The sequence below is a fragment of the Streptomyces sp. NPDC092296 genome (assembly GCF_044755465.1).
Taxonomy (GTDB): Bacteria; Actinomycetota; Actinomycetes; order Streptomycetales; family Streptomycetaceae; genus Peterkaempfera.
Map to the genome: position 1 here is coordinate 1 of NZ_JBIVRB010000011.1, position 84,389 is coordinate 84,389.

Sequence of the window (84,389 nt, forward strand, 5' to 3'; positions counted from 1 at the left end):
GGCGTTGACTTTTGGCACGCTGTTGAGTTCTCAAGGAACGGACGCTTCCTTCGGAACCCTCTCACAGGCTCCTCCGGGCGCTTCCCTTCGGTTTCTCCAGCTTATCAGATCCGCTTGGTGCTACTGCTTTTCTGATTCCCCGCCGGAGAGGGGGCCGCTTTCGGCGACATCCACAACACTAGCGGCTTCGGCGCCTTTTGCCGAATCGGCCCTGACGGGCCGTCAGTCCGGCATCGTGCGTCTCGCCCCGAACCGCGTGCATGACGCCCGGGTTCTGTCGAGTGGGGTGGTTGCCAGGAGGTGGCGGACCCATGAAGATCCAGCGCCTCTCCGTCGGCGAAAGATGACCGTACCTCCCGCCGGGCGGACCATGCAAATCGAACGGCGCCGGTTTCACCCGATCGCACGGCAGGAGTGGGGCCATCCGGGGGGCGACGAAGGGTCTGCCAGGGTATCGGTGCTGGTCACCCCGATGCCGTAGAGTGCGCACACGCCCGAGAGGACTAGACCACTTGATGTCCGGCCGCGTACCGAATCCGCTCGGATCGCCGTCGAATGTCCAAGTTGCCATGATTTAGGCTGACCTCTGAGGCCGGCCGTCGCACCCGGCCGGTTGCTGTGCTCCGCTCCTGGGAGGCTCCCACCATGACCACCGTGACGTCGCCGCTGGCGGGACGGGCCATCGGGCTCGCGGCCGTGCCCGACCCTGTCTTCGCCGGCTCGATGGTCGGACCGGGGACGGCGATCGATCCCGTGCGCGAGCCGGGGCCGGTGGTGTCGCCGCTGGGCGGGCTGGTGGTCTCGATCCACCCCCACGCTTTCGTGATCATGGACGACGAGGGGCACGGCATCCTCACCCACCTCGGTATCGACACGGTGCAGCTGAACGGCGAGGGCTTCGAGGTGCTGGTGAAGAAGGGGGACTCGGTCGAGCGCGGCCAGCCGGTGATCCGCTGGGACCCGGCGGCCGTGGAGGCGGCGGGCATGTCACCGATCTGCCCGGTGGTGGCGTTGGAGGCGTCGGCCGAGCAACTGCACGACGTCGCGGAGACCGGTTTTGTGGCCGGCGGCGGCGCGCTGTTCAGTTGGGGCTGAACCGGCCGCGCTGACGAGGTCGCGGAGCGGAGACGGGTGAGATGGAAGAGACGCTGCGAGGCGTGGGTGTCAGCCACGGGGTGGCGGTCGGCCCCGTACGGCACATGGGTACGGCCGTGCTGGAGCCGCCGGCCACCCGGATCGCGCCGGGGCAGGCGCTCCGGGAGCAGGCGCGGGCCAGGCAGGCGGTGGACGCGGTCGCGGCCGACCTCCAGGCACGCGGCAACCTGGCCGGCGGCGAGGCGCAGGCGGTGCTGGAGGCCCAGGCGCTGATGGCGTTGGACCCCGAACTGACCGCCGATGTGGAGCGGCGGATCGCGGTGGGGAGCAGCGCGGCGCGGGCCGTGTTCGACGCGTTCGCGGCCTATCGGGCGCTGCTGTCGGCGGCGGGTGACTACCTCGCCGGGCGGGTGGCCGACCTGGACGACGTACGCAACCGGATCGTGGCCCGGCTGCTGGGGGTGCCGATGCCGGGGGTGCCGGACAGCGACGAGCCGTATGTGCTGATCGCGCGGGACCTGGCGCCCGCCGACACCGCGCTGCTCGATCCGTACCTGGTGCTCGGTTTTGTCACCGAGGAGGGCGGGCCGACCAGTCACAGCGCGATCCTGGCGCGGGCGCTGGGGGTGCCGGCGGTGGTGGCGCTGCCGGGGGCGACGGATCTGGCAGAGGGCGCGGTGGTCGCGGTGGACGGCAGTTCCGGCGAGGTGCTGGTCGGGCTGTCCGGGGAGCGGCAGGCGGAGCTGCGGCGGGTGGCCGAGCAGCGCAGGGCGGTGCTGGCGGCCGGTACCGGCGTGGGCAGGACGTCGGACGGGCACCGGGTGCCGCTGCTGGCCAATGTCGGCGGGCCGGGCGAGGTGGCGGCGGCGCTGGCGGCGGGGGCGGAGGGGGTGGGGCTGTTCCGGACCGAGTTCCTGTTCCTGGGCGGCTCGGCGCCGTCGGAGACCGTACAGGTGGAGGCGTACCGGCAGGTGCTCGCGGCGTTTCCGGAGGGGCGGGTGGTGGTGCGGGTGCTGGACGCGGGTGCGGACAAGCCGCTGGGGTTCCTCACCCCGGCCGACGAGCCCAATCCGGCGCTCGGCGTGCGCGGGCTGCGTACGCTGCTGGACCATCCGCAGGTGCTGGAGACGCAGCTGAGGGCGCTGGCCAGGGCCGCCGAGGGGTTGCCGGTGCACCTTGAGGTGATGGCGCCGATGGTGGCGGACCGGACCGACGCGCGGGCGTTCGCGGACGCCTGCCGGGCGGCCGGGCTCCAGGCGAAGTTCGGGGTGATGGTGGAGATCCCGGCGGCGGCGCTGCGGGCGCGGTCGATCCTCCAGGAGGTGGAGTTCCTGTCACTGGGGACCAATGACCTGGCGCAGTACGCCTTCGCGGCGGACCGGCAGGTCGGGGCGGTGGCCCGGTTCCAGGACCCGTGGCAGCCCGCCCTGCTGGACCTGGTGGCGGCGGCGGCCGGGGCGGCGCGGGCGGCGGGCAAGGGCTGCGGGGTGTGCGGGGAGGCGGCGGCGGACCCGCTGCTGGCGTGCGTACTGACCGGGCTGGGGGTGACCAGCCTGTCGATGGGTGCGGCGGCGCTGCCCCGGGTGCGGGCGGCGCTGGCCAAGCACACCCTGGCGCAGTGCGAGCGGGCGGCGGCTGCGGCCCGGACGGCGGACACCGCAGAGCAGGCGCGGGCGGCCGGGCGGCATGTCCTTTCCGGGGAATGAGCGCTGGGGGGCGGTTCGTCAGGCCGGTCCGGTGGCGCGGTCGCGGGCCAGCCGCTCGAAGAAGCGCAGGTGGTCGAGGTTGTCGACGGAGCCGGGGTTGACGGCCTGGGCGAGGGCGGCGCCGGAGAGCAGCCGCTTGACCGGGACCTCGATGCGCTTGCCGGTGAGGGTGTGCGGGATGCCGGGGACCGCGATGACCTCGTCGGGGACGTGGCGCGGCGAGAGCTGCTCGCGCAGTGCGGTGCGGATGCGGCCGCGCAGGGCGTCGTCCAGTTCGGCGCCCTCGGTGAGGACGACGAAGAGCGGCATCCAGTAGCCGCCGTCGGGCTGCTCCACGCCGATGACCAGGGATTCCCGGATCTCGGGCAGCCGCTCCACCACCTCGTAGATGTCGGCGGAGCCCATCCGGACGCCCTGCCGGTTGAGGGTGGAGTCGGAGCGGCCGTGGATGACGACGGTGCCGCGTGCGGTGCGGGTGATCCAGTCGCCGTGGCGCCAGACGCCGGGGAAGGTCTCGAAGTAGCTCTCGCGGTAGCGGGTGCCGTCCGGGTCGTTCCAGAAGCCGGTGGGCATGGAGGGCAGCGGCTGGGTGACGACGAGTTCGCCGACCTGGTCGATGACCGGCAGGCCGTGCGCGTCCCACGCCTGGACGTCGGCGCCGAGGCAGGGGGCCTGGATCTCGCCCAGATGGACCGGGAGAGTGGGGACGCCGCCGACGAAGCAGGAGCAGACGTCGGTGCCGCCGCTGACCGAGGCGAGCCAGACGTCCCGCTTGACCTCCTCGTAGATCCAGCGGAAGCCGTCCGGGGGCAGCGGGGAGCCGGTGGTGCCGATGCAGCGGACGGCGGAGAGGTCCAGGTCGCGGCCGGGGTGCAGGTCGGCCTTGCGGCCGGCCATGACGTACGCGGCGGAGGTGCCGAGCACGGTGGTGCCGGAGCGGGCGGCGACGCTCCACAGGGCGTCGGGCCCCGGGTGGCCGGGGCTGCCGTCGTAGGTGACGACGGTGGTGCCGGTGAGCAGGCCCGCGACGAGGAAGTTCCACATCATCCAGCCGGTGGAGGTGTACCAGAGGAAGCGGTCGTCGGGGCCGAGGTCGAGGTGGAGTGCGGCCTGCTTCAGGTGCTCGACGAGGATGCCGCCCTGGCTCTGCACGATGGCCTTGGGCAGGCCGGTCGTACCGGAGGAGTAGAGCACCCAGAGCGGGTGGTCGAAGGGCAGCTGCTCGAAGACCGGGGGCGTGTCGGCGGCGGTGAGGTCGGCCCAGGGCAGGGTGCCGGCCGGGGCCGGGGTGCCGAGCAGCGGAATGTGCACGACGGCGCGCAGGGTGGGGAGGTGGCGGCGCAGCTCGGCGACGGTGTCGGTGCGGTCGTGGACCTTGCCGCCGTAGTGGTAGCCGTCGACGGCGAAGAGGACGACGGGTTCGACCTGCTGGAAGCGGTCGAGGACGCTGCGGGCGCCGAAGTCGGGGGCGCAGGCGGTCCAGACGGCGCCGACGGCGGCGGAGGCCAGCAGGGCGACGATCGCCTGCGGGACGTTGGGGACGTATGCGCTGACCCGGTCGCCGGGGCGTACACCGAGGCGGCGGAGTTCGGCGGCGAGGGAGCCGACCTGGCGGCGCAGTTCGGCCCAGCTGAGGGGCTTCGGCTCCTGGGTGGTCTCGTCCAGGTGGAGGATGGCCGGGGTGTCGGCGTGGCGGGGGTCCTCGCCGTGGCGCAGGGCGTGTTCGGCGTAGCTGAGGCGGGCGCCGGGGAACCAGCGGGCGCCGGGCATGGCGGGGTCGGCCAGGGCGGTGCTGGGTTCGGTGCTGAAGCGGACGCCGCACCACTGGGTGAGGGCGGTCCAGAAGCGGCCGGGGTCCTCGGTGGACCAGGCGTGCAGGGCTGCGTAGCGGGCTGCGGCCTGGGCGTCGTTCGTGGTGGGGGCCAGGGGGGCGGTGGGGGCGGCGTGGTGGCGGGCGGCCCACTGCTGGAAGGCGACGATCCGGGTGGCGGCGGCGCGGGTGGGGTCCGGGCGCCAGAGGGGGGCGGCTGCCGGGGCGTCCTGCGGCGTTGTGTTCACGGTGGTGTCTCCCGGCCGGAGGGTGGGGCGGTGGGGGCTGGTGGCGGCGGGGTGCGTGGACGGTGCTGACAGGGTGACCTTGCCATGTGGGCGTGGCGGGCGCCAGGGGGTGCTGGGTGGGGTGGGGGCGGGGTTTGGGGTGGGGTTTGAGGGTGGGGTTTGCGGGGGTGGGTGGGGGGCCGGCTGGGGGTGGGGGCGGGGGTTTGGGGTGGGGTTTGCGGGGGTGGGGGGTTTCTCGCGCAGTTCCTCGCGCCCCTGGGTGGGTGGGGGGTTGCCGCTGGGTTGGGAAGGGCTGGTGAGGGTGGGTGGGGGGCCGGCTGGGGTGGGGGCGGGGTTTTGGGGCGGGGTTTTGGGGTGGGGTTTGCGGGGGTGGGGGGTTTCTCGCGCAGTTCCTCGCGCCCCCGGGTGGGTGGGGGGGGTTGCTGACCGACTACGGCGATGCGGCGGTTCAGGCCGCGCAGTCCACCTTCGACCGGCTGAAGGTGCTCCACCCGGGCCGCGGCCCTGCCCGTTCCTCGGGCGGGGCGCGGCTCGGCGTTACGGTGGGCGGATGGAGCCGACTCCCGCGCCGCTCCCCCGGCCCTCGCTGGCCGGGGTGCTCGCCGTGCGGCCGGTGGTGCTGGACGGCGGGCTGTCCAACCAGTTGGAGGCGGCCGGGCACGACCTGTCCGACGCGCTCTGGTCGGCGCGGCTGCTGGCCGACGACCCGGAGGCGCTGGTCGCGGCGCATCTGGCGTACCTGGCGGCCGGGGCGGAGGTGGTGACGGGGGCGGGTTACCAGGCCACGTTCGAGGGTTTCGCCCGGCGCGGCATCGGGCGGCGGGCGGCGGCCGGGCTGCTGCGGCGCAGCGTGGAGCTGGCCCGGGAGGCGGTGGAGCGGGCGGGGGTGGGGCGGCCGTTGTGGGTGGCGGCTTCGGTGGGGCCGTACGGGGCGATGCCGGCGGACGGCTCGGAGTACCGGGGCCGGTACGGGTTGAGCGTGGCCGAGTTGGAGCGGTTCCACCGGCCTCGGTTGGAGGTGCTGGCCGGGGCGGGGCCGGATGTGCTGGCGCTGGAGACGGTGCCGGACGTGGTCGAGGCGCGGGCGCTGCTGCGGGCGGTGCGGGGGCTGGGGGTGCCGGTCTGGTTGTCGTACAGCGTGGCGGGTGGGCGGACCAGGGCGGGTCAGCCGCTGGCGGAGGCGTTCGCGCTCGCGGCGGAGGCGGAGGAGGTGATCGCGGTGGGGGTGAACTGCTGTGCGCCGCAGGAGGTGGCGGCGGCGGTGCGGGTGGCGGCCCGGGTCGGCGGCAAGCCGGTGGTGGCGTACCCCAACAGCGGTGAGGGGTGGGATGCGGCGGCGCGCGACTGGCGGGGGCCGGCGGTGTTCGGGGCGGGGGCGGTGCCGGGGTGGACGGCGGCGGGGGCGCGGCTGGTCGGCGGGTGCTGCCGGGTGGGGCCGGCGCAGATCGCCCAGGTGGCCGCCGCGCTGGCCGGCCGGGTCGGAATGGAGTGAAGGGGCCTGGCCTGGCACACTCTTGGTGAGACAGCAGCGGTCGACATACTCCACTGGCGTTTGGCATTGTCGACCGCTCCCCCTGCGGAGGTGTGCGATGCCCGGCCCGATCCAGTCGCTCTCGCGCGCTGCGGCCATCATGCGACTGCTGGCCGGCGGTGAACGCCGGCTCGGCCTCTCCGAGGTCGCCGCGTCGCTGGGCCTGGCCAAGGGGACGGCGCACGGCATTCTGCGCACCCTCCAGCAGGAGGGCTTCGTCGAGCAGGACCCGGAGAGCGGGAAGTACCAGCTGGGCGCGGAGCTGCTGCGGCTGGGGCAGAGCTATCTCGATGTGCACGAGCTGCGGGCGCGCGCCCTGGTGTGGGCGGACGACCTGGCCCGCGCCACCGGCGAGACGGTGTACCTGGGAGTGCTGCACCAGCGCGGGGTGCTGATCGTCCATCATGTCTTCCGCCCGGACGACAGCCGCCAGGTGCTGGAGGTCGGTTCGATGCAGCCGCTGCACAGCACGGCGCTGGGCAAGGTGCTGCTGGCGTACGACCCGGTGGCGCGCGGCGAGTTGGCGGGCGCGGAGCTCAAGGCGTACACCTCGCGGACGCTGACCGATCCGGCGGAGCTGGCCGCCGAGTGCGCGCTGACCCGGGAGCGCGGCTGGGCGGGGGCGGTGGAGGAGACCTGGGAGGGCGTGGCGTCGGCCGCCGCGCTGATCCAGGACCGGCGGTGCAACCCGGTGGGGGCGGTCGGCATCAGCGGCGCGGTGGAGCGGGTCTGCGGGTCGGCGTTCGTCCGGCCGGAGCTGGTGGCCTCGGTGCGGGACGCGGCGCGGGCGATCTCCCGGGACCTGGGTGCCGCGCGGTTCTGAGCCCCGGTCCGCCGGGCGGGGTGGGGCGCCTCCGGTACGCGGCGGGTGACATGACGGGTGGTCGGCGGGCCCCGGCTGCGCCGGGGGCCCGGTCTTGACGCGGCGGGGACCGAGGAGAAAACTTCCGCCTGGCGGTCGACATTGTCGAACAACGGACGGCGGGATTCCACTTCACCTCCGAATCCCCCGAACACCGAGGTCCACCGCCCGTACCGGCCGTCCCCGCGCGCCGGTCACCAGGGCCCCGGGGCGGTGCTCAGCACCCGCCGGGCCCCGACAGAAGGAGGCGGAGTGTCCACGTTCTCCAACGGCCACATCTTCGTCGGCGAGACCCTCGGCACGGCCGTGCTGGTCCTGCTGGGGGTCGGCGTCTGCGCCGCGGTCACCCTCAAGAGATCCAAGGCGGCGGGCGCCGGCTGGCTCGCCGTCACCTTCGGGTGGGGCTTCGCGGTACTGGTCGGCGCCTACATGGCGTCCACCCTCTCCGGCGCCCACCTCAACCCGGCCGTCACCCTCGCGATCGCCGTCGACAGCGGCGACTGGGGCAAGGTCCCGCTCTACCTGGGCTCCCAGCTGCTCGGCGCCGTGGTCGGCGCGCTCCTGGTCTGGGTGGTCTACCTCGGCCAGTTCCGGGCCAACGAGGGGCCGACCGTGGGTGTCTTCGCCACCGGCCCCGAGATCCGCAACCCCGTACAGAACCTGCTCACCGAGATCATCGGCACCATGGTGCTGACCGTCGGCATCCTCTCCCAGGGCCTCACCAAGGGCCTCGGGCTGTCCGGCACCGGCGTGCTGATCGTCGCCCTCACCGTGGTCGGCATCGGCCTCTCGCTCGGCGGCCCCACCGGCTACGCCATCAACCCCGTCCGCGACCTGGGCCCGCGCCTGGTGCACGCGCTGCTCCCCATCCCGCACAAGGGCGGCTCCGACTGGGGCTACGCCTGGATACCGGTCGCCGGTCCGGCCGTCGGCGGACTGCTCGGCGGGCTGCTCTACCACGCGGCGTTCTGACCCTCCCCACCCGGCACCGGGCAGGCTGGACCCGCCGGCCCCGACCGGGCAGCCGTCAGCACGGCCCGTACGCACGGCACCCACCCCCACCGAATGAGGCCCCATGACCACCAGACAGCCCTCCGCCCACGGGAACTACATCGCCGCCATCGACCAGGGCACCACATCGAGCCGCTGCATCGTCTTCGGCGCCGACGGCCGGATCGTCTCCGTCGAGCAGCAGGAGCACAGCCAGATCTTCCCGCAGCCCGGCTGGGTGGAGCACGACGGCGCCGAGATCTGGACCCGGGTACGGTCGGTGATCCACGGCGCCCTGGAGAAAGCCGACCTGACCAGGGACGACATCCGCGCCATCGGCATCACCAACCAGCGCGAGACCACCCTGCTGTGGGACCGCGCCACCGGCAAACCGGTGCACAACGCCGTGGTCTGGCAGGACACCCGCACCGAAGCCCTCTGCCGCGAACTCGGCCGCAACGTCGGCCAGGACCGCTTCCGGCGCGAGACCGGGCTGCCGCTGGCCAGCTACTTCGCCGGGCCCAAGATCCGCTGGCTGCTGGACAACGTCGAGGGCCTGCGCGAGCGCGCCGAGGCGGGCGACATCCTCTTCGGCACCATGGACACCTGGGTGATCTGGAACCTCACCGGCGGCCCGGACGGCGGCGTCCACGTCACCGATGTCACCAACGCCTCCCGCACCATGCTGATGAACCTGCACACCCTGGAGTGGGACGAGCGGATCGCGGAGTCGATGGGCGTACCGCTCGCGGTGCTCCCCGAGATCCGCTCCTCCGCCGAGGTGTACGGCCACGCGGTCGGCGAGCTGGCCGGGGTGCCCGTCGCCGCCGCGCTCGGGGACCAGCAGGCCGCGCTGTTCGGCCAGACCTGCTTCGACGAGGGCGAGGCCAAGTCCACCTACGGCACCGGCACCTTCCTGCTGCTCAACACCGGCGACCGGGTCGTCAACTCCTACCACGGCCTGGTGACCACCGTCGGCTACCGCATCGGGGCGCAGCCGCCGGTGTACGCGCTGGAGGGGTCCATCGCCGTCACCGGATCGCTGGTGCAGTGGCTCCGCGACCAGCTCGGCATCATCTCCACCGCCGCCGAGATCGAGACCCTCGCCTCGACCGTCGAGGACAACGGCGGCGCCTACATCGTGCCGGCCTTCTCCGGCCTGTTCGCCCCGTACTGGCGCTCCGACGCCCGGGGCGTGATCGCCGGGCTGACCCGCTACGTCACCAAGGGCCACCTGGCCCGCGCCGTCCTGGAGGCCACCGCCTGGCAGACCCGCGAGGTGGTCGACGCCATGCGCAAGGACTCCGGGGTGGAGCTCACCGCCCTCAAGGTCGACGGCGGCATGACCTCCAACAACCTGCTGATGCAGAACATCGCGGACGTCCTGGACGCGCCGGTGGAGCGGCCGTACGTCGCCGAGACCACCGCACTGGGCGCCGCGTACGCCGCCGGGCTGGCCGTCGGCTTCTGGCCCGACCTGGAGACGCTGCGGGCCAACTGGCACCGGGCCGCCGAATGGACCCCCCGGATGGACGGGCGGACCCGCGACCGCGAGTACCGCAACTGGCTCAAGGCCGTCGAGCGGACCAAGGGCTGGGTCGACGAGGACGAGCCCGCCGACCGCTGAGCCGCCCCGCGCCCGCCCCGCCGGGGGCGCGCACCCCCGCCACGCGCCCCCGGCACACCCCCCGCCCCGGAACACCCCCCCCGTCCCGGAACACCCCCAGAGAGGAGGCACGGCGCCACCGGGCCCGCACCCGGCCGCCGTACACCACGCCATGGCCACCAACCCGCCCCGGAGCGCCCACCGCACCGCCCACCGCACCGCCCCCCGCGCGCAGACCCGCGAACTGCTCGGCGGCGCCACCCACGACCTGCTGGTCATCGGCGGCGGCATCCTGGGCACCGCCGTCGCCTGGACCGCCGCGCAGTCCGGGCTGAAGGTCGCCATGGTCGACGCCGGCGACTTCGCCGGCGCCACCTCCAGCGCCTCCTCCAAGCTCGTCCACGGCGGCCTGCGCTACCTCCAGACCGGCGCCGTCCGGCTCGTCGCCGAGAACCACCGCGAGCGCCGGGCGCTGGCCACCGACATCGCCCCGCACCTGGTCAACCCGCTCACCTTCCTCGTACCGGTCTACAAGGGCGGCCCGCACAGCGTCCCCAAGCTCGGGGCGGGCGTCCTGCTGTACTCCGCGCTCTCCGCCTTCCGCGACGGCACGGGCCGAGTCTCCACCGCCGCGCACGCCGCCCGGCAGGTGCCCGCGCTGCGCACCGGCGGCCTGCGCTCGGTGGCGGTCTACGGCGACCACCAGATGAACGACTCCCGGGTCGCGGTGATGACCGTACGGGCCGCCGTCGACTCCGGCGCGACCGTGCTCAACCACGCCGAGGTCACCGGGCTGCGCTTCACCGGCGGCCGGGTCACCGGCGCCGAGCTGCGGGACCGGCTGGACGGCACCGAGTTCGGCGTGGACGCGCGGCTGGTGCTCAACGCCACCGGCCCCTGGGTCGACCGGCTGCGGCGGATGGAGGACGCCGGGGCCGCGCCCAGCATCCGGCTCTCCAAGGGCGCCCATCTGGTGCTGCGGCGCCGCGCGCCCTGGCGGGCCGCGCTCACCATCCCGATCGACAGGTACCGGGTCTCCTTCGCCATCCCCTGGGAGGACCACGTCCTGCTCGGCACCACCGACGAGGAGTACACCGGCGACCCGGCCGAGGTGCGGGCCACCGATGCCGACACCGACCAGATCCTCGGTGAGGCCGCCCACGCCGTCCGCGACGAGCACCTGGACCGCTCACTGATCAGCTACGCCTTCGCCGGGCTGCGGGTGCTGCCCGGCGGCCCCGGCGGCACGGCCGCCGCCAGGCGCGAGACCGTCGTCAGCGAGGGGAGGGGCGGCATGCTGTCCGTCGCGGGCGGCAAGTGGACCACCTACCGCCACATCGGCCGCACCGTACTGGAGAAGCTCCGGCAGACCCCCGGCGCCGGGCTGGCGCAGGACATCGCCGACTTCCCGCGCACCGTGCCGCTGCCCGGCGTCGGCGCGCCCGGCGCGGTCGCCCACCGGCTGCTGGCCGACCAGGCGTCCGGCGGCGGGATGGAGCCGCTGGTCGCCAGGCACCTGGCCTCCCACTACGGCACCTTCGCCTTCGACCTGGCCCGGCTGATCGCCGCCGACCCGGCGCTGGGCGAGCCGATCCACCCCGACGGGCCGGACGTCTGGGCGCAGGTCGCCTTCGCCGCCGACCGCGAGTGGGCCTGTACGGCGGACGACGTGCTGCGCCGCCGCACCACCGTGACCGTGCGCGGGCTGGACACCCCCGAGGTCCGCACCCGGGTCGAGGAGTTCCTGACCGGGCGGCGGGGCGACTGAACGCGGGGCGGGGCGACCGAACGGGTGGTCAGGGGGGCATGGACGGGCGCGGGGGGCGTGCCGGTCGGGTCGCGCGCGGGTGGCCGCCGGAGCGCTACCGGATCGGGTGATTACCCGTCATTCGCCTGCATGAACCGGGCCGTATCGGGCAGTGTGTGGGCGGGCGGCACGTCCGTCGCGCCGCCATGCCGCCACCCGGAGGGGGCCGTGGAATGGGAGTCACCCGCCGTACCGACCGCGCCGCCCGTCGTGGGCGGCTGCCCGACGAGGTGCGCTCGGCGGCCGTGCGCGCCTGGATCTCGTTCTCCTTCACCCTGGTCTCCGTGATGGTGACCCTCCTCGCCTCGCTGGCCGACGGCTGGCTGTTCGTGCCGGCGGTGCTGGTCACCGCGCTGGGCTTCTTCGCCTCCACCTGGTGCCTGCTGGAGATCTGGATCGCCCGCCAGATCGCCGCCCAGCGCGTCTGGAGCAGCGACGCGCACCCGGCCTGGACGCCCCAGGGCGGCCCCGGCCGGCCGCCGCGCGGTCACCGGCCGCGCCCCGCCTGAGTCCGGGCCGCACCGCGCTGACCAGCGGTTGCGCTGGGTAGCCGCCGCCCCCTGTCCACGTGCAGAGATCACTCTCGCGCGGCAGGCTGGAATGCGCGACGATAGGCGGCCCCACAACAAGGCGGGAGTTTCAGACATGGTGCAGCAGGCACGCATCGGAGTCACCGGACTGGCGGTCATGGGCCGCAATCTGGCGCGCAACTTCGCCCGGCACGGGCATCCGGTGGCGGTGCACAACCGGACCGCGTCCCGTACCAGGGAGTTGGTGGAGCAGTACGGCCACGAGGGCGTCTTCGTGCCGGCCGAGACCGCCGAGGAGTTCGTGGCGTCGCTGGAGCGGCCCCGGCGGCTGGTGATCATGGTCAAGGCCGGGCAGCCGACCGACGCGGTGATCGAGGAGTTCGCGCCGCTGCTGGAGCCCGGCGACATGATCGTGGACGGTGGCAACGCGCACTTCGCCGACACCCGGCGGCGGGAGGCATCGCTGCGCGAGCGCGGCATCCACTTCGTGGGCACCGGCATCTCCGGCGGCGAGGAGGGCGCGCTCAACGGGCCGTCCATCATGCCCGGCGGCTCGGCGGAGTCGTACGCCGCGCTCGGCCCGCTGCTGGAGGACATCGCCGCGACCGTGGACGGCGTGCCCTGTTGCACGCACGTCGGGCCGGACGGCGCCGGGCACTTCGTGAAGATGGTGCACAACGGCATCGAGTACGCCGACATGCAGCTGATCGGGGAGGCGTACGACCTGCTGCGGCACGTCGGCGGGATGAAGCCCGCCGAGATCGCCGAGGTCTTCCGGACCTGGAACGGCGGGCGGCTGGAGTCCTACCTGGTGGAGATCACCGCCGAGGTGCTGGCGCACATGGACGCGGAGACGGACAAGCCGTTCGTCGACGTGGTGCTGGACCAGGCCGAGCAGAAGGGCACCGGGCGCTGGACGGTGCAGATCGCGCTGGACCTCGGGGTGCCGGTCAGCGGCATCGCGGAGGCGGTCTTCGCCCGGTCGCTCTCCGGGCACGCCGACCTGCGGGCGGCGGCGCGGCAGCTGCCCGGCCCCAGTGAGACCTGGCTGGACAGCGCGGCGCACGACCGGTTCGCGGACGACGTGGAGCAGGCGCTGTACGCGTCGAAGATGGTCGCGTACGCGCAGGGCTTCCACCAGATCCTGGCGGGCAGCGCGGAGTACGGCTGGAGCATCGACCCCGGGGCGATGGCCACCATCTGGCGGGGCGGCTGCATCATCCGGGCGCGGTTCCTGGACCGCATCCGCGCCGCGTACGAGGGCCGGGAGGACCTGCCGACGCTGCTGGCCGACGAGTACTTCGCGGAGGCGCTGGGCGGGGCGCAGGACTCCTGGCGGCGGGTGGTCTCCACCGCCACGCAGCTGGGGGTGCCGGTGCCGGGCTTCTCGGCGGCGCTGGCGTACTACGACGGGCTGCGGGCGGAGCGGCTGCCCGCCGCGCTGACCCAGGCGCAGCGGGACTTCTTCGGGGCGCACACCTATCGGCGGGTGGACCGGGAGGGGTCGTTCCACACCATGTGGGGCGAGGACCGGCGCGAGGTGCAGGGCTGAGACCCGCTCGGCGGGTCCGGTAGCGGGGGGTGTGGCGGGCTGGGTGCGCAGTCCGCCACACCCCCTCGGCTTGGGCGGGTGGGGGTGGTTCGGCCTGGTCAGCGCGCCCCTGACGGGGTGTTCGGGGGCGGGGGGTTGTACGGGGGCCGGGCTGGGGTAGGAGGGCTGGCTTGAGGTGTGGGGGTGGCTGGGCGCGCAGTTCCCCGCGCCCCTGACGGGGTGTTCGGGGGCGGGGGGTTGTACGGGGGCCGGGGCCGGGGCAAGAGGGCTGGCTTGAGGTGTGGGGGTGGCTGGGCGCGCAGTTCCCCGCGCCCCTGACGGGGCAACCCGGGCACGGGCGGTTCATACCGGGGCCCGGGGCCGGGGCCGGAGAGATGGCTTGGGGCGTGGGGGTGGCTGGGCGCGCAGTTCCCCGCGCCCCTGACGGGGTGGTCAGGGGGTGGGGGCGGGGTCCGGGGGGCGGCGGAACATGCGGGTGGTGGTGATTTCGCCGTGGATGGCGGCGGCGTCGGGGTCGGGTGGGGTGGGCAGGCCGGGGCGCAGGTGTTCCTCGACCGAGATGAACTTCATCCCGGCCCGCAGGTCCGCGTCGTTGCGCAGCCGGATGATCAGCGGGAACTCCGCCAGCGCCGTGGTGTCGAACAGCCCGGTGGTGTAGATCAGCTGCACGCCGAGGGCGTCCGCGACGGCCCGCTGGAGCTCCAGCAGATAGGTGGCGTTGGCACGGCCGATGGGGTTGTCCAGGAAGAGGGTGCCGGCGTGGCCCAGCCGGGCCTGGCCCCGGTCGTTGGCGCGCAGGGCGGCCATGGTGCAGTACAGGGCGATGGCGGCGGTGAGCAGCTGGCCGCCGGAGAAGACGTCGTTCATCTGGCTGACCGGGACCCGCTCGGCGCGCAGCACCGCGTCCGGCTTGAGGATCTCCACCGAGACGCCCTTGGGGCCGATGGCGGCGTGCACCCCGCGCAGCAGCAAGGACATGCCGTCGCGGCGGGCCCAGTTGGAGGTCTCGGTGCCGTTCTTGCGGACGGTGACCCGGGTGGCCTCGTCGATGACCTCACCGAGCCGCTCCACCAGGACGGCGTGGTCCGGGTCGTCGAAGCGGATGCGCAGGAACTCCTGCCCCGACCACTCCCCCAGGCCGTCGGGGAGGCGGGAGAGCCGCTGGGCGGCGCGGAGCGTGGTGAGGGAGGTCTCGACCAGGCCGCGCAGCCGGTCCACGATGCTGTCGCGGTTGCGCTCCAGCTGGACCAGCTCGTCGGTGAGGACCCGCAGCCGGGGGGCGAAGGCGGCAGCCCAGGCGGCGGCGTGCTCGGGCAGGGCGGCGGCGGGCAGTTCGCGGATCTGCTGGCGGGCGGGGGTGCGTACGGCTTCGTAGCGGGCCGCGTTGGCGTGCCGGATCAGCACGTCGCAGGTGTCGCGGACGGCCAGCTCGGCGGCGGAGAGGTCGGCGGCGGCGGCGCGCAGGGTGCGGCGGGTGTCGGCGGCGGCGGCGCGGGCCTCGGTGAGGGTGCCGGGGTGCGGCTCGGCGGGCTGCTCGGGTTCGTCGCCGGGCGGGGTGTCGCGCAGGCCGTCGCGGAGCTGGGCGGCGATCTCCTCGAAGTCGGCGGCGGCGGTCTGGGCGGCCTCGTGGGCGCGGACCAGCTCGCGGTGCTCGGTACGGGCCGTCTCCAGGCGCTCGCCGCACTCGGCCAGTTCGGCGGTGGCGGTGCGCAGCAGCAGCTGGGCGTGGTCGGGGTCGGTGGGGACGAGGTGGGCCGGGAGTTCGGTGTGGGCGTCGCCGCCGGCGGGGGCGGACCGCTCGGCCTCGCCACGCAGTCGGCCCAGCTGCTCACTGGCGGTGGCGGCGCGGGCCTCGATGGTCTGGACGAGGTCTTCGGCGCGGGCGGCGGCGGCCTGGCGGGAGGGGCCGTCGGCGCCCTCGGTGCCGTCGAGCAGTTCCTCGGCGCGGGTGCGGACCTTGTTGGTGAGCCGGTCCAGCTCGGCCTGGGCGGCGGTCTCGTCGCTCTCGGCGCGGGCCTGCTCGGCGCGCAGGTCGGCGCCGACGCCCACCTTCTCGTACAGCTGGGAGGCGGCGCGGTACGCCTCGCGCAGGGCGGGCAGCGAGGGCCGGGGGGTGTCGGCGGGCTGGTCGGGGGCGGCGGCGGGGTCGAGCCGGTCGGTGCCGGTGATCTCGGCGCGTTCGGCGCGCAGTGCGCGGGCGGTGCGCCGGGCGTCGTCGGCGGTCCGCTGGGCGGCGCGGCGGTCCTCGTCGGCGGTGCGGGCGCGCTCGGCGCAGCTCTGCTGGCGGCGTTCGCATTCGGCGGTGTCGTCGGCCAGTTCGCGCAGTCGGCGGTTCCAGTTGGCGCGCTCGCGCAGCCGGAAGGCGAGCCCGGCCAGTGCGTCGGCGCTGCGGCGGGCCTGCTGGGCGGCGTCGCGGCGCTCCTCGTGGACGGCGGCGGCGGTGCTCCGCTCGTCCTCGGCCTCGGCGTGCTCGGCGTGGGCGGCGGCGAGCACGGCGGCGGCGTGCTCGGCGGCGGCGCGGGCCTGCTCGGCGGCGGCGGCGAGTTCGGCGAGTCGGCCGGGTGTGTGGCCGGCGAGGCGGGCGGCGAGGGCGCGGTCGCCGCCGAGGCGGGCGGCGAGCTCGCGGATGTGCTGGTCGCGGGCGGCGGCGCGGGCGCGCAGTTGGCGGCGCTCGTCGTCGGCGGCGCGCTCGTCGTGCATGGCGGGGTTCGGCGGGACGAGGAAGACATCGCGGGGGTCGTCGCCCGGGGGCGGGGCGATCAGGGCGGCGGCGGTGCCGACGGCGACGGTCGAGCGGGGCAGCAGGGCGGCGCTGCCGAGGGCGTCGCGGGCGCGGTCGAGGGAGGCGGGGTCGGTGACGACGACGCCGTCCACCAGCTCGGGGCGGGCGGCGAGGATGCGGTCGTGGTCGGCGGGGTCGACGGACTGGGCGAGGTAGCGCCAGCCGGGCAGGGCGGGGATGCCGTGCTCTCCGAGGTGTTCGACGGTGGCGAGGACGTCGGGGCCGGGCGGCAGCAGGCCGCCGTCACCGAGGGCGGCCAGGATGCGGGAGTCGTCGGCGGCGGCGGTGCGCAGCTCGAAGAGGGTGCGCTCGGCGGAGGCGATGGCGCTGTCCAGCTGGTCGCGCAGGTCCTCGGCCGCGGTGTCCAGCAGGGCGGGGGTGAGGGTGCCGTCGGCGGTGTCGTCGCCCTGGTAGGGGGCGAGGGAGAGCAGGCCGGCGAGGCGGGGTTCGGCGGCGAGCAGGGCGGCGGTGCGGTGCTCGGCGGCGAGGGCGGTCTCGGCGGCCGTACGGGCGTCGGCGGCGCGGGCGGCGGCCAGCTCGGCGCGGCTCTCGGCGGCGGCGGCCTCGCGGGTGCGGGCGGTGGCCCGCTCGGCGGCGGCGCGGGCCTGGGCGAGGGCGGCGGTGGCGGCCTGTTCGGCGTCGGCGGCGTGCAGGGCGGCGCGGGCGGGGTCGCCGGGGGCGGCGCCGCCGGGGGCGTCCTCGATCCAGCCGGCCTCGACGGCGGCGCGGGTCTCCTGCTCGACCTCGGCCAGGCGCTGGCGCAGGTGCTCGGCCTCGCTGCGGGCCTTCTGGGCGGCGGTGGCGGCGGCGGTGGCGTCGCGGTGGGCGGTCTCGCCGTCGCCCTGGAGGCCGGCGGCGCGGGACTCCTCCCGGTCGGCCTGGCCCTCGGCCTCGGTGGCGGCGGCCTCCAGGGCGCGGACCAGGGCGGCGGCGGCGCGGGCGCGGGCGGCGAGGGCGGGTGCGGCGTCGCGCTCGGCCTCGCGGATGGCGGTGGCGACCCTGGTGGAGCGGTCGGCGGCGGCGCGGTGGCGCAGTACGGCTTCGGTGGCCTGCCAGGCGGCGTGCAGGGTGCGGGCGTCGGTGAGTTCGCGGCGGAGTGCGGCGGCGGCGGTGGTGGCGGCGGCCAGGCCGAGGGTGGCGTGGCGGTGGGTCAGCTCGGCGGTGATCAGCGAGTGGTGGGTGCGGTCGGTCTCGGCGGCGGTGACGGCGGACGCGGCGGCGGCGACCTCGACGGCGAGGTCGTGGGCGCGGTCGCGCTCCAGGGTGGCGCGGGCGGCGAGGGCGCGGGCGAGGCGGCGGGCGCGCCGGTCGGCGGCGCGGTGGGTCTCGCGGACGGTCTCGCGGGCGGCGGCGGTGTCGCAGATGCGCTGGAGCAGGTCGAGGGAGCCGGCGGTGAAGTCGCGTTCGGCGGTGAGTTCGGCGCGGCGGCCGAGCTTGGCGGCGAAGCCGTGGACGAGGTCGGCGAGGCCGTCGGTGTCGCGGGTGTCGGTGACGGCGCGCAGCAGCAGGTCGGTGAAGTCGGAGTCGTTCTTGACCGAGAAGAGGCCGGCGGCCTCGCCCTCGTCGGCGTTCATCTCGCGCTGGTAGCGGAAGAGCTCCGGGTCCAGGCCCAGCTCACCGAGGTGCTCGTTCCAGCGGTCGTGGATCTCCACGAAGGTGACGTCGAGGTGCGGGTTGGCCTTGCCGGCTTCGGTGAGGGCGTCGCGGAAGCCCTTCATGGTGCGGCGGCGGCCCCGGGAGCGGGGGCGCGGGATTTCGTCGCCGGGGGCGGCGGGGCCGGGCACCGGCGGCAGGACGACCCGCTCGGCCACGGGGAGGGAGTCCAGGGTCATGCCGGGGCCGGGTCGGAAGGAGTACCAGAGCTCGGCGAACTTGCGGGGGTCGGAGGAGACCTGGCGGCCGCGCCACTCGCTGACCTTGCCGACCACGACCGGCTCGCCGGTGACGGTGTGCTGCCACTCCAGGGCGACATGGCCGCAGTCGTCGGCGAGCAGGAACTTGCGCAGCACGCCGGAGCTGGCGCCGCCGAGCGTGTTGCGGTGGCCGGGGAGCATCACCGAGAAGATCAGCTTCAGCAGGACGGACTTGCCGCCGCCGTTCTCCAGGAAGAGCACGCCGGCCGGGGCGGGGCGGCGGGGCGGGCCGGTGGGCTCGTCCCCGAAGAGTCCGGGCTGCTGGGGGGCGGGGTCGCTGACGGGCTCACCGACGCCGCGCAGGTCGAGCACGGTGTCGGCGTAGCGCGCGCCGGCCGGCCCGATGGAGTAGAGGCGGACCCGGTTGAGCTCGTACATGGGGCGGGGTTCTCCTGCGCGGCTGGCATCGGTGGTGGCTGGGGTTCGGGGGATCGCGTTCGGGGTCGGCCGGGGCCGGTGGCCGGGTCGGTCAGAGGGAGTGGAACGGCAGGCCGGCGTCCGCGACCAGCTCGTCGGAGTCGTCGGCGGGCAGCAGGGTGGCGGTGCCGTCGGTGACGGGGACGACGCCGAGATCGAGGAGTTCGGCCAGGGCGGCGCTGCCGGCCAGGTCGCGGATCTGGAGCTGGTAGCGGGCGGTGGTGCGGTAGGTGCCGCCGGAGTCGTCGGACGCCTTCTGCAGGAAGCCGGAGTCGACCAGGAAGGAGACGGCCTTGCCGACGATGCCGATGGTGGAGCCGGCCAGCCTGCGGGCGTCCTTGGTGGCCCCGGTGGCGCTGCGGCGGGCCCAGATCCGCCAGGCGGCCTCCAGGCCGGGGGCGTCGCTGGCCGGGTCGGTGTTGGCGCCGTCGACGGCGGCGCGCTCCTCCAGGCGGCGGCAGGCCTGGCGGACGAAGGCGTCCACGCCGTTGACGGTGATCCGGCCGAGGTAGCCGTCGTCGGCCAGGTCCTCCGGGCGGGGGAAGGCCATGGCGGCGACGGCGAGGTGAGCGAGGCCGTGCAGGAAGCGGTCGGTGGACTCGGAGGCGGCCCGGCGGGAGTAGTCGCCCATCCGGACGGCGAAGACGGAGTCCTCGGCGGCGGCGACGGCCATCCCGGCGCGCGGGGAGACCTCCAGCACCACCAGGCCGAGGCCGGTGGCCACCGCGTCGGCCAGCCGGGCGAAGGGCGGGTCCTCGCGGTAGCGGCGGACCAGCTCGCCGTACTCGGCGTCCCGGGCGGGCGGCAGCTTGGGCTGGAGGCCGAAGGAGACCAGCCGCGAGGCGTCCGCCACGTCGGCCGGGGTGACCGGGGCGGTGCGCTCGTGGCCGCCCTCGCCGGGCACCGGATCGGCCGCGACGTGGGCATCGGTGGGCGTGGTCACGGGCGGGACTCCTCGGGCTGCGGCGGTGCGGCGTGCGGGGGTACGGGCTGCGGGGGTACGGGCTGCGGGGGCATCAGGTGGACTCGGCGCGCTCGGCCGCCATCCCGGCGGCGTCCAGCAGGGCGCTGCCGACGATCAGGTCGGCGCCGCCGAACTCGGGGTCGGCCAGCACGGTGCCGTCGTCCACGGCGAAGAGCAGCCGGTCCTCGCCCTGGCGGTAGGCGGTGCCGACCGGCGGGGAGGCGGCGTGCACGGCCAGCAGGGCGATCAGATGGGGCAGTTCGGGGTCCTGGCGGCGGGCCTCGGCGAGCAGGCCGGAGAGCCGGCGCGGGGCGTCGGGGGGCAGGTCGAGCAGGTGCAGGGCGGCGTCCAACTGCTCCTCGGAGAAGCGGCTGTCGTCCGGGGTGGCGACCAGGTCGGGCTCGGGCAGCTCCGCGCCGAGGTGCTCGCGCTCCACGGGCGGGGTGAGCAGCAGGTCGACCAGGTCGGTGACCCGGACGGCGGTGGGGGTGCGCAGGCCGGTGCCCCGGGCGAAGAAGGCGTCGGTGGGGCGGATGGCCCGCTCCACCGGCAGCGGGAGCAGCGGGGCGAGCAGCTGGCCGTAGAGGTCGATGCCGGCCCGGCCGGCGGGCGCGGCGAACGCCTGGCGGTCCTGCTCGGCGCGGAACAGCGGCCCGGCCTCCAGCAGGCGGGTCTGCAGCTGGGTGTGGCGGCGGATGCAGTCCTTGACGATGTCGACCAGCTCGGCGGCGCGGCGCTTGTGCTCGGGCTCCTCGGACTCGTCGCGGGCGCGGCGGATGTTGGTGAGGATCGCGTTCTCGTGGCGGTAGCGGTCGGCCACGTGGTCCAGCGCCTCCGCGATCATGTCGGGGACGGCGCTCATCCAGTCGACGGCGCGGACGTTGCGCCGGGTGGCGTCCAGCGCGCGGCGCAGCGTCTCGGCGTACTGGACGGTGCGGTAGCGGGCCTGCTCGGCGGCGAGCTGGGCGTCGGCCAGCCGGCCCCGGCGGATCAGCACCTCCAGCTTGACCTCGGCGGCGATCTGGGCGGAGGTGACGTCGGTGTCCAGGGCGCCGACCAGGACGTTGACCGCCTCGTCGGTGGTGCGCAGATAGACGCCGCCACCGGGGCCCGGCACCTCCTCGATCAGCTTGAAGTCGTAGTCCCGGCGGACGTATCCGCCGTCGGGGCCGAAGGTGCCGTACACGGCGCGGAAGCCCCGGTCGACGCTGCCGACGTTGATCAGCGACTCCAGCACCCAGCGGGCGACGCGCTCGTGCTCGGCGGTGGGGCGCTGTGGGTGCTGGGCGGTGACCCGGGGCAGCAGGCGGGCCAGCACCAGGTCGCGGTCGGCGCCGGTGTCGAAGTCCATGTGCAGGGTGACCAGGTCGATGGCGGCGAGGCCGACCTCGGCCATGGCGTAGCCGGAGTACTCCCCCGCCAGGTTGACCTTGCGGGCGTCCAGGTCGTGCAGTGGCGCGGTGCAGGCCAGCGCCTTGAGCCGGCGGGCGAGGCCCTCGTCGGCGGCGGGGCCCGGCGCGGGTCGGCCGCCCGCCGCCCGGGGCGGGGCCGGGGGCGCGGCGGGCCGTGGCAGGGCCTGCGCGGCGGTCTGGTCGGCGGTCGTGGTCACGGTGGTCAAGATTAGAGGTTGGGACTGACAACGCCCCAAACGCCCCTATTGGCCGGGGTTCCGGCGGTGGGGGTCGGGCGCGGATCGGGCGGCTGCGGCACGTCCATGATCACCCTAACGGCTGTGCGGGGCCCGGGTTTCCACGCCCGGCCCGCCCGTATTGCCGGGTGGACCGCCGGGACGTAGGACAGAACCACACGGAGCCGGACAAGTCGGCTCCCGCACGCCCAGGAGGCGTCATGCAGCAGACCGGTGGGATGACCCGGATGAGCAAGGAGATGCAGGAGTGCGTGGAGGCGTGCCTCGCCTGCCACAGCATGTGCGAGGAGACGATGAGCTACTGCCTCCAGCAGGGCGGCCGGCTCGACGCGCAGATCATGCGGGCGCTGATGGACTGTACGGACATGACCCGGATGTGTGCGGACATGATGATGCGCCGCTCGCCGCTCAGCACCAAGATGTGCGAGATGTGCGCGCGGGCCTGTGACATGTGCGCCGAGGCGTGCCGGTCGATGCCCGGCGACGCCCAGCTGGCCAAGTGCGCGGAGAGCTGCGCCAGGTGTGCCGAGATGTGCCGCAGCATGGCCGTCGCGCGCGCCTGACGCCTGACCGGCTGGCCGGCGACTCGGCCGGGGGTGGTCGGCGACCGCTCCCGGTCGAGTCGCTGTACGGGACCGGTCGGCGTCGGCGGGGTCCGGCGGGGATGGGTTATGCTGGTTTTGATCGATCATCGCTCAGATTGGGGTATGCCGTGGCCGCCGACACCTCCCCGCTCCGGCTGCCGGACGACGGCCTCTCCCGGGTGCCGCTGGGCGACCAGATCCGGCGGGTGCTGCTGGAGCAGTTGCTGAACGGGCGCTGGAAGCCGGGCGACCGGATCGTGGAGCGCCGGGTCGCCGCCGACCTGGGCGTCAGCCAGGCGCCGGTCCGCGAGGCGCTGCGGGATCTGCAGGCCATGCAGCTGGTGGAGACCTCCCCCAACCGGGGCGTACGGGTCAGGCAGCTCACCCCCGAACGGATCACCGAGACCTATCCGGTGCGCGCCGCACTGGAGCGGCTGGCGGCCGAACTCGCCCTGCCCAGGCTGGCGCAGGACACCTCGGCCCTGGAGCGGCATGTCGCACGGATGTCCGAGGCCGCCGCCACCCAGGACGTGGACGGCCAGATCCGGCACGCCGTGGCCTTCCACGAGGAGATCGTCCGCGCGGCCGGCAACCAGGTGCTGCTGCGCAGCTGGGAGGCGCTCGGCATCGAGCTGTGGACCCGGCTGTCCCTGCGCTGGCTGCGCACCGAACTGCACGAGAACGCCGCCGACCATGAGCCGATCATCGCCGCCTTCCGCCAGGGCGACCCGGCGGCGGGGCTGCTGCTGGAGCAGCATGTGCTCGGCTATGCGCACCGGTCGGGCGAACGGCCCTGAGCCGTCCGGCACGGCGGCGCCCGGGGCTGCCTTGCGGCCGATTTTGATCGATCATCGTTCATCAACGAATGACTGGAGTGACCGTGTCCCAACTCGACCAGCTGCCCGACCGCGATCCGTCGGAGGTCGCCGAATGGCGCGAGTCCCTGGACGGCGCCGCCCGGTTCGCCGGACCGCACCGGGCCGCGTACCTGCTGCGCCGCCTGGTCGAGCACGCCGGGCGCGCCGGGCTCGACCTGCCGCCGCTGCTGGAGACCCCCGGCGTCAACACCGTCCCCACCGCCGAGGAGCCGCCCTTCCCCGGCGACGAGGAGCTGGAGCGGCGGATCACCGCCTGGAACCGGTGGAACGCCGCCGCCATGGTCACCCGGGGCAACGCGCGCGGCGGCCTCGGCGGCCACATGTCGACGTACGCCTCCGCCGCCTGGCTGTACGAGGTCGGCTTCCAGCACTTCTTCCGGGGCAAGGAGGCCGACGGCTCCGGCGACCAGCTCTATGTGCAGGGCCACGCCTCCCCCGGCGTCTACGCCCGCGCGTACCTCGAAGGGCGGCTGACCGAGCAGCAGCTCGACCGCTTCCGGCAGGAGGCGGGCGGCGACGGCCTGCCCTCCTACCCGCATCCGCGCCGGCTGCCGTGGCTGTGGGAGTTCCCCACCGTCTCGATGGGCCTGGGCCCGCTGTCCGCCATCTACCAGGCGCGTTTCAACCGGTATCTGCACGCGCGCGGCATCAAGGACACCTCACGCAGCCGGGTCTGGGCGTTCCTCGGCGACGGCGAGACGGACGAACCCGAGGCGACCGCCGCGCTCGGGCTGGCCGCGCGGGAGCAGCTGGACAACCTCACCTTCGTGGTCAACTGCAACCTCCAACGGCTGGACGGGCCGGTCCGGGGCAACTCCCGGATCGTGCCGGAGCTGGAGCGGCAGTTCCGGGCGGCGGGCTGGCACGTGGTGAAGGCGCTCTGGGGCAGCGCCTGGGACGACCTGCTGACCCGGGACGCCGACGGCGCCCTGGTACGCCGCCTCGGTGAGATCCCGGACGGGCAGTTCCAGACGTACGCGGCCCGCGACGGCGGCTACATCCGGCAGCACCTGTTCGGCGCCGACCCCGCCCTCCGCGCCCTGGCGGAGGGCCTGACCGATGACGAGCTGGCCGGGATCGTCGGCACCTCGCGGGCCGGGCACGAACCGCGCAAGGTGTACGCGGCCTACCGCGCGGCCGTGGAGCACCGGGGCGCGCCGACGGTGGTGCTGGTGCAGACCGTCAAGGGCTGGACACTCGGCCCCGGCTTCGCGGCGCGCAACGCCAACCACCAGATGAAGAAGCTCAGCGGCAAGGAGTTCCGCGCGCTGCGGGACCTGCTGGAGCTGCCCATCCCGGACCGGGCGCTCAGTGACGGACTGGTGCCGTACGCGCACCCCGGCGAGGACTCCGCCGAACTCCGCTACCTGCGCGAGCGCCGCGCCGCACTCGGCGGCCCCGCCCCGGCCCGCCGGGTGGTCCGCAAGCCGCTGCCCGAACCGTCCGCCCGGCCGTTCGAGGCGCTGGAGCGGGGGTCGGGGAGCCAGCCGGTCGCCACCACCATGGCCTTCGTCCGGTTGGTCAAGGACCTGATGCGGGAGCGGGACACCGGTCGGCGCTGGGTGCCGATCGTGCCCGACGAGGCCCGCACCTTCGGCATGGAGTCGCTCTTCCCCACCGCCGGGATCTACTCGCCGCACGGCCAGACCTACGAGCCGGTCGACCGCGACCAGTTGCTGTACTACCGCGAGGCGCGGGACGGCCAGATCCTCAACGAGGGCATCACCGAGGCCGGTTCGCTGGCCTCGCTGACCGCCGCCGCGACCTCGTACGCCACCCATGGGGAGCCGATGATCCCCTTCTACATCTGCTACTCGATGTTCGGCTGGCAGCGCACCGCCGACCAGTTCTGGGCGCTGGGCGACCAGTTGGGGCGCGGCTTCGTGGTGGGGGCCACCGCCGGACGGACCACCATGACCGGCGAGGGGTTGCAGCACGCCGACGGGCACTCGCATCTGATCGCCTCCACCAACCCGGCGGCGGTCTGCTACGACCCGGCGTTCGGCTATGAGATCGCGGTGATCGTGCGGGAGGGGCTGCGCCGGATGTTCGGCCCGGACGCCGAGGACGTCTTCTACTACCTGACGGTCTACAACGAGCCGCTGCCGCAGCCGCCGATGCCGCCGGGCAGCGCCGAGGGCATCGCCCGGGGGCTGTACCGGTACCGGGAGGCGCCGGACGCCGGGGCCGACGCGCCCCGGGTGCAGTTGCTGGCCTCCGGGACGGCGGTGCACTGGGCGCTGGCCGCGCAGCAGTTGCTGGCCGACGACTGGTCGGTGGCGGCCGACGTCTGGTCCGCCACCTCCTGGACCGAGCTGCGCCGGGAGGCGCTGGCCTGCGACGCGGCCAACCTCGCCGCCGCCACCGCCGGGGCGGCCGGTGACCGGCTGCCCTATGTCACCCGGGTGCTGCGCGGCGCCCCCGGGCCGGTGGTGGCGGTCAGCGACTGGATGCGCGCGGTGCCGGACCAGATCCGGCCCTGGGTGGAGCAGGACTGGACCTCGCTGGGCACCGACGGCTACGGGCTCTCCGACAGCCGGGAGAACGCCCGGCGGCACTTCGGCGTCGACCCGGGCTCGCTCGCGGTGGCCGCGCTGGCGGCGCTGGCCCGCCGGGGGGAGGTGGACCCGGGGCTGGTGCCCAAGGCGGCGGCCCGCTACGGGGTGGGCGGCTGAGGCGGGCGCCGGGGTCAGCCGGTGGCGGGCCGTCTTCGGCGTACGGCGTCGGCGGTGGCCGGGTCGGCGGGCAGGAACATCTCGATGGCCAGCTCGGAGACCGCCACGTCCAGCGGGGAGTTGAAGGTGGCGATGGTGCTGACGAAGGACAGCTCCCCGGTGGCGGTGCGCAGCCGGACCGGCAGCGCCACCGCGGCTGCGGCCGGGTGCTCGTCGGGGGCGTGGTGGTGGTCGGCGCCGGGGGTCGGGGCCGGGTCGGGGGCGGGGGCCGGGTCGGGGGCGGGATAGCGGCTGACCTCGGTGTGCAATCGGCGCAGCGGCTCGGTGTCCCAGAGTGCGAGGTGCCGCTCGACCCGGTCCAGCAGGTGCCGGCGGACCTGGCCGAAGTTGACGATCCGGGGTGCCAGCCCGTCCGGGTGCAGGGCGAGCCGGATCAGGTTCAGCGGGGGCCGCAGCAGCCGCTCGGGCACGCCGTCCAGCAGCAGCGCCATGCCGCTGTTGGCGGCGACCACGTCATGGGTGGCGTCCAGCACCACGGCCGGATAGGGCTCATGGGCGCGGAGCAGCTGGTCGACGGCGGTGCGGACCGCCGCCATGCCGGGGTCGTCCGGGTCGTGGAAGGACGACTCGCGGTAGGCGGGGGCGTATCCGGCGGCGACCAGCAGCGCGTTGCGGTCGCGCAGTGGCACGTCGAGGTGCTCGGCCAGCCGCAGCACCATCTCCCGACTGGGCCGGGACCGGCCGTTCTCGATGAAGCTGATGTGGCGGGCCGAGCTGTCGGCGGTGAGGGCCAGTTCCAGCTGGCTGACCCGGCGGCGCTCGCGCCAGCCGCGCAGCAGGGGTCCGACGCTGCCGGTGGCCGGGGCCGGGGCCGGGCGGATCGTCGGGGGGTGGGTGGCTGCCGCACGGGTGGGTGCCGCACGGGTGGGTGCCGCACGGGCGTTCGGGGACAACGGGGCTCCTCCGGGTGCTGGCGGGCAGGTCGGCTCCGACCGTACTGCAGGGCACTGACAGTGGGGGGCTGCGATCATGGCGGGGTGGGTTCCGGACGGGCGGGATGGACGGGAGGCGGCTCGGCGTGGCGCAGACGGTGATCGATCTCAACGCGGATCTGGGCGAGGGCTTCGGGCGCTGGACGCTCACCGACGACCAGGCGCTGCTGTCCGTGGTGACCAGCGCCAATGTCGCCTGCGGCTTCCACGCCGGGGACCCCACGACGATGCGCAGGGTGTGCGGGTGGGCGGCCGAGCGGGGCGTACGGATCGGCGCGCAGGTCTCGTACCGGGATCTGGCCGGGTTCGGGCGGCGGGCGATGGACGTGCCGCCGGAGGAGCTGGCCGACGAGGTCGCGTACCAGATCGGCGCGCTGGAGGTGTTCGCGCGGGCCGCCGGTGCGGGGGTGGCCTACGTCAAGCCGCACGGGGCGCTGTACAACCGCGTGGTGGCCGACGCCGAACAGGCGGCGGCCGTGGTGGCCGGGGTGCTGCGGGCCGGGGCGGTGTGCGGGGGCCCGCTGCCGGTGCTGGGGCTGCCAGGGTCGGAGCTGCTGCGGGCGGCCGAGGCGGCCGGACTGCCGGTGGTGGCCGAGGCGTTCGCGGACCGGGCGTACACGGCGGCGGGGACGCTGGTGTCGCGGCGGGAACCGGGGGCCGTGGTGCACGACCCGGAGGCGGTGCTGGCCCGCGCGGTGGGGATGGCCCGGGACGGGCGGGTGACGGCGCTGACCGGCGAGACGGTGGCGGTGCGGGCCCGGTCGCTGTGCGTGCACGGGGACACTCCCGGCGCGGCGGCGTTGGCGGGGCGGCTGCGGGAGGCGCTGGGGGCGGCGGGGGTGGGGGTGGCGGCGTTCGTGTAGGGCGGGGTCACGAGTGGGTCCGCTGTGGTGGGGTGGTGCTGGTGGGTCGGTGCGGGTGCGGTAGGTGGTGGTGACGGTGCGGGAAGCGGGGCTTGAGGTACGGCCGATGGGGCGGCGGGCGCTGCTGGTCCAGGTGGCGTCGGCCGAGCGGGTGGCGGCGTGGCACGCGGAGCTGCTGCGGCGGCGGGCGGCCGGCCTGCTGCCCGCTGCGGTGGAGATCGTGCCGGCCGCGTGCACGGTACTGCTGGACGGGCTGGACGACCCGGGGGCGCTGGCGGCCGAGTTGCCGGGCTGGCGGGTCCCGGCGGTGGGGAGCGGCGACGGGCCGCTGATCGAGGTGCCGGTGGTGTACGACGGCGCGGATCTGGCGGAGGCGGCGGCGCGGTGGGGGGTGGACGAGGCGGAGGCAGTCCGGCTCCACAGCGGGCGGGAGTACCGGGTCGCGTTCTGCGGGTTCGCGCCGGGCTTCGGGTATCTGACGGGGCTGCCGGAGCGGTTGGCGCTGCCGCGCCGGGACTCCCCGCGCACCCGGGTGCCGGCGGGATCGGTCGCGGTGGCCGGGGCATACACCGGGGTCTACCCGAGTCCGTCGCCGGGCGGCTGGCAACTGCTGGGCCGTACCGACCTGCGGCTCTGGGACCCGGCGCGGGAACCGGCGGCGCTGCTGGCTCCGGGGGTGCGGGTGCGGTTCGTCCCGGTGGGGGGCGGGGGTGCGGGGTGAGGGGCGGTTGGCTGGGGGTGTGGATTGGCGTTCGTGGGGGGTGTGGGGGTGTGCATGGGCTCGCGTTCGGGGGCGCGCGCCTGGGTGGGTGGGGGGCTTGGGGATGCGGGAGCGGTTGGGGTGGTGGGGGGGGTTGGGGGCGCAGTTCCTCGCGCCCCTGGGTGGATGGGGGCCCGGGGGATGCGGGAGCGGTTGGGGTGGTGGGGGGGGTTGGGGGCGCAGTTCCTCGCGCCCCTGGGTGGGCGGGGGCCCGGGGGATGCGAGAACGGTTCGGGTGGTCGGGGGGCTGGGCGCGCAGTTCCTCGCGCCCCTGGGTGGGCGGGGGCCTGGGGATGCGAGAACGGTTCGGGTGGTCGGGGGGTTGGGGGCGCAGTTCCTCGCGCCCCTGGGTGGGCGGGGGCCCGGGGAGATGCGAGAACGGTCCGGGTGGTCGGGGGGCTGGGGGCGCAGTTCCTCGCGCCCCCGGGTGGATGGGGGCCTGGGGAGATGCGGGAACGGTCCGGGTGGTCGGGGGGCTGGGCGCGCAGTTCCTCGCGCCCCCAGGGCGGGTGGGAGCCTGGGGAGATGCGGGAACGGTCCGGGTGGTCGGGGGGCTGGGCGCGCAGTTCCTCGCGCCCCCAGGTGGATGGGGGCCCGGGAAGATGCGGAGACGGTCCGGGTGGTCGGGGGGCTGGGCGCGCAGTTCCTCGCGCCCCCAAGGCGGGTGCGGCTTGGTGTGGGTGAGGAGGGCAGGTGGTGAGGGTGTTGGAGGTGGTGCGGGCCGGGCCGTTGACGACCGTGCAGGACGAGGGGCGCCGGGGCGTGGCGCAGCTGGGGGTGCCCAGGGCGGGGGCGTTGGACGGGCCCGCGTACCGGATGGCCAACCTGCTGGCGGGGAACGCGGCGGGCGCGGCCGTGCTGGAGACGACGCTGGGCGGGGTGGCGGTGCGGGTGTCGTCGCCGGTGGGTGCGGCCGTGGCCGGGGCTCCCGCGCCCGTCACGGTGGACGGCCGGCCGGTGCCGTGGGGTGCGCCGGTGCTGGTCCCGGCCGGGGCGGTGCTGGAGGTCGGCGCGGCCACCCACGGGGTGCGCAGCTATGTGGCGTTCACCGGCGGAGTCGCGGTGCCGCCGGTCCTGGGCAGCCGCTCGGCCGACCTGCTGTCAGGGCTGGGTCCGCCCCCGCTGGCGGACGGTGACCGGCTGCCGCTGGGCGATGCGCCGGGCACGCCGGTCCGCCCGCCGGTGGTGCCGCTGGCGGCGCCCCCGGCAGAGTTGGTGCTGCGGCTGGAGCCCGGTCCGCGTGCCGACTGGTTCCCGCCCGACGCCCTGGCGGTGCTGGCCCGGACCGGGTACCGGGTGGCGGCGCAGAGCAACCGGGTGGGGCTGCGCACCGACGGCCCGCCGCTGGCCCGAGCCCGGGGCGGCGAACTGCCCAGTGAGGGCATGGTCCTCGGCGCGGTGCAGGTGCCGCCGGACGGACGGCCGGTGGTCTTCCTGGCCGACCATCCGACCACCGGCGGCTACCCCGTACTCGGGGTGGTGCCCGAGGCAGACCTGTCCGCCGCCGCCCAGGCGGTCCCCGGCACCCCCGTGCGGTTCGTCCCGGTGCACACCGGGCGCGGCCCGCGCCGCTGAACCCGGCGGCCCGACGGCGGCCCGACGGCAGCCGGGTGGGTCGGGGGTACGGGGGACGGGGGCACGGTTAGGGTGGGCTGCGGTGTTCGGCGCGTGGCGGGAGGACGGGCATGCTGATCCGCAAGGGTGCGAATGTGCCGGTGGAGGTGGCGGCGGTACGGGTCGTGCTGGGCTGGCGCCCGGGGGCGGGGGTGCCGGACGCGGACGCGTCGGCGCTGCTGCTGGCCGGCGGCAAGGTACGGACGGACGCGGACTTCGTCTTCTACAACCAGCCCAGGGACGCCTCCGGCGCCGTCCGCCACGAGGGCAAGCAGACGACGGCGGACGGGGTGGCCGACACCCTCGCGGTGGACCTGGCGGCCGTGGAGCCCGCGGTGGAGACGGTGGTGCTGGCCGCCTCCAGTGACGGCGGGCCGTTCGGCGGCCTGCCGGGGCTCTATCTGTCGGTGCGGGACGCGGCCGGTGGCGCGGAGCTGGCGCGGTTCGAGGACCCGGGGGCGACCACGGAGACCGCGTTCGTGCTGGGCGAGCTGTACCGGCGCGGCGGCGGGTGGAAGTTCCGCGCGGTGGGCCAGGGCTATGACTCGGGCCTCGCCGGGCTGGCCACCGACTACGGCATCCAGGTGGAGGAGGAGCCGGCCCCCTCGCCCCCGGCCCCGCAGGCGCCCCCGCCGCCCCTGCCCTACCCGGCGGCCCCGCCGCCCCCGCTGCCGTACGGCACCCCGGCGCCCGCCGCCGCCCCGTACGGCGCTCCCCCACAGCCGTACGGCACTCCCCCGCCCCCGTACGGCGCCCCGCCGCAGCCCTACCCCGCCGCGCCCCCGCCCCCGTACGGCGCTCCCCCGGCGGCCCCGCCCGTGTCGCTGACCAAGCTGTCGCTGACCAAGGAGGCGCCCGCCGTGTCGCTGACCAAGCACGGCGCGTCCGGCGGCGCCATGCGGGTCAACCTCAACTGGCGTTCCGACGTCCCGCCCGGGGCGGCTCCCGCCGGTCCGGCCCCCGGCGGGTGGCTGCGCAAGCTGGCGGGCGGCGGTGGCGGCGGCCGCAACGGCCGTGACCTGGACCTGGCGTGCCTGTACGAGTTGCAGGACGGCGCCAAGGGCTGCGTGCAGGCGATCAACGGCCGGTTCGGCACCATGTACGACCGGCCGTATGTGCAGTTGGAGAACGACGACCGCACCGGCGCGGTGACCACCGGCGAGAACCTGTGGATCAACCTGGACTTCGCCGCCCAGATCCGCCGGCTGCTGGTCTTCGCCTTCATCTACAGCGGCGCCGGCAGCTTCCAGGGCCTGGACGCCGTCGCCACGCTCCACCCCGCCTCGGGCCTGCCCATCGAGCTGCGGATGGAGGAGTGCGGGTTCCCCGCCACCTCCTGCGCGGTCGCGCTGATCGAGAACGTCGGCGGCGAGCTGGTGGTGCGGCGCGAAGCCCGCTACTTCCAGCGGAGCGCCGGGCGGTCGGACCACATGCTGGTCGACGAGGCGTACCAGTGGAACCTGAACTGGGTGCGCGGCTCCAAGTGACGCCGCGGGGGGCGGGCCCGGGTCGCTACCGGACCCGCTCCCCGGCGGTCAGCCGCCCTCGGACGGCGGCGTGCACCTCGGCCTCCTCCGCCGGATCGGCCGCGAGCCTCCGCAGCCGCTCCAGCACCCGGGCGTCCCCCGTGGTGGCGACGTGCCGGGCGGCGAGCTCCCGGGTGGACTCCTCGCAGTCCCACAGGCACTCCACCGCCGGACCGGCCGGGAAGTGCGGGTCGGTCTCGGAGAGCGCCCAGGCCGCCCGGCCGCGCAGCTGCGAGGAGACCGTCTCGGCGTAGACGTACCGCAGTGCCGGTACGGCGGCGGTGGCCCCGAGCCGTCCGGCGCCGTCCACCAGCGCGGCCAGGCCGTCGCCGTCCGCGCCGCGCACGGCGAGCCAGCGGCGCAGCGCGTCGGCCACCAGCGGCGCGTCCCGCTCGTCGCCGGCGCAGGCCAGCAGCTGGGCGGCGGCCTCGCCGAGGGCGCTGTCGGCGCCGCCGGTGGCCGGGTCGGCCCAGCGGCGGGCGTGCTCGGCGGCGGACGGGCCGCGCATCCGGCCGAGGACGTCGAGGGCCGCGTCCACGATCCGCTGGTCGGCGTCGGTGGCGGCCAGCTCGATCAGGCCCGGGGCGGCCGGGTCCTCGCGGTCGACCAGGTGGCGCAGCGCGGCCAGGCGGGCGCCCTCGGCGCCGTCGCGGGCGGCCTGGAGCAGCAGCGGCCGGTCGTCGGGCCCGGCGACGGCGGCCAGGCAGCGGGCGGCGGCGGCGGCGCGGCGCTGTACGGCGTCGTGCGGCGCGCCGGAGTGGTCGCCCTCCGTGACGCGGTCGGCCCAGGCGAGCACCTCGGCGGCGCTCCAGCCCGGGGTGGCGCCGGTGCGGCCGAGCTGGCGCTGCCACAGGTCGAAGGGGGCCTGCTCGCTCGCGGCGGCGATCCGGGGGTGGGCGGCGGCCCAGAGCCGCCAGGGGCGGGGCTCGTAGGCGTCGCGGATGGCGGAGCGCAGCGCGGCGTCGCCCTGCGGCCCGGTGGGGAAGCGGTCCAGTACGGCGGGGGCGAGCCCCATCAGGGCGGTGTCGTCGTCGCGCAGCGCCAGCTCGTCCAGCGCCCAGGCCCAGTTGGTGCCGCAGGCGGTGTAGCGGCGCAGCAGGTCGAGGGCGTCGCGGCGGCCGTACGCGGCGAGGTGGCCCAGGACGGCCAGGGCCAGGCCGGTGCGGCTGTCGTCGGTGTCGATGCCGTCGTCGGGGTGGAAGAGGTGCGCCTCGATGCCGTCCAGGGAGCCTTCGAGCTCCGAGTAGAGGCGCGCGTAGTAGAGCGACCGGCTCTCCAGTTGCCAGTCGCGGCGGGGGTCGCTGATGACGCACGCGTCGAGGGCGGCGAGGGCGTCGGGCCGCTCGGCCGCCAGCGCGTGCAGGGTGCCGTCCCCCCGGCCCCGCTGAAGCAGGCCGAGAAGGGTCGCACTGGGCGCTATGTCGGGCTCGAACATGAGGTCAGCATCCGTTGCCGCGGTCCTGGTGGCAACGGGATTTCCGCTGCCGAGGGCCCCTGGAGCCGGTTCGGACCGGCTGATGGGGGTCGGTCCCGGCGGGGAGGGCCGGAAGCACCGAAGGCTACCGTTCGCGCGGCTTGTCCGCACACAGGGCGATCTCCGGGGCCGCCTGCTCCGGCGCGGGCGGGGATATGTACCCGGGGGGCTTCATGGGCGGAATCGCCCGAAAGCCTGACGTGCGGTGGCTCTCTGTGCAAGAGTCGTGACGGCCCCTGTGTCCGTCGAACCGTGGGAATTCCATGCCCTCCGCCGCCCGTCCCGATCACTCTGCCGTCCTGCCGGACGGCGTCGGCGGGGTGGGCGCGGGCGCTCGGGCGGCGGCCGGTGCGGGTCTCGCGGAGTGGGATCTGCTGACCGACGAGGTCCGCTGGTCGCCGGAGGTGTTCGCGCTCTTCGGCCGGGAGCGGTCCGCCGGTGCGCTCACCCTCGACCAGCTCCCGGCGTACGTGCTGCCCGACGACCAGCCGCTGGTGCAGGGCATGGTCACGGCGGCGCTGGTGGACGGGCGCGCCCCGGCCGGTGAGTTCCGGGTGGTCCGGGCCGACGGCACCGTACGCGGGGTCCGCTGCGCCGGTGAGCCGGTGGCCGGGGAGGACGGGCACGCCGTCTCGCTGTGGATGACGCTGCTGGACCTCGGCGAGCGGCGGCCGGCGGCCGGCGCGTCCCCGGACCGGCCCGAGGCGCGGCGGTCCGAGGTGCGGCAGTCCGTCGCCGCCAATCCGGATGTGGCGGTGCGCCCCCCGGCCGCGCCGGTCGCGTCCGGCGCGCCGGCCGCCTGGTGCGACGCCCTGCCGCTGCCCGGCGGTGGCCTGCTGCTCACCGTGGGCAGCGTCGCCGCTGCCGCCCGGGGCGGCGCGGCCGAGCCCGCGATGGTGCGCGACGCACTGCGCGGCATGGCGATGACCGGCGCGGGGCCGGCCAGGATGCTGCGGCTGCTGGACGAGTTGCTGCGGCACTGCGGCGTCGGCTCGCCGGTCTCCGTACTCTGCTGCCGCTACGAGCCCGGGGAGCAGCCCGCGCTGGTCTGGGCGCGGGCCGGACACCGGCCCGCGCTGCTGTACCGGGGCGGCGTCGCGCAGCCGTCCGCTGCCGATGGCTGCACCGGGGAACCGCTCGGCGGCGGTGTGTCCGGTGCTCGGCAGCAGCGGGTGGCGCTGCGCCCCGGTGATGTGGTGCTGTGCTGGTCGGGTGGGCCGCAGGCTCCGGCCGACCGGGCGGCGCTGGATGCCGTGGCGGCCCGGTTCGTTGCCGCACCGGATGCGGCGGGGTGCGCGGAGTCGGCCGTGGGCGCGCTGTGGCCGGGCGGCGCGGGTGCGGTGCCCGGTGACGGCGGCCTGCTGGCGCTGCGGGTCCGCTGAGCCGGCCCCCCCGGGGGGGTCAGACGATCTGCCACCGCTGCCGCGGGTCGGCCTGCCGGATCTCCTCCCGCAGCTCCGCGACCTCGGGCAGCCCCTGGTAGCGCTGGGTGAGCCGGTACATCTCCCGCAGCCGGTCCCAGGTGCGGAGCGAGGAGGTGTCGCGGATCAGCGCCAGCGCCATCTTGGCCTGCACCTGGGCCTCCTCCGGCTGTCCGGCGATCCAGCAGGCGGAGGCGAGCGAGAGGTAGTCGAAGACGTTCGACCGCTCGCGGCCCTGTTCCGGCCGCAGGCTGATCGCCAGCCGGGCGTGCTGCTGGGCGAGCGCCGACGCCGCCGGGTCGTGCTCGGCGAGCGTCCGGTAGACCAGCGCCTCCATGCCGTGCAGTTCGGCCTCGGTGAACAGCTGCATCCAGCTGGGCCCGACCTCGCCGGAGTCGGCGGCGAACAGCTCCTCGGCCTCGCCCAGCACCCGCCGGGTCGCCTGGGAGTGGCCCAGTGACGCCTGTGCCCACGCCTCGATGGTGTGCAGCATCGCCCGGGTGCGCGGCAGGGCCCGCTCGCCGCTGCCGGCCTTGGCCAGCCGCATCAGGTCCAGGGCCTCGTCGGCCCGGCCGAGGTGGACCATCTGGCGGGCCGCGCGGGAGAGCGCCTCACCGGCCCGGGGCTTGTCGCCGGCCTCACGGGCCGCGTGCACGGCGATCACGAAGTACTTCTGGGCGGTGGGCTCCAGGCCGATGTCATGGGACATCCAGCCGGCCAGCACCGCGAGATTGGCGGCGACGTTCCACAGCCGCCGCTCCCGCTCGGGCGGGTGACGGTACGTCAACATGCCGCCCACCTCGTTGAGCTGGCCGATCACGGCCTTGCGCTGGAGGCCGCCGCCCCGGGAGGCGTCCCAGGAGCGGAACACCCCCACCGAGCGTTCCAGGGCCGTCACCTCCTCGTCCCCCACCGGGCCGGCCTCGTAGAGGTCGAGCGAGGAGTCACCCGCCGGGATGACCAGCGGGGGCCGGCCGGACGAGCGGAGGTCCGGGGGGGTGGCGGCGTCCCCGGCGAGCCAGTCGTGGAGGGAGTCGGCGATGACGGAACCTGCCGCGAGCGCGGCGCCCGCGCTCATCAATCCGCGTCGATTGAGCATGAGGTCCATTCCCGTGAATTCGGTGAGGACCGCGGCCGTTCGCTCCGGCTTCCAGGGCATCCCGGTGTCCGATGTGCCTGATCTGCTGCGCCGGTGCCGTTCCAGACCGAGGTCCTCAGTGGTGACGACACGGCCGAGCCGCTCGGTGAACAGCGCCGCCAGCACCCTCGGCACCGGATCGCGCGGGGTCTCCCCCTGCTCGATCCAGCGGCGGACCCGTGAGGTGTCGGTGGACAGCTGCTGCTGCCCCAGCGCGGCACCCCGCCGGTTGACCATGCGCGCCAGCTCACCCTTGGACCAACCGGTCAGGGCGAACAGATCCGCGAGTCGGGTGTTGGGTTCTCTGCCCACGTCAAGCCCCCAGGTTCCTCGGCTCGTCCGACAGTAACGGCCTGTCATGTGCCACGCGACCATTCGCCAGGGTTCGCCAGGGTTCGCCAGATGGTGTGCCACCCGGCACCCGGTGTGATGTAGACCTGCGCCACCCGCCGCCGTCGGGAGGCCGCCCGACCGGGGCACTCCTGTCCCCGGCGGGGCGGCTCCCGGTCCTCACGGGGAAGGGTGGCGCACAGGGTGGCGCGGGGCGCCGGACAGGGCCGCTCCCCGGCGGACCGCCGCATTCCCCAGGGTGCGGTGGCCATCGGCCGGGGGTCTCCTCCCGGCCCGCGCACGGCGCCCACGCCACCCCGTCCGCCACCCCGCCGACGGCACACGGTCGATCGGCGGCAGCCGGCCAGCAGGAAGGGACCCCTCCGCCCCCATGTACTCCACGACCACCACCACGTCCCCCGCGCTGCGCCCCCCGGCCCCCCTGCGCCACCACGCGGTCGGCGGGCCGGCCGCCCCGGTGCGCACCGGCCGGCCGCTGGACCAGCGCGCGGCGGAGCAGCGCGCCGCGCTGGACGGCCGGGCGCCGGGCGGGGCGGCGCTGCTCCCCCGGCCGCTGGGCGCCGCGCCGCTGCGCGGCAGGCTGCCGCACCCGGGGGCGGGGCGGGTCGACACCGGCGCGCTGCAGTCCCCGGTGGTGCGGGCGGCGATGGCCCGGGTGACGCGGATATGTCCGGCGTTCACCCCCCGCCAGGTGCTTCGCGGTGCCGGCCACCATGTGCTGGTGGCCGGCACGGTGGGGCGCATCCCGGTGGTGGCCAAGTGCCTGTCACCGAGCGCCGAGCGCCACCCCGACGATCTGCTCCTGGCCGAGAGCTTCCGGCGCGAGGTCGCCGCGTACCGGACCTTCGTCCGGCACCGGCCGCCGGTGCGGCTGCCCAAGCTGGTGGCCGCCGACCCGGACCGCTGTGTGCTGCTGCTGGAGCGGGTGCCCGGCAGACCCGCCTCCCGCGAGCGGCACCCGGCCGACGCGCCGACGCCGGGCGAGGTGCGCGCGGTGCTGGGTTCGATCCGGACGCTCAACCTGTGGCGGCCGCCGACCGGATTCCACAGGCCGCTGGACTACGCCACCGAGATCGCCCGCTACCACGCGCTGGGCCTGCTGACGGACCGTGACACCGGGGACCTCCAGCAGCTGCTGCACGGTCTGGCGCATGTGCCGCACCAGTTCTGCCACGGCGACGCGCTGCTGTCGAACGTGGTGCTGGCCCCCTCCGGGCCGGTGCTGGTCGACTGGGAGCGGGCCGGCTGGTACCTGCCCGGCTACGACCTGGCGGTGCTGTGGAGCGTACTGTCCGGTGACACCGCCGCCCGGCGCCAGATCAGCCAGCTGGCGCAGGCGCCCGGCACGGTGCTGCGGGACGCGTTCCTGGTGAACCTGATCCTGGTGCTGATGCGGGAGCTGCGCCTCCACGACGTGCCCAGCGCGGACGAGGAGCAGCGCATCCTGATCCGCCGGCTGCACGACGACACCGCGATGGCGCGGCGGGCGGTGCGGGCGGCCGTCGGCACCCGCTGAGGCTGCTGCCTGACGTACGGTCAACTGCGTGCCGGGCGGCCGAGTGCGGCCCGGCCGGCGGCGGCGAGGACGGCGTCCTCCTGGGACGGCTGCACCCTGCCGCACAGGATGTCGCGGTGGTGGCGCTCCAGCGGGCCGCCCCGGCGCAGACCGGCGTCACCGGCCAGCGCGACGGACTGCTCGACGGCCCGGAGCGCGGCCCGGGTGACGAGCAGCTTCACCGGTGCGGAGCGGCCGGGCGCCGCCGGGTCGCCGTCGTCGATCCGGCGGGCCAGGGCGGTCAGCAGCTCCTCCGCGCCGATCAGCCCGGTCTCGATCTCGCCGACGGCGGCCTCCCGGCGGGTCGGCGCGGGCGGCCGGGTGCCGGTGCGGCGCAGATGGCCGACCAGCCAGTCGCGGGCGGCGCGGGCCACCCCGAGGTGGACGGCGGACAGGGCGAGGTCGCGCCACGCGGTGGTGACCGCCGCCGGGCCCTCCGGGTCGGGAGCGGGCCGGCGGGTGGGGTCGTGCAGGCCGACGACGGCGTGCGGCGGGACCACCACGCCGTCTAGCACCACATCGTGGCTGGCGCTGGCCCGCAGGCCCAGCTGGTCCCAGGTCGGGTCGATCTCGATGCCGGGGGCGTCGCCACGGACCAGGAAGGTGCCGACCCGGGGCCGCTTCTCGTCGGTCCGGGCCCAGACCGCCATCCAGGCCAGCGCCTCGGCCCCGGCGCAGCGGGTCTTGCGGCCGCTGAGCACCCAGCCGTCCCCGGTGCGCCCGGCCACGCAGGCGGGCAGGGCGGCGGCGTCGGCCTCCGGCTCGGCGCGCAGGGTGTTGACCAGCGCGGGGCCGCGCCGGGACTCCTGGAGCAGCGCGCGGTAGACGGGCTCGGGCCAGGCACCGGTGCGTTCCTGGGCGGCGTGGTGCAGCAGGGTCACGGCGGTGACCAGTGCCACCGAGGCGTCGCCGCGGCCCAGCTCGCCCAGGACGCGTACGGTGTCGGCCAGTCCGGCGCCGGCGCCGCCGTGCCGGGTGCCGACGGTGAGGGTGAGCAGCCCGGCCTCGTGCACGGCCTCGATGCCCTGATACGGGAAGGCGCCCTCGCGGTCCAGTTCGTCGGCGCGGGCGGCCAGCAGGTCCACCACGCGGGGCAGGGCGGCCAGGGCGTCGGGGACGGTGGGGGCGGGTCGCTGAAGGGTCGTCATGGCGGGGCCTCCGGACGGACGGGAGCAGCGGGCGGACGGGTGCTGCGGGCGGACGGGTGCTGCGGGCAGGGTGAGCAGCGGGCGCGGCGGCACCGGCCGGCACGGCAGGGCGGGAGCGCGCCGCTTTCGGCTGCGCGGCGCGGGCCGGGGAGGTGCGGCCGGGCGGCCGCGAGGCCCGGGGCGGCGATGACGGGCTGCGCCCCGGCGGTGCGGGGCGGGTGTCAGGCCGTGCGGGGCGGTGCGGTGCGCGCGGCGGCCGGCAGCGGCCGGGCAGCGCCGCTACACACCGCGCTGGCGGTCCGCCGCAGATCCAGATAGCTGCGGCGGGTCAGCAGCGGACGGCACGGCATGGGGCGAATCTACGAACGAGCCTTCCGCCGAGTCAACCGCGCCTCGGGGCGGGAACGGCTGCGGCCCGCCACCGGGGCGGGCCGCAGCGAGCGGGGAGGCCGCTGGTCAGCCCTGCTGGAACATGTCGGCGGGCAGCGGCTTGAGCAGCTGGTACAGGTCGTCGGAGATCGGGCGGTCCCAGGAGGCGATGGTGACCTGGACGCCGTCGCTGCGGCCGAACTGGGCGCAGGTGACCCGCTCCTCGCTGACCTTGACCTTCTTCACGATCAGCAGGTCGTCGCCGAGCATCACCGGGAAGTCCTCGCTGGAGACGACGCCGACCGGCTCCTCGTTCTCCAGGGCGGCGAGCAGCTGGCGGACCTCGAAGGGCACGCCGTCCTCCGGCGCGCGGGCCGGGGAGCCCTCCGGCAGATTGCCGATCAGCATGGCCGGACCCCGGCCGCCGAAGAGGTCGTACCGGAGGAAGATCCCCTGGCAGGACCCGTCGGCACCGGCCAGGATGGCGGCGCCGAAGTGACCGGGCCAGTCGCCCGGGTCCATCGCGAGCACGTCGAAGTCAGGGCCCGCTGGGGTGCCGGAGCGGCGGCGGAGAAAGGCCATGGGGACATCGTACGGGCCGCCCGCCGCAGGCCGCGCGGGCGTCCCGGTCGGCGGGCTCCGGGGGCGGCGCGAAGGGTCGGGCGGGCAGGTGCGTGAGGGTACGCCGGGGGTGCACCGCCCGGCCGCGTGGGGCGGCCGGGCGGCAGTCGGCTCAGGTGAGGTCGAACTCACCGTCGCGGGCGCCGAGGACGAACGCCCGCCACTCGGCCGGGGTGAAGATCAGCGCCGGGCCGTCCGGATGCCGGCCGTCCCGCATCGCGATGTACCCCTCGACAAAGGCGATCTGGACGTCTCCGACGCCCTGGCTGCTGGAGAGCCACTCCGCCCCGGTCAGGTCGAGCTTGGGCTTGCGTCCGTCCGCCGCGACCTCGGTACCGCCGACGTCCACACCGGTGTTGTTGCCTGACACGTCTTGTGCTCCTCCCGCTGACTTTCGGGGGCCAGCCTAGCCAGCCCGACCCGGTGCCAGCAGCACTTTGCCCGCACATGACCCTTCCCCGGGCGCCGGTTCAGGCAGAGCCGCAGGCCGGCAGCGCGGTGTGCGGCAGCACCGGCCGACCGTCCGGCCCGGTGAACTCGGCGGCGTCGGGCGGCGAGTGGCGGCGGTCTGCGGCTCGTACGGCGGGCGGGCGGGGTGGGCTTCGCGGCGCGGGGCGCCCGGTTGCGGGGTGGGTGGGGGCGTGGGGAGGCTGGGGTGGAGAGCGGGAGTGGAAGGGACCAGCCATGAGGAAGCTGCTCAGGGCCCCGGGCCGGGTGGGCCACGGGTCGGGGTGGCGGTGAGTGTGCCCGAGCCCGGGGGTGCCGACGTCATCCCGATCGGGGACGCGCCCTCGGCGCAGCGTCCCGCCGGTCCCCGGCCGAGCGCCGTGCCGTCGCTCACCGCGCACCCGGCGGAGCTGGACCGGGTCGGCGTGGTGCTGGTCTCGCACAGCCGCGAGGTGGCCCTCGCCACCGCCGCGCTGGCCATCGCCCTGGTCGGCAACGGCGATCCGGCGCCGGTGGGTACGGCGGGCGGGCGCGAGGACGGCGGGCTGGGCGTCAGCCAGGCGCTGGTGCTGGCCGCCGCCGCCCGGGTCGACCAGGGCATGGGCGTGGTGGTGCTGGCCGACCTGGGCGGCGCGGTGCCGGCGGTACGGTCGCTGCTGGCCGGGGCGGACGAGAACGGCCTGCCGTTCCCGACCCGGTTCGCCGACGCGCCGTTCGTGGAGGGCGCGGTGGCCGCCGTGGTCACCGCCTCGGCGGGCGGGGACCTGGCCGCCGTGGTGGACGCCGCCGAGGACACCTACCGGTTCGGCAAGAGCTGACCGCGTCAACGCCTCCGACCCGCTGCAACCGCGCGGCCGGTCAGTACGGCTGCTCCCCGCCGAGCACCTCGGTCAGCCCGGAGAAGGAGAAGTACGTCTCCTGGTCGCCGCTGAGCGCGTGCTTCAGGCGGCGGGTGGCGCTCTCGCCCAGTTCGGGCAGCGCGTCGGTCTCGAACCAGCCGACCTCAAGCGACTCGTCGTCGTTGACCCGCGCCTCGCCGCCGACCGCGCGGCACCGGAAGGTGATCTCGACGTACTGGGACCGGTCGCCGTTGGGGTACTCCAGCATCCGGGAGACGGTGACGCTGGTGATCCGCTCCGGCACCGCCGCCACGCCGGTCTCCTCCCAGCACTCGCGCACCGCGCCGTCGGCCGGCTCCTCGCCGGGGTCGAGGATGCCGCTGATGACCGACCAGCGGCCGGTGTCGGCCCGGCGGCCCAGCAGCACCCTGCCCCGGTCGTCCAGGACGACGGCGCTGACGCCGCAGAGCCAGAGCGGACGGGTGCCGACCACGGAGCGCAGTTCGCGCAGGAACTCGGGTATCGCCATGCCCCGACCCTATGCGGCGCCGCGCCGCCCCAGGGGCCGGGTCGGTGAACCGGCCCCCGTGGCGGTGGCCGGTTCGGGGGCACCGGGGTCCACCGCCCCGGGCCGCCGTCGGTGGGCGGGCAGGGCTGGGCGCCGGGCGGGGGTGGTGGGGGCCGGGCGCGGAAATCCTCTGCGCCATGGGTCACATCCTGTCCGCTCCGGGGCTACGGTGTGCTGAAGTCCGGGCGCCGTCCCGGTCGCCGCGCCGCCGCATGGGCCGGGTCCCCGCCGGGTGCGCGCCGGCTGCGGGCTGTCCGGTGCGGGGGATGCGGGGGGTCGGGGGATGCCGGGTTCCGAGGTCGTTTCTGCCGGGGCCACGTCTGTTGGGGCCACGTCTGTTGGGGGCGCTGCCGTCGGGGGCGCTGCTGAGGCTGGTGCTTGTGGGGCGGTTGCTGCTGGGTCCGTTGCCTCGGCGGCCGTGCGTTCCGGAACGGCCGATCGGGTAGCGCAGCCGTACGGGCCCCGGGTGCCCTATCCGGAGGTCGTCGGCGCGGCGGTGCTCGCCGCCTGCGCCGCCTGGACCCTGGTCGCCACTGCGGGCCGCCCCACCGCCCGGCCGGAGGGCGTGCTGCTGGCGCTGCTGGCGGTCACCGCCGGGTACGCGGCCGGGCGGGTCGCCGGGGCGCTGCTGCCCACGCTGGCCCCGGCGGCGGCCGCGCTGGCGGTCGGGGTGGCCGTGGCGGTCGTACCGGGCGGGCTGTCCGGCGGGTCGCTGGCGCCCCCGCTGCACTACGGCAACGCCGACGCGGCACTGCTCTCGCTGGGAGTGGGCGCGGCCTGCTGCGCGGCCTGGTCGGTGCGGCGCACCTGGCCCCGGCTGGCGCTGCTGGGGCTGGCCGCCGCGCTGGCCGGGCTGACGCTGGTGGCGGGCTCGGCGGTGGCGTTCGCCACCGGCGCCGGGACGCTGCTGGTGTCCGGTACGGCCGCCCGGCTGCGGCGGCGGGGGCCGCTGCTGGCGGTGCTGGCGCTGTGCGCCGTACTGGCGGGCGGCGGGACGGTGGCGCTGGCGTTCGGCGCCGTACCGGGCGGGGTGCGCGGGACCGCCGTGTCCGGGCTGTCGGAGCGGCGGGTCGACCTGTGGAGCGACGCCCTGGACCAGGTGCGGCAGGACCCTCTGCGCGGGGTCGGTCCCGACCGCTTCGCGGAGCGCAGCGTCACCGCGCAGGCGGACGGCGACACCGCCAAGGCCGGCTCGGCACCGCTCCAGCAGGCGGCCGAGCAGGGGCTGCCGGGTCTGCTGCTGCTGGTCTGCGCCTTCCTCTGGGCGCTCTGGGTGCTGCTGCGTTCGCCGCGACCGGCGGCGGTGGCGCTCTCGGCGGCGGCGGCGTTGACCGGGCTGGCCGTGCACGCGTCCGTCGACTACGTGCTCAGCTTCTGCGCCGTCACGGCGGGGGCGGGGCTGCTGCTGGGCTTCGCCACGGCCCGGCCGGTCGCGGAGGAGGCGCCTGCGCGGCGGTGAGGCTCTGGGCGGGGCCGTTCTGGGGTGCGGATGTGCGTGGGGTTGCTCGCGTGGTTCTTCGCGCCCCTGGCGGGGGCGGGCAGGGACGTTGAGGGGCCTCGGGGGGCAGGGGGTGGGTGACGAGCGGATGTGCGGGAGGGTGCGTGGCTGGTCGCGCAGTTCCCCGCGCCCCTGACGGGGGCGGCCAAGGCCGCTGGGCAGTCCCCCGGGGGGAGGGTGGGTGATGTACGAGCGGATGTGCGGGAGGGTGCGGGGTTGCTCGCGCAGTTCCCCGCGCCCCTGACGGGGGCGGCCAAGGCCGCTGAGGGGCCCTCGGGGGCAGGGGGTGGGTGATGTACGAGCGGATGTGCGGGAGGGTGCGGGGTTGCTCGCGCAGTTCCTCGCGCCCCTGACGGGGGCGGGCAGGGACGTTGAGGGGCCCTCGGGGGCAGGGGGTGGGTGATGTACGAGCGGATGTGCGGGAGGGTGCGGGGTTGGTCGCGCAGTTCCTCGCGCCCCTGACGGGGCTGGGCAGCCCCGGCTAGACGGCTGGGGTGGTGGGGAGGAGGCCGTGGATGACCCGGACGGCGGCTTCGGGGTCGTCGACGGTGACGGTGAAGCGGCGGCCGCCGCCCAGCTCCAGGACCAGGGCGGGCCCCTTGCGCACCACGACGGCCGCGCCGTGGCTCTGCCGGTAGCGGTAGCCCCAGCCACCCCACTGCATGGGCGTGCACGGCTGGAAACTGGCGTCCACCACGTCCCGCAGCGGGATGCGGCGGCGTGGCAGGCCGACGTGGCCGCAGCGGACCTCCAGCGCCTCCCGGTCGATCCGGACGTGTACATGCACAAACGCCAGGGTGCCGGTCAGCAGCAGCAGCCCGACGGCCAGGCAGCCGGCCACGGTCATCACCCAGGCGGCCGTCCCGTCGGTGTCCGGCACACTGACCGCGACCAGGATGCCCAGGGCCAGGCAGGCGGCCCCGACGGCGGCCAGCAGCCACTGGTGCCCGTTGCGCGCGGAGCCGATCCACAGCGGCGGACCCGCCGGGCCGACCGACCGCAGCGCCGACGCGCCCGGCGGGACCCCTTCACGATCGCTCTCCGCTTCCTCCATGGGCCTCACGGTATACCGGCTGCCCGGACTGGGCACGGGCAACCGCATGAGGGTTCGCACTCAGCGGTCCGCAGCGCCCGCCCCGGCGATCGTCCGGGGACAATTCCCACCCTCCCCGGTACAACCCCTCACGGAATGCGCGGGTCTGTACTACGTTGAGCGCCCCCGGGGTGGGGTGGGGAGCCCCTTGCCGGGTCACCGTTCGCTCGGGGCGGAGCCTGCATCCGCCCGCCGCCCACCGCACCATCACGCGCCGGGGGCCGGGCTGCCGCCCGCCCGGCGCAACCGCCGCGCCGCACCGGCGTCGGAAGGGGGAAGCGTGCCTCATTCGGACACGACCACCACTCGTACAGTCGCCGCCGAGACGGCCGCCCTGGCACTCGGCCCCGGCCGCCCGGCCGCCCGCCCGCACCGGGGGCTGGACGCGCTGCTCCGCCGCACGCCCGCCCAGCCGCTGTTCCGCCGCTGGGCGGCGAACCGGCTCGCCGTGCTGGCGTACCACGGTGTCGAGCAGCCGCGGGCCTTCGCCGCCCAGATGGACCGGCTGCTGCGGGTGGCCACTCCGGTCTCGCTGGAGGACGTGCAGCGGAGCGTGGGCGAGGGCCGGCCGCTGCCGCCGCGCAGTGTGCTGGTGACCTTCGACGACGGCGACCGGTCGGTGGTCACCGAGGGGCTGCCGGTGCTGGCCCGGCGCCGCATCCCGGCGGCGGCCTTCGTGGTCGCCGGGCTGGTCGGCGGCGACCAGCCGCTGTGGTGGCGGGAGGCGCACTTCCTGGCCCGGCACGGCGGTACCGCCCGCTCGCTGCCGTCCGGTCCGCCCGCCGCAGTGGTGCGCCGGTTGAAGACGCTGCCCGATCCGGACCGGCGGCGCAGCCTGGCCGAGCTGCGGGTGAGCGCCTCGCTGCGCGCGCCCCGGCACCCGCAGCTGTCGCCGGAGGACCTGCGTACGCTGCGGGCGGGCGGCGTGCAGGTCGGCAATCACACGCTGGGCCATCCATGCCTGACCCGCTGCGACGAGCAGACCGTACGGACCGAGGTGGTCGAGGCGCACCGGGCGCTGGAGCGGTGGCTCGGGGTGGCGCCGACGGCGTTCGCCTATCCGGAGGGGCACTTCGACGTCCGGGCCGACGCGGTGCTGCGGGACCTGGGCTACCGGCTGGGCTTCCTCTTCGACCACCGGCACGAGGCGCTGCTGCCGGGGAACCCGCTGCGGATCAGCCGGCTGCGGGTGGACTCGGCCACCAGCCCGCAGCGGTTCGACACCATCCTCTCCGGGCTACAACCGGCCCTGGAGCGGCTGCGCGGCCGCCGGGCGTGACCCGACCGGGTCAGCGGCGGGCCGGCAGCTCGTCCGCCGTGCGGGTGTTGATGACCCGGTCGGCGGGGACGCCGCACTCCTCGGCGCGGGCGCAGCCGTAGATCTGCCAGTCGAGCTGGCCGGGGGCGTGCGCGTCGGTGTCGATGGCGAACATCGCGCCCGCGTCCAGCGCCTGGCGGATCAGCCGGCGGGGCGGGTCCAGCCGCTCGGGCCGGGAGTTGATCTCCACGGCGGTGCCGCTCTCGGCGCAGGCGGCGAAGACGGCGGCCGCGTCGAACTCCGACTCCGGCCGCCCCCGGCCGGTGAGCAGCCGCCCGGTGCAGTGGCCGAGGACGTCGACCCGGGGGTTGCGGACTGCGGCGAGCATCCGGCGGGTCATCGCGGGGCCGTCCATCCGCAGCTTGGAGTGGACGGAGGCGACCACCAGGTCCAGCCGGGCCAGCAGGTCGGGCTCCTGGTCGAGGCCGCCGTCGTCCAGGATGTCGCACTCGATGCCGGTGAGCAGCCGGAACGGCGCCAGTTCGGTGTTGAGCGCGTCGACGGTGCGCAGTTGCTCGCGCAGCCGGTCCGGGCTGAGGCCGCGGGCGACGGTGAGCCGGGGCGAGTGGTCGGTGAGTACGGCCCACTCATGGCCGAGGTCGCGGGCCGTCGTGGCCATCAGGGCGATCGGGCTGCCGCCGTCGGACCAGTCGGAGTGCAGATGGCAGTCGCCGCGCAGTGCGGCGCGCAGCCGTTCGCCGCCCCGGGTGAGCGGTGCGGCGGCGCGCTGCTCCAGGTCGGTGAGGTAGTCGGGGGTGCGGCCCTGGAGCGCCTGGTCGACCACGGCCGCCGTCTTGGGGCCGATGCCGGGCAGCGCGGTGAGCGTCCCCGCGCGGCGGCGGTCGGCCGCCTCGCCGTCCGGCAGGGCGGCGACGGTGGCGGACGCGGTGCGGAACGCCTTCACCCGGGGGGTGGCGGCCTGCTCGCGTTCGAGCAGGAAGGCGATGCGGTCCAGCGCCTCGACCGGGTCCACGTGGCGGCTCCCTCCTGGTCAGGCGGTCTCCCGCTTGCGGGGGGCGGCCTTCTTGGCCGCCGTCTTCTTGGTGCCGGACTTCCCGGCGGTCTTCTTCGCCGCCTTCCCCGGCTGCTCCGCCTCCCCCTCGGCGGCGGGCTGCTGCTGCTTGCGGGCCGGTTTCCCGGCGGGGGCCTTGCGGCGCGGAGCAGCCTCCTCCGCTCCCTGCTCGCCGCCCTGCTCACCGTCCTGCTCACCGTCCTGCTCGGCGTCCGACTGCCGCGCCCGGCCGCGCTCGGCGGCCTTGACGCTGGCGGACAGCGCGGACATCAGGTCGATGACGTTGTCCGGTGCCGCTTCGGCCGCCTCCTCCTCGGACGGCGGTTCGGCGCCCTCCAGCTTGGCGGCGACCAGGCTCTCCAGCGCCCGCTGGTAGTCGTCGTGCAGCGCCTGGAGGTCGAAGTCCTCACTGAGCGTGTCCATCAGCGAGGTGGCCATCTTCAGCTCCTGCGGCCGCACCTCGACCTTGCCCTGCGGCTCCAGGCCGGAGGCGGGGCGCACCTCGTCCGGCCAGAGCATGGTCTGGAGCACCAGCAGCTCGCCCCGGACCCGCAGCAGTGCCAGGCTCTCCCGGGTACGCAGCGTGATCTTGGTGACGGCCGCCCGGTTGGTCCCGGTCAGCGCCTCGCGGAGCAGCACATAGGGCTTGGCCGCCGCCGGGCTGGCGGTCTGGAGGTAGTACGGCTTGGCGAGCAGCAGCGGGTCCACCTCGGAGGCGTCCACGAAGGCCAGCACGTCGATGATCTTCTTGCTGGGCAGCGGCAGCTCCGAGAGGTCGTCGTCGGTCAGCACGGCGGTGCGGCCGTCCGGGGACTCGTACGCCTTGGCGATCTCCGCGTACGGGACCTCGCGGTTCTCCTTCTCGCAGTACCGCTTCATCCGGATGCGTCCGCCGTCCTCCGCATGGACCTGGTGCAGGCTGACCCCGTGCTCCTCGGTGGCGGGGAAGAGCTGTACGGGGATGCTCACCAGGCCGAAGGTGATGGCGCCTTTCCAGCTGCTGCGCATGGTTCCGTCCCTTCTGGGGACTTTCACGGTATGCCGGACCGGATCGCCACGACAGTCGAGGGGCGGCGGCTGGCCCTCGGCAACCTCGGCAAGGTGCTGTGGCCGGCGACGGGCTTCACCAAGGGCGAGGCGCTGCACTACTACGCGCAGGTGGCGCCGGTGCTGCTGCCGCATCTGCGCCGCCGCCCGGCGTCCTTCGTCCGCTTCCCGGACGGGGTGGACGGCGAGCGGTTCTACATCAAGCATCCGCCGCCGGGGCTGCCGCCGTGGGCGCCGACCGCCGAGGTGAGCGGCAAGGAGGGCCCGCGCCGCCAGGTGGTGGTGGACGACACGGCGACGCTGATGGCGCTGGCCAATCTGGGTGCGCTGGAGATCCATGTGCCGCAGTGGACCGCCGACGGCGGGCGCGGCGCCCACGACCTGCTGGTGGTGGACCTCGACCCGGGCCCGGGGGCGGGGCTGCCGGACTGCTGCCGGGTGGCGTGCCTGGTCCGGTCGGCGCTGGCAGCGGACGGGCTGGAGTGCTGGGTGAAGACCAGCGGCTCCAAGGGCCTGCACCTGTACGCGCCGATCGTCCCGGTGCCGGAGCGGCGGGTCTCCGGGTACGCCCGGTCGATGGCCCGGCGGCTGGAGGCGGACCACCCGGAGCTGGTGCTGCACCGGATGGCCAAGCAGCTGCGGCCGGGCAAGGTCTTCGTCGACTGGAGCCAGAACGCCAGCGCCAAGACCACCGCCGCCCCGTACACGCTGCGTGCCCGGCCCGCGCCGACCGTCTCGACGCCGGTGAGCTGGGCGGAGGTCGAGGGGTGCGGCGGCGCGGAGCAGCTGTCGTTCACGCCGGAGCAGGTGCTGGCCCGGGTGGCGCGGGACGGCGACCTCTTCGCCCCGCTCACCGACCGGGGGCGGGCCCGGGAGCTGCCGGACGTGGGCTGATCAGGGCTGTCTCAGTACGGGGCCTCCTCGGCCGCGTCGCCGCGCAGCCCCCGCCAGACCGGCTGCCGCAGCCGCCCGCCTGAGGTCTGCTCCAGGTACTCGACCTCACCGTCGGTCACCGGCCGCACCCAGTGCACCTCCCGGCCCGCCTCCTCGCGCAGCGCCGCGAGGTTGGCGGTGAAGGGCGGCGCCTGCTGCCGCAGCGGGCGGAGCAGCGCGGCGAGCGTACGGCGGTCACGTTCGGTGAAGCCGGTGCCGACCCGGCCCGCGTAGCGCAGCCCGGTGGGGTCGGGGGTGCCGATCAGCAGGGCCTGGCAGGCGGTGGCGCGCGGGCCGTCGGGGACCCAGCCGCCGACGACCACATCGGCGGTCCGCAGGTGCTTGACCTTGATCCAGTCGCGGGACCGGACGCCGGGGCGGTAGCGGGAGTCCAGCCGTTTGGCGATCACCCCTTCGAGGCCGGCCGACCTGGTCCAGTCGAAGGCCAGCCTGCCGGTGCCGACCCAGTTGGCCGGTACGGCGGCCCGGGGGTGGCCGATGCCGAGCCCGGCCAGCAGCTCGCGGCGGGCGGTGTACGGGAGCGCGGTGGTGTCCCGGCCGCGCAGCCAGAGCACGTCGAAGAACAGCACGGTCACCGGCGCGGTGCGGGCGGCGGCCCGGACCGCCGCCTCCCGGTACAGGCTCATCCGCTCCTGGAGCCGGCCGAACGACGGCCGCCCGTCCGCCCCGAGCAGGACGGCCTCCGCGTCCAGCAGGGCGGCGGTCCCGGCGGGCAGCGCCTCCGGCAGCACGGCCAGCTCGGGATACTGCGCGGTCACATCGCGGCCGTGGCGGGACCGCAGCCCCACCGTGCCGTCGCCGGGCAGCCGGACCAGCATCCGCATGCCGTCCCACTTCACCTCGTACGCCCAGTCGCCCGGTACGGCGGGCAGCACCCCGGGCGTGGCGAGCATGGGCCGCAGCTCGGGCGGCGGTACGGCGGCGGCACTCACCGGACCAGGCTCCGCCGCACCGGGCCGGGCCGCAGCCGGGAGTCGGCCGGACGGCGGCGCTCGGCGGGCGGCAGCGCTAGAGCGAGCCGTCCAGCACCCGCCGCTCGGCGGTCAGCGGCGCGGCGGCGCCCGCGAGGGAGCGGCCCTCGGCGAAGCGCAGGGCGGCGGCCGGCAGTGCGCTGTCCCGGCCGCCGAGGAGCACCCGCAGGGCGCCGCCGCCGTCCGCGCCGGGCGCGGACCCGGCCGCGCCCACCCGGCGCAGGGCCTGGGCGGCGACCGCGTCGGCCGACCCGAACAGCGCCAGGTCCGGGTGGGCGGTGTCCGCGACGGCGGCGCGGATGGCGGCCGCGACCAGCTCGTAGTGGGTGCAGCCGAGCACCAGCGCCCGGACGCCCGCCGGGGTCCGCGCGGCGGCGTCCGCGACCGCCGCCGCGACGGCCGGCTCGTCGGCGCGCTGCACCGCGTCGGCCAGGCCGTGGCAGGCGACCTCGGTGACCTGCGCGCCGTCCGCGAAGTCGCGGATCAGGGCGCGCTGGTAGGGGCTGCCGGTGGTGGCGGGGGTCGCCCAGATGGCGACCGGGCCGCCGGTGGCGGCGGCGGGTTTGATCGCCGGTACGGTGCCGATCACCGGCAGGCCGGGCTCCAGCTCGGCGCGCAGCGCCTCCAGGGCGTGCACCGAGGCGGTGTTGCAGGCGACGATCAGCGCGTCGGGCCGGTGTGCGGCGGCGGCTCGGGCGCAGCCCAGGGCGAGCCGGGTGACGTCGGCCGGGGTGCGGGGGCCCCAGGGCATGCTGTCGGGGTCGGAGGAGAGCACCAGCTCCGCGTCGGGCCGCAGCCGTCGCAGGGCCGCTGCGGCGGCGAGCAGGCCGATACCGGAGTCCATCAGTGCGATCTTCACGGATATCGACCTTAGACGATGGTCCGGCGCCCGGGGTGCGAGCCTCGGCCGCCTACCCGGGCCGGCCGGACCGGCCGGGCCGCATGCTCCGGTAGCCGGGGTGCACTCCGGCGCTGAGCCCCTGCTGCGCGGCGATCCGCCGGAGCAGCGCGGTGAGCTGCTGGTGCTCGTCGGGGGCGAGGGCCTGGCAGACCTGCTGCTCATGGGCCTGGGCGACCTCGCGCAGCCGGGCGAGCAGCTCGCTGCCGCCCTCGGTGAGGTGGAGTGCGTACAGCCGCCGGTCGGTGGGGTTGCGGCGGCGCTCGATCAGCCCGCGCTCCTCCAGCTCGTCGGCGAACGGGACGAAGCGGCTCGGCGGCATCCCGAGGTCGTCGGCCAGTTGGCGCTGGCTGCGGCCGGGGGTCCTGGCCAGCAGGCGCAGCAGTCCGGCCTGGGCGGGGGTCAGGCCGATCGCGGAGGCCCGCTCCGCGAACAGCCCGGCGGCGTGCGCCCCGAGCTGGGCCAGCAGAAAGGCGGCGCCGCCGGTGTGCGGCTCCGGCGTCGCGTGCTCCGCGTTGACACTCATGGCGATATCGTACTCGCTTGACAATCGTTCTGAGATGTAATCATTATCAGCCGTATAGCATTCGACCGAACCCGAAGGACCCACCGTGACCACCACCACCGCCCCGCCGCGCACCGAGAGCCCCGGGCGCCGCCCGCAGTCCGGCCCGCCGCTGCTCCTCCCCGTCCTCGCCTTCACCGTGGTGACCGTCGCCTGCGTCATCGTCAACCGGTCCACCCCGCACCCCGACGCCTCCGGCGCGGACGTGCTGCGCTACGCCGCTGCGCACGGCACCGCGAGCAGGCTGGGCGCGTTTCTGCTGCTCAGCTCCTCGGTGCCGCTGGCGCTCACGGCGGCGGTGCTCTACCGGCGGCTGCGGGCGCTGGGCATCACCGCCCCGGGCTCCGCGATCACCCTGGTCGGCGGGGTGCTCGCGTCAAGCGCCCTGGCCGTCAGCGCCATGTTCGGCTGGGCCGGCGGCCGACTGCCGGCCGACGCCGGCCCAGCCCTGGCCCGCGCCCTGGCCGACCTGGCGTTCCTGGCCGGCGGCCCGGCCTACACGGCGACGTTCGCCCTGCTCGTCGCCGGGGTCTCGGTGACCGGGCTGCTCGCCGGGCTGCTGCCCCGCGCCGCGACCTGGACCGGCCTGGCACTGGCCGCCGTCGGCATGCTCAGCACCCTCACCCTGCTCACCCCCGGCTTCTCCTACCTGCTCCCGGTCGTGCGCTTCGGCGGGCTCCTCTGGCTGGTCGCTGCCGCCGCCCTGCTCCCCCGCACCCGCCGCCGACCCTGACCACGCCCCCGTACCCGTCGGGGGGTTGGCCCCCGGCCGGCCGGGGGGTGCGGCAGACTGCGGGCGTGACGGTGTTCGGGTGGATCTCGGTGGTGTCCCTGGCGGCCTGGGTGTGGCTGACGCTCTGCCACGGCTTCTTCTGGCGGACGGACGTACGGCTGCCCCGGCGGGCCGCGCCCGAGCGGTGGCCGTCCGTCGTGGTGGTGGTGCCGGCCCGGGACGAGGCCGAGGTGCTGCCGCTCAGCCTGCCGAGCCTGCTGGACCAGCGGTACCCGGGCCGGGCGCGGGTGGTACTGGTGGACGACGGGAGTGCGGACGGCACCGGGGAGCTGGCCCGGGAGTTGGGCGCGGGCGGCGGGCTGCCGCTGACCGTGACCACGCCGGGCGAGCCGCCGGCCGGCTGGACGGGGAAGCTGTGGGCGGTGCGGCACGGCGTGGCGCAGGCGGCGGACGCCGAGTACCTGCTGCTGACCGACGCCGACATCGCGCACCGCCCGGACTCGCTGGCCGAGTTGGTCGCGGCGGCCGAGAGCGGCGGCCTGGACCTGGTGTCGCAGATGGCCCGGCTGCGGGTGCGCACCGGCTGGGAGCGGCTGATCGTCCCGGCGTTCGTGTACTTCTTCGCCCAGCTGTACCCGTTCCGCTGGAGCAACCGGCCGGCCGGCCGGACCGCCGCGGCCGCCGGCGGCTGCTCGCTGGTGCGCCGCACCGCGCTGGAGCGGGCCGGCGGGGTCGCCGTGATCCGGGGAGCGGTGATCGACGACGTGTCGCTGGCGCGGGCCGTGAAGCGGTCCGGCGGGCGGATCTGGCTGGGGCTGGCCGACCGGGTGGACAGCGTGCGGCCGTACCCGGAGCTGGCGCAGCTGTGGCGGATGGTCTCGCGCAGCGCGTACGCGCAGTTGCGGCACTCGGTGCTGCTGCTCACCGGGACGGTGCTCGGGCTGGCCCTGATCTACCTGGTGCCGCCGGTCGCCACCGTCGCCGGGCTGGTCGCGGGGGCGCCCTGGGTGGCGCTGGCCGGGGTGTGCGCCTGGGGGCTGATGGTGCTGACGTATGTGCCGATGCTGCGGTACTACGGGCAGCCGCCGGCGGCCGCGCTGCTGCTGCCGTACACCGCCGGGCTGTACCTGCTGATGACGGTGGATTCGGCGGTGCAGCACTGGCGGGGGCGCGGAGCGGCCTGGAAGGGGCGCACCTACCCGGCGCCGGCCGAGTAGGCCCGCCCCCGGGCCGCGCGGCTCAGCCCACGCCGAGCTGCCGGGCCGCCGCCTCGACGGTCTGCGCGAGCAGCACCGCGATGGTCATCGGCCCGACACCGCCCGGCACCGGGGTGATCAGGCTCGCCCGCGCGCCGGCCGACACGAAGTCGACGTCACCGATGTTCCCCGGGCTGTACCCGGCGTCGACCACCACCGCGCCCGGCTTGAGGTCCGCACCGGAGATGAAGCGCGGCCGGCCGACGGCGGCCACCAGCACATCGGCCTGCCGCACGATCGAGGCGAGGTCGGCGGTGCGGGAGTGGCAGTACGTCACCGTGGCGTCCCGGCCGAGCAGCAGCAGCCCGGCGGGCTTGCCCAGGATGGCGCTGCGCCCGACGACGACGGCGTGCTTGCCGGCCAGCTCGACGCCGTACTCGTCCAGCAGCCGCATGATGCCGCCGGGGGTGCAGGAGACGAAGCCGGGCAGCCCGAAGCCCATCGCCGCGAAGGAGTGCATGGTGACCCCGTCGACGTCCTTCTCCGGGGCGATGGCCTCGAAGGCGGCGCGCTCGTCGATGTGCGGGCCCACCGGGTGCTGGAGCAGGATGCCGTGCACCTCGGGGTCGCGCGACAGCTCGGTGACGGTGTCGACCAGCTCGGCGGTGCCGATCGAGGCGGGCAGTGCCAGGTGCCGGGAGCGGATGCCCGCCTTCTCGCAGCGGGAGCGCTTCATCCGGACGTAGGTCACCGACGCCGGGTCCTCCCCGACCAGTACGGTCGCCAGGCACGGCGCCGTCCCGGTTCGCTGCCGGAGGTCGGCGGCGGCAGCGGCGGTCTGCTCGGTGATGCGGCGGGCCAGGCCGGTGCCGTCCATCAGGCGGGCCGTCGATGTCCGGGTCATGTGCTGCTCCTGAGCCTCGCGGTGAGTCGCCCAGGCGCACGGCAGCGGCAGCAGGTGCCGGGCCGCTCCCCGGTGGTACTCCACCTCAGCGCCAGTCACGGCCCGCTGTTCACTGTAGTGGACGGCTCCCGGCGGCGGCGCGCGCAGGGCGTCTGACCTGGGGCGCGCTCCGGGCGGGCGGGTCGGGTCGGCGGCTCGGCCGCCCGGCGCGCGCCCCGCTGCGATGAAGGTGTGAGAGTGCTGTGAGGGTGTCCGTTTCGGGGCACTTTCCCGTGACATCAAACGTCCTGTGGCGCAGTGCCCGGCATTAACCCGGCAGTCGGTGACCGTTTTTCATATTTTCAATGGAACTGTCGCCGGACCGCCTCGGCAAACACTCCAACTCCGTGCCCCACCGGCCTCCTCAGCAGGCACAAGGTGGCTTACCGTATGCCCATGACCTCCCCGCGCTCCTTCGACGGAGTCGGCTACTACGCTCCGTCTTTCTCCTCTGACACCCCCATCTACGACAGCTTGGTCGCAGAACGCGGTGTCCCCCAGATCGCTCCGATCAATGTGCCGGCCGCCCTGCCGCCGGCCGCCCCCGCCCCCTACGAGCAGCCGCGCTACAGCGGTTACGAGTCCGGCAGCAATCTGCCGGCGCTCCCCGCCCGCCCGGCCCTGGGCCCCGGCCCGAGCACCACGTACATGCCCGCCCAACCCGCCGCCCCGCAGTACGCGGCGGCGCAGCAGGTGCAGCAGTACCCGCCGACGTACGTCCCGGGCCAGCGCGGCCCGGCGCAGGGCGTCCCGCCGCAGGGCATGCCCGCCGCCGCCCCGCAGTACGGCCAGGGCCAGCCCGGCGGCTACGGCTACCCGAGCAGCGGCCAGAGCTTCGGCGGCAACGGGCTGCGGCCCGCCGCCGCCCCGATGGCGCCGGTCGCGCCGGTGGCACCGGTGCGCCCGATGCCGCAGCGCCCGGCCGCGCCCAACCAGTACGGCGACCAGCAGCAGTACCCGCGAGGTGGCCAGGGGTACTGACCGACCGGTGCCCCGGCGGGCACCACCACCGTACGACCCCGGTGTCGCGGCACCGGGAGGAGGAGCATGGGCCCCTCCTGCCCGGAGCCGGGCGGGAGGGGGGTCGTGGCCGGGCCGATCGGGAGACCGATCGGCCCGGTCGTATCTGCGGCCGGTCGTATCTGCGGCCCGGTCGTATCTGCGGCCCGGTCGTATCTGCGGCGCCGTCCGCCCGGGGCGCCCTGGCACCATGTCCCCATGCCACGTGTCAGCGCCCTGCACATCTACCCACTGAAGTCCGGCCGCCGCCTGAGCCCCGCCACCGCCCGGGTCGAGCCCTGGGGACTGGCCGGCGACCGGCGCTGGATGCTGGTCGACGCCGAGGGCCGCTTCGTCAGCCAGCGCGATCTGCCGCGCCTCGCCCTGGTCCGGGCCGAGCCGCTGCCCGGCGGCCTGCTGCCCGGCGGCCTGCTGCTCGACGCCCCCGGCGCCGTCCCGCTGCGGGTCGAGGCGCCGACCGCCGAGCGCGGCGACCCGCTGGCCGATGTGCACGTCTGGGGCACGCCCCTCCAGGCCGCCGAGGCCGCCAAGGAGGCGCACTCCTGGTTCACCTCGCTGTTCGGCACCGATCTGCGCCTGGTGCACCTGGACGACCCGCGCCGCCGCCCGACGGACCCCGAGTACGCCCCCGGCGAGACGGTCAGCCTGGCCGACGGCTATCCGCTGCTGCTCACGAGCACCGCCTCGCTGGCCGACCTCAACGCGCGGATCGCCGCCGACCACCCGGACGACCCGCAGCGGGGCGCGGCACTGCCGATGACGCGGTTCCGCCCCAACCTGGTCGTCGAGGGCGGCGAGCCCTGGGCGGAGGACGGCTGGCGGCGCATACAGGTCGGCGAGGTGGTCTTCCGGGTCGTCAAGCCGTGCGGCCGCTGCGTGGTCACCACCACCGACCAGGAGACCGCCACCCGGGGCGTCGAGCCGCTGCCCGCCCTGGGGCGCCACCGCCGCTTCGGCAAGCGGCTGGTCTTCGGTCAGCACCTCGTCCCGGAGCACCCGGACGGCGACCTGGTCGGCACCCTGCGCATCGGGGACCCGGTCACCGTACTGGAGCAGGGACCGCGCCCGCTGCCCCGCGGCTGACCGGCCGGCCCGACTTCCGGCGACCGGGCACGGCACACCGCGGCGGAGGCGCTACGGTGGGGCGACGGCACCGCCCGCGGCCGTCCCCGCGGGCGCCGCGGCACGGCCGGACGAGAGGTGGGGACGCGTTCCGCTATGGGAGAGCACAGGGTCCGAGTCACGCAGGACAGCGGCTCCCGCTGGCGGCGGCGCACGGGCGAGTACGACACCCTGGCGGCGGCGGTCGACGCCGCCGAGCCCGGGGACACCGTGACCGTACCGGCCGGCACCTACCGGGAGAATCTGGTCCTCGACAAGCCGCTGACGGTGACCGGCTCCGGCGCGCCCGGCACCGTCCGGATCGAGCCGGCCGGCGGCCCGGCGCTGACCCTGCTCGCCGCCGCCTCGGTGCACGGCCTGGTGCTGGAGAGCCATGACACCTCGTCGGCGGCCGTGCTGGTCGACGGGCCCGCCGCCACCGCCGAACTGACCGGCTGCCGGATCGGCACCGTCTCGGCCGTCGGCATCGAGGTGCGCGGCGGGGCCCGCGCCACCGTGCGCCGCTGCGGCGTGGAGAACCCCGGCGGCCTGGGCATCCGGGTCCGCGACGCCGCCTCGGCCGTCTTCGAGGAGTGCGAGGTCTCCGCCGCCGGACAGGCCGGCGTGGCGGTGCTGGAGGGCGCCTCCGCCCTGCTGGACCGCACCCGCATCCACCACGCCTCGGGCGCCGGGCTGCTGCTCACCGGCGAGGGCAGCACCGCCGAGGCGGTCGGCTGCGAGATCTACGAGATCGACGGCACCGGCGTGCAGGCGGAGGCCCGCGCCGCCGGGCGGCTGACCGACTGCGAGGTGCACCGGGCCGCCGGGAACGGCATCACCCTGGACACCGGCGCCGTCCTCGCCCTCACCGGCACCCGCATCCACGACGTCCCGGAGAACGGCGTCGACCTGCGCGGCCGCTCGGTGCTCACCCTGGAGCAGAGCTCCATACGGTCCTTCGGCCGCAACGGCCTGTCCGTCTGGGACGCGGGCACCCGCGCCGAGGCGTCCTCCTGCGAGCTGCACGACAGCACCGGCGACTACCCGGCCATCTGGATCAGCGACGGCGCCCGGGTCTCGCTCACCGACTGCCGGGTGCACGACGTGCCCGACGCGCTGTTCGTCCTGGACCGCGAGTCGCACGCCGAGGTCGTCGACTGCACCCTCGCCCAGATCCGCAGCTCCGCCGTCTCGGTGAGCGGCGGCGCCACCGTGCGGCTGGACCGCTGCCGGGTCCAGGACGCCGGCACCGGCCTGTGGTTCCGCGACCACGGCAGCGGCGGCACCCTGGACGACTGCGAGATCGCGGACGTGGCGACCGGCATCATCGTCGCCCGGGGCGCCGACCCGGTGGTCCGCTCCTGCACGGTGCGCGGCAGCTCCGACGCCGCCGTGTACGTCTCGGGGGGCGGCCGGGGCACCTTCGAGGACTGCCGGGTCTCGCACGGCAAGGGCTACGGCTTCCACGTCATCGACGGCTGCCGGACCGTCATCTCCCGCTGCCGCGCCGAGCAGAACGCGCGCGGCGGCTTCGAGTTCGCCGAGCCCGGCCCGGTGGTCGAGGAGTGCAGCAGCGACGACCTGCGGCCGCAGACCGCCACGGCCACCGCCGCGCGCCGCTCGGTCAGCGACCACGCGGCGGGCGCCGGCGGCATCCTGGGCGGTGGGGGTCCGGCCGGTGGAGCTCTGGGCGCCGGGGGTCTGCCGGGCGGCGCGCCGCTGGTCGACTCCACCGCCGGGATCGCCCCGCTGCCGGACTGCCGCCCCGCCGACGAGGCGCTGGCCGACCTGGACGCGCTGATCGGCCTGGACACCGTCAAGCAGGAGGTCCGTACGCTGATCGACCTGATCTCGGTCGGCCGCAGGCGGCGGCAGGCCGGGCTCAAGGCGCCCTCGCTCCGCCGCCACCTGGTCTTCACCGGCTCCCCCGGCACCGGCAAGACCACCGTCGCCCGGCTCTACGGCGAGATCCTGGCCGCGCTGGGCGTGCTGCAACGCGGCCACCTGGTGGAGGTCGCCCGGGTCGACCTGGTCGGTGAGCACATCGGCTCCACCGCGCTGCGCACCTCCGAGGCGTTCGACCGGGCGCGCGGCGGGGTGCTCTTCATCGACGAGGCGTACGCGCTGGCGCCGGAGGACGGCGCCCGGGACTTCGGCCGCGAGGCGGTCGACACCCTGGTCAAGCTGATGGAGGACCACCGCGACGAGGTGGTGGTGATCGTGGCTGGCTACACCGCCGAGATGGAACGCTTCCTCGCCTCCAACCCCGGCGTGGCCTCGCGCTTCTCCCGTACCGTCTCCTTCCCCGACTACTCGGCGGAGGAGTTGCTGCGGATCACCCGCAGCCAGTGCGCGGAACACGAGTACCGGCTCGACGACGCGACCGCCGCCGCGCTGCTGGACCACTACGCCGCCCTCGACCGGGGCCCGTCCTTCGGCAACGGCCGGACCGCCCGGCAGGTCTTCGAGACCATGGTCGAACGGCACGCGGTCCGCGTCGCCCAACTCCCCGACCCCTCCACCGAGGAGCTCCAACTCCTCCTCCCCCAGGACCTCCCCTAGCCGGGGATGGCCGACGGGGCGGCCGGGGGGCCGCCGGGGGTGCAGGTTGCTCAACGTTGGCGGCTTCAGGGCTGTGCGGGATTGGTCGCGCAGTTCCTCGCGCCCCTGAGGTGGTGCGGGGTTGCTCAACGTCTAAAACCTCAGGGTCGTGCGGGGGTGGTCGGGTGGTTGAGGTGGGTGAGGAGGAGGGTGCGTTCGTGGGCGAAGGTGGGGTCGGCCTGGTAGTCGGAGTGGGCGTCGATCCCGGTGGGGAGCGGGTTGGCGGCCGTACGGGCGTAGCTGAGCGGGTCGAGGAGGGGCGGGGCGTCCACCGAGGGGATGCGGACCGGGCCGCCGATCGGGTCGGTGTGGCGGTAGAGGTTACGCCAGGCAGGGGTGTGCAGCCGCAGCCGCTCCAGGTCGTCGGCGCCCATGAACGCGGGGAAGAACCTGCCGTACAGCCGCCGCAGCGGTGAGCCGTAGCTGAGCAGCCCCACCTGGAGCCGGACGGCCTCGGGGAGCTGCCACAGCGCGGCGGCGGCGATGACCGTGCCCTGGGAGTGCGCCGAGACCACCACCGTGCGCGCCGGGTCGTGGCCGCACCAGGTCCGTACCCGGGAGACCAGGTCCGGTACGGCGCGCTCGGCGTAGCAGGGCGGCGCGAAGGGGTGTGCGGCGCGCGGCCAGAAGGTGCCGATGTCCCAGAGGATGCCGATGGTCCGCCGGGCCCCGGCGCCCTTGTACGCGCGGCGGCCGAGCGCGACCAGGGTCACCACGACGGTGCCGATCAGCCAGGAGCCCAGCGCCTGGGCGGTGTCGGTGACGTACGCGATCACGGCGGGCGTGCCGTCGGCGGCGGCGGCCGGGGCGGCGTGGTTGAGCAGCGAGCCGATCAGCGAACCGGTGCAGCCCAGCAGGGCGAGCAGCGCCACTGCGCCGATCAGCGCGGGCCCGGAGTCGGTGAGCCGGGCCCTGGCCAGCGCACCGGCGATGGCGGCGGACCGCTCGGGGCTCGCCTCGGCGGGGTCGACGTGGTACTCGGCGGCCACCTGCCCGGCCAGCCGGTGCTGCTGGAGCGTCATCCGGGCGGCGACCAGCAGCAGCAGACCCGCGACCGCGAGCAGCACCACGGGCAGGCAGACGGCGTGCCAGCTGAGCAGCGACGGCGGCCCGGGGCGGGCGGCCCGGGGTTCGCCGGAGCCGGTGGTCCGGTCCAGCCAGTCGGCGACCCAGACGACCGCGCCGGAGGTGAACAGCACGCCGAGGCCGCAGGCGAGCATCGCGGTGACCGGCCCGCCCAGGCCGCGCAGCGCCGGCCCGTCCGGGCCGCCGAAGCCGGGTGCGGACAGCGTCCCCGCAGCGGGCGGCGCGGCGGCGGCGCGGTCTTCCGCCGTGACCCGGCCGGGCCGCCGGGCGAGGAGGGCGGCCGCGCCGGCCAGCCCCAGGACGAGCGCGAGTTGGGCGGCCGCCAGCACGGTGAAGGTGAGCGCGGCGCCGGGAAGCAGCCCGCTGGTGGTCCAGTCGGGTCGGCTCCAGCCGCTGTAGGGCAGGGTCGCCAGGCAGACGCCGAGGGCGGCCCAGTGCAGTCGGCGGATCGCCGGTCCGGTGGGCCGGTCGTCCAGGATGTCCTCCCGGCGCACGCTGCGTACCAGCACCACCAGCACCGTGACGGCGACGGCGGCGACCAGCGCGGCCAGCAGCGCACCGGCGCCGAGCAGCAGGGCGGACCCCGCGCGGCCGGCGTCGTGGCGCAGCGTCGGCAGCAGCACGGCGGCGGCGACGGTGGCCAGCGCGGCGGCGAGATGGGCGATCCGCAGCCGCCCGACGGCCCGTTTGCCGTACCAGAAGCCGGTCAGTTCCATCGGTGCTTCGCGCGGCTCGGCGGTCGGGCCGTCGTCCGGCTGGTGCGCCTCGAAGGCGCTCCAGGTGCGGTGCGAGAGCAGGCCGAGCAGGGCGACCAGGGCGACCGGCGGCAGGGCGCCGAGGGCGAGTCGGCGGCCGGGCTGGTGCCACCAGGTGTGCGGGGTGGCGGTGAAGCGCAGCCAGCTCTGGTGGGCGGCGCAGGCGGGGCTGCCCGCGCACTGCCAGGCGAACAGGTCCATAGCGACCTCGCAGGCGCCTGCGGCGAGCAGCACGGTGAGTGCCAGGGCCAGCAGCCGTAGCAGCAGGTCGTACGCGGTGTTGGTGCGGCACAGCCGACCGGCGCTGCCGGGCGGCCGCATCCAGTGCGCGAGGTTGACGACCATGAAGGGGAGCAGCAGCAGCCACAGGGCGCGGGTGGCGTCGCCCGAGGTCATGCCGGACCAGCAGTACGCCTCCTGGAGGGGCGTGTCGCGGTAGTCCTGCGGGTGGTCCTCGGCGTGCAGGTCGCGGTGGCGGCGGTAGACGCCCGCGGTGTCGTCGCCGAGGATGCGTACGGGGTGGGAGTCGCCCAGCATGCTGCCCGGGGTGGCGCCGCCGACGCCGTGCACCAGCAGTTCCAGCGCGGGCGCGGCTGCCGCCCCGGGTCCGGGTGCCGCTCCGGGTGCCGGTGACGGTGACGGTGCCGGTGCGGGTGTGGGTGTGGGTATGGACGCTGCTGCGGCGGGGCCGCGGGGCTGGTCCGGTGTCTGGGTCATGGTGCCGCCTCCCCCGAGGTGGTGACGTACCGTCAGTCCGGTCGTAGCGGTCCGCCAGAGGGATGGTTCCGTTGCGAAGCGGCCCGCACACGCTCCGCACCCGAACCGCAATCCACCCGGGGGCGTGAACGCGGCGGCGGGCGCCGTGGAGCGTGACCGCGCTCCGGCGGGCGTGCGACGATGGGCCGGACATCCGGGGCGATGCGGAAGGCGGGTCGGCGTCCTTGACCGAGAACGGCAATCTCCTGGCCGAGCAGCGCCGGGCGCTGATCGTGGACGAGGTGCGGCGGCGCGGGGGCGTACGCGTCAATGAGCTGACCGCGCGGCTGGGTGTCTCGGACATGACGATCCGCCGGGACCTGGACGCGCTGGCCCGGCAGGGCGTGGTGGCGAAGGTGCACGGCGGGGCGGTGCCGGTGGAGGAGGCGCGCACCCATGAGCCCGGGTTCGAGGCCAAGTCGTCGCTGGAGCCGACGGCCAAGGAGGGGATCGCCCGCGCTGCCGCGCGGCTGGTGCCGCCCGGCAGCGCGGTGGCGCTCTCCGGCGGCACCACCACCTATGCGCTCGCCCACCGGCTGACCCAGGTGGCGGGCCTGACCGTGGTCACCAACTCGGTGCGGGTGGCGGACGTCTTCGAGCAGGCGCTGCGGCAGGGCGGCGACGCGGGGACGACGGTGGTGCTGACCGGCGGGGTGCGTACGCCGTCCGACGCGCTGGTGGGCCCGATCGCGGACCGGGCGATCCGCTCGCTCCACTTCGACCTGCTCTTCCTGGGCTGCCACGGCCTCTCGCCGGAGGCGGGGCTCTCCACGCCCAACCTGGCGGAGGCGGAGACCAACCGGGGTTTCGTGGCGTCCGCGCGGCGGCTGGTGGTGGTGGCCGACCACACCAAGTGGGGGACGGTGGGCCTGTCCACCTTCGCCGCGCTGGCCGAGGTGGACACCTGGGTGACCGACGCGGGGCTGTCGGAGGAGGCTCGGGCGACCGCCCGGGAGCACGTCGGGGAACTGGTCCTGGCCGACTGAGCACGCCCCCGAGGCACCCTCGCGGCCCGGCACCCGCTCGCCGTACCATGGGCGCCCCGGTCCGGGGCGGCCCCCGGGCCGCTGTCCACGGAGTGGAGGGCGGCGCTATGGTACGGCACCTGCGACCAGAGACAACGGACTTCCTGGACCGCGCCCCGCTGAGACTGCTCTTCTCCGCCCTGCTGGCGGCGCCGCCCGAGGCGGTCTTCCGGGAGCTGGCGGAGGTTCCGGAGGGGTGGCCGCGCTGGTTCCGCCAGGTCGCGTCGGTGGAGTACGTGGGCGATCCGCCGTACGGGCAGGGCAGCTGCCGCCGCGTCCGGCTGATCGGCGGCGGCCGGTTCGTGGAGACGGTGCTGGTCCAGGAGCCGGGGCGGCGCTTCGTCTACCGGGTGGAGGAGACCAGTGCGCCGGGCGTGCTGGCGCTGCTGGAGGAGTGGCGGCCGACGCCGTCCCCGTACGGCGGCACCCGGCTCCAGTGGACGGTGGCGCTGGACGCCCGGCAGCCGCTGCGGGCCGGCTGGGGCGCCACCCGGCCGCTGCTGGCGCGGGCGTTCCGGCGGGCGGCGCGGCGGCTGGACGCCCGGATCGCGGGCGCCGCCGCAGCTCACTGACCGGCCGTCAGCCGGTGGACCGTCAGCCCAGCCAGTCGCCGCCGGCCAGGAAGCGGTCGAGCACGGCGGCGTACGGGGCGATGTCGATGCCCTGCTCCGCGAGCCAGTCGTCGGAGTAGTACTTGTCGAGGTAGCGGTCGCCGGGGTCGCAGAGCAGGGTGACCAGGCTGCCGCGCCGCCCGGCGGCGCGCATCTCGGCGACGATCTTGAGTGCGCTCCACAGCCCGGTGCCGGTGGAGCCGCCCGCCCGGCGGCCGAGCACCGCTTGCAGGGTGCGCACGGCGGCGACCGACGCACCGTCAGGGACCCTCATCATCCGGTCGATGGCGCCCGGCACGAAGCTGGGCTCGATCCGGGGCCGCCCGATGCCCTCGATCCGGGAGCCCCGGTCGCAGCGCACACCCAGGTCGCCGCTCACCCAGCCGTCGAAGAAGCAGGAGTTCTCCGGGTCGGCCACGCAGATCCGGGTGTCGTACTGCTGGAAGCGCACATAGCGGCCGATGGTGGCGGAGGTGCCGCCGGTCCCCGCCGTGGCGACGATCCAGGCGGGCTCCGGGTAGCGCTCCATCCGCAGCTGGGCGTAGATCGACTCCGCGATGTTGTTGTTGCCGCGCCAGTCGGTGGCCCGCTCCGCGTAGGTGAACTGGTCCATGTAGTGGCCGCCGGTCTCCGCCGCGAGCCGGGCGGAGACCTCGTACACGGTGCGGGGGTCGTCGACCAGGTGGCAGGTGCCGCCCTGGAACTCGATCAGGCTGATCTTCTCGCAGCTGGTGGTGCGCGGCATGACGGCGATGAAGGGCACCCCGATCAGCCCGGCGAAGTACGCCTCGGAGATGGCGGTGGAGCCGCTGGACGCCTCGATGACCGGCTTGCCGGGGCGGACCCAGCCGTTGCACAGGGCGTGCAGGAAGAGCGAGCGGGCCAGCCGGTGCTTGAGGCTGCCGGTGGGGTGGGTGGACTCGTCCTTGAGGTAGAGGTCGATGCCCCAGGTGTCGGGCAGCGGGAAGCGCAGCAGATGGGTGTCGGCGGAGCGGTTGGCGTCCGCCTGGACCTTGCGCACGGCCTCCTTGAGCCAGGCCCGGTACGCGTCGTCGGAGCGGTCGACGTCGGCGGTCGCCACCGCCCGGTGGTCTCCCGGGTCGTCTGCCATGCCGTCTGCCATGCCGTCGGCCTCCTGGTGGCTTCGGTGGGTCGCTGCGACTCCATCCGGTCGGAGTCATAGCGTAACAGTTGATCACCATAAGTGACTGTTACCTACGACCCATGCGCCCCTTATGCAACCCCCCGCACTCCTCATGGCCCACTTGGGGTGGCCCACCCCCGGCCACCGGCCCGTTTCCGCCGTGCGCTCCCCGGTGCAGCATCGCGCCCGCGCGTGCGCAAGTTGCGGAACCCCGGCACCGGGGAGAGTCTTGTCATCATCGCGTTCCGTTGCGACCCAGACACTCTGCGCGTTCGGGAGTCAAGCAGCGCGCAGCCGGCCCCACCTCGGAGGGAGTCGTCGCGTCATGGAGGATCGGGTCAGGAAGTACGAACTGCGGCTGACCGCAGTCCCGAACCGCTTCGAAGCCGTGCGCCGTATCACCTCGGCGCACCTCCGGTACTGGAGATTCGCCCCGCTGGTCGACTCCGCCCTGCTCGGCCTCACCGAGCTGCTGGCCAACGTCCACCAGCACGCCCGCGGCAGCGGGGAGTGCGTCCTGGAACTCAGGGCCACCGCCGACCGCCTCACCGTCTCGGTACACGACACCGACCCGACGCCCCCGGTGGCCCGCGAGGCCGACCTCTGGGAGGTCAGCGGCCGGGGGCTGGCCATCGTCGCCGCGCTCAGCAAGGAGTGGGGCTCCGACCCCGAGCCGCGCGGCGGCCTGGGCGGCAAGGTCGTCTGGTTCTCACTCGGCGCCGACCCGGTGCTGCCGGAACCGCCCACCGCACCCCCGGCCCGCCGGGCGGTCGCCCACCAGCGGGTCACCGTGGACCCGTTGGTGCCCGCCGCTTCGGTGCGCACCGCGCTGCCGCCGCCGGCCGGCGGCGAGGCCGGCCCGTACGAGCCGGAACTGCCGGACCGGGCGTACCCGGTGGCCGTACCGCAGCACTGAGCCGGCGCAGACGGCGACACCGCACCACAGACCACCGGCCGGGCAACGGGCGGCGGACGACCCCCAGGGGCCGCCCGCCGCCCGTCCGCATGACCGGGGCGGGCCGTCGCGACCGTCGCGAAGCCCCGGGAATGAAAATGACAACCATGTCGCTATAGTGGGCATCCCGCACCGCAGGAGGGAGTCCACCCGCATGGCACGCAACGACATCCGCCCGATCATCAAGCTCCGGTCGACGGCCGGCACCGGGTACACCTACGTGACCCGCAAGAACCGCCGCAACGACCCCGACCGGCTGACGCTGCGCAAGTACGACCCGGTGGTCCGCCGCCATGTGCCGTTCCGCGAAGAGCGCTGACCCCCGCGCCACCCCGACGACCCCAGCCCGACGACCCCGCCCGACAACCCCGGCCCGACAACCCAGGAGGCTGCACCGTGAAGCCCGGCATCCACCCCGAGTACCGCCCCGTCGTCTTCCGCGACCGCACGGCGGACTTCGCCTTCCTGACCCGCTCCACCGCCACCAGCGACCGCACGGTGGAGTGGCAGGACGGCAACACCTACCCCGTCGTCGACGTGGAGATCTCCTCCGCGAGCCACCCGTTCTACACCGGGCGCAGCCGGGTGCTGGACACGGCGGGTCGCGTGGAGCGCTTCGAGCGCCGCTACGGCCGGCGCTGACCGGTTCGCCCGGGGGTCGCCGCAGTCGCGGCGGCCCCCGTTCATGCTGCGGCAATGCAAGCGCTCAGCTGTCCATCGAAGAGTCACTCCCCTGCAAATCCTTCGTCACAACCGAGTGGCAGCCTTGGAGTCAAAGGAAGACCCGAGGAAGGAACCGCAATGAGTGAGCTTTCCCTGCTGTTCACTGTCGCCAAGACCCTGCCCGGCGCCGACACCGGAGCCGGCACTCCGCCCCGCATCCCGGGCCACGAGGCCGACCGGCTGGCGAGCCTGCCGGCCGCCCCGGCGACCGGCCGGGCCGCCGCCAAGCCCGCCGCACGGCGGCGGCGCGGCAGTACCGGGCGCGGCCTGCGCGCGCTACTGCCGGCCCGGTCCGCCGCAGCGCCGCCGGCCTGACGACCGGGGCGGCAGTGCCGCCCCGGTCACAGGTGGCCGATTGCGGCCGCACCAGCCATTGAGAGCGCTCTCAGTGATCCGCTACCCTCCTGGCTCCGGCACCATTCCGAGTCGCCGGAACACCAGGAGGACCACCGTGGACAGCCTCACCAAACGCCGACCGCCGCAGCAGCAGCTCCAGGCGTGGCTGCATGGCGCCCTGGGCCCGCAGGCCGTGATCGCGGAGAGCACCGAGTGCACCGACGGCTGGTTCAACGCCGTGTACGCGATCACCCTGGCGGACGGCCGCGAGTGCGTGGTCAAGGTCGCCCCGGCGCCCGGGTTGAAGCTGCTGCGCTACGAGGTGGACCTGCTGCACACCGAGGCGCACTTCTACCGGCAGTCGGCGGGGACCGGCATGCCGCACGCCGAGCTGCTGCACGCCGACCTGGATGAGGGGTTCCTGCTGCTGGAGCGGTTGCGCGGCAAGCCGCTCGAACACGTCCGCGAGGGCATGTCCCCGGCGGTGCTGGCAGGCGTACGGCACCAGTTGGGCGCCGCCGCCGCGCGGCTGCACACCGCCACCGGACCGGCCTTCGGCTATCCGCGCCGCGACGGGCACACCCGGTCGGACAGCTGGCGCACCTCGTTCCTGACCATCATCGACGACATCCTCACCGACGCCGCCGAGCTGGGCACCGAGCTGCCCGCGCCACCCGACCGGATCGCGGAGCTGATCGGCCGTCACGCGGACGCGCTGGACGAGGTCACCCGGCCCTCCCTGGTGCACTTCGACCTCTGGGACGGCAACGCCTTCGTCCTGCCGCAGCCCGACGGCTCCTGGCGGCTGGAGGGGATCATCGACGGCGAGCGGGCCTTCTACGGCGATCCACTGGCCGAGTTGGTCTCGCTGGCGATGTTCATCGACCCGGAGGACTCGCCCGGCCTGCTGGAGGGCTACGCGGAGGGGGCCGGCGCCCCGCTGGTGCTGGACGGTCCGGCCCGGCGCAGGCTGGCGCTGTACCGGATCTACCTGGACCTGATCCTGGTCACCGAGGGGGCGACGCGCGGCTTCTCCGGCGAGGAGCATGACGGTATGCGACGTTATGTGCTGGGGTTGCTGGATGGGGAGTTGACGGCATTGGATGCGACACGCCGTCACAAATAGTACTAATTGTGGCCCTATCTCCCTAGACTGGCATCCCCGACCGAGGGAGGCGCCATGTCCGCACCGGTTTTCCGCGACGTACCGTCAGCCGAGGGATGCCTCTGCCCCTCGTGCAGCGCGGTCCGCCTGGCCGCCAACGTGCGCCGGCTGCGCCGGGCCGGGCTCGGCGGCGGCCGTGGGCACTCCCCACTGCGGCCGGTGGTGACCGTCGCGGCGGCCGGGGCGGCGGCGGGCTCGGCGCTCGGCGCGGCGGGAACCGCGCACGCCGCGCCGCCGCCCACCCCGGCCGACCTGCCGGGCGCCACCGACCTGCCGGGCGCCACCGACCTGCCGGGCGCCACCGATCTGCCCGCCCCCACCGATCTGCCGGGCACCACCCGGCCCGTGGTGCTGGGCGCGGGCGGCACCGGTGCGGCCCGGCCCGCCGCCCTGGAGCTCACCCGGACCGAGATCCTGGCTCGGGCGGCGGGCTGGCTGGGCTCCGCCGTCCCGTACAGCCAGTCCGGCTACCGCGACGGCTACCGCACCGACTGCTCCGGCTTCGTCTCCATGGCCTGGGGCCTGAGCGGCAGCGCCTGGACGGGCAACCTGGCCGACTTCGGGGTGCCGATCGCCAAGGACGACCTGGCGGCCGGCGACATCCTGCTGTTCCACAACCCCGACGACCCGGCCAACGGCTCGCACGTGGTGCTGTTCGACCACTGGGCCGACACCGCGCACCGCACCTACGTCGGCTATGAGCAGGCGCCGCCGCACACCCTGCGGCGCACCATCCCGTACGGGTACTTCACCCACGCCACGCAGTACCGCGCCTACCGCTACCGGCATCTGGTCGCCGGGGACGGCTCCGGCAGCTCCTTCCCCGGCGCGGCCTCGTTCGGGCCGGGCGCCGACAACCCCGACGTCACGCTGCTGGGCTCGCTGCTGGTGGCCCGGGGCGGCGGGCGGTTCTACCCCGAGGGGCCGGGGTCCGCCTGGAGCGAGGCGGACCGGGCGGCCACCGCCGCCTTCCAGCGCGCCCAGGGCTGGCAGGGCGACGAGGCCGACGGACTGCCCGGCCCGGACACCTGGCGGCTGCTGGTCACCGGGCGCGGCCGGGACATCCCCGCCGACGAGGTGCCGCCCTTCCCGGGCGCCGAGTCCTTCGGGCCGGGCCGGTCCGGTGACCCGGTGCTCGCGGTCGGGCGGCAGCTGGTGGCGCGCGGCTACGGGAACCACTACCGGGTGGGGCCGGACCCGGTGTGGACCGAGGCGGACCGGCTCAACGTACGGGACTTCCAGCACGCCCAGGGCTGGCACGGCTCCGAGGCCGACGGACTGCCGGGCCCGGACACCTGGTCCCGGCTGTTCGGCTGACGGCCGGCGTGGGGAAGGCTGGGGGGATGCTCATCATCGTCGGCGGCCTGCCCGCCACCGGTAAGACGACCCTCTCCCGGCTGCTCGCCCGGCAGCTCGGCGCCGTCCACCTGCGCATCGACACCATCGAGCAGGCGATCGTCCGCTCCGGTCTGGCCCGGCAGCCGCTGGGACCGGCCGGGTACGCGGTCGGCTACGCCCTGGCCGAGGACCAGCTGCGGCAGGGGCTGGACGTGGTCGCGGAGTCGGTGAACCCGCTGGCCGTCACCCGCGACGCCTGGCGCGACACCGGCCTGCGGGCCGGGGTGCCGGTGGCCGAGGTGGAGCTGGTCTGCTCCGACCCGGCCGAACACCGCCACCGGGTGACCAGCCGCACCCTGGACATCCCCGACCTGCGCTCCCCGACCTGGGACGAGGTGGTCCACCGCCCGTACGAGCCATGGGAGCGCGACCACATCGTGCTGGACACCGCCGCCCGCACCGTCCCGGACTGCCTGGCCGAACTCCGGCACCGGCTCGCCGCCCTGACTGCGAACCAGGCCCCGGACCAGGCCCCGGACCAGGCGGCGGACTGCGGCCCGGCCGATCCCCGACGGCGCCGACCGTCCGGCCCCGGCACGGGCCGTCAACCGGGTGCGGCGGCCGACAGCGGGTCGTCCAGGTAGGGCTGCCAGGCCAGTTCGGCGGCGCCGGTCAGGTCGGGGCGGTCCAGGGCGGCGGCGAGGACCGGGATGCTGCCGCTGCGGCCCCAGAGCGAGCGGCGGGCGAGGGCTTCGGGCAGCCGTTCGGGGGCGGCGGCCAGCAGGTCCTGGTGGAGGCCGCCGAGGACGACCCGGTCCGGGTTGAGGATGTCGACCAGTCCGGCCAGGCCGATGCCCAGCCGGTCCGCCACCAGGTCCACGGCGGCGCGGGCGGCCGGGTCGTGGGCGGCGGCCCGGGTGACGGTCCGGGCCCGTTCCAGCAGGGGTTCCCCGGTGTCGGGGGGCAGCCCGGCGGCGGCCAGCAGCGCTGGCGGGTCCGCCTCGACGTTCAGGCAGCCGCGCCGGCCGCAGGGGCAGCGGCGGCCGCCCGGCGCGACCAGCAGCTGCCCGACCTCCAGCGCCAGCCCGGCACTGCCGGTGTACAGCCGACCGTCCACCACCAGCGCGCCGCCGACGCCCCGGTGCCCGGAGGTGACGTACAGCAGGTGCCGGGCCCCGCACCCGGCGCCGTGCCGGTGCTCGGCGAGCGCCGCGAGGTTGGCGTCATTGGCGACCCGGGCGGGCAGCGGGCCGTACGGGGTGGGGGCGGCGCGGGCCAGCCGCGCGGCGAACAGTTCCGCCACCGGGGCGCCGCTGGGCCAGTCCAGGTACATGGCGGCCGGCGCGGTGCCGTCCGGTTCGGTGACCGGGGTCGGTACGGCGAGCCCGGCGCCCAGACAGCGCCGGGGGCTCGCGGCCACCAGGCGGGCGCCCGCCTCCGCGACCGCGCGCAGCACCCGCCCGGGGTCGCCCGGGTGGGGCAGCGGCAGGTCGACCGGCTCCCCGACGGTGCCGCCGAGGCCGGCCAGCGCGACGGTGAAGCCGTCGGCGTGGATCTGCGCGGCGAGCACCACCGGGCCGGCCGGGTCGACGGCCAGCCGGTGCGAGGGCCGGCCGCGGCCGCCCCCGGCGGGCCGGGAGTCGACGGTGACCAGCCCCAGTGCCGCCAGCTCCGCCGCCACCGCCCCGGCGGTGGCGCGGGTGACCGCCAGCGCGCCGGTGAGCGCCGAGCGGGTGGGGGCCTGACCGGTGTGGATCAGGGCGAGGGCGGGCCCGAGCAGGGTGCGGCCCCGGTCCGGAGCGGGCCGGGCGGCACGGCGCGGTGGGCCGGGCAACGGTCTTGTCGGCGTGTGCGGCACGCCCCTATTCTGTCTTTGTGCCGCCATTGAACAAAATACCTGTCAGCCCGGACTCCGATCCCCTGCGGCGCATCCTCCGGGGCCGCATCCGATCCGCTGCCTCCGCCCGGCCCGCAGGAGCCGCCGGCACCCCCGCGACCACCGGGTCCGCCTGGACGCCGCTGCGCATCCTCATCACCGTCTTCTTCGCCACCGACGGCTTCCTCTTCGCCGCCTGGGTGGTCCGCGTCCCCGCCGTCAAGGCGCAGGTGCACGCCTCCCCCAGCGCCCTCGGGCTCGCCCTGCTCTGCATCTCCGGCGGCGCGGTCGCCACCATGGCCGTGGTCGGCCGGCTCTGCGTGCGCTACGGCAACCACCCGGTCAGCGTCGGCTCCGCGCTGCTGCTGAGCATCGCCGTCGCCCTGCCCGCGCACGCCCACACCGTGGTCGCCCTCGGTGCGGCGCTGCTGCTCTTCGGCGCCGGGTACGGAGCGCTGAACGTCGCCATGAACAGCGCCGCCGTGGACGTCGTCGCCGCCGTCCGACGCCCGGTCATGCCGACCTTCCACGCCGCGTACAGCCTGGGCGCGCTCTGCGGCGCGGGCGTCGGCGGGCTGCTGGCCGACCGGCTGACCACCGCCTGGCACCTGGGGCTCGCCGCCCTGTTCGGACTGGCCGTCACCGCCGTCGCCGGGACCCTGCTGCTCCGTACGCCGACGCCGGTCCGGACCACCGTACGGAACGAGGCCACGGCCACCCGCTCCGGCAACCGGCAGCTCCAGGTGCTGGTGGTGCTGCTCGGCCTCACCGCGCTCTGCACCTCGTACGGCGAGGGGGCGCTGGCCGACTGGGCGGCGCTGCACCTCACCGACGACCTGCACACCGGGGCGGGGCTGGCGGCGGCCGGGTACGGCGCCTTCGCGTTCGCCATGACGGCGGGTCGGCTCGGCGGCACCTGGCTGTCGATGCGGTTCGGGCAGAGCCGGGTGATGATCGGCGGCGGGCTGCTGGCCTGCGCCGGGATGCTGACGGCCGCCCTGGCGCCGTCGGTGCCGCTGGCCCTCGGCGGCTTCGTCCTGGTCGGCATCGGCCTGGCCAACACCTTCCCGCTCGCCATCGCCCGCGCCGGGGCGCTCACCGGGCCGCCCGGCGTGGCCACCGCCTCCACCCTCGGCTACGCGGGCATGCTGATCGGCCCGCCGGTGATCGGCTTCCTCGCGGACGGCTTCGGCCTGCCGACCGCCCTCACCACCGTGGCCGCCCTGGCCGCCGTCGCCGCCGCCATCGTGATCGGCACCGACCGCAGCCCCGCCGCCCGCCAATCCCCCTGACGCTCAGCCTCGCACCCCCACCCACCCCGGGGCGCGAGGAACTGCGCGACCAACCCACCACCCCCGCAGAACACCACCCCCACAGCACCCCCCACCACCCCAAAAGCACCCCGCCCCGCCCCCGGCCTCAGCATCAACCCCCCGCCGCCCCCTCCTCCCCCTCGGCCTGCCCAGGCAGACGCAGATCCCACCCCACCAGCGCCCGCAACTGCTCCGCCGTCACCCCCTCCGGCACCGGCCGAGGCGGCGCCGTACGGATCGGCGGCTCCCACCCCTCCTCCGGAGTCCACCGCCGCACCACCCTGGCCGGCGCCCCGGCCACCACGCTGTGGTCGGGAATCTCTCCCCGCACCACCGCCCCCGCCGCCACCACGACATTGCGCCCGAGCCGGGCCCCCGGCAGGATCACCGCGCCGGTGCCGATCCAACTGCCGGACCCGATCTCCACCGGCTCGTTGCGCGGCCACTGCTTGCCGATCGGCAGCTCAGGATCGCGGTACTCATGGCCCTGGTCGGTGATGTAGACACGCGGGCCGGTCCACACGTCGTCGCCCAGCACGATCGACTGGTGGCCCACGATGTGGCTCTCCCGCCCGATCACGCAGCCCCCACCGATCCGTACGATCGGCTCCGGACCCAGGTCGAGGCCGGGCAGGAAGCCCGCCGACAGGGTGACCTGCTCACCGATGATGCAGAACGGGCCCAGCTCGATCCACTGCTCGTTGAAGACCGTGCCCAGCGGGAACGCCAGCCTGGTGCCGTCCCCGAGCCCGCCGAAGCGGTACGGACCGGGCCGGTCCGCCGAGACCGACCCGTGCTCCTGGACCCAGCGCCAGCCACGGTGGACCAGCCGGCCGGCGACGCGCCGGCCATGCGCGCGGGCGGCCGAGAGCAGAGCGTGGGAGAACGGCATGCCGCACACGGTAACCGTCGCGGGGCCGCCCGGACCGGTCGGGGGAGCAACCTCACACGCCCCCGCCGGCCCCGGCCCGGTCGGCCCAGCGCACCGTCCAGGACGCACGCCCGCTGCCGCACCCCGCGCCCCCGGCGCGCGCTGTCGTCGGTGAGCAGACCGGCCGGCCCCGGGCCAGGTCCGGGGCGGTCTCCCGTACGCCGGGCGTCCGCCCGTCCGCGCCGAGGAACTCCACGGCGGTCACCCGCAGCCGGCGGCGGGTGGCCCGGCTGCGGTCCTGCCACGGCGTGCGGTTGGGCCGGCCGGTCATCGGGTTCGGTGCCTGAGCCGCCGTCAGCCCACCCAGGACGGCACCCGGCGCTCCAGGAACGCCGTCATGCCCTCCCGGGCCTCCTCCGAGCCGAACAGCAGCGCCGACTGCGCCACCCGCTCCTCGCCGTCCCGGTCGAAGGAGCGCAGCACCTCCGCCGCCACCAGCCGCTTGGACTCGGCCAGGCCCTGCGGGGACGCCTTGCGCAGCCCGTCCAGGATCGGTTCCAGCGCCTGGCCGGTGTCCTCGGCGGCCAGGGTCAGCAGGCCGATCCTGGCCGCCTCCGCCGCGTCGAAGGTCTCGCCGGTGAGGTAGTAGCGGGCGGCGGCGCGCGGCTCCAGCTTGGGGCGCAGCGGCAACGAGATCACCGCCGGGGCCAGGCCGAGCCGTACCTCGGTGAAGGCGAAGCTGGCGGCGGGTCCGGCAACGGCGATGTCGCAGGCCCCGAGCAGGCCCAGGCCGCCGGCCCGGACGTGTCCGTCGGCGCGGGCGATCACGGGCTTGGGGCACTCCACCACGGCCCGCAGGATCTCGACCAGCCGGCGCGGCCCGGCGGTGGGGTCGCCGGAGGTGGCTTCGGAGAGGTCGGCCCCGGCGCAGAAGACCTTGCCGGTGTGGGTGAGGACGACGGCGCGGACGGCCGGGTCGGCGGCCGCGTCGGCGAGGCCCTGCTCCAGTTCGGCCATCAGGCGGGCGGACAGGGCGTTGCGGTTGTGCGGGGAGTCCAGGGTGAGGGTGGCCACGGCCGCCTCGACCGTGAGCCGGACGAGGCGGGCGGTGCTGCTGGGGTCGGTCATCGCGGAGGGCCTTCCGTGCCGGCGTCGTTGCCTGCGTGGTCGCGGTGGTGCTGCTGCTGCCGGTGCCACCGCCGGGGTCCGGTCCGCGCCGCGCGTGGGCCCGGGGCCGCCCACCCGGCCGCACATGTGATCACCTGCTGGGAGGTGAGCGTACTCCCCGCCCCCAGCCCGAGCGGAGCGGCCCGGCCCCCGTACCGCACGCCGGCCGCCGGTCAGCGCGGCGGGTAGCCGACCACGTTGACCGGTACGGTGTCGGTGCCCTGCGCCGGGTCGCCGTAGTCGTTGACCACGTGCTCGATCACGCCGTCACCGTTGAGGGAGACGGTCAGCACGTCGTGCAGCCTGACGCCCCGGGTGACCGGGACCTCGAAGCCGCAGGCGGCGTGGATGGACGGGTTGACGTTGAAGAAGCAGTAGCTGCCCAAGCCCCACGCCTCGTGGGTGCGGACCGAGTCCGCGACCTTGTACGCGGCCCAGCCCTTGACGCTGCGGTGCGACCAGGCGGCCTGGGTCGGCGGGTCGTACGGCATCTCGTTCTGGAAACTGCCACCGGCCACCCGCCGCCTCGGCGTCACCTGGTGCCACGGGATCGCCGCCGACCCCGTGCGGCTGCACGCCTGGGTACAGACTGAGGACTGCGCCCCGGCCGCCGAACCGCCCTCCACCGGGGACTACACCCCCGTCCTCACCCTCGGAGCCCGCCATCACCGCCAGCCCTGAACCGACCATCTGGGTCCGCGACACGATCTGCGGCCTCGGCCCCTACCGCGCCGACCTCGTGGAGACCTACTGGCGCTGGGAACAGGACCCCGCTCTGCTCGTCGGCTACGGCCGCCAGCAGCCCGAATCGCTGGAGGCCCGCACCGAGGGCATCGCCCACCAGCTCCGCGGCGACAACATCCGCTTCACCGTCTACGACCTCACCGGAGGCGCCCCGGTCCCGGCCGGGGTCACCACCCTGCTGCCCGACCCGGCGGTCCGCACCGCCGAGTACGTCGTGATGCTCGCCCCCGAGGCCCGCAGCAAGGGCCTCGGCACCGCCGCCACCCGCCTCACCCTTGATTACGCCTTCCACATCACCAACCTGCGGATGGTCTGGCTCAAGGTCCTCGCCCCCAACAAGCCCGGCATCCGTGCCTACGAGAGGGCCGGCTTCCGTACCGTCGGCACCCTCCGCCAGGCCGGCTACTGGCTCGGCCGGGTCTGCGACGAGCTGATCATGGACACCCTCGCCACCGAATTCACCGGCCCCTCGGTCATCACCCCCCTGCTTCCCGCATAGCAGCCGCCGCACCGCGCGCATCGGACGCTGACCTGCGCCAACGACCGGAGGCCGGCAGTCGAAGCCCCCGGCCGTCAGCCTGACGGCCGAGGAGAGGGGCCGGCACTTCGTCGACTTCCTCGCCCCGCTGGTCCCGCTCGACAGCCCGATGTCGAGCGCGCTGCCGCGGGAGCGCCCGAAGTGCGGGGCCGGGGCGCTGTGCTGCCCGTACGCCGTTCTGGCCGGGGTTCAGTAGGAGCGGGGGAGGCGAAGGGTGTGCTGGGCGACGAAGTTGAGGATCATCTCGCGGCTGACCGGGGCGACCCGGCCGGCCCGGGAGACGGCCAGCAGGGCGGCGAGGCCGTACTCCTGGGTGAGGCCGTTGCCGCCCAGGGTGTGGACGGCCTGGTCGACGGCGTGGGCGCCGGCTTCGGCGGCGGCGTACTTGGCCATGTTGGCGGCCTCTCCGGCGCCCGCGTCGTCGCCGTGGTCGTACAGGTGGGCCGCCTTCTGCATCATCAGCCGGGCCAGCTCCAGTTCGATCCGGGCCTGGGCCAGCGGGTGGGCGATGCCCTGGTGGGCGCCGATGGGCTGCTGCCAGACGGTGCGGTCCCGGGCGTAGTCGACGGCCTTGCCCAGGGCGTGCCTGCCGATGCCGACCGCGAACGCCGCCGCCATGATCCGCTCGGGGTTGAGCCCGGCGAACAGCTGGAGCAACCCGGCGTCCTGGTCCCCGATCAGCGCGTCAGCGGGCAGCGCCACGTCGTCCAGGAAGACCTGGTACTGGTACTCGGGGGAGACGATCTCCATCGGGATGCGGCGGTACTCCAGCCCCGGCGCGTCCACCGGCACGGTGAACAGGGCCGGCCGGAGCCGGCCGGTCCTGGTGTCCTCGGTGCGGCCGACGACGAGTACGGCGTCGGAGCCCTCGATGCCGGAGACGAACACCTTGCGGCCGGTCAGCCGCCAGCCGTCCGGGGTGCGGCGGCCGACGGTGGCCAGCCGGTGGGAGTTGGAGCCCGCCTCCGGCTCGGTGATCGCGAACGCCATCCGGACGCTGCCGTCCGCGAAGCCGGGCAGCCAGCGGCGGCGCTGCTCCTCGGTGCCGAAGCGGGCGATGATGCTGCCGCAGATCGCGGGCGTGACCACCAGCATCAGCAGCGGGCAGCCCGCCGCGCCCAGTTCCTCCAGCACGATGGACAGTTCGTAGCAGCCGGCCCCGCCGCCGCCGTACTCGACCGGCAGGTTGACGCCCAGGTAGCCGAGCCGCCCGGCCTCCCGCCACAGCTCGTCGGTGCGCTCCCCCGCGCGGGCCTTGCCGAGGAAGTAGTCGAGCCCGTAGCGGCGGCCGAGCGCGGCGACGGCGTCGCGCAGCGCCCGGCGCTCGGCGGACTCGCTGAACGCGGACTCCTGGAAGGTGCTGCCGGTGGCGGTCATGCCGCTGGTCCCTCCTGCGAGACGGGGCGAGACGGGGCGAGACGAGACGGGGCAGGGCGGGGCGAAGCGGGGCGGGGCGAAGCGGGCTGCTCACTGCGGTCCGTCGTCGGGGGCGTCCGCGCGTACGACGGCCAGCAGCGCGCCGAGTTCGACCTGCTGGCCGGGCCGGACCCGCAGCTCGGTGACCGTGCCCGCGCCGGGGGCGGTCACCCGGTGCTCCATCTTCATCGCCTCCAGCCAGAGCACGGCCTGCCCCGCCGCCACCGGCTCGCCCTCCGCCACGGCGACCCGCAGCACGGTGCCCGGCATCGGTGCGAGCAGCGAGCCGGGGGCGGTGGGCGCGGCGGGCGCGGGGAAGCGGTCGACGGCGGTGAGCACGGCGGCGCCGAGCGGCGAGTCGACGTGGACGGTGCCGCCGTACCGGGCGACCAGGAAGGCGCGGCGGACGCCGCCGGTCTCCAGCACCACCCGGTCCGGCGCGGCCTCGACCGGCCGAGTGCCGGGGTGGTCCTCGACCCGGAGTCCGTCGCGGGTCCAGTGGTAGCGGATGTCGTACGCGGCGTCGGCGCCCCGGTACCGCTTGCGCTGCGGCGCGGCCGGGACGTTGCGCCAGCCGCCGGGCAGCCCGCCGAGCACGGGCGCGGCGGCCCGGTTGGCGGCGGCGTCGGCCAGGGCGGCGGCGAGCGCGGCGAGCGCTTCGGCGTCCCGGGCGGCGGCCGGGCGGTCGAGCAGGTCGGCGCGGTGCTGGTCCAGGAAGCCGGTGTGCACCGCCCCGGCGAGGAAGGCGGGGTGGCGCAGCACCCGGACCAGCAGGTCGCGGTTGGTGGCCGGGCCGTGGATGCGGGCGCGGGCCAGTGCGGCGGCGAGCCGGCGGGCGGCCTCGGCGCGGGTGGGCGCCCAGGCGACGGCCTTGGCGAGCAGGGCGTCGTAGTGGACGCCGACGGTGGAGCCGTCCGCGACGCCGGAGTCCAGCCGCAGTCCGGCGTCGGCCGGGCCGGTGGTGAAGTGGGTGTCGACGCCGGGGAGTTCCAGCCGGTGCAGGGTGCCGGTCTGCGGCTGCCAGTCGCGGGCCGGGTCCTCGGCGTAGAGGCGGGCTTCGACGGCGTGGCCGCGCAGCGCCGGGGGCCGGTCGGGCAGTGCGGCGCCGTCCGCGATCCGCAGCTGCCAGCCGACCAGGTCCAGGCCGGTGACGCACTCGGTGACGGGGTGTTCGACCTGGAGCCGGGTGTTCATCTCCAGGAAGGAGAACCGCCCGTCCGGGGCGAGCAGGAACTCGGCGGTGCCCGCGCCGGTGTAGCCGATGGCGCGGGCGGCGCTGCGGGCGGCGTGGTGCAGCCGCTCCCGTACGGTGTCGGGCAGGCCGGGCGCGGGGGCCTCCTCGACCACCTTCTGGTGGCGGCGCTGCACCGAGCAGTCGCGGTCGCCGACGGCCCACACGGTGCCGTGCGTGTCGGCGAGCAACTGCACCTCGACATGGCGGCCGTGTGCCACATACGGCTCGCAGAAGACCTCGGGGTCCCCGAAGGCGGCGGCGGCCTCGGCGCGGGCGGCGGTGAGCGCGCCGTCGAGCGCGGCCAGCTCGCGTACCACCCGCATGCCGCGCCCGCCGCCGCCCGCCGCCGCCTTGACCAGCAGCGGCAGGTCGGCGGCGGTGGCGGTGGCCGGGTCGACGGCGGCCGGTACCGGCACGCCCGCGTCCGCCAGCAGCCGTTTGGCGCGGGTCTTGGAGCCCATGGCGGCCATCGCGGCGGGCGGCGGTCCGATCCAGGTCAGCCCGGCGTCCAGTACGGCGCGGGCGAAGTCGGCGTTCTCGGAGAGGAAGCCGTAGCCGGGGTGCACCGCGTCGGCGCCGGCCGCGAGGGCGGCGGCCACCAGCAGGTCGGCACGGAGATAGGTGTCGGCGGGGGCGGCGCCGGGCAGCCGGACCGAGGCGTCGGCCTCCCGGACGTACGGCGCGTCGGCGTCGGGGTCGGCATGGACGGCGACGGTGGCGATGCCCCTGTCGCGGCAGCTGCGGAAGATCCGGCGGGCGATCTCGCCCCGGTTGGCGACCAGCACTGAGGTGATCATCGCTGGGTCCCTCACATCCGGTAGACGCCGTAGCCGCGCGCGCCCGCCACCGGCGCGCTGTGCACCGCCGACAGGCAGAGCCCGAGCACCGTGCGGGTGTCGCGCGGGTCGATCACCCCATCGTCGTACAGCCGCCCGGAGAGGAACATCGGCAGCGACTCGGCCTCGATCTGCTGCTCCACCATCGCCCGGACCGCCGCGTCGGCGTCCTCGTCGTACGGCTGCCCCTTGGCCGCCGCCGACTGCCGGGCGACGATGGACAGCACCCCGGCGAGCTGCTGCGGGCCCATCACCGCCGCCTTGGCGCTCGGCCAGGCGAACAGGAAGCGTGGGTCGAAGGCGCGCCCGCACATGCCGTAGTGCCCGGCGCCGTAGGAGGCGCCGATCAGCACCGAGAGGTGCGGCACCCGGCTGTTGGCGACCGCGTTGATCATCATCGCGCCGTGCTTGATAATGCCGCCCTGCTCGTACTCCCGGCCGACCATGTAGCCGGTGGTGTTGTGCAGGAAGACCAGCGGGATGTCCCGCTGGTTGGCCAGCTGGATGAACTGGGTGGCCTTCTGCGACTCGGCGCTGAACAGCACCCCTTGCGCATTGGCCAGGATGCCCACCGGGTAGCCGTGCACGGCGGCCCAGCCGGTGGCCAGGCTGGTGCCGTACAGCGGCTTGAACTCGTCGAAGTCCGAGCCGTCCACCACCCGGGCGATCACCTCGCGCGGGTCGAACGGCACCCTGAGGTCGCCCGGCACCACGCCCAGCAGCTCGTCCTGGTCGTACAGCGGCGGCGGGGCGTACGGCGCCGGGTCCCGGCCGTGCTTGTCCCAGTGCAGCCGGGCGACGACCCGGCGGGCCAGCCGCAGCGCGTCGGGCTCGTCGGCGGCGAGGTGGTCGGCCAGCCCGGAGGTGCGGGCGTGCATCTCCGCGCCGCCGAGCGACTCGTCGTCCGACTCCTCGCCGGTGGCCATCCTCACCAGTGGCGGCCCGCCGAGGAAGACCTTGGAGCGGCCGCTGACCATGATGACGTGGTCGGACATGCCGGGGATGTAGGCGCCGCCGGCGGTGGAGTTGCCGAAGACCGCGGCGACGGTGGGGATGCCGGCGGCGGAGAGCCGGGTGAGGTCGCGGAAGAGCGCGCCGCCGGGGATGAAGACCTCCTTCTGGCTGGGCAGGTCGGCGCCGCCGGACTCCACCAGGTTGATCAGCGGCAGCCGGTTGCGCAGCGCGATCTCGTCCGCGCGCAGCGCCTTGCGCAGCGTCCAGGGGTTGCTGGCGCCGCCGCGTACGGTGGGATCGTTGGCGGTGATCACGCACTCGGTGCCCTCGACGACGCCGATGCCGGTCACCAGCCCGGCGCCGACCGGGTGGTCGCTGCCCCAGGCGGCCAGCGGGGAGAGTTCCAGGAACGGCGCGTCGGGGTCGAGCAGCAGCTCGATGCGTTCGCGGGCGAGCAGCTTGCCGCGCCCCCGGTGCCGGGCGACGTACGCGGGTCCGCCGCCGCCGACGGCCTTGGCGTGCTCGGCGGCCAGGTCGGTGAGCCTGGCGAGCATGGCGGCGCGGTTGGCGGCGTGGTCGGGTGCGCCGGGGTCGAGCGCCGAGGCGAGCACGGTCACAGCAGCACCTCCGGGATGTCCAGCGGGCCGGCTGGGCAGCCGCTCTCCCCATGGCCTTGGGACGTCACTGCCGTCCGACAGGGCAGCCTGGCAGCACCACCGGAAGGAAGCAAGCATGCCGACGGCCGGTCGGGGGCCCGGACGAGGCGGACGGACCCACTCCGGATCGGCTGCCGAAACGGTACGCTTCGGCCGACCGGTCCGCAGTGAACGGACCGGCCCTCCCCCGGACACCGGTCCCGCCGACAGCGACGTCAGCGCGACTCCCCGCAGATCGGGGGACTTTTTTTACGCCATGATTCAACTCTTGGGGTTAAGCTGTCCCCAGGCTTTCGACAGGGGCCCGCAGACCGCAGACGCCACAGGGAGAGACAGCTGATGCCGGAACGCACCCTGCAGACGGTCCGCGACCTGCGACGGTCGAACCGGTCACTGTTGCTTCGACGCCTGTACTTCGGCGGCCCGCTGAGCCGCCAGGAGCTCATCCACACCACCGGCCTCAGCGCCGCCTCGGTCAGCAATGTCGTCACCGACCTGATCGAGGACGGTCTGGTGGTGGAGGCCGGAGCGCTGGAGTCCGAGGGCGGCCGGCCGCGCATCCTGCTCCGGGTCAACTCCGCCGCCCTGCATGTGATCGGTGTCGACGTCGGTGAGACCCGGGTGCGGGTCGAGTTGTTCGGCCTCGACCTGGAGGAGATGGCCGGTACCGACCTGCCGCTCGACCCGGACGGCTTCACCGCCCCCGAGGTCGTCGCGCGCATCCGGGCCGGGCTGGAGACCGTCACCAGCACGGCCGTCGCGCCGCCCGGCACGGCGCTGCTCGGCATCGGGATCGGCGTCCCCGGCGTGGTGCAGCACTCCCCCGACGCGGTGGTGCACGGCCAGACCAACGGCTGGGACGCGGTGCCGCTGGAGCGGATGCTGCGCGAGGTCACCGACCTGCCGCTGTTCATCGACAACGGTGCGGTCACCATGGGCCAGGCGGAGATGTGGTTCGGCGCCGGGCGCGGCTCGCGGAACACCGTGGTCGCTCTGATCGGCTCGGGTGTCGGCGCCTCCGTGGTCACCGCCGGGGCACCGTACCGGGGCTCCACCAGCAGCGCCGGGGAGTGGGGCCACACCACCATCCAGGTCGGCGGCCGCCGCTGCCGCTGCGGATCGCGGGGCTGCCTGGAGGCGTACATCGGCGCCGAGTCCGTGATCTCCCGCTATCTGGAGGTCGTCGACGACCCCGCCGTCCGGGACGCGCCGGACGAGGAGTCCGCGCTGACCGCGCTGCTGGAGCGCCGGGGCACGGACGCCGCCGACACGGTGCTGGACGCCACGGCCGTGCACATCGGGGCCGGGGTCGCCAATCTGATCAACCTGTTCAACCCCGAGCGGATCGTGATCGGCGGCTGGGCGGGGCTGATGCTGGGGGACACGCTGCTGCCGCGCATCCGCGAGACGGCCCGCGAGTACGCGCTGCACCACCCGTTCTCGCAGACCAGGATCACCCTCGGTGACCTCGGTCCGGACGCGGTCACCCGGGGCGCGGCGACCCTGCCGGTGGCGCACTTCATCGCAGCGGGCGGCAAGGAGGTCCGCACCGGGACCACCGCCGAGTCGCCGGTCGGCGGCTGACCGGCGGCGACTGACCGGCGGCGGCTGACGGTCGGCGGCTGACCGTCGCGGGCCGACCGGAGCCGACGGCCGCGCGGATGGCACCGCGACCGGTTCCGACCCGGGGGCGGGTCGGAACCGGTCGCGGGCGGCCGGGGTCGAACTGTCAGTGCGTCAGAAGGTGGAGCAGGTGGCCCCGTTCAGGGTGAACGCGGTCGGCACCGGGTTGGTCGAGCCGTAGGTGCCCTGGAAGCCGAAGCTGGTCGAGGCGCCCGCGCCCAGGCTGCCGTTGTAGCCGGCGTCCTTGGCGGTCACGGCGGTGCCGGACTGGGTCAGCTGGGTGTTCCAGGCACTGGTGATCTTCTGGTCACCGGAGGCGTAGGTCCACTTCAGCGTCCAGCCGTTGATCGCGCTGCTGCCGGTGTTCTTGACCGCCACGTCGGCGGTGAAGCCCCCGGGCCACGAGCTGCTGACCTTGTACGACACCGCGCACGCACCGCTGCTGGGCGGGGTGGTCGGCGGCGTGGTCGGCGGGGTGGTGGGAGGCGTCGTCGGCGGGGTGGTCGGCGGCGTTGTCGGGGGCTTGGTGGGCGGGGTGGTCGGGGGCGTCGTCGGCGGGGTGGTCGGCGGCGTGGTGGGCTGGGTCACCGGCGGGTCGCTCTTGGCGGCGTTGGCCAGCACGTACGCCACGTCCGGCAGGAAGGTGCCGGCCGTGCCCGCGCAGCCGTCCGCCTCACCCGGGGGCTTCACCCACACGAAGGCGTCGATCGCCGGGTCGCCGGTGTTGGCGGTCGGGTACTCGCCCAGGGCGCGGCCGGACGGGTCGCACCAGGCACCGCCGCCCGCCGGGCCGTTGCCGTTGCGGCTGGTGTCCACGATCGCGTGCAGGTTGGACGGGTTGCCCAGCGCGGAGAGGATCGCCTTGTCGAAGTTCACCTCGCTGGAGGTGGTGTTGAAGTTGGAGACGTTGCTGTACACGCCGTCCGCGTTGGTGAGGATGCCCGCGCTGCGCAGCCGGTTGGCCTGCTCGGAGGCGCTGTTCCAGGCGGAGTGGCCGCCGTCCAGGTAGACCCGGGCGGACGGGGAGGCCGCGTGGATGGCCGCACCGGCGCGGGAGAGCGAGGCGAAGCGGTCGCTCTGCTCCTGGGCGGAGAGGCAGGTGGTCAGCGCGATGGAGTCCGGCTCCAGGATGATCAGCGACGGGCCGCTGCCCAGACCGGCGGCGAAGTTGCGCACCCAGGTGTCGTACGAGGCGAGGTCCGGCGCGCCACCGGCGGAGGCGCCGCCGCAGTCGCGGTTGGGGATCTCGTACACCACCAGCACCGGCACCTGGCCCGCAGCGGCGGCGGCCGAGGTCACCTTGCTGACGTCCGAGGTGACCGTGGTGGGCTTGTACGAGGAGAACCAGACGGCCTGCGGCTGGCTGGCGATCCGCTTGGAGATCACCGGCTGCCGGGAGTCGTTCGGGTTGGCGGCGACCCACTTGACGACCTGGGTGGTCGGGTCCTTGTAGAACTGGGTGTCCGCGGCCAGCTTGCCCTGGGTGGCAGCACCTGCGGTGGTCTGGGTCGAGACAAGCATGCCGGTGGCCGCGACGCCTGCGGCCAGCGCAAGCGCTGCCACCCGGCGGGGGCGCAGCCGCCCGGCAGGGGGCGGCGAACCGGCGGCGCGCCGGTGGGGAGCGGGGGGTGTCACAGTCGTCCTCCGTGCTCTCGGGGTGGGAGAGGGCCAGGGGTTGGCGGCAGGCGGCAGCGTGGGAGCGCTCCCGCACGGCCGGAGCCGAGCGTAGCCAGCAATGTCACGTTCATGTAATCCCCTGGGCGACATGAATATCCGACTTCATGGGAGCGCTCCCGCATGTGACTCCTCATCCGCCGCCCCTCGGGCACCCCGTACGACCCCGAAACCGGGCCCGGACCCGCCCACTGCGCGGGCGCCCGCAGACACCCCGGGCAGCCGGTCGGCCGCCGCCCGCTCGGCGCCGGGCGGGCCCAGGGCCGTGGCTTGGTCAGCGCGGGCCCGAGGGCTTCCGACCGGTGCCGGGCGGGCGAGCGGGCGGGCAGCGAGAGCCAGGTCAGGCGTCCAGGGGCCGCCAGGCGGGGCCGTCGCCGTCCCGGCGGACCCGTCCGAACACCACGTCCGCGAAGTGGCCGCCGAAACCGATCGTGTCCGACTCCGCCAGCTCGACGAGGAGCCGGCGGCGGTGGTCGGCGGCCCCGGCCCGGTCCTGGTCGTAGACGCAGGACCATTCGGGGTGGTCCACCTGGATCGGTGAGTGCAGGGCATCACCGAAGGCGATCAGCCGGCTTCCGCCCCCGGTGATGACGTACTGCGCGTGGCCGGCCGTATGACCACCGGTGATCTGCACCTCGACGCCGGGGAAGACCTCCTGACCGCCGGTCACCGTACGCACCCGCGGGGCCAGCGCGGCGATGACCTCCTTGGTCGTACCCCCCGCCTCCAGCAGGTCCCGCCGGGCCCACTCCGGCTCGGCCACCACGTACTCGGCGTGGCCGAACGCCGGCTGGTCACCGCCCGGAACCGGATGCCAGGCCCAGCCGATGTGATCGATGTGCAAGTGGGTGAAGGCCACCGCCTCGATCTCCTCCGGCCTGCGGCCGAGCGCGGCCAGACTGCCCAGCAGCGCGCCACCGTGGATGGTGCCGTTCGGCTGTCCCGGCTCGGCCGGCAGCGACTGCGGGCCGAACCCGGCGTCGATCAGCATCGCGCGGTCCCCGTGCTCCACCAGGAGGCCGCCGATGCTCGCCGCAAGGTGGCCGGACGCATCCAGGTACTCGGGGTGGGCGGCCCAGGTCTCCTCGGTGGTGTCCGGCAGCCAGGCGCGCGGCCTGCCCTGGACGGCCCCGTCCGGTACGTAGGACACCCGCGTATCACCCAGCCGCACCGAGCGGATGCCCGCCGGCCGCCGCAGCCGCCCGTCCTGGCCAACCGCAGAGTTCGCCATGGTCCCCCTCCTCGTTGGGCGTCGGGGGGGGGGGGGCCGCGGGGGGGGGGGCGCCCCCCCCCCCCCCCCAAAAAAAAAAAAAAAAAAAAAAAAAAAAAAAAAAAAAAAGGATCGTCGCCAGGGGGGGT

70 protein-coding genes, 1 pseudogene and 1 riboswitch are annotated in these 84,389 nt (G+C 75.4%); of the genes and pseudogenes, 40 read left to right on the plus strand and 31 right to left on the minus strand.

The annotated features are described in order from the left end of the window. The first annotated feature begins 645 nt into the window (after nt 1–645). Nucleotides 646–1,095 carry a PTS glucose transporter subunit IIA gene (locus ACIQGZ_RS21600; protein WP_402604050.1) on the plus strand — a complete coding sequence of 150 codons (450 nt, stop codon included), beginning with the start codon at nt 646–648 and terminating at the stop codon, nt 1,093–1,095. Nucleotides 1,096–1,136: 41 nt separating this feature from the next. Continuing rightward, nucleotides 1,137–2,801, plus strand: a complete 1,665-nt coding sequence (ptsP, locus tag ACIQGZ_RS21605) for a phosphoenolpyruvate--protein phosphotransferase (RefSeq protein ID WP_402604053.1) — start codon at nt 1,137–1,139, stop codon at nt 2,799–2,801. An 18-nt stretch (nt 2,802–2,819) separates the two neighbouring features. Here the strand turns inward: ptsP and ACIQGZ_RS21610 are convergent, their stop codons facing one another. After that, complete coding sequence (locus ACIQGZ_RS21610) at nt 2,820–4,859, minus strand: acetoacetate--CoA ligase (protein ID WP_402604056.1); 2,040 nt, start codon at nt 4,857–4,859, stop codon at nt 2,820–2,822. A 550-nt stretch (nt 4,860–5,409) separates the two neighbouring features. Between ACIQGZ_RS21610 and mmuM the strand changes: the two genes are divergently transcribed. The 7 genes from mmuM to gndA all read left to right on the plus strand — a co-directional run bounded on the left by mmuM (nt 5,410) and on the right by gndA (nt 13,737). After that, the gene (mmuM, locus tag ACIQGZ_RS21615; protein WP_402604058.1) at nt 5,410–6,351 is read left to right on the plus strand and encodes a homocysteine S-methyltransferase; all 942 of its coding nucleotides are present in this window, start codon (nt 5,410–5,412) and stop codon (nt 6,349–6,351) included. A 97-nt stretch (nt 6,352–6,448) separates the two neighbouring features. After that, on the plus strand, nt 6,449–7,213 hold the full coding sequence (locus ACIQGZ_RS21620) for an IclR family transcriptional regulator (protein WP_402604061.1): 765 nt from the start codon (nt 6,449–6,451) through the stop codon (nt 7,211–7,213). Nucleotides 7,214–7,504: 291 nt separating this feature from the next. After that, nucleotides 7,505–8,224, plus strand: coding sequence for an MIP/aquaporin family protein (locus tag ACIQGZ_RS21625; RefSeq protein ID WP_402604063.1), 720 nt, complete (start codon nt 7,505–7,507; stop codon nt 8,222–8,224). Nucleotides 8,225–8,327: 103 nt separating this feature from the next. After that, entirely contained in the window at nt 8,328–9,869 is a 1,542-nt protein-coding gene (gene glpK / locus ACIQGZ_RS21630) for a glycerol kinase GlpK (RefSeq protein WP_402604066.1), read from the plus strand. A gap of 151 nt (nt 9,870–10,020) precedes the next feature. After that, a complete protein-coding gene (locus ACIQGZ_RS21635) occupies nt 10,021–11,616 on the plus strand; it encodes a glycerol-3-phosphate dehydrogenase/oxidase (RefSeq protein WP_402604069.1) in 1,596 nt (531 codons plus the stop codon). A gap of 212 nt (nt 11,617–11,828) precedes the next feature. After that, nucleotides 11,829–12,164, plus strand: a complete 336-nt coding sequence (locus ACIQGZ_RS21640) for a hypothetical protein (RefSeq protein ID WP_402604071.1) — start codon at nt 11,829–11,831, stop codon at nt 12,162–12,164. Nucleotides 12,165–12,300: 136 nt separating this feature from the next. Continuing rightward, nucleotides 12,301–13,737, plus strand: coding sequence for an NADP-dependent phosphogluconate dehydrogenase (gene gndA, locus ACIQGZ_RS21645; protein ID WP_402604073.1), 1,437 nt, complete (start codon nt 12,301–12,303; stop codon nt 13,735–13,737). Between the two features lie 432 nt (nt 13,738–14,169). Here the strand turns inward: gndA and ACIQGZ_RS21650 are convergent, their stop codons facing one another. The 3 genes from ACIQGZ_RS21650 to ACIQGZ_RS21660 all read right to left on the minus strand — a co-directional run bounded on the left by ACIQGZ_RS21650 (nt 14,170) and on the right by ACIQGZ_RS21660 (nt 21,386). Continuing rightward, nucleotides 14,170–18,810, minus strand: coding sequence for a hypothetical protein (locus ACIQGZ_RS21650; RefSeq protein ID WP_402604075.1), 4,641 nt, complete (start codon nt 18,808–18,810; stop codon nt 14,170–14,172). Nucleotides 18,811–18,901: 91 nt separating this feature from the next. Continuing rightward, a complete protein-coding gene (locus ACIQGZ_RS21655; protein WP_402604421.1) occupies nt 18,902–19,753 on the minus strand; it encodes a hypothetical protein in 852 nt (283 codons plus the stop codon). 112 nt (nt 19,754–19,865) lie between these two features. Continuing rightward, a complete protein-coding gene (locus ACIQGZ_RS21660; RefSeq protein ID WP_402604424.1) occupies nt 19,866–21,386 on the minus strand; it encodes a hypothetical protein in 1,521 nt (506 codons plus the stop codon). A 275-nt stretch (nt 21,387–21,661) separates the two neighbouring features. Here ACIQGZ_RS21660 and ACIQGZ_RS21665 point away from each other — a divergent pair, with 275 nt between their 5' ends. The 3 genes from ACIQGZ_RS21665 (at nt 21,662) to aceE (ending at nt 25,598) form a co-directional block, all read left to right on the plus strand. Then, complete coding sequence (locus ACIQGZ_RS21665) at nt 21,662–22,024, plus strand: four-helix bundle copper-binding protein (RefSeq protein ID WP_402604078.1); 363 nt, start codon at nt 21,662–21,664, stop codon at nt 22,022–22,024. A 149-nt stretch (nt 22,025–22,173) separates the two neighbouring features. Continuing rightward, nucleotides 22,174–22,842, plus strand: coding sequence for a GntR family transcriptional regulator (locus tag ACIQGZ_RS21670; RefSeq protein WP_402604427.1), 669 nt, complete (start codon nt 22,174–22,176; stop codon nt 22,840–22,842). Nucleotides 22,843–22,910: 68 nt separating this feature from the next. After that, on the plus strand, nt 22,911–25,598 hold the full coding sequence (aceE, locus tag ACIQGZ_RS21675) for a pyruvate dehydrogenase (acetyl-transferring), homodimeric type (protein ID WP_402604081.1): 2,688 nt from the start codon (nt 22,911–22,913) through the stop codon (nt 25,596–25,598). 14 nt (nt 25,599–25,612) lie between these two features. On the opposite strand, the gene ACIQGZ_RS21680 is transcribed toward aceE, so the two are convergent. Continuing rightward, nucleotides 25,613–26,551 (minus strand): helix-turn-helix domain-containing protein, encoded by a 939-nt coding sequence (locus ACIQGZ_RS21680; RefSeq protein WP_402604084.1) that lies wholly within the window; start codon nt 26,549–26,551, stop codon nt 25,613–25,615. Nucleotides 26,552–26,655: 104 nt separating this feature from the next. Here ACIQGZ_RS21680 and ACIQGZ_RS21685 point away from each other — a divergent pair, with 104 nt between their 5' ends. The 4 genes from ACIQGZ_RS21685 to ACIQGZ_RS21700 all read left to right on the plus strand — a co-directional run bounded on the left by ACIQGZ_RS21685 (nt 26,656) and on the right by ACIQGZ_RS21700 (nt 31,314). Further along, nucleotides 26,656–27,453, plus strand: coding sequence for a LamB/YcsF family protein (locus ACIQGZ_RS21685; RefSeq protein ID WP_402604086.1), 798 nt, complete (start codon nt 26,656–26,658; stop codon nt 27,451–27,453). 106 nt (nt 27,454–27,559) lie between these two features. Continuing rightward, nucleotides 27,560–28,174 carry an allophanate hydrolase subunit 1 gene (locus ACIQGZ_RS21690; protein WP_402604429.1) on the plus strand — a complete coding sequence of 205 codons (615 nt, stop codon included), beginning with the start codon at nt 27,560–27,562 and terminating at the stop codon, nt 28,172–28,174. 735 nt (nt 28,175–28,909) lie between these two features. Further along, entirely contained in the window at nt 28,910–29,788 is an 879-nt protein-coding gene (locus ACIQGZ_RS21695) for a biotin-dependent carboxyltransferase family protein (RefSeq protein WP_402604088.1), read from the plus strand. Between the two features lie 110 nt (nt 29,789–29,898). Then, complete coding sequence (locus ACIQGZ_RS21700; RefSeq protein WP_402604091.1) at nt 29,899–31,314, plus strand: TerD family protein; 1,416 nt, start codon at nt 29,899–29,901, stop codon at nt 31,312–31,314. A gap of 25 nt (nt 31,315–31,339) precedes the next feature. Here the strand turns inward: ACIQGZ_RS21700 and ACIQGZ_RS21705 are convergent, their stop codons facing one another. Continuing rightward, a complete protein-coding gene (locus ACIQGZ_RS21705) occupies nt 31,340–32,788 on the minus strand; it encodes a HEAT repeat domain-containing protein (RefSeq protein ID WP_402604094.1) in 1,449 nt (482 codons plus the stop codon). A 302-nt stretch (nt 32,789–33,090) separates the two neighbouring features. Here ACIQGZ_RS21705 and ACIQGZ_RS21710 point away from each other — a divergent pair, with 302 nt between their 5' ends. After that, on the plus strand, nt 33,091–34,209 hold the full coding sequence (locus ACIQGZ_RS21710; RefSeq protein ID WP_402604096.1) for a SpoIIE family protein phosphatase: 1,119 nt from the start codon (nt 33,091–33,093) through the stop codon (nt 34,207–34,209). A gap of 19 nt (nt 34,210–34,228) precedes the next feature. Here ACIQGZ_RS21710 and ACIQGZ_RS21715 read toward each other — a convergent pair whose 3' ends face one another. After that, nucleotides 34,229–35,698: a hypothetical protein gene (locus ACIQGZ_RS21715; protein WP_402604099.1), complete on the minus strand. Its 1,470-nt coding sequence runs from the start codon at nt 35,696–35,698 to the stop codon at nt 34,229–34,231. 409 nt (nt 35,699–36,107) lie between these two features. Here ACIQGZ_RS21715 and ACIQGZ_RS21720 point away from each other — a divergent pair, with 409 nt between their 5' ends. After that, nucleotides 36,108–37,253 (plus strand): aminoglycoside phosphotransferase family protein, encoded by a 1,146-nt coding sequence (locus ACIQGZ_RS21720; protein WP_402604102.1) that lies wholly within the window; start codon nt 36,108–36,110, stop codon nt 37,251–37,253. A 20-nt stretch (nt 37,254–37,273) separates the two neighbouring features. Here ACIQGZ_RS21720 and ACIQGZ_RS21725 read toward each other — a convergent pair whose 3' ends face one another. The 4 genes from ACIQGZ_RS21725 to ACIQGZ_RS21740 form a co-directional block, all read right to left on the minus strand. Then, a complete protein-coding gene (locus ACIQGZ_RS21725; RefSeq protein WP_402604104.1) occupies nt 37,274–38,440 on the minus strand; it encodes an acyl-CoA dehydrogenase family protein in 1,167 nt (388 codons plus the stop codon). A gap of 221 nt (nt 38,441–38,661) precedes the next feature. Then, complete coding sequence (locus tag ACIQGZ_RS21730) at nt 38,662–38,790, minus strand: hypothetical protein (protein WP_402604106.1); 129 nt, start codon at nt 38,788–38,790, stop codon at nt 38,662–38,664. A 106-nt stretch (nt 38,791–38,896) separates the two neighbouring features. After that, on the minus strand, nt 38,897–39,391 hold the full coding sequence (locus ACIQGZ_RS21735; RefSeq protein WP_402604109.1) for a hypothetical protein: 495 nt from the start codon (nt 39,389–39,391) through the stop codon (nt 38,897–38,899). Nucleotides 39,392–39,542: 151 nt separating this feature from the next. After that, complete coding sequence (locus tag ACIQGZ_RS21740) at nt 39,543–39,800, minus strand: DUF397 domain-containing protein (protein WP_402604112.1); 258 nt, start codon at nt 39,798–39,800, stop codon at nt 39,543–39,545. A 457-nt stretch (nt 39,801–40,257) separates the two neighbouring features. Here ACIQGZ_RS21740 and ACIQGZ_RS21745 point away from each other — a divergent pair, with 457 nt between their 5' ends. Next, nucleotides 40,258–40,695, plus strand: coding sequence for a PTS-dependent dihydroxyacetone kinase phosphotransferase subunit DhaM (locus ACIQGZ_RS21745; protein ID WP_402604432.1), 438 nt, complete (start codon nt 40,258–40,260; stop codon nt 40,693–40,695). Between the two features lie 40 nt (nt 40,696–40,735). Here ACIQGZ_RS21745 and ACIQGZ_RS21750 read toward each other — a convergent pair whose 3' ends face one another. After that, nucleotides 40,736–41,245, minus strand: coding sequence for an NUDIX hydrolase (locus ACIQGZ_RS21750; RefSeq protein WP_402604115.1), 510 nt, complete (start codon nt 41,243–41,245; stop codon nt 40,736–40,738). Between the two features lie 505 nt (nt 41,246–41,750). On the opposite strand from ACIQGZ_RS21750, the gene ACIQGZ_RS21755 reads away from it, so the two are divergent. Beyond that, on the plus strand, nt 41,751–42,743 hold the full coding sequence (locus ACIQGZ_RS21755) for an O-antigen ligase family protein (protein WP_402604117.1): 993 nt from the start codon (nt 41,751–41,753) through the stop codon (nt 42,741–42,743). A 520-nt stretch (nt 42,744–43,263) separates the two neighbouring features. On the opposite strand, the gene ACIQGZ_RS21760 is transcribed toward ACIQGZ_RS21755, so the two are convergent. Further along, a complete protein-coding gene (locus ACIQGZ_RS21760) occupies nt 43,264–43,836 on the minus strand; it encodes a hypothetical protein (RefSeq protein WP_402604119.1) in 573 nt (190 codons plus the stop codon). Nucleotides 43,837–44,155: 319 nt separating this feature from the next. Between ACIQGZ_RS21760 and ACIQGZ_RS21765 the strand changes: the two genes are divergently transcribed. After that, the gene (locus ACIQGZ_RS21765) at nt 44,156–45,154 is read left to right on the plus strand and encodes a polysaccharide deacetylase family protein (RefSeq protein WP_402604122.1); all 999 of its coding nucleotides are present in this window, start codon (nt 44,156–44,158) and stop codon (nt 45,152–45,154) included. A 10-nt stretch (nt 45,155–45,164) separates the two neighbouring features. Here ACIQGZ_RS21765 and ACIQGZ_RS21770 read toward each other — a convergent pair whose 3' ends face one another. Then, nucleotides 45,165–46,166: a PHP domain-containing protein gene (locus ACIQGZ_RS21770; RefSeq protein WP_402604125.1), complete on the minus strand. Its 1,002-nt coding sequence runs from the start codon at nt 46,164–46,166 to the stop codon at nt 45,165–45,167. Between the two features lie 18 nt (nt 46,167–46,184). After that, nucleotides 46,185–47,213, minus strand: coding sequence for a Ku protein (locus ACIQGZ_RS21775; protein WP_402604128.1), 1,029 nt, complete (start codon nt 47,211–47,213; stop codon nt 46,185–46,187). A 30-nt stretch (nt 47,214–47,243) separates the two neighbouring features. Between ACIQGZ_RS21775 and ligD (ACIQGZ_RS21780) the strand changes: the two genes are divergently transcribed. Next, nucleotides 47,244–48,146 (plus strand): non-homologous end-joining DNA ligase, encoded by a 903-nt coding sequence (gene ligD, locus ACIQGZ_RS21780; protein ID WP_402604131.1) that lies wholly within the window; start codon nt 47,244–47,246, stop codon nt 48,144–48,146. Between the two features lie 11 nt (nt 48,147–48,157). On the opposite strand, the gene ligD (ACIQGZ_RS21785) is transcribed toward ligD (ACIQGZ_RS21780), so the two are convergent. The 3 genes from ligD (ACIQGZ_RS21785) to ACIQGZ_RS21795 all read right to left on the minus strand — a co-directional run bounded on the left by ligD (ACIQGZ_RS21785) (nt 48,158) and on the right by ACIQGZ_RS21795 (nt 50,601). After that, a complete protein-coding gene (ligD, locus tag ACIQGZ_RS21785; RefSeq protein WP_402604134.1) occupies nt 48,158–49,138 on the minus strand; it encodes a non-homologous end-joining DNA ligase in 981 nt (326 codons plus the stop codon). Between the two features lie 76 nt (nt 49,139–49,214). Continuing rightward, complete coding sequence (locus ACIQGZ_RS21790; protein WP_402604136.1) at nt 49,215–50,036, minus strand: glutamate racemase; 822 nt, start codon at nt 50,034–50,036, stop codon at nt 49,215–49,217. 52 nt (nt 50,037–50,088) lie between these two features. Further along, nucleotides 50,089–50,601 (minus strand): MarR family winged helix-turn-helix transcriptional regulator, encoded by a 513-nt coding sequence (locus ACIQGZ_RS21795; RefSeq protein WP_402604139.1) that lies wholly within the window; start codon nt 50,599–50,601, stop codon nt 50,089–50,091. An 85-nt stretch (nt 50,602–50,686) separates the two neighbouring features. Here ACIQGZ_RS21795 and ACIQGZ_RS21800 point away from each other — a divergent pair, with 85 nt between their 5' ends. Both ACIQGZ_RS21800 and ACIQGZ_RS21805 read left to right on the plus strand, forming a co-directional pair. Beyond that, complete coding sequence (locus tag ACIQGZ_RS21800) at nt 50,687–51,373, plus strand: DUF4386 domain-containing protein (protein WP_402604141.1); 687 nt, start codon at nt 50,687–50,689, stop codon at nt 51,371–51,373. 65 nt (nt 51,374–51,438) lie between these two features. After that, nucleotides 51,439–52,590: a glycosyltransferase gene (locus tag ACIQGZ_RS21805; protein WP_402604144.1), complete on the plus strand. Its 1,152-nt coding sequence runs from the start codon at nt 51,439–51,441 to the stop codon at nt 52,588–52,590. Between the two features lie 22 nt (nt 52,591–52,612). Here ACIQGZ_RS21805 and ACIQGZ_RS21810 read toward each other — a convergent pair whose 3' ends face one another. Further along, entirely contained in the window at nt 52,613–53,473 is an 861-nt protein-coding gene (locus ACIQGZ_RS21810) for a bifunctional 5,10-methylenetetrahydrofolate dehydrogenase/5,10-methenyltetrahydrofolate cyclohydrolase (protein WP_402604146.1), read from the minus strand. 21 nt (nt 53,474–53,494) lie between these two features. Continuing rightward, nucleotides 53,495–53,582, minus strand: a riboswitch (ZMP/ZTP riboswitch). Nucleotides 53,583–53,908: 326 nt separating this feature from the next. Between ACIQGZ_RS21810 and ACIQGZ_RS21815 the strand changes: the two genes are divergently transcribed. The 3 genes from ACIQGZ_RS21815 to ACIQGZ_RS21825 all read left to right on the plus strand — a co-directional run bounded on the left by ACIQGZ_RS21815 (nt 53,909) and on the right by ACIQGZ_RS21825 (nt 58,195). After that, on the plus strand, nt 53,909–54,493 hold the full coding sequence (locus ACIQGZ_RS21815; RefSeq protein ID WP_402604149.1) for a DUF6643 family protein: 585 nt from the start codon (nt 53,909–53,911) through the stop codon (nt 54,491–54,493). 237 nt (nt 54,494–54,730) lie between these two features. Next, the gene (locus ACIQGZ_RS21820) at nt 54,731–55,615 is read left to right on the plus strand and encodes an MOSC domain-containing protein (protein ID WP_402604151.1); all 885 of its coding nucleotides are present in this window, start codon (nt 54,731–54,733) and stop codon (nt 55,613–55,615) included. 135 nt (nt 55,616–55,750) lie between these two features. Further along, nucleotides 55,751–58,195, plus strand: coding sequence for a right-handed parallel beta-helix repeat-containing protein (locus ACIQGZ_RS21825; protein ID WP_402604153.1), 2,445 nt, complete (start codon nt 55,751–55,753; stop codon nt 58,193–58,195). Between the two features lie 140 nt (nt 58,196–58,335). Here ACIQGZ_RS21825 and ACIQGZ_RS21830 read toward each other — a convergent pair whose 3' ends face one another. Then, nucleotides 58,336–60,792 (minus strand): hypothetical protein, encoded by a 2,457-nt coding sequence (locus tag ACIQGZ_RS21830; protein WP_402604155.1) that lies wholly within the window; start codon nt 60,790–60,792, stop codon nt 58,336–58,338. Between the two features lie 224 nt (nt 60,793–61,016). Between ACIQGZ_RS21830 and ACIQGZ_RS21835 the strand changes: the two genes are divergently transcribed. Next, nucleotides 61,017–61,817, plus strand: a complete 801-nt coding sequence (locus ACIQGZ_RS21835) for a DeoR/GlpR family DNA-binding transcription regulator (protein ID WP_402604157.1) — start codon at nt 61,017–61,019, stop codon at nt 61,815–61,817. Between the two features lie 107 nt (nt 61,818–61,924). Further along, nucleotides 61,925–62,428 carry an SRPBCC family protein gene (locus ACIQGZ_RS21840; RefSeq protein WP_402604159.1) on the plus strand — a complete coding sequence of 168 codons (504 nt, stop codon included), beginning with the start codon at nt 61,925–61,927 and terminating at the stop codon, nt 62,426–62,428. Nucleotides 62,429–62,450: 22 nt separating this feature from the next. Here ACIQGZ_RS21840 and ACIQGZ_RS21845 read toward each other — a convergent pair whose 3' ends face one another. Continuing rightward, on the minus strand, nt 62,451–63,590 hold the full coding sequence (locus tag ACIQGZ_RS21845; RefSeq protein ID WP_402604161.1) for a PLP-dependent cysteine synthase family protein: 1,140 nt from the start codon (nt 63,588–63,590) through the stop codon (nt 62,451–62,453). 346 nt (nt 63,591–63,936) lie between these two features. Here ACIQGZ_RS21845 and ACIQGZ_RS21850 point away from each other — a divergent pair, with 346 nt between their 5' ends. The 7 genes and pseudogenes from ACIQGZ_RS21850 to ACIQGZ_RS21880 form a co-directional block, all read left to right on the plus strand. Further along, on the plus strand, nt 63,937–64,527 hold the full coding sequence (locus tag ACIQGZ_RS21850; protein WP_402604164.1) for an ATP-binding protein: 591 nt from the start codon (nt 63,937–63,939) through the stop codon (nt 64,525–64,527). A gap of 193 nt (nt 64,528–64,720) precedes the next feature. After that, a complete protein-coding gene (gene rpmG, locus ACIQGZ_RS21855; RefSeq protein ID WP_402604166.1) occupies nt 64,721–64,885 on the plus strand; it encodes a 50S ribosomal protein L33 in 165 nt (54 codons plus the stop codon). A gap of 77 nt (nt 64,886–64,962) precedes the next feature. Further along, nucleotides 64,963–65,208: a type B 50S ribosomal protein L31 gene (locus ACIQGZ_RS21860; protein WP_402604169.1), complete on the plus strand. Its 246-nt coding sequence runs from the start codon at nt 64,963–64,965 to the stop codon at nt 65,206–65,208. Nucleotides 65,209–65,367: 159 nt separating this feature from the next. After that, the gene (locus ACIQGZ_RS21865) at nt 65,368–65,604 is read left to right on the plus strand and encodes a hypothetical protein (protein WP_402604172.1); all 237 of its coding nucleotides are present in this window, start codon (nt 65,368–65,370) and stop codon (nt 65,602–65,604) included. 136 nt (nt 65,605–65,740) lie between these two features. Continuing rightward, nucleotides 65,741–66,751 (plus strand): phosphotransferase family protein, encoded by a 1,011-nt coding sequence (locus tag ACIQGZ_RS21870; protein ID WP_402604175.1) that lies wholly within the window; start codon nt 65,741–65,743, stop codon nt 66,749–66,751. A 54-nt stretch (nt 66,752–66,805) separates the two neighbouring features. Then, on the plus strand, nt 66,806–68,107 hold the full coding sequence (locus ACIQGZ_RS21875) for a peptidoglycan-binding protein (protein ID WP_402604177.1): 1,302 nt from the start codon (nt 66,806–66,808) through the stop codon (nt 68,105–68,107). A 26-nt stretch (nt 68,108–68,133) separates the two neighbouring features. Next, nucleotides 68,134–68,631, plus strand: a pseudogene (locus ACIQGZ_RS21880) (AAA family ATPase); the annotation flags it as partial. A 101-nt stretch (nt 68,632–68,732) separates the two neighbouring features. Here ACIQGZ_RS21880 and ACIQGZ_RS21885 read toward each other — a convergent pair. Then, nucleotides 68,733–69,962, minus strand: coding sequence for an ROK family protein (locus ACIQGZ_RS21885; protein WP_402604434.1), 1,230 nt, complete (start codon nt 69,960–69,962; stop codon nt 68,733–68,735). Between the two features lie 50 nt (nt 69,963–70,012). Here ACIQGZ_RS21885 and ACIQGZ_RS21890 point away from each other — a divergent pair, with 50 nt between their 5' ends. Further along, entirely contained in the window at nt 70,013–71,296 is a 1,284-nt protein-coding gene (locus ACIQGZ_RS21890) for an MFS transporter (RefSeq protein ID WP_402604179.1), read from the plus strand. Between the two features lie 133 nt (nt 71,297–71,429). Here the strand turns inward: ACIQGZ_RS21890 and ACIQGZ_RS21895 are convergent, their stop codons facing one another. The 4 genes from ACIQGZ_RS21895 to ACIQGZ_RS21910 form a co-directional block, all read right to left on the minus strand. Continuing rightward, on the minus strand, nt 71,430–72,209 hold the full coding sequence (locus tag ACIQGZ_RS21895) for a DapH/DapD/GlmU-related protein (protein WP_402604182.1): 780 nt from the start codon (nt 72,207–72,209) through the stop codon (nt 71,430–71,432). A 52-nt stretch (nt 72,210–72,261) separates the two neighbouring features. Continuing rightward, nucleotides 72,262–72,519: a hypothetical protein gene (locus tag ACIQGZ_RS21900; RefSeq protein ID WP_402604184.1), complete on the minus strand. Its 258-nt coding sequence runs from the start codon at nt 72,517–72,519 to the stop codon at nt 72,262–72,264. A gap of 23 nt (nt 72,520–72,542) precedes the next feature. Next, nucleotides 72,543–73,316, minus strand: coding sequence for an enoyl-CoA hydratase family protein (locus ACIQGZ_RS21905; protein WP_402604186.1), 774 nt, complete (start codon nt 73,314–73,316; stop codon nt 72,543–72,545). 212 nt (nt 73,317–73,528) lie between these two features. Further along, on the minus strand, nt 73,529–73,873 hold the full coding sequence (locus ACIQGZ_RS21910; RefSeq protein ID WP_402604460.1) for a hypothetical protein: 345 nt from the start codon (nt 73,871–73,873) through the stop codon (nt 73,529–73,531). On the opposite strand from ACIQGZ_RS21910, the gene ACIQGZ_RS21915 reads away from it, so the two are divergent. Both ACIQGZ_RS21915 and ACIQGZ_RS21920 read left to right on the plus strand, forming a co-directional pair. After that, nucleotides 73,758–74,036 carry a lasso peptide biosynthesis B2 protein gene (locus tag ACIQGZ_RS21915; protein WP_402604188.1) on the plus strand — a complete coding sequence of 93 codons (279 nt, stop codon included), beginning with the start codon at nt 73,758–73,760 and terminating at the stop codon, nt 74,034–74,036. The genes ACIQGZ_RS21910 and ACIQGZ_RS21915 overlap by 116 nt on opposite strands. Before the next feature lie 25 nt (nt 74,037–74,061). Next, nucleotides 74,062–74,598 carry a GNAT family N-acetyltransferase gene (locus ACIQGZ_RS21920; protein ID WP_402604436.1) on the plus strand — a complete coding sequence of 179 codons (537 nt, stop codon included), beginning with the start codon at nt 74,062–74,064 and terminating at the stop codon, nt 74,596–74,598. Between the two features lie 228 nt (nt 74,599–74,826). Here ACIQGZ_RS21920 and ACIQGZ_RS21925 read toward each other — a convergent pair whose 3' ends face one another. The 3 genes from ACIQGZ_RS21925 to ACIQGZ_RS21935 all read right to left on the minus strand — a co-directional run bounded on the left by ACIQGZ_RS21925 (nt 74,827) and on the right by ACIQGZ_RS21935 (nt 79,694). Beyond that, a complete protein-coding gene (locus ACIQGZ_RS21925) occupies nt 74,827–76,014 on the minus strand; it encodes an acyl-CoA dehydrogenase family protein (RefSeq protein ID WP_402604191.1) in 1,188 nt (395 codons plus the stop codon). Nucleotides 76,015–76,104: 90 nt separating this feature from the next. Beyond that, nucleotides 76,105–78,084: a biotin carboxylase N-terminal domain-containing protein gene (locus ACIQGZ_RS21930; protein WP_402604194.1), complete on the minus strand. Its 1,980-nt coding sequence runs from the start codon at nt 78,082–78,084 to the stop codon at nt 76,105–76,107. 11 nt (nt 78,085–78,095) lie between these two features. Beyond that, nucleotides 78,096–79,694: an acyl-CoA carboxylase subunit beta gene (locus tag ACIQGZ_RS21935; RefSeq protein ID WP_402604196.1), complete on the minus strand. Its 1,599-nt coding sequence runs from the start codon at nt 79,692–79,694 to the stop codon at nt 78,096–78,098. Nucleotides 79,695–80,072: 378 nt separating this feature from the next. Here ACIQGZ_RS21935 and ACIQGZ_RS21940 point away from each other — a divergent pair, with 378 nt between their 5' ends. After that, nucleotides 80,073–81,317: an ROK family protein gene (locus ACIQGZ_RS21940; RefSeq protein WP_402604199.1), complete on the plus strand. Its 1,245-nt coding sequence runs from the start codon at nt 80,073–80,075 to the stop codon at nt 81,315–81,317. A gap of 153 nt (nt 81,318–81,470) precedes the next feature. Here ACIQGZ_RS21940 and ACIQGZ_RS21945 read toward each other — a convergent pair whose 3' ends face one another. Both ACIQGZ_RS21945 and ACIQGZ_RS21950 read right to left on the minus strand, forming a co-directional pair. Continuing rightward, nucleotides 81,471–82,919, minus strand: a complete 1,449-nt coding sequence (locus tag ACIQGZ_RS21945; RefSeq protein ID WP_402604201.1) for a glycoside hydrolase family 6 protein — start codon at nt 82,917–82,919, stop codon at nt 81,471–81,473. Nucleotides 82,920–83,370: 451 nt separating this feature from the next. Then, entirely contained in the window at nt 83,371–84,261 is an 891-nt protein-coding gene (locus ACIQGZ_RS21950; RefSeq protein WP_402604203.1) for an MBL fold metallo-hydrolase, read from the minus strand. Between the last annotated feature and the right edge of the window lie 128 nt (nt 84,262–84,389).

What these genes read in the sequence shown, in the direction of transcription:
- ACIQGZ_RS21665 (WP_402604078.1), top strand. Translation starts at nt 21,662, where the DNA reads ATGCAGCAGACCGGTGGGATGACCCGGATGAGCAAGGAGATGCAGGAG.
- ACIQGZ_RS21735 (WP_402604109.1), bottom strand. Translation starts at nt 39,391, where the DNA reads ATGGCCTTTCTCCGCCGCCGCTCCGGCACCCCAGCGGGCCCTGACTTC.
- ACIQGZ_RS21620 (WP_402604061.1), top strand. Translation starts at nt 6,449, where the DNA reads ATGCCCGGCCCGATCCAGTCGCTCTCGCGCGCTGCGGCCATCATGCGA.
- ACIQGZ_RS21700 (WP_402604091.1), top strand. Translation starts at nt 29,899, where the DNA reads ATGCTGATCCGCAAGGGTGCGAATGTGCCGGTGGAGGTGGCGGCGGTA.
- ACIQGZ_RS21895 (WP_402604182.1), bottom strand. Translation starts at nt 72,209, where the DNA reads ATGCCGTTCTCCCACGCTCTGCTCTCGGCCGCCCGCGCGCATGGCCGG.
- ACIQGZ_RS21730 (WP_402604106.1), bottom strand. Translation starts at nt 38,790, where the DNA reads ATGCCGTGCCGTCCGCTGCTGACCCGCCGCAGCTATCTGGATCTGCGG.
- ACIQGZ_RS21830 (WP_402604155.1), bottom strand. Translation starts at nt 60,792, where the DNA reads ATGACCCAGACACCGGACCAGCCCCGCGGCCCCGCCGCAGCAGCGTCC.
- ptsP (WP_402604053.1), top strand. Translation starts at nt 1,137, where the DNA reads ATGGAAGAGACGCTGCGAGGCGTGGGTGTCAGCCACGGGGTGGCGGTC.
- ACIQGZ_RS21795 (WP_402604139.1), bottom strand. Translation starts at nt 50,601, where the DNA reads ATGAGTGTCAACGCGGAGCACGCGACGCCGGAGCCGCACACCGGCGGC.
- ACIQGZ_RS21750 (WP_402604115.1), bottom strand. Translation starts at nt 41,245, where the DNA reads ATGGCGATACCCGAGTTCCTGCGCGAACTGCGCTCCGTGGTCGGCACC.
- ligD (WP_402604131.1), top strand. Translation starts at nt 47,244, where the DNA reads ATGCCGGACCGGATCGCCACGACAGTCGAGGGGCGGCGGCTGGCCCTC.
- ACIQGZ_RS21900 (WP_402604184.1), bottom strand. Translation starts at nt 72,519, where the DNA reads ATGACCGGCCGGCCCAACCGCACGCCGTGGCAGGACCGCAGCCGGGCC.
- ACIQGZ_RS21930 (WP_402604194.1), bottom strand. Translation starts at nt 78,084, where the DNA reads ATGATCACCTCAGTGCTGGTCGCCAACCGGGGCGAGATCGCCCGCCGG.
- ACIQGZ_RS21905 (WP_402604186.1), bottom strand. Translation starts at nt 73,316, where the DNA reads ATGACCGACCCCAGCAGCACCGCCCGCCTCGTCCGGCTCACGGTCGAG.
- ACIQGZ_RS21705 (WP_402604094.1), bottom strand. Translation starts at nt 32,788, where the DNA reads ATGTTCGAGCCCGACATAGCGCCCAGTGCGACCCTTCTCGGCCTGCTT.
- ACIQGZ_RS21725 (WP_402604104.1), bottom strand. Translation starts at nt 38,440, where the DNA reads ATGACGACCCTTCAGCGACCCGCCCCCACCGTCCCCGACGCCCTGGCC.
- ACIQGZ_RS21775 (WP_402604128.1), bottom strand. Translation starts at nt 47,213, where the DNA reads ATGCGCAGCAGCTGGAAAGGCGCCATCACCTTCGGCCTGGTGAGCATC.
- aceE (WP_402604081.1), top strand. Translation starts at nt 22,911, where the DNA reads ATGACTGGAGTGACCGTGTCCCAACTCGACCAGCTGCCCGACCGCGAT.
- rpmG (WP_402604166.1), top strand. Translation starts at nt 64,721, where the DNA reads ATGGCACGCAACGACATCCGCCCGATCATCAAGCTCCGGTCGACGGCC.
- ACIQGZ_RS21685 (WP_402604086.1), top strand. Translation starts at nt 26,656, where the DNA reads ATGGACGGGAGGCGGCTCGGCGTGGCGCAGACGGTGATCGATCTCAAC.
- ACIQGZ_RS21600 (WP_402604050.1), top strand. Translation starts at nt 646, where the DNA reads ATGACCACCGTGACGTCGCCGCTGGCGGGACGGGCCATCGGGCTCGCG.
- ACIQGZ_RS21840 (WP_402604159.1), top strand. Translation starts at nt 61,925, where the DNA reads ATGGTACGGCACCTGCGACCAGAGACAACGGACTTCCTGGACCGCGCC.
- ACIQGZ_RS21635 (WP_402604069.1), top strand. Translation starts at nt 10,021, where the DNA reads ATGGCCACCAACCCGCCCCGGAGCGCCCACCGCACCGCCCACCGCACC.
- ACIQGZ_RS21810 (WP_402604146.1), bottom strand. Translation starts at nt 53,473, where the DNA reads ATGACCCGGACATCGACGGCCCGCCTGATGGACGGCACCGGCCTGGCC.
- ACIQGZ_RS21690 (WP_402604429.1), top strand. Translation starts at nt 27,560, where the DNA reads ATGGGGCGGCGGGCGCTGCTGGTCCAGGTGGCGTCGGCCGAGCGGGTG.
- ACIQGZ_RS21710 (WP_402604096.1), top strand. Translation starts at nt 33,091, where the DNA reads ATGCCCTCCGCCGCCCGTCCCGATCACTCTGCCGTCCTGCCGGACGGC.
- ACIQGZ_RS21820 (WP_402604151.1), top strand. Translation starts at nt 54,731, where the DNA reads ATGCCACGTGTCAGCGCCCTGCACATCTACCCACTGAAGTCCGGCCGC.
- ACIQGZ_RS21865 (WP_402604172.1), top strand. Translation starts at nt 65,368, where the DNA reads ATGAGTGAGCTTTCCCTGCTGTTCACTGTCGCCAAGACCCTGCCCGGC.
- ACIQGZ_RS21940 (WP_402604199.1), top strand. Translation starts at nt 80,073, where the DNA reads ATGCCGGAACGCACCCTGCAGACGGTCCGCGACCTGCGACGGTCGAAC.
- ACIQGZ_RS21850 (WP_402604164.1), top strand. Translation starts at nt 63,937, where the DNA reads ATGGAGGATCGGGTCAGGAAGTACGAACTGCGGCTGACCGCAGTCCCG.
- gndA (WP_402604073.1), top strand. Translation starts at nt 12,301, where the DNA reads ATGGTGCAGCAGGCACGCATCGGAGTCACCGGACTGGCGGTCATGGGC.
- ACIQGZ_RS21845 (WP_402604161.1), bottom strand. Translation starts at nt 63,590, where the DNA reads ATGGCAGACGGCATGGCAGACGACCCGGGAGACCACCGGGCGGTGGCG.
- ACIQGZ_RS21925 (WP_402604191.1), bottom strand. Translation starts at nt 76,014, where the DNA reads ATGACCGCCACCGGCAGCACCTTCCAGGAGTCCGCGTTCAGCGAGTCC.
- mmuM (WP_402604058.1), top strand. Translation starts at nt 5,410, where the DNA reads ATGGAGCCGACTCCCGCGCCGCTCCCCCGGCCCTCGCTGGCCGGGGTG.
- ACIQGZ_RS21815 (WP_402604149.1), top strand. Translation starts at nt 53,909, where the DNA reads ATGACCTCCCCGCGCTCCTTCGACGGAGTCGGCTACTACGCTCCGTCT.
- ACIQGZ_RS21950 (WP_402604203.1), bottom strand. Translation starts at nt 84,261, where the DNA reads ATGGCGAACTCTGCGGTTGGCCAGGACGGGCGGCTGCGGCGGCCGGCG.
- ACIQGZ_RS21650 (WP_402604075.1), bottom strand. Translation starts at nt 18,810, where the DNA reads ATGTACGAGCTCAACCGGGTCCGCCTCTACTCCATCGGGCCGGCCGGC.
- ACIQGZ_RS21825 (WP_402604153.1), top strand. Translation starts at nt 55,751, where the DNA reads ATGGGAGAGCACAGGGTCCGAGTCACGCAGGACAGCGGCTCCCGCTGG.
- ACIQGZ_RS21720 (WP_402604102.1), top strand. Translation starts at nt 36,108, where the DNA reads ATGTACTCCACGACCACCACCACGTCCCCCGCGCTGCGCCCCCCGGCC.
- glpK (WP_402604066.1), top strand. Translation starts at nt 8,328, where the DNA reads ATGACCACCAGACAGCCCTCCGCCCACGGGAACTACATCGCCGCCATC.
- ACIQGZ_RS21875 (WP_402604177.1), top strand. Translation starts at nt 66,806, where the DNA reads ATGTCCGCACCGGTTTTCCGCGACGTACCGTCAGCCGAGGGATGCCTC.
- ACIQGZ_RS21760 (WP_402604119.1), bottom strand. Translation starts at nt 43,836, where the DNA reads ATGGAGGAAGCGGAGAGCGATCGTGAAGGGGTCCCGCCGGGCGCGTCG.
- ACIQGZ_RS21640 (WP_402604071.1), top strand. Translation starts at nt 11,829, where the DNA reads ATGGGAGTCACCCGCCGTACCGACCGCGCCGCCCGTCGTGGGCGGCTG.